The following is a 115,343-nucleotide window of genomic DNA, read 5'->3' on the forward strand; positions in this document are numbered from 1 at the left end:
ACATGGGCTTATGTGCAGCCTCCGTCAATTTATCATGCACTAAAAAAATTACATGCCGAGGGATGTGTCAGTTTGGAGTCTGTTGAGCAAACAGGATACCGAACTAAAGCCCTTTATGCCATTACGCCAGAGGGTGAAAAGGCATATAAGGAAATGCTTGAAAAAGCCTTTGAGAAAAACTCCGTTGTATTCCCTGCAACGCTATATACCGCCCTCACTTTTTGGAACGAGCTATCACCCGAAACAGTTTTGGAAGCAGTCAATAAGCAAATAGCATCTATCCATGACACAATTAAGCTGATGAAATCTGGCAAGGAAAGAAAAGCGGAAATGGTTGGTATTGAAGAAAATGTTGATTTGATTTATCAGAACATTTTTGCTCAATGTGATTTACAGCTTGACTATCTGCTTTCTGTTAAAGCATTTTTTGAAAAAAGGATATAATTCCTTTTTTTACCCGGAAACTAAAATTTTAGTATTAAAATTATAGGAGGCAAATTATATGGAAAACACAAATCTTGGTACTGAAAAAGTAAGCAAACTTCTTACGAGTTTTGCTATCCCCGCAATTTTGGGAATGTTGATTAACGCATTGTATAACGTAGTGGACAAAATCTTTGTTGGGCAGGGTGTTAATGAATACGCTTTAGGGGCAATATCAATAGCGACGCCTATTACAATGACAATGCTGGCAATCGGGCTTTTGGTTGGTGATGGTGCTGCGTCCGTTTTTGCTATGCACTTGGGGAAAAACGAACCTAATAAAGCAAAAGGTGTTATTGGTGCTTCTGTTGTTTTGGTTGCTATATTGGAACTACTCTTGATGATTGCTGTATTGTTATTTGGAGAACATATACTGAACCTCTTGGGGGCTACTCCCGAATTGATAGGTTATGCAAAAGATTATTCGTACATAATCGTTTTTGGCGGTGTATTTCAAGGGGCGGGAATTGTACTCAATAGCATTATCCGTTCAGAGGGTAAGCCCAATCTGGCAATGGCAACAATGTTAGTCGGTGTTATCGGAAATCTTATTCTTGACCCGCTTTTTATCTTTGGCTTCAAATGGGGAATAAAAGGAGCCGCGATTGCAACGGTAATAGCACAGATAATTTCTGTTACTTCTATGCTTTTACATTTCATGGGTAAAAAATCAATCGTAAAAATTACTTTTAATAAAAATAGTTACGACATTAAAGTTCTTGCCAATATCTGCGCACTTGGTTTTTCATCTTTCGTTATGCAAATCGCTACTGGATCTATAACTGTTATTTACAATAATCTGCTTAGGCGTTACGGCGGCAGCTTGGCAATCAGCAGCTATACAATCGTATCCAGCATTACAATGTTAGCAACCATGCCTTTTTATGGGATTACACAAGCAATGCAACCCATTATCAGTTATAACTATGGTGCAAATCTACAAAGCAGGGTAAAGGCGTGTGTTAAACAATCCTCTATTGCTTGCCTTTTCTTTGGGCTGGTAGTAACAGCGATAATGTTTGCTTTTACCGCCCCCATTACACAAATGTTTAGCGCAAACAGTCAGGAGTTAGTTGAAATAGCGGTAAAGGTATTACGGATTTCCTTTGTTGCATTTCCCTTAGTTGGTTTTCAGATGGTGGGGGTAAAATACTTTCAGTCAATCGGTAAAGCTGTTCCTGCAACACTGCTTGGTCTACTGCGACAGATTATTGTCCTGATACCTGCGCTATTTCTGCTTTCATATATATTCGGCCTGAATGGTGTTTTTATGGCATCACCGTTTAGTGATATTATCGCCTTCGTTGCGACATTTGTTTATCTGCTTTATGCAATAAAACAGAACCCATCTGAAAAGGAGGAAAAGTTAAGCATATGAATACAGATGTAATTGTTCAAACGTATAATTTAACTAAAACTTTTGATTTCGGAAACGCTTTAAGTGAAGCCAATATGAGAGTTGACAAAGGCACTATATACGGTTTTTTGGGTGCGAATGGCGCGGGAAAAACTACAATGTTTAAGCTGCTTACCGGCCTATTAAAGCCTACAAATGGCACAGCTACGGTATGCGGCTTTAATGTGTCGGATAATCGCATAGAGATATTGCATAAGATTGGCGTTTTAATTGAAACTCCGGTATTTTATGAACATTTATCAGCAATAGAAAACCTTGAAATCCATCTTGCCTACATGGGTAAAAATGGTGATATATTGCAGACATTGACTAATGTTGGACTTCAAGGTACAGGAAACAAACCTGTTGGTAAGTTTTCGCTTGGTATGCGTCAAAGATTGGCGATAGCTCGCGCCATTATTCATAACCCGGATTTATTGATTTTAGACGAACCCGTAAATGGATTAGACCCTATCGGTATTAAGGAAATGCGCTTTCTTTTCCAAAAGCTTGTAGACAACGGAATGACCATACTTTTATCAAGCCATATTCTATCAGAAATTGAGTTGTTAGCAGACACAATAGGAGTTATCGTTCGCGGCAAAATCATTCAGGAAACGTCATTGGCTGAATTAAAAAAGCGCATTGATTGTAGCCTTGAAGATTACTTAATTAAAATCATGGGGGAATATCAATGGGAAAATTAATGCGTTTGGAGCTTAAAAAGAATAACTTTAAGAGATACTTATTATTTGCGGCTATTATTGCCATAGCATTGTTATTACTACAATATTACTTTGCTATGATTTCAAATGATGAACCTACGCTATCAAATTACACTCAAATAACGGCAATCACAAGTAGCCTTTTCATGTTTGGCTTTTCTATTCTTGCTTCTGTAATGTATGCGAACGTTGTACTGGATGATTTCGTAGGAAAAAAAGCGATACTGACATTCACATATCCAGTAAAGAGAAGCAAACTGTTTTATAGCAAAATACTATTAGTATTGCTCTTTACCGTGGCTGTAATGGTAACACTACAAGCCATAGTGTTTACAATATTTTTCCTTACCGAGACAGCTATGCCAATGGTAAACGACACAATAACAAAAGCAATTATTTCAAATACAATTAAGACATCAATTATTTTTACAATTATGACCATAGCTCTTGGGCTTATTTCTATGCGTATTGGTTTTATAACAAAAACTATCCCCTCAATTATCGTGAGTGCGGTGTTACTCGCAACAGTTATTAGTAATGTAACTGGAAGAATGACAGGAGATTTTACAGTATATATCACAATAACTATAATCGTTGCCGTTTTAGGTACAATCATGACATTGACCTACGGACAAAGATTGAAAAAAGTAGACGTTGATTTGCTATTATAAACATTTTGTCAAAAGCAAAGTTATAATAATGCAGCCATTCTAACGGAAATAGAAATTAAAAGGTGAGAACTACACATGAAAGCTGCCATACGGCTAATAAAAAAAGCCGTTAATTGGCAGTCGAATTTTTGCGGTCAAAGAGCAAAAACGGCCAGGTTTAGCCAGCCGACAACAGAGTAAAAACATATTTACTTTGTTGTTCCCAACATGCGGAAAACAACCGTGTATATCGTCATGCCCTTTTTCAAAATGCCCGATTGGATACTATCCATCCGGGCGTTTCTCTATGGGACAAGTTCTTTTGCAACTTCGGGCCGGGCCTGTTTACTGCCCCGGCTACCGTTCCTCGCCCTCTCCGTTCATCAGCCATAGTCCGCGAAGCAATTCGCAAACATGATGAACGGGAGGAAAAAAATAATGGACAAGCCATTAGTTACAATTTCATATAAACTCGCCAATGGGAGCCAGATTAGCGTTGAGGTTTCAACTCCGGTCAAGGAACTGCTCGAACAGTCCGACCGGCAAATCCGCTCCCAAAGGCGGCAAGACAGGCGACACTTTGATTTTAAGGTTAGTACAGATGGAAATTCAGACAGCCCTCTGTTGCCAACCTGTGAGGATACCGCCAACCTGCTGGAAAGAATGGGACGCGACACCCGGCTACATAAGGCCATTGGCAAGCTGACTGAAGTACAGCAACGGAGATTGCGCCTGTACTACTTTTACGGGCTGAATTACAGCCAGATTGCCCGCTTGGAGGGTATAAGCTGCCGTACAGCTATTGACACAATAGAACAGGCAAAAAAGCGGCTTAATAGGCTCTGCCGGGACTAAAAGCATTTTGGGACACCCCGCCATTTAGTTGACGAACGTCTTCTTCTATCTCAGGCCTGATTTCATAGGTTTGTATTATTTGGCGTGCAGTTTTTGAGGTATCTGTTGTTAGAAATACATAGTATACATCATCCTTTGCGTAAATATAATCTGTTCAAATAATTGCTCAATTAAAAATAACACAATCGAAAATAATAATGAATAATACCAATTTGAAAAAGCAATGACAGATGATGTGATACTAATTATTGTTAGTAATCTCAATATCCATTTTACATTTTTTTGATGTTTCTCACTTACTTTTATATGTGGTATTTTATCCTGTATCACCACATCAAACTTAGAACGAAAATAGTGTATTTTAACCTGTAATCGTCTTATTCTTCTTAGAACTTTGTTTAACATGTATTTAATTTCTACCTCCAAAGCAGTTTATAAAAAACTGCTTCATATTTATTACGTCATCTATATTTTTTGCTGTTTTTTGAGGCTCAAAAACGGCACTTTTTGCCCTCCGAACTACATTTCGTCATCATTATTATCGTTTCAACGTGACTAGTATCATGACACCCTTTTACTTTTCATTACTAATCATTATTTATGATGATTCAGAACCCCAGTTAATTCAAGGGTTTCAAAGGAAACACAAATATTTTTTATTACTTATCGTTACTCATTATTATATTGAAAAACTTCTGCGTGGTGGACATATCGTGGACACTGACCACCAAAGCAGAAGTTTTTATTTATTTTCATCATTATCTTTTCCAATGTATTCATCCAATAGTTTAGGTGAAATATGGTAAGACCACCTTTTTACAAATACAGCAGTTCCAAAAGGAAGTCTTTGATTTTGAAGTCCAACCCTTATATACTGTTGTGATTTTCCAAGTCTTCTTGCTGCTTCTGCTACTGATATATTATGAATTCCTGATCCAATATTTTTTTCAGGAGATCCTGAATCTAAATATTCAATTGTACAATCAAGGACTTCTGCAATCTTCTGCTTCACATTATCCTTTGGGATATTCTTTCCTGAAAGGTACTGACTAATTGATGATTTGCCTTTACCAATTTGTTTTGCCAATTCAGCCTGTGACATATTTCTTTCATCCATTAACTTTTTCAAGTTCTTTGCAAAACTCACCCTTCCACTCCTTTCAGATCTATTCCCATTACTCATATAATCTTCATATAAAGGTTTAAATTATGATTTGGTGTATTTGTTCATTGAAGAACTAAAAGGGCATACAAGCCGAATTTGAAGTGGTGTTTTCATACCTGGTTATTTTCCCATCTTTATCAGGTTTAGGATTAACCATTTTGAAAAATTCATCAAATTCCTTCTTTGCCCAATCAGGGGAATTGCTTTTTATATGCCATTGTTCATCATCCCCAATGAATGAATATCCTTCTTTAATGAATCTTGGTTCTTCCATGCCATCAAATCCCCTTCCTAAACTCATATAACCTTCATATAAGCATCTTTTATTGTTCATTGAAGTATTTACCCTTTACACAAGGAAGTTCTTCAAAAGTCTTATTCTGCTTGATGTAATTGGTTCATTTTGTTCAAACAAGTTCAATTTTATAATAACACCAATAAATACCATTGTAAATCAAATTATCTGAAAACTTTAAAGTCATATATTGCCCATATAACCGTTTCAATAAAGGTCTTGATGTAATATATCCCTTGAAAAAGCACCTTGCAAGATGCAAAGTGCCTGATCAACCTATTTTGCTATGGGTCTTCTAAAAACACAAATGAAGATCCCAAACAGAAGACAGATCTTCACCAGTTCAGTCCAGGTGATGTTGGATGCTGATGATGATGGATCAGCTTCAACATTGGATGATAAAACTTCCACTGCCTGTGGTTCAGCTTCATCTGCTTTCTTTTCATTTGTGTCAACATTCACATTGACATTGATGGTGATATTCTTTCCATCTTCCTGAACGTTAGCATTTGTTAGCATTCTGCCATAGTCAACTGTAATAGTTTGATGCTGACTTGCTGATGCTTGACCACCTTTTTCACTTCCACCATCATTGGAAGGGGGAAGGTATGTATTTTCTGTTGTGGTATGGGTTGAGTGGTCATAAGAATTGTTGTTCACTGTGGAACTGTCATCCCTTGAATCTGAATTATGAGTGGTTGAATTATTGGTTGTGTTGTTGGTGGTATTTGATGTATTATTGCTATTGGTTGTATAATTTGTTGTTGAAGTGGGTGGATCTGATTCATGGTCAGGGTCTGCATCCACTTCTTCATCTTTTGGTTCTTCCTGGTCAACTGGATTTTTGGGTTCTTCTTCATCAGTTGGTTCTTCAACTGGATCTTCTTCATCAGGGGTTTCAGGATCAGGATCTGTTGGGTCAGTGGGTTCTTCTTCAACTGGTGGAATATATTCTTCGACCAAATAGGTCACACCATTGGTCAATCCAATAATTTCTGAACCTGTCAATGCTTCTGCTTCCAATTCTGTTGCTGTAAATGATCCATCTGATTTGGAATAGCTTACAACATCATCTGATGTGATCTTGTAATACTTTCCTGATTCAAGTCCAATGATCTTTCCATCTGATGCAGTTCCCAGGGATGAAGGGGAAAGGGTCACTTCTGTTGGTGGAATTTCATAATCTAATTTGAAAAGGGAATTTTGTGCAGTTGGATCTATATATTCACCACTTAAATCAGTTCTTCCATCATAGTCATTGATCCAAGCTTTGGGAATGATTCCATCATCTTTGAACAGTTCAACCAGGACTTCAATTGAATCTGCAAGGTTCAAATTTCCATAGGCAACATTTGCAAGATCAGCACCATTGGGTGCAGTATTATCAAAGATCTTTGTTCCTGTGATCTTCATTCTACCCATGTTGAAAATACCACCACCATGTTTTCCTGCTGAATTTTCTGTGATCACACTATTTGTGATGTTCGTGGTTGCTTCATAGTATGAATTCATGACAGCACCACCACTGTTTGAAGCATGTCCATTCCTGAATGTGCTGCCATCAATGTTGACAGTGGATGCATTATTCACGAATATATGACCACCTTCAAGAGCAGTGTTATTATCAAAGGTGCAGTTGTTGAAATCAACAGTGTTATTCATAACATGAATTGCACCACCACCTGATGATTCACTTAAACTGTTTTGAAACGTGACATCCTGGAATGTTACTTTCCCACTTGTAGTGGCATATGCATTGTAAGTAGCTATTCCACCACCATCAAAAGTCAAATTCTGAAAGGTAGTTTCTGAACTAACATTGAAACGAGAAGATGAATTCATTCTTTTAATTATAATATGCTTATCAGCATAACCAACATTTGTCTTTTCACCTACAATACTGATAATTCCATTGATACCAATGACATCACCATCCTTTGCCTGGATCATAGCTGAATACAACTGTGAGAAGTTGGAAGCAATTGCAACTGGTTCTGTTGAAGTAGCCATTGCTTGCATCATCTGACTGGTAATCATTACCCCAATCAATAAAACTACCAGTAAGGTCATCTTCAAGCTTCTTTTCTTTATTCTGTTCATATAATGAACCCCCTTAAATATAAAATTTTGCAGATATGCTGCAATACTTATATTATAAGGGGTTATGTCGAATATTGTTATCTTCATTAAATGGGAAAAGACCCCTGAACTGTTTTATAGTCCAGGGGTCTTCAATATGTTTATAGTTTATCTATTACAATGTACTTTTGACCACCTTGCATCTGAATCATGATCACTTCATCACCAACAACCAAGCCATTGTGAATAGTGAATTCTTTTTTTCCTTTGTATTCATGATTATGTGATGAAAAAGAAGCTTCTCCACTTCCACCACTTTTGTTTTCAGTGATATGATCAACAGTCATGAAAACTTTATGATCTGTCACATTCCTGGTCAAAACCAGTTGTGCAGAAGTTAAAGTCATCTTTTGTTCAACATTTATTTTAAGGGGTGAACTGCTGATGACCTTACCATAAACAATTGCAGTTGGTTTGGATGCATTCACTGCATCAACTGCTGACTTCTTAATTAAAACTAATAGATCATTAAAATCATGCAACAAATTCACCCCCTCTTAAAGTTAGATCCATGAAGTGTTCTTCATGGTTGAAGTTATGCTTGCATTTTTCCACAAGCATCAGATTGTTCAACTTAATGTCACCCAAGTTTAATTGAACAACTACCATTGAACCTGCTCTGACCCTGGTATCACCAAGGGCATTCTTGATGGTCAAGTTCCTTGTTTTCTTGTTATAAAGGGATAGAAGGGCATCTGCTTTTGCTTTTCCGTTTTCACCTTTTTCAAGTGTGTCAAAGTATTGTAAGATACCCCAATTGTTCATATTGCTTGAATCTTGTGCAATATAAACATCCCTTTTTCCTGATTCTTCATTGTCATATACTAATTTGATTTTATTGTATGTGTCAGAATCAATGGAAGAAGTGTAACTGTAATTTTCACCAGTTTCTTCATCAATCAATAAATTCACATGCATGGATTGAATGCTTTTCAAAGCAAGCTTTCCAAAGTCATCATATAAGACAAACATTTCTTTCTTGTTCTGCAAGGTCAGATCCAATGCATTTTGGATCATGTCGATTAAAGCAACATTGTCTTCAACCCTGGATGCTATTTTATAACCAGTATCTTGAATTGTTCCTGACTGCATCTGAAAATCTGATGTAATCATCTGAATGAATTCACCTGCTGTCTTATTTGTATAAACATAGGTGTCTTTATTCTTCAAATATCTTAACTGATCATAAGCTGTGACAGTGATGATCCCATCTTTATCACGTTTCTTTATAAATACAAAACCATAAAAAACATTCTTTCCATCAACCTTCAATCTGACAGAATTTCCTTCTGTAAATTTCAGAATATCATCCTTGACAACATTGAAGGTCAATTGACCTGGTGATCCTTTTCTTTCAGTTGACCAGGCAATTCCTTCTTCAACACTTGGAATATATACTTTGTTTCCGTTTTGAATTAAAAGTTCAGCATACATTATTCATGCACCCCTTCTGCTGCTTTTTCCATAGCTTCATTTACACCTTCACCAAGGTAATTAACTACACCATCAAGATCCATTTCATTGTTTACAATGTTTTGCATCCCACTCATATCCACCTTAATTTCAGCAGTGGTGAACCTGTTGACTGTTTCCATTTCTGCCAGGTCACGCATATATTTTAAGTCTTCTTGTGAAATATCCACTGAATCCTTGATTGCACCAGTGTTGTCAGCAGTGGAAGCAATGTTTCCTGGAATAGAAGATGTATCATAACCATTTGCATAATCACTTGGATCAGGAACATTGCTTTCAAATATACTTCCAATGTCAAAGTTTGAAACTGCTTCATCAATACCTTCACCCAATGAATACCCTGCATCCCATGCACCACTGTATTCAATTCTTGAATCAATGGTTGGGGCATTTCTGTCAAGGGTTATTGCATTATCATTCTTACCCCAAGCAAGAACACTATCCTGCAAGGAAGAAAGTCCTGATGTCCAATCTGTACCAAATATAGCATCAATAATCTTGGTAACTATTTTTCCAAGTGATAAAAACCATGAAATAATATTTCCTATTAAGTTTGCAACTGCATCACCGAAACTATTAAATCCACCATTTGCAACATTTAAAATCCATTCTATTATACTAATAAAAGGTTCAACAAAACGTGTCCAAAGGAACTGAATAGTTGCATTTATTAAACCAACAATTGTATTCCAAATGAAAGCACCTAAAACAGCAAATGCACCCATTATAATTCCTGTTGCACTGACTGATGTTCCTGCAAATTTATTGAATGCAGCCACTGCCATGTAAATAATAGCAATGATTGCAATAATACCAATGATGATCCAGGTGATAGGTGAAGCCAACATTGCACTGTTTAATGCCCATTGTGCCACTGTCAAACCGTTTGTTGCTGCTGCATCTGCTATGGTTGCCCCTGTCTTCACTGCAATAGCAATTGCATGTGCAGTCTGAATTCCAGTGCTGATCAGTTGGACTGCATTTGTAACAACCAAATAACCTGTATATAAACCAAGTGCTGCAATCACTCCATAGATCAAAGGTGCAATGATTGACCAATTGTCAGCTAGGAATGTCCCTGCTTGGGTTATCATATCCAATGCCCCAACTGCAACACCTGATGCAAATACAACTGCATCTGTCAAGCCTGTGACCATAGTGTCGAACCTTTCACTGTTTGCAATATCATTAAGCTTTTCCAGGACTGGATTAAATGCCATCAATGCTTTATTCTTCATACTGGTTGCAACTTGTCCAAATGTCATAGGCATACTTTCAAAAGCTTCATTTGTTGCTTCTGTTGCTGCTAACATAGCATTCTTTACTATTTCAGCAGTAATCATTCCATCTGCTGCCATATCTCTGATTTCCCCTATTGGCACATCAAGATAATCAGCAATATTTTGAACAATATTTGGTGCATTACTCATGACAGCATTAAGATCTTGCCCCCTTAAAACACCAGTTGAAAGTGCTTGGGTCAAGTTGTAAATAGTAGATTCAACACCCTGTGCTGATGTACCTGCAATTACCATTGATTTATTTAGCTGTTCAGCAAAACTTATTAACTCATCATTACCTGAAAAAGCATCCTTTGCATTCATTCCAAGTTTTGAAATCATATCAGCAGTACCCATAAATGCTGCCCTTGAATTTTGTGCTGATGCAAAGATCTTATTTTGAAGTTCTTCAACTGATCCACCATCATCAACAATTAGTGAAAGCCTGGATTCTGTCAAAGTTGCAGTGTCAGATAAGTTCAACAACTTTTGAACCCCTTGAAGTGAAGCATATGTTGCAGCTACACCAAGAAGTTTTCTTTCAAGTCCACTTGCTGATCTTGTTCCCTGGTTAAGTGAATCATTCATTTCTTGCTGTTGCTGATCAGCTTCATTGATATTCTGAACCATTTCATTCAATTCAATATTTGCTGCATTTATATGTTCCCTAACCCCATCAAAATTTGATGAATCAAAGGAACTGTTTGCAGCTGCATCCATTGATTCAAATGCACTAACTGTCATATTCAATGCACTGTTAATATGAAGCAATGATGATGATATATTGTCTACTAATTCAATTTGTGTTCTTATACTTGCCATATTATTTTTTCACCCCTTTATTTTTAAATATTTTCTTGATTTTATCTATACCATTAGTTTTTTTATTAACCTTGATATATTCAGCATGGATGACCCTTCTATTTTTTTCTATATTCGATATATCATTGAACTGCTTTTGAACTGCATCCAATTGTGCTGACTGGATAAACTTTTCAAATGCCTGATCAGTCAAATTATCAGCTTTAGGAATGAAAATTCTAAGAAAGAAGTGAAAACCTTGAACTGTTCCAAGCTGTTCTTCTTTGAATCTCATGATTATTTTTAAATATTTGATAATGTCTTTATAGAACGGTTTATTCTTATTTATGACGATCTTTCCATCATGAGTAAAACACATATAATTTGATGGTTTTGGATTGTTGAAGGATAGATCTTTGACCCAACCCTGATTGATATATTCAAAATCAACTGCCCATAAATTTTGATTAATTACACTTATGTTTGGATTCATTTTCTTCACCTTCCTTTCTATCCAAATAATAGTTGTTCAAGGTATTCCTCACTGAATAACCTTATTTGAAGCAAATTAACTAATCTATTTTTATTTCTATCAACCGTTCTTATATCACAATAGAGTTCTTCTGCAATATATTCCCTGGACTTACTCTCAAAATATTTCATTGGGATAATTTCAAAGTATGGATCATCTTTAATGGGATTAAGTGCAGCATCTATTTTGAAAATATAACCTTCAATTTGAACAATGGATGCCTTTATCTTGTCAATAGCATTCAGGGATCTTTCATAATCATTGGAATTATCATAACTATTGTTTGAACGCCATTGAACAAAGCTTTTACTTCTCATGGATATACCTTCTTTTTCAATCATTTCAATTTCTTCTAACTTATTTTTTAACACATTCTGAAACTTTGGGTAATTATAAAGCAGGGTTTCAGTCTTTTGAAATGGTGTCTGTTTACCTGATTTCAACATATTTTTCTTTTTTAATTCTTTCACCAGTGCTTCAAAAGTTTTTTCATGAATCAATGCTTGAAGATTTTCATCTATATTCATTTATTAAATCCACCTTTCTATTGAATAAGGGAACAAGGTGTCAAATCCCTGTTCCCCTTGTTATTGTTATTCTTCAACAATAGGATCTGTCTGATTCGTTACCTGATTAATTCCAGGGATTACATTTGCATATTCTTCAATGATTTCTGCAAAGCTGATGATGCTGTCTTCACCTGCCATCTGTTCATATGAATCAATTGGAACACTGTAAGCTTGACCATTTACAATATAGGTTTCTCCATCTTCCCTTGGATAAACAAACAGCATATTTGCAATTGCATCCATTTCATTGAAACTGTTCAATATCATTTCAACTTTGTTCAACTTTCCAAAAGTCAATGGGAAGGTAGTATTTCCATTAGGATCTATTAAATCAACTTTCTTACCAATCACACTCTTGAACAATTTCATTTGGTCAAGGTCATCAATGAAATTTTTCAGGATCATATATGCTGTTTCATCAGTGATCTGTTCAGCTTCAATCATCAAGAATTGAAGTGCATTGTTCACTTGGGTTGCATAATCAGAAGGTCTTGTTGCTTTGGTAGATAGTTCAGGAAGCACCTTCTTCTTTGCTTCATCCAGGATGACATTCAGCTTTTGATTGTACACCTTATTAAGCAATTCAGAACTGGATCTTGCAGCAGCAACTTCATTCCTGATCTGCTCTTTGATGTAGTCCATCTTGTAGGCATTTACTTCTGCACCCCATTCTTCAACTATTCTTTTGATTTCCTTTGCTAACTGTTCACTGTTGTCATGATAGGCATCAATGATTGCCTGTATTTTCTTTACTAAATCAAACATTTTAATTTACCCCTTTCATATTTTGATATGGATTTTCTAATTCTTCCAAGCCTACTTCTTTAAGTTTCATGTTCATTTTGATATAAACTGCATTGATCTTTGTTTCATACAATTTTCTTGCTTTTTCAATCTGCATGCCCTTTTCTTCCTTGGTGATCATCAGATGGTGACTTCCTTTCCTTTTGGTTCTTATGGTCTTGATCCTTTTGATCACCTGGTTCTTTTCCTGATTCAGTTGAAGAACCTTGTCCAATTGCTGTGTAATATAATCATTCATAGGTTTTCACCTACTTAAAGTATTTTTGAACAAATTCTTTTAAATCACCAAGTGTGCAGTTTTCATTGAACCCTTCAAATTCTTCAATATCTGAAATCTGCATTCTTGCTTCTTCAATCTGTTCAAGTGCATCTGCCAATAGTCTTAAACTATGTTCAAATCGTGGTAATACTTTTCCAATAAATTCAATCAGTTCTTGAACTTTGAAGTACAACTTGTTGGTTACTGGTATTAGTTTGCTAAGATCAAATCCAGTGGTCTTTGATTCTTTTAATTGCTTGAATATCTCTTGTAATAAATCAGTACATTCAACAATCAAGGTATTCTTGTTTTCAATCTTATTTAATTCATTAACAATACCTTTCATGTAAACATCAAGGAATTCTTTTAAATCTTTAGTATTAGCAGGGTCTAATTCTGTATTTGAGTAAAGTTTCATAGTTTCACGAACTTCATCTGTCGATCTCTTTAAATTTTTAAGTTCTAAATCATAATTTTTCATTATTCTTCATCCTTTCTATATGTTTGATTGTATTAGTCCATGATGATCCCATTCACCAGGATCACCAACTGTCATTGCAGCAATAGCAGTCCAAAGTATTCTTCTTTGTGATGGATGCAACTTTGACTTGAAGTCCTGGATCTGATCTTCAATATAGGTCTTGATTTCAGCCTTGTTGTATATTGCCTGTGCTAATAGATCAGCTTTAACAACATTATCATCAGGTATTGAATAACCTGCATATTTGGCAACTTCAACTGCAATTGTTCTTCCATCTCTTTCTTCACCGTTGAAGTATCTGAATACAAATTCATCAGCAAATTTCTTTTCTTGATCTGTCAATTCTGTTCACCTTCCTTTCTTCAAATTATTACTTAATAAATATCAATTACTGTTGTATCAGGCTTTATCAAGGATTTTGTTACTAACCTGTCACTAATCATCTTCATCCTTCCTTTATTTTTAATAGTTTTGATGTCAACATTAGTCAACAATACTTTTTAAAATGTCATGTTTTGACAGGTTTTCATTTCATGTTCTTAATATAAAAGGCTTCAACATTAGTCAACATTAATACCTTGTCACAACTCACATAATGGTCATATACAAGCTTTCTTTGCTTCCTTGTGTATTTCTTCACCTGGTCACCTAAATGGCAATATAAGCAACCAGGGAAGAACATAAAATGAAAATGAAGAATGAAAAGAAAACCTATAATAATTATATCAAGTTATTCCTGATTTGTACTGTCAAAACACAACATATGGTTGTTTACTGAAAAATAACCACTATATGTTGTATTTATTCAGCAAATAAAATCCCCACTACATACAGCAGCAGGGATCTTATTTCACCTTTCATTTACGATCTTTCTTATATGATCAATGGACATTCCAACCTTTTCAGCTATTTCATTGACTGACTTTCCTGAATTGAAGAACAAGTTCTTTATATATTCGTTCTTTTCAGGTTTACCAGGGAATTCAAGTGCCATTGGGTCTGTGCTTAAATAGCATGACATTCCACCATATTCTTCAATTAACTTCTGTGCCATGTCTTTTCCAATAACCTGACTGACTTCATAAACTGTGACTGATTTTGCCATTCCATCATCCTTCCATATAAAATTCAACTTCATTCTTTAACTTGATGGTTTCCCAACCAAGGTATTTTCTTAATATGTTCATTGCATCAATCAATGCTTTAACTTCTGTATAATATGGGTTATCTGAAAGCTTAGTATAATTTCCTGATCTATGTTCTTCAATGAACTGATCCAATGTCACTTCATAAAATGGTTGTAATGAATTTATTGCATGATCCATCTTCATCATCCTTTCTTTTTACCTTGTCACTTTTACCTTATCCCTGTGCTTAAATTATTCAAATTGAAAACAATGACTTCACATGGTATAATTCATTTGATTGTATTTTCAACCAGTGAAGCCATTGTGTAATTTAATTATGCAGTGGCTTTCTGCTTTGCTCTATCACACACATTATTGATCATTGCGACATGTAATTCCTTGAATGTTTCATCAACATTTAAGCTGATGATCCATTCTTGTCTGAACTCTTCAATTGCTTCAACTGTTTGACTTTTCAAAACTTCCAATACCTCTTTAATTCCATTTGTTATATTCATCATTTTGTTTTCCACCTTTCATTTTCTTGTTTTTTTATATGTTTTCTTAAATTCACATTGAACCGTGAACCTCACCACGAACCGATTCAAATCCTTGCTATTACTGGGTTTCAGGTTGTCGGTTCAAGGGGTTCATGGTAAACCCCCTTATATACTTATTATTAGTGTATATATTATTTAATAAGATAATAAAATATTGATTATTATAAATCACTTAATAAATAACATTCACCTTGAACTGCTTGAACCGATAACTGCAACCCCTTACATTTCAAGGGTTTCAAACGGTTCAAAGCTTGTATGTTTGCCCTGAACCATCTTGAACCATCTTGAACCGTCTGAAAACCCTGAATTTTTTTCCACATGATTTCTTGTTGATGATTTCAATGTTGAAGTTGTTAACTACGAATAATGAAAAGCTGATCTGATTCAAAGGTATTACATCATAATGTTCACAAACCTTCATGTATCTTTCATGTGCAGAAAATGTTGACCAGTCCACCAATCCACCATGATCAATCAGTGCTGCAATGAACTGAAAAGATAGATACTTGTTTGCACCTACCACCTCAATAGGATATTTGTTTGCCATTTTGATTTGTTCAATTTTTTCTGAACCAATTTGAATATCATTTAATTTTGCCATTTTGTTTTCATCCTTTCTTCTTTTAAATTTTATTTGCTGCTTTCAAGAATGACATTGATATCACCCTGGATCTTATCAAGTAACCTTTGAATAATTGCTTGTAGGCACTTTTCTTTCATCCTTTTTCACCTGCCTTTCATATTGCAAATTCGCTGAATGTATCTTGATTCAATAATCTTTGCATACTGACAGTTTCACATCCTGATAGATCAGGGAAATCATGTTGTAGTTTTCTTCTGCATCTTCCAACTGTTTCATATTGTGGAAGACCATATTCTTTGATTGATAAGAACAGATCCTTGAATCCAATCTTGTCAATATCAATTCCTTTACTTCCAAGGATCTTCTTTGCTACCAGGTAGAACAAATAATTGTCACTGTTCCTGGATTGCTTATCATTGATTAGGAAGAACTTGACCAATTCAGTTGTAGTTGTGATTTCATCCATTATTTCCACCACCTTTCTATTCAGTTAAGTCTATTTTCTTGATTTGAGTTGGATCAGTTAGATCCATACCTTCATACTTTTCAAGGAATTCAAGAAGGGTGCTTTTTCTGATTTTCTTGCTGCCAAGCTTGATCACTGGGATCAGACCTGCATTGATCAGTTTATATACATAAGCAGGATTAGTTTTGATCAGCTTTGCTGCTTCTGTTACTGTATAAAGAATATCTTCCAACTATTTCACCCCTTCTATTTCATCACCATTTGGTGATAGGGAAGGTAAAAAAATTTGAATGTATTCTTCAATACTCAAAGACAGTACCTTCACAATTGCATTGCAATCTTCAATGTCAGGAATCATTTCACCCTTTAATATCCTGCCAATCTTGTTCTGTGACCAACCAATGGTTTTTGTAAATTCATTTTGTGACTTAAATTTACTGTAAATTGTACCCCTTAATAACTGTGTGTTTATTTTCATTGTTTCACATCCTTTCTATCTCCATTTGGTGATATTCTTATATTATCACCAAATTAAATATAAAGCAACCTTTTTTTGAATATTTATATTGCATTTGGTGATAATATGATTTATAATGACATTATGAAAGGTGGTGACTACATGAAAGAAGACTTATCTTTATTTTCTCAAAGGTTAAAAGATCTTAGATCAGAAGGAAACTATACATTAGAAGAATTTTCAAAGATATTGGATCTACCTGCACAAACCATCAACAGATATGAACTGGATCAAAGGACACCAAAGATCGACACTGTGGATCAGATAGCAAACAAATTAAATGTGTCCAGTGATTATCTATTAGGGAAGACAGATTATAAAAACTGGGAAGAATTAGCTTCAAATATTACACAATTGGAATCTTTGGAAAGCTATATTTCTTCATTGGGATATAAAATAGAACCTGCATATCAAGGTGCTGTTTCAGGATCTTCCCAAGAAGAATCAGAAAGACTTGCAATGGAAGCTGATGCAGATCCAAATTTTCCAACTTGGAAGGTAACAACAAAAGAAGGTAATACCTTTATTGTTTCACTTGTTGAACATGAACAACTGACTAATAGAGTTAAGAACATGATTGAATATGAACTTAAAAATATTGAAACAAATGGTTGTTTTACCAAGGAAGAAAAAAAGACCCCTGGTGCGGCGAACACCAAGGATCTTATTGTAACCACAATGTAAGGTTGAAACGGTTACTTATTCACATTTTGCCAATTAGAAAAAAGAAAAACAGCCCCTTATGCAGCGAACATAAGAAGCTGTTAACATTTACTTTATCAACCCAAAGGATCAATATAGTACCTACAAGCAATGGTATTATATCACAAATCCTTTGAGTTTTATAGCAAAACTTAAAGAAAGGATTGAAAATTCATGGCAGAAGTAAACACAAGAAAACGTGGGGACAAATGGGAATACCGTTTTGAAGCTGCTAAAATAGATGGAAAAAGAAATCAAATATCCAAAGGTGGATTCAAGACCAAGAAAGAAGCATTGGAAGCAGGAACAAAAGCACTTTCTGAATATAACCATGCAGGGATGCACTTTGAACCAACTGAAATTTCTTTTGCTGATTATCTTGATTATTGGTTTGAAAATTATGTGAAGGTCAATTTGAAGTACAACACACAACTTGCTTATTTGAACATCATTGAAAATCACTTGAAACCTGAACTTGGAATGTATAAGCTAAAATCTTTGACACCAACAGTGATCCAGGAATTTGTTAATAAGAAGTTCATCTATGGTGGATATAAAAAATCACACTTGGTGAATATAACTGCAACATTATCAGGATCATTGAAGTATGCTGTTATCCCTGCAAAGCTAATCAAGGATAGTCCTGCAAATTATATTAAATATCCAAAATATGAGCATTCAAAAGCTGAAACAAATAGAACAATCATATCAATCAATGACTTCACAACAATCACTGATAGATTTAAGGGAACACCATATTATTATGCTTTGATGATTGGATTTTACACTGGTTTAAGAATTGGTGAAGTTTATGGTTTAACTTGGGATAATATAGACTTTAAGAACAAGACCCTGACAGTTGAAAAGATTGCATATAAAAGAAATTATGGTGTTGATGTCAGGAAGGTATTAAAAGAAAAAGGAAAGAAAGAAGAAAAGTCAGCTTGGTATTTTGGAACACCTAAAACTGAAACTTCTAACCGTACAATCAAGATAGGTGATACCTTGGTGAGTGAATTGAAGCAATATAGAAAATGGCAGATGGAACAAGAATTGTTATATGGTGAATACTACACCAACCATTATTTAAAAGATGAAAAGGATGAAAAGAACAACATCATCCAAAGGATCATACCAGTTGAAAAAAGCATTCCTTGTGCATTACCAATTGCCAACCTGGTCATGAGAAAAGAAAACGGTCAGTTTTCATCACCTGATTCATTCAAATATGCTGCAAGGGTCATTCATCATGAATTGAATATCAAATTCAACTTCCATTCATTAAGACATACCCATGCAACCATGCTGATTGAAAATGGGGCACATGTGAAGGATGTTCAAACAAGACTTGGACATTCAGACATTGAAACCACTTTGAATGTTTATACTCATGCAACTGAAAAAATGGCAGAACATTCAGTTGATATCTTTGAAAATGTTGTAAATGGTACTTTGTCCACCAAGTGATTTTTGGTGGACACCATGTGGACAAAACCACCATTTGCAACTTTGAAAAACCCTGAAACCCTTGATTTTACTTACTTAATAGGACAACAGTTTCTACATGACTAGTATGCGGAAACATATCCACTGGTTGCACTTTATCTACATTATATCCTCTCTCATTTAAATAGGCTAAATCTCTTGCCAATGTAGCTGGGTTACAAGAAACATAAACTATTCTTTTAGGCTCCATGTTTACTATTGTTTCAAGTACACTTTCCTCGCATCCCTTTCTAGGTGGGTCTACAACTACAACATCTGCTCTAATTCCTTCCTTATATAATCTTGGCACTACTTCTTCAGCCTTTCCCACATAAAAGTTAGCATTATTAATGTTGTTAATTGATGCATTTTCTCTTGCATCTGTTATAGCGGCTTCTACTACTTCTACACCATGTACCTCTTTAGCTTTCTGTGCTAGAAATAATGATATAGTTCCAATACCACAGTAAATATCAAATACCCTTTCATTTCCTGATAAATCGGCATATTCCAATGCCTTTTCATATAGAACTTTAGTTTGTGTGGGGTTTACTTGGAAAAAGGATTGAGCTGAAATGTGAAACTTTAGATTTCCTATATAATCAACTATTTTATCTTCTCCATATAAAGTAATGGTTTCCTGTCCAAAAATAACATTTGTATTCTTTGTATTAATATTTTGAACAACACTCTTTAGTCCATCTATATTTTCTTTAAACATTTCAATAAGCTGATTTTTATGTGGCAAATCTCTACCATTAGTTACTATAACAATCATTACTTCACCAGTAATAAAACCAGCTTTTGTAACTATATGTCTAATTAATCCTGTTCTACTTTTCTCGTCATATACGTTTACACTGAAATCTTCTATATATTTTTTTACTATTTTAACTATTTTTTCATTAATAGGAGACTGAATATGGCAATATTCTGTATCTACAATGTCATGTGTTCCCATCTTATAAAAGCCTAAAATTGCCTTACCATCAATTACCCCAACAGGAAATTGAGCCTTATTACGATATTCGTATGGATTATCCATGCCTAAGGTTGGATTAACAGTAGTATTTATCTTCCCTATACGAGTTAAAGCATCTTCTACAATTTTTCGCTTCATCTGTAGCTGCGCTCCATAGCTCATATGCATAATTTGACATCCACCACATATATTAGCGTTTGGGCACTTAGGCTCTATTCTATCTTCAGATGGCTCTATAATTTCTAATAGTTCGCCTACTCCATAGTTCTTCTTTAAAATATTTATTTTTACTTTTACTATATCTCCTGGTATAGCTCTTGAAACAAAAATTGTAAAACCATTTATTTTGCCAACACCTTCTCCACTACTTCCTAAACCATCTATTTTAAGGTCATATATTTTATCTTTTTCTACCATGCTAATAACTCTCCTTTATATATATCTTGACAGATATGGTCGAATGAAATTACTTAACTATCATTTTACACTACTTTGCTACTATTTTGCCAACATTTGTTGTACGATTCCTATTTACGGAAACATTTCAATATTTTATAATATAAAGTATAACTTAGGATAAGCTAAGATTGGAGTTGATTGAATGTTACGAACGATTCGAAATATCTTTGTACTTCTATTAATAGGCATAACAGCATCTGGTATGCCTATTTACGCAAGTAGCATTAGTTTTAGTTCGATTATACCAACTATTGTTTCCAAAAATGATGCTATTATTGTCACTACGGAGGAAAAGGTAATATCCTCTAATCATGTTCAAATTAAATATGGCTTTTCTGCAGATTCAGATAAGAGTTACACAGGGCTGTTATTTAATGAAAATAATCCCTTTACTGTTGAGCTGACATCTAATGGTGATACAATCCAAGATCTATCTTTAGATGACCTTGTGACTCTTGGTAATTATAAGTCTCTTGAACTTTACAGTAGTACTCCTGTTTACATCATTTTTGATTTCGACCAAGAAAAATTAAATCTACCTGATGGCTCTTATAAGTTAAAAATTAGACCTAATATCGATAATGTAAATGTATCTACAGAAGAGGCTGAATTTGATATACATTTTAATACTGAAGGAAACTATATTCCTGCTTTACCCGCCATTACATCAGTTAAGCATGGGGAAACTGCTCTAACACTTTATTTCCCAGACAATGAAGCAAATTATTTAGTACCTATCACAAGATTTGTACCATATACAAGTTCTCCTTTGACTACAACCCTTAGAAACTTAGAAAAGGGTCCTAATAGCAATCTCGGTTTGCCATTAGGAACTCCCATCCCAGTAGGAGGCAAGGCTGGAAAATCGGGAGATACTGCCTATGTAAATTTACCTGCGGATCTTGGGAGCTTTAATCAAGGTTCTAGCGCCTCTACTAATGCAGTAAATAGTTTAGTAAATTCTTTAACGTCTATCAATGGAATATCTAAGGTCCAGTTTCAATTTAATGCTAAGATTATAAAGGATGCTTTCCACGGTATGACAATGGATATACCTTACCATAAACCAGAGAATACAATGATTTACACTGCTTATTTATCTGACACCAATAGATTTTTATTATCACCAATTCCTTTCTCTATGTTTGGAAATCAATATGATGATAATAATATTAACACTATTTTTGATACTATGAAATTTAAAGGAATACCTGAAATATATAACTCTAAAAGGCATCCTATTGTGCCTAATGAGGTTGAGTTGTTGGATTACAACATTGCTAACCGTGTACTTACTTTAACATTTAATGAAGAATTTTTAAAGGTCTATGAAAATAATGACCACCGTCGTCAAATGATGGTGGATGGTATTATATTTACCTTTAGATCTTTAAATGATGTGGATTTTGTTAACATTAAAGTAAAAGTTGATTCCAAAGATACAAATGAGCAAGGAATAATAATTTATGATTTTGCTCCACCAATTTATATTAATCCAGAAGATTAAAAGTCTATTTATATTTATTTTATAATAAAAACCAAGACAAATAAAAAAACTTGTCTTGGTTTTTTTATATACCTCTAAATAATTTACGTTCTCTGCTTTCCCAAAATTTAATCAAAAAAATAAGCACAGATATTCTGTGCTCAAAAATAGAATCAGTTGTCCTTTTTTACTTACTTAAAAACTAAATAATTAAAACCTATTATGCATTATTTAACAATTTCAAACTTTTTATACCTGATTTAACCTAGTTGTTTAGTTACATTTTTCAACATTTCTCGAATCGGCAAATCATATGGACATCTTGTTTCGCACTTCCCGCACTCAATACAGTCCGATGCTTTTTTGGGTAAGCTGGAATACCTTGTTGCTGCCCATTCTTTTAGGTCATATCTGGTATAATATCCTTCCATTAAAAACTGAGTAGGAATATCAATCTCTTGAGGACAAGGCAGACAATATCCACATCTCCTACAAAACTTAGAACCTAACTCTTTAGCAAGTTTTTCAAGTTCCTGTCTTTCATCCTTATTTAAAGGTATAAAAGACTTTGCAACTGCTGCATTTTCTGCAACTTGTTCGACCCTATCAATTCCTGGAATAACTACAGAAACATTAGGATTTTCTAAAATAAATCTTAGAGCTAAATTCCCCTTTGTAATTGCTCCACCTGCTAATGGTTTCATCACAATAACTCCAATGTTTCTTTCCTTAGCTTTCTTAAATAGATCTTCCGCCTGTCTTTCAACTGCATTGTAAGGAAACTGAATTGTAGAAAAATAATCCGTCTCTATAGCACTCTCTAAAATACCTATATCGTGACTTGTAATACCTATAGCCTTTATTTTTCCTTCTTTCATTGCCTCATCTAGTGCTTTATATGCTCCATTAGCACTCATTATTTGATCATACTGATCTTTAGTTCTAACATTGTGACACTGATATAAATCTATGTATTCACAGCATAAGTTTTTCAAACTAATTTCTATATCCTTTTTCATGCTTTCATAATCTCTAGCCATGGATTTAGTAGCAATAGTCCAATGTTCTCTCGTTCCTCTAATGCCTATTCCAATTAAACTCTCACTTGCTTCATATCCTCTAGCTGTATCAATAAAATTAATCCCTTCCTTTCTAGCAAGATCAATTAACCTAACAGCTTCTTCTTCATCTAGTCTTTGTATAGGAATTCCACCAAAACCTACAACCCCTATATTATAGTCAGTTCTCCCTAATTTTCTAACCTCCATCTTTTGTTCCCCCTCATTAGTTGGCTATCTCCTAAAATAAAACCACAGATTTCCTCCAGTTAGCATTCTCTTAAACCGTCTTTTTATCATATTTATAAATGGAATCCTAGTGATTGGTAAAACTAACATCAATCCAAGTGCATCAGTTATTAAGCCAGGAGCTAATAAAAAAGCTCCGCCTAGAATAACACATAATCCACCAATAAGCTCATCTGCTGGCATTTTCCCTTGGCTTATATCAAATTTTATCTTTGTAATAATATCCCTGCCCTCTCTTTTGGCAAAGTATGCTCCTGTAATACCCGTTACAATTACTATAGCTAAGGTATACTTAAATCCTATATAACTACCTATCTTTAACAATATAGCAAAGTCTAAAAGAGGTAATAAAGTAAATAGCAAAATTAATTTAAATAGCATATTTTCACCCCTGGATAGAATTTTTCAATCTTTATCATATATATAGTATTATGCAAATTTTTATTACATTAAACCTTCAAGTTTTAAATACACTTCTTTATGTATCTTTTTCAAGTTCATAGGCCTACCACTTTCTTTACTTACAAATGCGTGTTCTGTAAAGCCTTCAGCTAATAACACTCCATCTACTTCTCTAACTATTTTATAGTTAAATGTTATTCTTGTTGGACTAAGTTTTTCTATTGTTGTTTTTATAATTAGCTCATCCGCATATTTAGCTGAAACCTTATATTTACAATTTACCTCTATCACAGGTAATATTATGCCTATTTTTTCCATGTCGTTGTATTTCATACCATAGTTTTTTAAAAAATCTGTTCTACCCACTTCAAAATAAACAAAATAATTAGAATGATATATTATACCCATTTGGTCGGTTTCTTCATATCTTGTAACTAGTTTAGTTTCATTAAGCCTCAAAGCGTTCACCTACCCTTTCTACATATGGATATTATAACATAATTATGCCCATTTATCTTCGGTTTATTGCTATAACTTCCAATTTTTAATATGGAGTTATAGCAATAAATCCTCGAAATAAGTGCAACTATGATTCATATAAAATTAAAATTCTATCTGAATTAAGTTTTCTTTATTGTATATCTATATGATTTATTCTCCATTACAATAAATTTTCCTTTAGCTTAAAACAATTTAATCGAAAAAAGCCCACAATTATTAATAATCGTAGGCTTTTTCCTGTGACATCATCAACATCTACAAAGGGGGAGAATATTGATTTTACTTGTATTATATGAAATTCATAAGCTAAATGTGTATGTATATCAAAAGAATTATTAAAGGATACTACATACATTTAAAGTACTTTTGTTTCGCCACTATAAACTAGTCCTCTTATAGTGTCTACCGTAACTATATCTCCCTGTTTCAATTTTTCTGTAGCCATATGAGCTCCTACTAATGTAGGCTTACCTAGATTAAGTCCAACAATTGCACCGTGGCTAGTTAATCCAGCTTCTTCGGTAATTATAGCAGCCGCTTTTTCCATTATAGGAACTAACTCTCTATCAGTAAATTTTGTTACTAAAATATCTCCATCATTGACCTTATCATAGTCTTTATTAACGCTATCTATAACAACAACTTTTCCAGTAGCAGACTTTCTACCTATTCCTGTTCCTGTTAAAATTACTTCTCCTACTATATGAACCTTAATCAAGTTTGTAGTACCTGCAACACCTACTGGAACTCCAGCTGTAATAACTATAAGATCCCCATTATTAATAAGTTTAGCATCTAGAGCCTTTTGTACAGATAATTCAATTATATCATCAGTAGAGTTAAGTTGATCTGTTAATACTGAATAAACTCCCCAGCTCAGGCTTAATCTTCTTCTAACACTTTCCTTTGTTGTAGCCGCAATAATTGGTGCTGATGGTCTAAATTTTGACACCATCCTAGTTGTATATCCTGAAGATGTTGCTGTTAGAATAGCTGATGCATCTAAATCTGCCGCAGTTGTACAAGTAGCATGACTTATAGCATCAGTTACCGATGTTTCTCTTTCTATGGCTTTAGTTTTTAGTAGGTTACGATAATCAACTGCTGCCTCAGCACGTCTAGCAATACTTCCCATAACCTTAACCGCATCTACTGGATATTTCCCCGCAGCGGTTTCGCCAGATAACATAATAGCATCCGTGCCATCAAAGATAGCATTAGCTACATCAGTTACTTCTGCACGAGTCGGTCTAGGGTTTCTTATCATAGAGTCTAGCATCTGAGTTGCTGTAATAACAGGTTTTCCCGCCCTATTGCATTTTTTAATCATTTCTTTCTGAGCTAAAGGAATTTCTTCTGTGGGTATTTCAACTCCTAAGTCTCCTCTTGCAACCATTAAACCATCAGAAACTTCGATAATTTCATCCAAATTATCCATTCCTTCTTGGTTTTCAATTTTAGAAATAATCTGAATGTGATCTGCATTTTCTTCCTCTAAAATTTTTCTTATAGCTAAAACATCCGATGCCTTTCTAACAAAAGATGCAGCAATAAAGTCTATATCCATTTCTATACCAAACTTAATATCAGACCTATCTTTTTCAGTAATAGCAGGTAGATTAATTTTTACTCCAGGTACATTGACACCCTTGTTATTTTTTATAACGCCTGCATTCTCAACTACACACTCAATATCTGTACCATTAACAATATTTTCAACCTTAAGCCCAACTAGACCATCATCTATTAAAATAACATCTCCTCGTTGCACATCTTCAGCAAGCCCGGTGTAGCTCACGTTACATATAGTATTGTCGCCTAGTATATCTCTTGTAGTAATTGTAAACTTTTGTCCTTCTTTAAGCCCTACCTCAGGATCTTTAAATTTACCAGTTCTGATTTCTGGTCCCTTAGTATCTAATAAAATAGCTACAGGCTCCTTTAATTCTTCTCTTACTTCCTTTATTATTTTTATTCTTTCGCCGTGTTCTTCATGGTCTCCATGAGAGAAGTTAAGCCTAGCAACATTTAATCCATTTAATACGAGCTGCTTAAATACATCTTTGTTTTCACTTGCAGGGCCAATTGTACATACTATCTTTGTTTTTTTCACCCGAATTCCTCCTCGTTTAATCTGTATATTCATTAGATTGATAATATCTTCGCTAGTTCATAAGTTTCCATATCAAAATTACTTTTAATACTTAATGCCTCATCTATGTCCATATCAATAAGCTTTTTCCCATTTACTCCTACTACTCTATTACTAATACCTTGTAGCAACAGGTCCACTGCCTTTGCTCCCATTTTACTAGCTAAAATTCTATCGGAAGCTGTTGGACTACCACCTCTTTGAATATGACCTAATATGGTAGCTCTAGTTTCAATACCAGTTTTATCCTCAATTTCCTTGCTCATTTCAACTGCACCACCAACTCCTTCTGCTAATATAATGATGCTATGCAGCTTACCTCTATTTCTTCCTTTTAGTAGCTTATTACATACCTGATCAACATTAAATCCTACCTCAGGAACAATAATACTCTCTGCTCCTCCTGCAAGTCCAGCCATTAAAGCTATATCTCCACAATGACGACCCATAACCTCTATAATATTAGCTCTACCATGAGATGTGGAAGTATCTCTAATTTTGCTAATTGCATCGATTACTGTATTAATTGATGTATCAAATCCAATAGTATAGTCTGTATATCCTAAATCGTTATCTATAGTTCCAGGGACACCAATTGTAGGTATACCCAAATCATTTAACTTCTTTGCACCTTTAAATGATCCGTCCCCTCCAATTACAATAATACCTTCTATACCTAATACATTAATTACATTGAGCGCTTTTCTTTGTCCCTCTTCAGTACGAAATTCTTCACTTCTGGCAGTCCTTAAAATGGTTCCACCTCTATGTATGATGTCCGCTACGGAAGATAAATTCATCTCTTCTATATTTGCATTAATTAGACCATTAAAGCCTTGCTTTATTGCCATAACCTTAGCATCATTATAAATACCACTTCTTACAACTGCACGTATGGCTGCATTCATTCCTGGTGCATCCCCACCACTAGTTAGCACAGCAATCTTTTTCATAAGCATCCTCCATTTCAACCTACATGGTCTTTTAGTGTCCCACTATGTTTATTTTATACATATACATTTAAAATTAAGAAAAATAACAAAGTCGTATCTATTTAGATATATTATCCCAAATCGACTTTGTTAAACAATTACAAGTCTAAAATCATATGCTACTATTCAAATACTTGCAGAACTCTAAAATTAAAGTCCAAGTTGAATTAAAATAGAATGAACCTCTTCTGCCTCTGTTCTTGGTACTAAAACTTCACAGGTTCCTTCTACATTATTTTTACTAATAGGTTTAATCTTAACTAAGAAGCCCTCTTTCACTAGTACTTTTTTTACTTCTTCCGCATCTACACGTGTATTAGCCATATATATAACTGTCCACATTGCTAGGCCTCCTCTATAATTTAAATATAATATTTATTATTTATATAGTTTAATTTGCTCCTAATTCCCCTCATATTATAACATATACTAATTTATTTTGTTATATAATAGCAATTTTTATATTAAACTACTTTTATATTTTCTTTACCAAAAAAGCTAACTAACTCATTCATTATATCCTCATTTAGGTCTACCCATAATCCCCTATCAGATTGAAGTCTTTCATTACTTTCTTCAATATAAATTATTATAGGTACATCTCCCTTATATCTTCTTAAGGTTGGCTTTATTGCTTCGATCAGATGCCAATCTTTTTTATATCTAATTTTAATAAATAGCTTATTTCCATTTTTTTTACCTAAATCTTTTAAATTAGTTTCTGACACCTTCACTAGGGGATTTATTGTATTAACTAAAATCTTTGGTTGTTCCTCTTCCTTAATACTTAATGTTCCCTCTAAAAATACAATACTTTCCTCATGAACAAGATTATTATAATATTTAAAAGTCTTTGGAAAAACAATACACTCTATAGTCCCGAATAAATCCTCTAAAACTATAAATGCCATAAGTTGATTATTCCTTGTTATTTTAGTATTTACTTCTGTAATCATTCCTCCTACAACTATGGACTGTCCATCCTTTAATGTAGAGTCTTCTAGATTATCCATAGCCTGAGAAAGCTCGTAACTATTAACTGTAACAATATTCTCCAGTTCCTTTTCAAATTCTGATAAAGGATGTCCGCTAATATATATACCTACTACTTCCTTTTCCATACTTAGCCTTATTTTTTCATTAAACTCTTTTATGTTTGGAAGATTAATTTGGTTTATTGAAACATCAATCTCCTCGTTTATTTGAAAAAGATCTATTTGTCCATCTATTTTTCTACGTTTTTCCTGTTGTATGCTATCCATAATCGTTTCATAACTTGAAAGTAGCTGTGCACGATTTGCTCCCATAGCATCAAATGATCCACATTTAATTAAACTCTCCACAGCTCTTTTGTTTATATCTTTGGACTCTACTCTCTGGCAGAAGTCTAGAAAATTTGTAAAATCTCCTGATATTTGCCTAGTGTTAACCAGACTATTTATCATACCTATACCTACGTTTTTAACAGCACCTAGAGCAAATCTTATGCCTTCTCCTTCAACGGTAAACTTAGCTTCACTCTTATTAATACTAGGCGGCAATACTTCTATCCCTTGTTTTTTACAATCTTGAATGTATTGAACTACCTTTGATGTATTGCCCATAACGCTAGTCATAAGAGCTGCCATAAACTCTACCTTGTAGTAGCACTTTAAATAAGCAGTTTGATAGGCTAAAACTGCATAGGCAGCCGATGTCGATAGGTAAGGCTTTGATGTTATCTCTACCTTTTCCCCCGACCCAAACCGTGCGTGCGACTTTCACCGCACACGGCTTTCCATCGAAACAAGTTAGAAGTTAAACTTCTGATTCCTTTATCGTATGATTACTCTATACTTAGGGATTTCATCTACTAAACAACATTTTTAAATATTTTCCGAAGCTGAATTATCTTTTTGTTATCTGTCTCTAATTCCGAATGTACTAAATTGTGACAGCTCTTACACAATGATGCTAGATTGGGTAGTTTGTTAATTTGATTCAGTGGGAGATTAGGATTCTTATGGTGACAAGCAATCGAAACTATTCAAGTATATATTAGCTAGTAATGGTGATATTATTCCGCCCTGTGGTGTACCAATTTCTGAACTTCCCAGTGACCCATCTTCCATTACTCCTGCTCTCAGCATCTTCTTAATTATATTTAAGACCCTTTTGTCCTTAATACCCATGCTCCACATGATGTTAATGAGTTTATTATGATTTACATTGTCGAAGAAACTTTTAATGTCACCTTCTATAGCTATGTTACAGTTAGAGTTATTTACAACATTAACTATTCTTGCTATACCGTGTTCTGCATTTCTATAAGGTCTAAAACCGTAACTATGTTTATAGAATTTTGCTTCTGCTATTGGTTCGATTACTATTCTAGTTATTTCTTGTATTATTCTATCAATTATAGTTGGTATTCCTAGAGGTCTAAGTTTTCTGTTTTCCTTCGGTATATAAACTCTTTTAACAGGTTGTGGATTATAGTTTTCTATTGCTTTGATGATTAGTTTTAATAACTTATTGTTATCCATTTGCAGATAATAATCTATTTCCTTTTTATCTATACCAGCTGTTTTACTACCCTTATTTGCTTTAATATTGTGTATTGCTGTAATAATTGTTTGTTCATTCTTCATCAGTTCAATTATGTCATATATTTCAGCATCACTTTTTGAGTTCTTGTATATTAAGTCAAGTGTATTTTGTAGTTGTTGTTCGTTTTCGACTACATGCCTTTTTAACCACATACGCAAGTGACATCACCTCCGTTGGTTAAGACTGTTTAACTTCCACCTTCATACGAAGGGTTCGTATTAGCATGTCGTCAGTAGATTACTTCTTGTTCCGACTGGAGTCCTTCACTCCGAGTAGTTTTCTCCTCCTTCAAACATTGCTGTCTATAGTGACTAACGGCTACTCCTCATCATTACTATGACTCCTCTGACTCCTCAACACCTTCATTGAAGTGGTATTCTCCAATGTTGAGTCCTCTCCAGTTCCAATGAAACTATCCCTTCTTTTGTTCTAGTTTAGGTTCCCTCTCTACACCGAGGACTGTTTAGAAACTAATTATCCTAATCATCTCTAAACCTTTGATATTTCTATCATTGGATACAAGTACCTCACGACTACTTGTATCAGTCCTAAAATCCGACTTTGTGCTGTCGGGCAACAATTACGATGCTTCACACAAGGGTTCGTATTCCTAACCATGCTAGAACTTTTAAGGACACCCGCTCTATATAGCCTCTTTATGTCAAAGGGGAGGCATCAAGCATCACGACTTTACCGTGCTCTACACACTCGCCAGTACCACCTAGCTCATGCATAACGGGGTATCAGTGTCACCACTCTGGATAATTGTGGTGGGAGAGGATTTCACTCTCCAAATCGTTTCATTAGTTCAGATTCTTTTGAATCTGCTCACTTTTGGCTCTTTCGAGTATTATATGTGAGAACTGGACACACCATGGGATTTATTAAAGGCATAGTTGGCAAAGTCAATCATTTCATCATATATTTTGTTCGCTACTTTCTCTGGCACACCATTTCGTATACATCCAGGAACCTCTACTTCGCCCTCTTCATTTGTTATTCCATATATAAAGTTCTTCCTTTCCTCTTCCATTACATCCATTTTCTTTTTACCCATGGCTCTTCTTACAATATCAGATCTACCATAGCTATATCCAGCCAAATCCCTTACTATCTGCATAACCTGCTCTTGGTACACCATACAACCATAGGTAACATCTAATATAGGTTCTAGGCTTTCATGCATGTATTCAATAGCCCCAGGCTTATTTTTATTTTCTATATATTTAGGTATAGAATCCATGGGGCCTGGGCGATACAATGAAATTCCTGCAATAATATCCTCAAAGCAATTTGGTTTTAGCTCCTTTAAAAATTGAATCATTCCAGCACTTTCAAGCTGGAATAGCCCTAATGTTTCCCCTCTACTAATTAAGTCATAAACCTTTTCATCCTCATAGTTACAATTTGCAAAATCTATTTTAATACCATGGTTCTTTTCAATAAGCTCTAGAGCGTCTTTAATTACTGTTAACGTCCTTAAACCGAGGAAATCCATCTTCAGCAGCCCTAACTCCTCCAATGTCCCCATAGTAAATTGGGTAGTACTATTATCATCATGAACGTATAAGGGCACATGTTCCTTTAATGGCTTTTTAGCTATTACTACACCTGCAGCATGGGTAGATGCATGTCTTGGCATTCCTTCTAGCCTTTTAGCCATATCTATTAAATATTTACCTTGTCTATCTTCTTCATATATTTTCTTTAATTCAGGATTCATATTCAGGGCTTTATCTATTGTCATACCTATAGCAAATGGAATTTGCTTAGCTATTTTATCTACTTCATTATATGGCATATTAATAACACGACCGACGTCTCTAATGGCAGCCCTTGCCGCCATAGTTCCAAAGGTGATTATTTGTGCCACCTTATCTTCTCCATACTTTTGCTTTACATAATCTATAACTTCTTCCCGTCTTTCATAGCAAAAATCTATATCTATATCCGGCATAGATATTCTTTCTGGATTTAAAAAACGTTCGAAAATAAGATTATATTTAATTGGATCAACATCGGTTATACCTAGTGTATAGGAAACAATACTTCCTGCTGCACTACCCCTGCCAGGCCCTACTGGTATTTTATTATCCTTTGCATATTTAATAAAATCCCAAACTATAAGGAAGTATTCAACATAGCCCATTCTTTCAATAATAGAAAGCTCTTCATTTAAACGCTTCTCTAACTCCTCTGTTACTGGATTATATCGAGCCTCAAGTCCTTGAAAACAAATTGTTCTCAAATAGTCTGCTTTAGATACATTATTAGGCACTTCATATTCTGGTAAATGGATTGTATCAAAATCAAAATCCACATTGCACTGCTCTGCAATTTTTACTGTATTATATATGGCCTCTGGTGCGAAGGCAAAACGCTCCTTCATCTCTTCTGGAGATTTTAAGTAAAATTCATCATTAGGAAACTTCATACGTTCCTTATCTTCTATTATTTTCCCTGTTTGTATGCAAAGTAAAATATCGTGCGCCTGTGCATCTTCCTTATTGATATAGTGGATATCGTTAGTGGCCACTAATGGAATTCCTGTTTCTTTACTAAGCTTTACTAAACCTAAATTAACCTTTTTCTGCTCGTCCATATTATGGTCCTGTAACTCTAAATAAAAGCTATCTTCTTCAAACATCTCCTTAAGTCGCAGAGCCAAGCTCTTAGCACTCTCGTATTGATCTTGAAGTAAAAACTGCTGGATCTCCCCTGCTAAACAAGCACTTAGGGCGATTATCCCTTTACTATACTTTGAAAGTTCGTCGTAATCTATTCGTGGTTTATAATAAAATCCTTCCAAGAATCCATTAGATACTAGTTTAATTATATTTTGATAACCTTCTTGGTTTTTAGCTAATAATACAAGATGACCTTGGTATTTATCTTTTTGTGGATCTTTATCCACCATTTTTCTAGGTGCAGTATACACCTCACAGCCTATTATAGGCTTTATTCCTTTTTTCTTTGCCGCTTTGTAAAAGTCCACTACACCAAACATAGTACCATGGTCAGTAATTGCTATAGCATTCATTCCCAATTCCTTTACCCTATCCATCACCTTACCTATAACAGTAAAACCATCGAGAAGACTATATTCTGTATGGACATGTAGATGAACAAAGTTACTGTCCATTTTTAGTTCACCTCACTTATTCTAAAAGTAAAAAAATTATAATTTTTTTATATTTAAATTATCTTATGTTACTTCTATTATAATAGATTACATAAAAACTTACAAAAGAAAACAGGAGATACCTCTTCAGATAACTCCTGCTTTTAGTGTGTTTAATATCTTTTATTTTAAATTTAGATAAGTTGTTCATGGATATAATCCTCTTTATTGTTCATCTAATTATTGTTTTCTTTATACCAAATTCTCTTCATAGTGTTCTCCTATAATCTGGATGATTTGTTTTAATTTTTCTTTTTGTATTACTCCTGTTAAATTTACTTCTCTTTGAAACCTTCCTTCATATAGATAAAGAATTCTATCTGCGTAGGATGCTATTTGAGGACTATGTGTTATCATAATAATTGTATACCCTTCTTCATGAAGTGCAGTAAATAATTTCATTATTTCTTCTGAAGTTTTAGCATCAAGGGATGCTGTAGGTTCATCTGCAAGAATAATTCGCTTTTCACCTGCTAAAACCCTTGCAATTGCAACTCTTTGCTTTTGTCCCCCACTACATTGATTTAAAGTCTTATTTTTTATATCTTCAATACCTAATTTCGTCAATATATTTTCAATTTCTTCGTCTTTAATATTATCATTTATAAGTCTAATATTTTCCTCTACATTTAAAAAATCAATTAATTGGAAGTCTTGAAATATCATCCCTAAATTTTCTCTTCGTATATTTAAAAGCTGATTTTTTGTCTTTTTATGTAAAGCCATGTCTTTCAAATACACTTCTCCACTATAATCTTTTAAAATTCCTGAAATAATATTTAAAAATGTAGTTTTACCACAGCCACTTTCCCCCATGATAGCTATAAAATCTCCTTCTTCAATATTGCAATTCATATTTTGCAAAACTACTAGCTCCCCATATTTCTGTTCTTTTATTTGTATATCATACATAAATACCTTCACCTTTCTACTTTATTACCTGCATTAAGTCATATATAATATCCGTAAATCTACTTTTAAAAATAATAGATATAATAAATCCTAATGCTGTCCCAAGTATTAGAGTTGATATATTTAAAATATTCATGCTATCCATGATATCTTTAGAATCTAAACCAATATTATAATAAGCTTTAATGTTTTTACTTTGACTTAATATATCATCCTCTTTTTTACACGTGTATAGAGCTATTAGTAATACTCCATACAATATAAAAGTTATTGTCATAATAAATCTATTTATTCTTGTATTTAATGCTCCTATACTTTTCTTTATACTATCATTATTATTTACCTTAATATCATACACTTTTTCTTCTGCTCCGAACTCTTCTAATTTGCTAATAAATTCTTCTTTAGCTTCTCTGTGCTTTAAGTTAATAATTACATCAAAAAAGCCGTTTGCATATTTTCTATTTTTTATGGCACTAGTAAATACTGCACTTTTTGATGGGCCTGGAAAGATATAAATTGTATCACCGTTATTAGAGAATATATTCGTAATTCCTGCGACCGGGTATATTGCAGTATTCTGAAACCCTCCAACTACAAAGGATTCTATAAAAGAACCTACCTCAGAGTGTAGCTTATCTGCTATAGACTTAGTTATCCAAATTCTAAATTCAAATGGATTATGTTTATTTAGTTCATAATGCTCATTAAATCTTTCGCCTAATGTTAAATAGTAAGGATACTTTTCTATAAAATCCTTTAATGTAGGATTATTTGTAAAGTCTGGATAATCTCCTATTTTAGGAGAATCAAGAAATTTTTTTGCATCTCCGTACAACCACACTACAGTTCCTTTATATATCGCTGCTGTTTCATTATTATCATATTTATGTATAAAAAAGTTATTTGACTCAGCACGAACAATCGCATAATCTTTAATATCTTCGTGTATACTTGTAAATACCTCTCCTGTCATTCTTGCAGATACGTCATACTTTAAAACATTTGCACTTTGATATATATCTACTAAAGCATTTACCATGTGATTTGTTGAGAAAAATCCACTCCAGCAAATACAGGTTATAAGCATTAATATAAGATATTTATTAAAGTATATATTTAAAAATCTTTTAACATAAAATTTTCTTGTTATTACTTTACCTGCTTCATTTGTTCTAATTTTAATAACTTTAGGCTTATTCGCTATGTACTTAAAAACAATGTGAAGTAGCATTGTAAATAGATACAGTATAATTGCTACTATAAAACAATATTTAATTATAGTAAGATTAAATTGATACAAGTCTTGTAAATAAATAACCTTGTATCCAAAAATGATTTTAATTAATATATTTCCTATAAACCATGCGACTATGCCCAAAAGACATATATACCCTTCATGTAATAATTCAGCTAGTTTCTGTTTCGACTTTTTGTAGCCTATCTTATATAAAGTATCAAAAAATGGCTTTGTATATCTATTCTGTAAGTATATTAAATATGTTAATGCAGAAAACATTAACATATTTAAAGATATAAACTGAAAAATATTAATAAATTTCATAGTATTATTAATATTTTGGCTATTTCTAATTAAATCATATGTACACTCTGCCTTAATAAATGATGTATCATAATTTTTTACTCTAAGTCTTAAATATCCATCTAAGTTATACTCATTTTCTTTGTCGTATTCATTAAAGACAACTTGATATCTAGACAATAGATTATAACTATCTTCCCTATCTTCTTCATATGTTGAAACAATATTTTCAAAAGTTTCATCACTTACAAAACTTTGATCGGTATACGTTATATTTCCACTATCAACTAGATCATCAGTATTGCTTAAATAGTTTAGATATCTTTTTTCTAGACCACTGTGGTTATATACAGCTACTATTTTAAATTCCATTTCATCTTTTTTATATACTTGTTTTGCCAATAGAGGATTATCTGCATTTTCTGTTACTCTATAGTCAATAGGTATTTTTATTGTTTTACCAATAGCTTTTTTTATAGAACCAAAATTAGTATATGCATAGTAAGAGGATACTGCTATTTCCCCTTCAGAAAGATCCTCTATCTTCTTACCCCTTACATCTTTATATGTTGAATCAATTGATTTTACTATGTACATACCTTCAGCCATGTTAAGTGTAGCGAAAGCTTCAGACTCTTTAATTTCTTTAATATTAAATCTTTCTATTACAGAGTCTTCCTTTGCATATTCAATAAAATTTGAAGGAAGATTATATCCTTTAAGATTTTTTACATAGAATGTAGTTAGTGGTACTCCTTGACTTTCAATTTTTTGAAATAGCATTTCACTTCCATAAAAAAGTACTACAAATATCTGAGTTAATATGAGGCTTATAATAATAATGCTAACCTTTAATACTTTTATATATAAAGAGTAATGCGAATTAATTTTTGATATATTCTTCATTGTTTTCACCTTCTATCCATGGTTACTATAACAATAATTTTAAATACTATATTATCTTCAAAAGATTATTTTTGTTGAGCCACATTTTTCATACATAGTCATTTGTAAAAATCATAATAATTGTTTAAACAATTCTTTCTGGTTGTGCATCATAGAATATTATATGACTATCATTACACAATTAGGCAATGATTCTTATAGCGAAGTAATTATATAAAAACTACAGTAAGATTCTTCACTACATTCAGAATGACAATAAAAACAGGAGCTACTATTCGAATAACTCCTGTTTTATACTCTGTTTTTTACCTTTTAAAATCTATTCCATCATTCTATACTCAAGTACCTGATCCATTGAAAAATCTTCTACACCTAGATAGTAAACTGCTGTGTCTATCAAAGCTTCCATTGGCAACAATCCTATTATTTCACTTCCAACTACATTTACACCATAGCGTCTAGCCTCTATTTTAATAAGCTCAAATGCACGATATAATGCAGTTTTTGTATAATCAGTCATATTCATGGAAACTTGAACAATTCCGCGTTCCTTTAGATCTATACCTATACCTTTACAATATCTAAGTCCTCCAGTTAAATGTCTTACATTTTTAGCAATTTTGTTCGCAATTTCTATATTTGGAGTATCTATATTAACATTAAATGCTACTAGTGGCATTCTAGCTCCCACAGCAGTTATACCTGCGGTTGGATGTATATTGCTTTCTCCAAAGTCTGGTGCCCAGTCTGGATCTTTAACCTTTTCAGCCATACCTTCAAACTGTCCTTTTCTAACAGTAGCTAAGTTTTCTCTAGCAGGGCTTGAAGCGGCCTTCTCGTAAAGGAAGATTGGTAGTTTGTGCTTTTCCCAAGCTTCTTTGCCTACCTCCTTTGCCAGTTCAACAGCTTCCTCCATGGTCATATTTTTAATAGGAATAAAGGGCACAACATCTATAGCTCCCATTCTAGGGTGCTGACCTTCGTGCTTTGTCATATCTATCTCCTTAATTGCTATTCCCATAGCCTCAATAACAGCCGCCTTTACAGCTTCAGGTTCACCTACTACAGTGACTACTGCCCTATTGTGGTCAAAGTCATTACTATAGTCTAAAAGTTTAACTCCTTCTTTACCTCTAAAAGGATTTATTATTCTTTCTATTTTTTCTAAATCTCTTCCCTCACTAAAATTAGGTACACATTGAACTATCTTTTTTACATTGCTCATTTCGTCCACCCTTTCAGTCATATTATTTAAATTACTTTTTTGCAAAAGCAGATTCAACTAAATTTTTAACTAATTCTTCCTTAGGTATATAAGGTATAGTAATATGGTCAGTTCCATCATTATTTTTGTTATACTCCATACTAGTAGTAATGGAATTTTCATTTCTTGCCCAAGCTCTTCTTGCCACGCCACCCATTACATCCCATGGCATGGCAGACTTTAATATGTTATCCACCCTCTCACTTCCATCTAGTACCATTCCAAAACCACCATTAATAGATTTACCAATACCTACTCCGCCACCGTTATGCAGTGCTATTAAGCTCATACCCCTTGCAGCATTTCCAGCAAAACATTGGGTAGCCATATCTGCCATAACATTGCTTCCATCTTTAATATTAGCTGTTTCTCTAAATGGAGAGTCTGTACCACTAACATCGTGGTGATCCCTACCTAGCATAATAGGGCCTACTTCTCTATTTCGTACTATCTCATTAAACTTCAATGCTATCTTTGTTCTTCCCATAGCATCTTGATAAAGTATTCTTGCCTGGGTTCCTACTACTAATTTATTTTGTTCTGCATCTCTAATCCACACATAGTTATCTCTATCCTGACCTCTTCTATTTGGATCAATACAGTCCATTGCAGCTTTATCTGTCTTAATTAAATCTTCATGCTCTCCACTTAAACAAACCCAACGGAAAGGCCCATATCCATAGTCAAACAGCTCTGGTCCCATAATATCTTCAACATAGGATGGGAAAATAAAGCCGTCTTTTTCATCCACTCCATTTTTAGAAATTTCCTTTACTCCTGCATCATATATAGCCTTCATAAATGAATTACCATAGTCAAAGAAATAAGTTCCTCTTTCTACTAAGGTTTTAATAAGTTTAAAATGGGTTCTTAAGGTTTCATCTACTCGATTTTTAAATTGTTCTCTATCTTTTTTAAGCATTTCTGTTCTCTCATCAAAGTTTAGTCCTTGTGGACAATATCCACCATCATAAACAGCATGGCAAGAGGTTTGATCTGACAATAGCTCTACTTTTATATTATTTTTAACAACATAATCTAATAGATCTACAACATTGCCATGATAAGCGATTGAAATTGGTTCCTTCTTATCTAAATATTCTTTCGCAATATTAAATATTTCTTCTAAATCTGCTGAATATCTATTTACCCATCCTTGGTCATGTCTTGTCCTTATTCTTGAATAATCAACTTCAGCAATAATAGAAACACCATTTGCTATTTCCATGGCCTTAGGTTGAGCACCACTCATTCCTCCAAGTCCTGAGCTTATGAAAAGCTTTCCTCTTAAGTCCTCATCAGGTCCCATACCAAACTTTAATCTTCCTGCATTTAACAATGTATTAAAGGTTCCATGTACAATTCCTTGAGGACCAATGTACATCCATCCTCCGGCTGTCATTTGCCCATAGTTAGCCACACCCATTTGCTCCGCTATTTCCCAATCATTCAGATTATCAAACATTCCTATCATTAAAGCATTTGTAATTATAACTCTAGGACTGTCTGGCTTTGATCTGAATAGTCCTAATGGATGTCCGGACTCAATCACTAAGGTTTGGTGATCTGTCATTACCTCTAAATATTTTTTAATTAATCTATATTGCATCCAATTTTGAAATACACTTCCTGTTTCTCCATAGGTTACTAGCTCGTATGGATAAAGAGCTACATCAAAATCTAAATTATTATCTATCATTACTTGAAAAGCTTTACCTTCTATACAGTTCCCCTTATATTCATGTATAGGTCTTCCCTTTATATGTCCTTCTGGTCTGAATCTATATCCATAAATTCTTCCCATTGTCATAAGTTCCTCTAAAAACTCTGGTGCTAAAGTTTCATGTAACTCTTCTGGTACATATCTTAGAGCATTTTTAAGGGCAGTTTCTGTCTGTTCTTTGCTTAATTTAAATCCCCTATCTGGTGCTCTTCTAATACCTTCAATAAATTTAGGCATTTCTGGAAGTACATTATCTAGCTTAATAGTCATTGCATTTGAGATATCAATATTATTAATCAACAAAATCACTCCTCCCATACTATTAAGAATATTATAACAACTAAGCTTGGTAAGGTCAAAAAATTCTCAAAATTCATCTGCTCTAATAGATATAAAATTATACCTTATACAGCAAAAAAAGAAAGCTACAAACAAGCTTTCTTCTATACTTTAGGACAATCAATACATAACTTTTACCAATTGTTAAATATTTTTAATTTTTTCACTTCTTACCTTCTTGTAGTTTAGTGGCTATTTCATCTATTTTTCTAAGACGATGGTTTACTCCTGATTTTCCGATAGTAGGATTTAACATCTCACCTAATTCCTTTAAGCTAGCCTCTTGATATTCTAACCTAAGATCTGCAATATCTCGTAAGTTTACAGGTAAATATCCCAATCCTACTGTATCCTTAATGTATTGTATATTTTCAATTTGTCTAATAGCCGCATCTACTATTTTACTTAAGTTAGCTGTCTCACAATTAACAATACGATTTACATCATTTCTCATCTGTTTATAAATTCTTACATTTTCTAAATCTAGTAGGGCACTGTGGGCTTCTATAATATTCAATAAGTCCACTACTTGATCTCCTTCTTTTAAATAAACTACATAGTTTCCCTTGCGTTCTACTATCTTCGCATTTAACTGAAAGCTATTTATTAGATCTTTTAAAGACTCGCTATGATCTGAGCTATGGGTTACAAACTCTAAATGATAGGTTTTCTCTGGATCGCTAACAGAGCCCCCACCTAAAAATGCTCCACGTAAATATGCTCTCTTACAGCATCTTTTTTGTAGCAAACCAACGGGAGCTCCATAGGAGATATCAAATGAATTAGTATCCTTTCTTAAAATTTCAATATCTTCTAAAATCATCTTACTACCCATATTATGCGTAACAACCATTAGATAATGATTGTTCTTTCTTAATCTAGGATTTCTTCTTACCATTACTTCAATATGTATTTTATATATATCTTTAAATAATTTAAATAACTTCCGTGCAATTGCTGGATTCTCTGTAGTTAATTTAATATTTAATTTTTGTGCTCCGCCTACTAACTGTAGAGTACCACACATCCTAATTAAAGCTGCTAATTCCGCTAATTGACAGCAAGGTTCATCAGAATAAATTCTAGCAAGCTCGCCCTTAGTATTGGCTGAAAATGACATAACACCACAACCTTTTAATTATCTATTTTAATGTAAGACCTCACTAATTCTGTGAGGTCTTATTATATTCTTCTATAGCCTTTATAATAATTTCTTTTTCATCATCATATTTCGCTAAATCAACAGATCTATTCATATGAATGAATTTTGCATCAATAAACCCTTCTTCTTTTAAAGGTATACAATCCATAGATCTAGATTGCATTAAAAACCAATGAACAGTTTTATTAATAACATTATTATCTTCCCAATTATTTTTATAGGTATAATGTATTTTACCAAGGTACCGAAGTACTTCTACTTTAACAGAAGCTTCTTCATAAACTTCCCTGATAGCAGTTTGTTCAAAGGTTTCGTCTAGTTCTACCTTGCCCTTTGGAAGTACCCAGTCGCCGTTATATTTCTTCAAAAGTAATATGGTATTCCCAAAAACAACAACACCACCAGCACTTATTTCCTCACGCACACCCTCCACTCCTTTATATTCAAACTGCTCTTTTGTATTATTATATACCTTATACTCAATTCTGTTTTTATTATATTAATAAGTTATCATATTAACTTATAGTTTTCAATATTTAGTCGAAATACATTCATAAAAATCAGAAAAACTCCTCATAATAAAAGGAGTTTAGTAAATTTTCTTTATAAGTTCCCGTATATAAAAATAATCTATTATACGATTTCTATCATTTGCCACTTTCCACTGTAGTACTAAATTAATAATAATCTTTGATAATTTTATTGCATCATGTCTTACGTAATCTTTTTTTATGTCTATTAAATCTTCCGTAATTAATTTAATACCCATATCATTTAGTTTATCTCTATCTTCTTGTGTTAGTTTAGTAACTTCTGCACCCTCTGTTTCATATTTTTCACTAATGATGTTATTAATCATACCTGTATTAGCTATTACATAATCAATAGATCCATCTGGCCAATGATCTAGCAATGCATTTACGTATGAAGATACGGTGTAGCCAGTAGTTTCTCCTGGCTGAGTCATTACATTAGTAATATAAACTTTAAGTGCCTTAGTTTTATTTAAGCTTTCTTTAATATTCTTCACAAGTAAATTAGGTATAACGCTGGTGTATAGGCTTCCTGGACCCAGCAGAACTATATCAGCATCCTCAATAGCATCTATCGCTTCTTTAATAGTTTCTGCTTCCTTTGGTTTAATAAAAACTTTTTCTATAGGACTATTTTCCTCTAAACTTTTTACAGGTATATTGGACTCTCCCTTAATAACTGTTCCATTTTTAAGCTTAGCATACAATGTAATATTTCTAAGGGTAACAGGTAAAACCTTTCCTGTCACTGCTAAAACATCGCTTATTTTCTTAATAGCTTCTTCAAAATTACCACTTATACCATTCATAGATGCAATGAGTAGATTTCCAAAACTCTGGCCTTTTAAATCTCCTTCTTCAAATCTATATTGCAAAAGTTGTTCCATAGTAGGTTCCATGTCTGCCAAAGCCAGTATACAGTTTCTAATATCACCTGGAGGAAGCATACCTAAATCCTCCCTTAGCTTTCCAGAACCGCCACCATCATCAGCAACAGTAACAATAGCTGTAATATTAGACGTAAAAAGCTTCAATCCTCTAAGTAAAACTGAAAGTCCTGTCCCTCCACCAATTACAACAATTTTAGGTCCACGAGCCAAAATCTTCTTATCATATATTTTTTTATCTAGCTTACTACCATCATTTTTACCTGTTAGTGTAGGTGGATGGTATACTAGGTCTAAAATTGAAATAACTCCTTGTCTTAAGGAAAAAAACAATATAACTAGTCCTACTATACCTAATAATATTCTAAGCCAATTATTAAATAGCAAATTAAGTTCAAATAAATAATAGGATATAGATATAGAAATTAGAAATACTCCTATCAGTCCACATAATACCCATCTTTTAATTTTTAAGCCTGGTTTTAGCCAATGAATCAGTTTCATTGCTCTATCCTTTCCTTCCTACAGATAAACTTGAATCTCGGTGATTCATAAGCACTCTGTATCCTTTTTCTTTTAGATAATTATGAAGTACATGGGCAATAGTAACTGATCTATGCATTCCTCCTGTACATCCAATAGCAATAACTAATTGATTTTTACCTTCTTTTATATATTGTGGAATTAAAAAGTTAATCATATCATTTAATTTATTGGAAAACTCCACACTAACAGGAGAATTCATAACATATTCTCTAACTTTTGTATCATTACCTGTAAAATTTCTAAGCTCTTCAATATAAAATGGGTTTGGCAAAAACCTAACATCGAAAACCAAATCTGCATCTAATGGTATCCCATGTTTAAACCCAAAGGATACAATGGAGATAATTAAGTTGTTCGACTCATTGCCTTCAACATAAATATTCGTTAACTCATCTTTAAGCTGAGCTGGTCTAAGATTTGTAGTATCTATAATATTACTTGCCCTTGCCTTAAGTTCCTTAAGCTTTTCTCTTTCTAGCGCAATGCCTTTTGAAATAGATCCATCTCCTGATAAGGGGTGATTTCTTCTTGTCTCTTTAAACCTCTTAATTAAAGCATTATCACTAGCATCTAAAAATAAAATCTCGTATTTATAGCCTAATGCTTCCAAACTTTCTAAACTAGTAAAAAGATCATCAAAAAACATACCACCTCGAATATCTATAACTAATGCCACCTTATCAAGAGCACCTTGAGACTGATGGCATAACTCTGCGAATTTAGGAATTAAAGTAGGAGGTAAATTATCTATACAATAAAAGCCGAAGTCTTCCAAATATTTAACTGCCTGACTTTTTCCAGCTCCAGATAAGCCTGTGATTATTACAAATCTCATTTTATCATCTCCTCTTATGTGCAAAACCCTTACTCTTCTCCAATTATTCTAACTTCTGTTTGTAAATCTACTCCAAAATTTTCTCGTACCTTATTCTGTACTAAAGCAATTAATCCAAGTACATCTGCTGACGTAGCATTATCAACATTAACAATAAAACCACTATGCAATTCAGACACTTGTGCGCCCCCTACTCTTTCTCCCTTTAGCCCACTATCTTCTATTAATTTGCCTGCAAAATATCCTGTAGGTCTTTTAAAAACACTTCCAGCACTAGGCAAATGTAGGGGTTGTTTTGTAGTTCTTCTTTCTGTTAAATCCTTTGTTATTGCTACTATTTCTTCGTAGTCACCTTTTTCAAGCTCCATTTCAACTTCTAGAACTATATACCCTTTAGTTTGAATCACACTAGTACGGTATCCTAACTCCAATTCTTCCAAAGAAAAATATTTTATCTCACCATTTGGGTCTAACACCTTAGCACCCTTAATAACATCCTTCATCTCTCCACCATAGGCACCAGCATTCATAGTTATAGCTCCACCTAAGGTTCCTGGAATACCACTTGCAAACTCAAAGCCCTTCAAACTTTCTGCCATTATTTTTTTAGACAGTGTTGACAGTAAAATTCCTGCCTGTGCAACTACTTTTGTTCCTTCGATAATTACATCTTTAAACTTATCTGCAATTTTAATAACTACGCATCGCATACCTTTATCTCTTACAATAAGGTTACTTCCATTTCCCATAATAAAATATGGTATATTATTCTCCTTACAAACTTTAATAGCCCATTGAACTTGTTCTACAGACTCTGGTATAACCATAACATCTGCTGGTCCTCCTATTTTAAAGGAAGTATGTTTATTCATAGGTTCATCAAGTAAAACTGCTTCTTTTGAGATTAATTGTGTTAGCTTTTCATATATTTCTATTTTATTCATTAAGTTCACTCCTATTGTATATATGTCAATTATAGTTATTATTATTTCCAAATACTTCTTTTTAAGTATATACTTTTTACACTTATAGGTCAATTTCCAAGCCTATTCAATAATATAGTAACTTTTTCCTCTGCATCCCTCAAAACCTCTTGCGCACTTTTATTTCCGATTACTCCTTGTTGTATCTCCCTTTGCAATATTTCATCTATTTCCTTCCAATATGGGTGATCAAATATTACATTAGCATTTTCTAAATCTTCATATATCATAGTCATATTAGGATCATCTGCATATATATTTCCAATAGATTTTCTAGCTGGAAATACACCTAACCTAGTAAGGTTTTGCTGATACTCGTCCTTTACTAAAAACTTTAAAAACTTTACTATTATTTCTGCTTTTTGCCTATCTTCTTGTTTGGACATACCATATGACCCTATCATATTACTCAATGTAACAGATTTTCCAAGCTTTCCACTTGGAAATTTAGCTATAGCATAGTTAAACCCTGTTCCTTCTTTTTGCAATCCATCCAGTACATTTAAAGACCAGGTACCTACTGGATAAGCTGCAATGTTTTTATCCTTATAAAAGTTAGTCCATGATTTATTAGAATTATTAACCCCAAAATCAGGATGTACAATAGAATATTGTGTTTTTAAGTCTATTAATTTTTGGACTCCACTTAATGCCTTATCATCATTAAAACTATATTGCATTTTGTGATTAAAAACCTTCGCCCCGTCACTAAGTAGTATTCCCCACACGTTATAATAACCTGGCTGAATAAAGCTATTAAATCCGTAATGATCTATCTTATTATTCCCCTTACTATCAAAGGTTAGTGCCTGCATTTTATCAACAAATTCCTCATAGGTCCAGTCGCCATTTTCAGGAGGCATAACTCCTCTTTCACTAAACAAGTCTAAATTTAATACCATTGTATAAGTAGTCATCATCCAAGGTACACCATATATTTTACTATCATATTTAACAGATTTAAGGGCATTTTCTCTAAAATCCTTAATTTCATCTACGGTTAGATACTGATCTAATGGCTCTAATACATCCCTGCTAATAATGCTATAGTCGCTACCAATAGGAACTATATCAGGTAAGTTACCCATTTTTACAGCAGTATCTACTTGTATAGGCCCCTTTTCCCAATTTAGGGGTCTAAAATTTATATATACTCCAGGATTAGCTCTTTCAAAGGCTCTAATTTTCTCGTATATCCACCCAAAATTAGTTCCAGTTTTTTGATCTAATCTCGGATAATCCCAAAAACTTATTACCCCTGTCCATTGCTGCTCATCATTTTCTTTATTATAATCCACATCGTGTGGACGATAGGTTACTAAATAATATGGTCCTATTACAATAAAAAATATTAAAAGTAAGCATAAAAAAAGTTTAAAAACTTTGTATCCTCTGTTTCTCATAAGAATCCCCCCTATTACAGTTTATTCTAATATAAGAGTCATTATTCTATGGGATTATAGAAGAAAAGAAAGCTAGGAATTTAATATTCCTAGCCTCCTATTTGAAACATACTTCTATTGCTTTCTTCATGATCTTCTGAGTAAAGGTCATGCTTCTCTGGTTTACTTAAAATAGCTGATTTTAAAACATCATATATTTTTTCCGGGTTCTTTCTAGCAACTTCCAAAATATCAATTTCATTATTACTGTGTAGACAGGGCTTTAATTTGCCATCTGATGTCAAACGCAGTCTATTACAATCTCCACAAAAATGATTGCTAATAGGATTAATAAATCCTACCCTTCCTTTCCCTCCAGGAAGTTTATAATATTTTGCAGGGCTGGACGGCTCTGTTTCAGTAGGCACTAAATCTACAAATTTATTTTTAATATCTTCGTTAGATATAAATCTATCTTTTCCCCATTCGCTAGCTTCACCAATCGGCATTAATTCTATAAAACGTACATCTATTGGCTTGTCCTTAGTAAGCTCAATAAAGTCTCCTATTTCATCATCGTTATATCCACCTATAGCTACAACATTAAGTTTAACTGGAGTTAGTCCTAACCTTATTGCCTCATTTATACCATCTAGCACCTTAGATAAGTCTCCGCCCCTTGTTATTTCCTTATATTTATCAGGTTTTAATGAGTCTATACTAATGTTAACCCTTTTTAAACCAGCATTTTTTAGATCTTCACCATATTTAGGTAGTAAAATACCATTAGTTGTTATAGCTATATCTTTAATTCCCTCTATATTTGATATCATCTGTACAAACTCTACTATTCCATTTCTTACCAAAGGTTCTCCTCCAGTAATTCTTACTTTATCAATACCTAATTTAGCCCCAGCCTTTACTATTTTCACAATTTCCTCTAGGCTTAGCATATCATCGTGATCTTTTTTACATATTCCTTCTTCGGGCATACAATACTGACATCTTAAATTACATAGATCTGTTATTGAAATTCTCATATAATTTATTCTTCTACTGAATAAGTCCTTCATATATATCCCCCATTTTCTAGGTCGTTACTTTATTAACAATTATTTTTTGTTACTATTTAATATTTTATCATATTTTATTATGTTAATGGTAGTTTTTTAAGAAAAACTCTTTACCTATAAGAAAATTAGAGAAATTTGGTTTTATATGTGTAATAAAAAATACTCCTTTCACATAAAAGGAGTGCAATTGCTCTAAAGTTATTTAACCAATATAATGATAATGAAATATCTAAGGATTTGTAATCATAGCCCTTGCAATAGAAATTTTTTGACGTTCTCCAGATGATATTTTATCTACTTTATAGTTTACTAAGTAATAAATACTTTATATTACTATGATTCTATATAGAAGCTTATTTTCCTTTTTTTAGATAACTTGATTATATTAGGAATATGTACCTAAAATTAATAGGAGGGACTGATCTCCCTCCTACCATTCTTTTAGTTTATTTATATTTTAAGAAACCTTTTCTACTTTTACAGCTGAAATCTTATACTCTGCAGTCTTAGTAATAGGATCATATGCTGAGTTGGTTAACTCGTTCACTGGCGATTCCTTATAATGGAATGTCATAAACATCATACCTGGTTTAACCTTGTTAGTTATAGTGACTTTAGTTAATATAGACCCCCTTCTCGAAGTAACCCTTACAAAATCTTCTTCCTTTACACCTAGCTTCTCTGCATCTACAGGATTCATCTCTGCAAGCTCATAAGGCCTTATAGTGTCTAGATTCTTAGAGTGTCTACTCATAATATTATAGTGGTATAGCATTCTCCCTGTTGAAAGAAGTATTGGATATTCTTCACATACAAGTTCTGCTGGTTCTTCATATTCAACTGGGATCATTAATCCCTTACCTCTTGAAAATGCTCCTTTATGCAAATATGGCGTACCTGAGTGCTCTTCTGTTGGACATGGCCATTGTATACCTACTTTATCTATCCTCTCATAGGTTATACCTCGATAACTAGGAGTAACTAATCTTATTTCGTCAAATATTTCCTCTGCATTTCTATAGTCGAATCCCTTTGCCCCTAATTTCTTTGCTACGCCACATAAAATCTCCCAATCTAACCTAGTATCTCCTGGAGATTCAACAGCTTTTCTAACCCTTTGAACTCTTCTTTCTGTATTTGTAAATGTACCATCTTTTTCAGCATAACATGTGGCTGGAAGTATTACATCAGCAAATTTAGCAGTTTCTGATATAAATATATCTTGAACCACGAGAAAATCTAAACTTTCTAATGACTTTTTAACATGGTTTGCATCTGGATCTGTAAGCACAGGATCTTCTCCCATAATATACATAGCCTTAACATTTCCCGTAATAGCCTCTTCTAGCATTTCTGGAATTCTAAGACCACTATTAGGATTTAACTTTACGCCCCAAATCTCTTCAAATAATTTTATGTTTTTTTCCTCCGTTACACTTTGATATCCTGGGAATGTATTTGGCAAAGCACCCATATCACAAGCACCTTGAACATTATTTTGACCTCTAAGTGGATTTATTCCTGCATTTTCTAAACCTAGATGGCCTGTTAACATAGCAAGATTTGCAAGATTCATAACATTTGCAGTACCAGTTGTATGTTCAGTTATTCCTAATGTATAGTATATACCTGCTTTCTTTGTACTTGTATACAACTTAGCAGCTTCATATAACATATCTTCAGGTATTCCAGTAATTCTAGTTACTACTTCAGGAGTATATTCTTTGATTATATTTAAAACATTTTCAAATCCTGTACAGCGTGTTTCGATGAATTCCTTATCTTCCCATCCTTCTTTTACAATAATATGCATTAACCCATTTATTAAGGCAGCATCTGTACCCGAGTTTAGAGGTAACCATATTGTAGCAATTTCTGCTAGCTCAGTACGCCGCGGATCTATTACTATGAGCTTATTCCCCTTTTTAGCAGCTCTTTTCATTTTATTACCTATTATAGGATGGGCTTCTGTGGCATTTGATCCTATAATAAATAGAACCTCGTTATCTTCTATTTCTGAAATAGCATTTGTCATAGCTCCACTTCCTAATGTAGTTGCAAGACCTGCAACTGTAGGAGCATGTCATGTTCTAGCACAATGATCTACATTATTCGTGCCTAAAGCTACTCTCATCATCTTCTGAAATACAAAGTTGTCTTCATTAGTACATCGGGCTGAACTAAAACCTGCTATAGAATCTCCACCATGTTTCTCCTTTATATCTTTAAGATTCCTAATTACCAACTCCATTGCATCGTCCCAACTTGACTCAACAAATTCTCCATCTTTTTTAATTAATGGTTTAGTAACCCTATCTGGACTATTTATAAGGTCTGTATGATATCTTCCCTTTACACAAATAGATTTTCCATTTACAGGGGCATCTGGGTTAGGTGTCACTCCTACTACCTTTCCATCTTTAACATTCAGATCGAAATTACATCCTACTCCACAGAATGGACAAGTAGTACGAACCTTCTCTACTTCCCATGGTCTTATTCCCTTCAACTGCTTATTTATAAGAGCACCTGTAGGACAGGCAGTTATACACTGACCACACAATCTGCAGTTTTTATAATCAATCGGATCGTCAAAGGCCGTTGTAATCGTAGAGTTAAAACCTCTATTTATAAAACCAACTGTTGAAGTAACCTGTATCTCACTACATACTCTTACACATTTTCCACATAAAATACACTTACTTTGGTCCCTTTCCATGACAGGATTTAGACTATCTATTAAGAATTTTTTTGTTTCTCCAATATACGAGCCTTCTTTTACCCCATACTTATAACAATACTCTTGAAGTTTGCATTCTCCAGTTTTTTCACAAGTCAAGCAATCCTTTGGATGGTTTGATAGTAATAGATCTAAAATATCTCTACGTACCTTAACTACCTTTTCAGATTCTGTATATACTACCATTCCTTCTCCTACTTCTGCTGAACAAGATGCCACTAAATTTTTGGCACCTTCTACTTCCACCACACATAATCTACATCCTCCAAAGGATGTAAGTTCTTTATCGTAGCATAAAGTAGGAATATCAATTCTATTTTCTCTTGCAGCCTCTAATATAGATGTACCTTCTTTTACTTCAATTTCTTTTCCATTCATGATAAATTTAATCATAATTTCGCCCCCTTGTACTGCTTATTTTTTGAGATTTCAAATTATTATATATCTATTTTTTTATTACTGCACCTACAGGACATACATCTATACAAGTACCACACTTGATACAATCCCTAGTATCTATTATGTGCTTTTCTTTAACCTTTCCTTTTATACATGATACCGGACAATTTCTAGCACATTTAGTACATCCAATACACTTTTCCGTAATATGAAACTCTAGTAATTCCTGACATAATCCTGCTGGACATCTTTTTTCGTTAATATGTGCTTCATATTCTTCTCTGAAATATTTCAATGTAGAAAGCACAGGATTTGGAGCTGTTTGGCCTAATCCACAAAGAGAAGAAATTTTTATTGATTCGGCTAAACTTTCTAGTTTTTCTATATCTCCTTCTTCTCCCTTACCTTTAGTTATTCTCTCAAGAATTTCTAACATTCTTTTTGTACCTTCACGGCAAGGTGTGCATTTTCCACATGACTCGTCAACAGTAAAATCTAAGAAAAACCTAGCAATATCAACCATGCAGTTATCTTCATCCATAACAATCATTCCACCAGATCCCATCATGGAGCCTAGTGCAATTAGATTATCATAGTCAATAGGAGTGTCTAAATATGTTGCAGGAATACATCCACCAGAAGGCCCTCCAGTTTGTACGGCTTTAAATTCTTTACCATTTGGGATTCCCCCACCAACTTCGTATATAATTTCTCTTAAAGTAGTTCCCATAGGTATTTCTAATAATCCAGTATTATTTATTTTACCTCCTAAAGCGAAAACCTTAGTTCCTTTAGATTTTTCTGTTCCAATAGATCTAAACCATTCTGCGCCCTTTAAAATAATTTGTGGAATATTAGCAAATGTCTCTACATTGTTTATAAGTGTAGGCTTACCCCATAATCCTTTTTGGGCTGGGAATGGAGGTCTTGGTCTTGGCATTCCCCTTTTACCTTCTATTGAATTTAATAGAGCTGTTTCTTCTCCACATACGAAAGCCCCTGCCCCTAGTCTTATTTCCATATTAAAATTAAAACCAGTTCCCAAAATATCTTCACCTAATAATCCATGTTCTTTTGCATCTTCTATTGCAATTTCTAATCTCTTAACTGCTATAGGATATTCTGCACGAACATATACATATCCTGACTCTGCTCCTACTGCATAGCCTGCTATTGCCATAGCCTCTATTAATGCGTGTGGGTCTCCTTCTAATACAGAACGATCCATAAATGCTCCTGGATCTCCTTCATCTGCATTACAAACAACATATTTTTCATTTCCTTCAGCTTTAGCAGTAAACTCCCATTTCAATCCAGTAGAGAAACCTCCTCCTCCTCTACCTCTTAGCCCAGATTCTTTAACTTCATTAATAACATCTTCAGGCTTCATTTCTGTTAACATGTTTGCTAAAGCTTTGTATCCATCAAAAGCAATATATTCATTTATATCTTCAGGATTTATTAGTCCGCAATTTCTAAGTGCCATACGTTTTTGCTTTTTATAAAAATCTACTTCACTAATAGGTATAATTTCGTCTTCCTTAATAGAATCTTTAAACAATAAGTCCTTGACAATCCTTCCATTTAAAAGATGCTCTTCTGTAATTTTTTCTACTTCGTCTATCTTTATATGGCTATAGAAAGTTCCTTCAGGATAAACTACTACTATTGGTCCCGCTTCACAAAATCCAAAGCATCCTGTCTTAACTATTTTTACTTCATCTTTAAGATTGTGTTTATTTATTTCTTCTTGAAATTTTTCTAAAATTTTTACAGACTTTGACGATGTACATCCTGTTCCTGCGCATATTAATACATGTTTTTTTGCTCCATCTCCTGTATTAAAAGGGGCTACTTCCCCAACACTACCTTTTCCTTCTTTAATCATACGAATATTAACTTTGGTTAAATACTCCTGTCTAATCTTTTCTAATTCTTGAATAGATATCAACATAATTCCCCCTTATTAATACTTTGCTAAAATTCCTGGTATATCTTCAACTGTCAGTCTTCCATATACTTCTTCGTTTACAGTTAATACTGGCGCTAACCCGCAAGCTCCAATACATCTTGTAGCTTCTAAAGAAAACTTACCATCTGGTGATGTTTTACCTACTTCTACCCCAGTTAATTCTGTTACCTTGTCTACAATAGCTTGAGATCCCCTAACATAACAGGCTGTTCCTAAACATACACCGATAGTATATTTTCCCTTTGGTTCTAAAGTAAATTGAGAGTAAAATGTAACTACCCCATAAATTTCACTTAAAGGAACAGACATTTTTTCGGATATTTTTTGCTGTACTTCTAAAGATAAACATCCAAATATTTTTTGTGCTTCGTGAAGTACAGGCATTAAGGCACCTCTTTTTTCTTTATGCTCTTCTATTACATCATCAAGCCTTACGAAGTTTTCATTACTTAAATAACCTTTATCCATATTGGCCTCCTTTAAATATTATATTAATCTGCTTAATTTGCTAATTATTAAATTACATGTTATATCAGCAATATTCTCCCACTACAGAATTTTCTGCATATTCCAAAAATGCATATTTAAATTATATCTTAAAGGAGTTTATAAAACAACATGATTATATGGCATCGTTAAAACATTGCCATTTATTATATGTATCAAAACACCCCATTGTCATATAGTATGCTAAACAATGGGGTAGACCTGTTGCTTTATTATGTTTTATAGCTTTTATTAATTATTATACCGAACGCTTAGAAATAATTAACAAATATATTGACATCCTTTTATCAATGATATCAAATCATCTATGTTATTTTTTAAAAAACTGTACTATGTTTTCTGCTACTTGTCTATTCATACCCTTTGCTTCTAACAATTCCTCAATTGTTGCATCTCTTATTTTATCTATAGATTCAAAATGCGCCATCAATGATTTTCTTCTAGTTTCACCTATCCCCGGTATTTCTTCCAGTATAGAGCTCAATGTATTTTTCTTTCTTAGACTTCTATGATAAGTAATAGCAAATCGATGAACTTCATCTTGGATTTTAGTTATTAATCTAAAAAGATTAGAAGTTTTTTCAATATACACTTCCTTGCCTTCATAAACTAATCCCTTAGTACGATGCCTTTCATCTTTTATCATACCACATACAGGAATGCTCAGTTTTAAAGAATCTAAAGCCTTTTTTACACTAGTAACTTGACCAAAGCCACCGTCCACCATTATTAAATCTGGAAATATGGCAAACTTTCCTTCGGTCATTTCTATAGATTGACTAATAATATCCTGTGTTTCCTCTAATCCTCTTTTAAAACGTCTAGTAATTATTTCTTCTAAGCTAGCATAATCATTAGGTCCTTTAACTGTTTTAATTTTAAACCTCCTATAATCCTTATTTTTAGATTTTCCGCCCTCAAATACAACCATAGAACCAACAGATTCTACACCCTGTATATTTGAAATATCATAGGATTCTATACGATATGGTGCTTCATCAAGACACAATAGGTCCCCAAGCTCCTGTAATGTATCTTCAGTTCTCTCCTTCTCCAACTGATTTATTGTTGTTGCCTGTTCCATGGTCATAAATGCATTTTTCTTAACCATGTCTAAGAGCTCTTTTTTTTCACCCTTTTGTGGAACTTTAAGATTAACCTTATTTCCTCTTTTATTAGTTAACCACTCTTCTAATACTCCCAAGTCTTTCACATGCTCTTCTATTAATATTTCCTTAGGTATAAATGTTGTTCCACTGTAAAACTGTTTTAAAAACGAGGAAATAATCTCTTGTTTGCTATCCTGCTCTGTATTTTTCAATATAAAATGTTCCCTCTTAACAAGCTTACCTTTACGTATAAAGAACACTTGAATCCAACTGTCCTTATCTCCTTGAGCCATTGCAATAACATCTTGATCTTGTTCATTAGTAGAAACTATTTTTTGTTTTTCTACAATACTATTAAGTGCTATTACTTGATCTCTATATTTAGCTGCCTTTTCAAAGTCCATTGCGCTGGCAGCTTCCTTCATTTTCTCCTCTGTTTTACGAATAAGTTCATCCTCTTTACCATCTAAAAACATAATAATTTCTTGCACTATATGCATGTACTCTTCCTTATTAACCAACCCCGTACATGGTCCTATACATTTTTTTATATGATAGTTCAAACAAGGCCTCTCTTTATTTTCAATCATTTTTTCAATATTTTTGCTACAAGTTCTAATAGGGTACAGGTTGTGTATAACCTCTAATGTTTCGTTTAAAGCGCCAATATTTGTATAGGGACCAAAGTACTTAGCTTTGTCCTTGATAACTTTTCTAGTTTTAATTACCCTAGGATATTCTTCATTTATAGTTACTTTTATATAAGGGTAGGTCTTATCGTCTCTCAATAGGATATTATATTTGGGCCTATTTTCCTTTATCAAGTTACACTCTAATATTAGCGCCTCCAGCTCCGTATCCGTAACAATATATTCAAATGTATTAATATGGGATACCATAGCCCTAACCTTTGGAGGATGATTCTTAGAAGATTGAAAGTACTGTCTTACTCTATTTTTAAGAGATATAGCCTTTCCTACATATATGATTTCCTGTTTCTCATTCCTCATCATATATACACCTGGCTTATCTGGTAGCGTTTTAAGCTTTTCTTTTATGTCAAACATTTTAATCCTCCTGTTATCGCAATCAATATCTATATCTTATATTTTACCACTTTCCAAATAATTTATGGATAGTTGTTTACATTTTAAACTGAATAGAATTTATAAAAAGCCTATACCAAATCATTTGGTATAGGCTTTAAGTCTATGCAATTACTTCACTTCTTCTTTTTAAAATCAACTGTTGCTTATTGCAGTAAGCTATAATCTTTTGACGGTGTCCATTATCAATTCCAATAAATTGACATCCTAGATTTCTAGTTCCATCCTCATCACTTTCTAGATTTCTTAAGACCTTACTAGTTAGTAAGAATTTAACATCCTCTAACTCCATTTCAAACACCAATATTGTCCCAAGGGGCAAGGATAATGTGCTATTTAAAAGTACACCTCCACCACTAATATCCTTTACTATAGCAGGAAGTATCTTATCACTTTCTATTCTTCTATCATTAATTTCTATTAAATAACAATTAACCTCTTTATCCATCGGAACTCTTATATACTCTCTTCTTTGAGTAACTTTAATACTCTCTTTATTAGGAGTATCTAAAAGTAACATATTACTATTTCCATTCCTTATTATAGTTTCGAATAGGCAGACTCGTGTTTTAGTACTATTTGAGATAGTACATTTCACAATTTGAGGTTCCTTTTGTGCATACTGTCCGTTGATTTTAACTACGAAGGTGTCCCTCTCTAATTTTTCGATTGTCCCTTTGAAAGACAAAACAGGAATTAAATCGATCTCCATTTTAATTGTCTTGCCTACCTGTATAAAGTTATCTGACATTCCCTCTCATCTCCTAACGAATATAATTATAAGATATCATATTCGTTATTTTTAATGGGAATACCTCCTCCAAATCACTAAATAGGTCTAACGCATTACGTTTGTCCTAAGAAATGGTTTTAAAAACCTACCTGTATAGGAGGACTTAACATCTATAATCTCTTCTGGAGTTCCTTTAGCAATAATTTGTCCTCCACCACTTCCACCTTCTGGACCAAGATCTATGACATAATCTGCTGTCTTAATAACATCTAAATTATGCTCTATAACTAAAACGGCATTTCCTCCATCTACGAGCTTCTGCAATACTTCTATTAATCTATCAATATCAGCAATATGAAGACCTGTAGTAGGTTCATCTAAAATATATAGTGTTTTTCCTGTACTTCTTTTACTTAATTCAGATGCTAATTTAATTCTCTGCGCCTCTCCACCTGATAATTGGGTAGAAGGTTGTCCTAATTTAATATATCCTAATCCTACATCATATAGAGTCTGCATTTTTCTTTGTATCTTAGGTATGTTTTCAAAGAATAAAAGTGCTTCTTCCACATTCATTTCTAAAACATCTGCAATTGTTTTACCTTTATATTTTGCTTCTAATGTTTCTCTATTATATCGCTTTCCTTTACATACCTCACAAGGTACATACACATCTGGAAGGAAGTGCATCTCAATTTTTATAATACCGTCACCACTACAAGCTTCACATCTGCCACCTTTTACATTAAAGCTAAATCTTCCCTTTTGATAGCCTCTCATCTTCGCCTGGGTAGTTTGTGCAAATATATCACGAATATCATCAAAGACTCCAGTGTAAGTAGCTGGATTAGATCGAGGTGTTCTTCCTATAGGACTTTGATCTATTTCTATCACCTTATCAATGTGCTCTATCCCCTTTATATCCTTATGTGCACCTGGCTTTGCTTTTGCACGATTTAAATCCTGTGCAACACGTTTATATAGTATTTCGTTAATTAAAGTACTTTTGCCAGAACCTGAAACTCCAGTAACACAAGTTAATACAGCTAAAGGTATATCTACATTAATGTTTTTTAAATTATTTTCCTTTGCGCCTAATATCTTTATCCATTTCCCATTAGGTTTTCGTCTTTCCTTAGGAACTGGTATTAACTTTCTTCCACTTAAATATTGTCCTGTAATGGAATCCTCCGACGCCATAATTTCTTCTACAGTTCCCTGTGCTATTACATTGCCGCCATGAATACCTGCTCCAGGACCTATATCAATAATATGGTCTGCTATAAACATAGTATCCTCATCATGCTCTACTACAATTACTGTATTTCCTACATCAGTTAAATGTCTTAATGCCCCTAATAACTTTTCATTATCCCTTTGATGTAGTCCTATACTTGGCTCGTCTAAAATATATAATACTCCAACTAAACTTGAGCCAATTTGAGTAGCTAGACGGATTCTCTGGGATTCTCCACCTGATAAGGTTCCTGCATTTCTAGATAATGTCAAATAATCTAAACCTACATCTACTAGAAAGTCCAATCTAGATTTAATTTCCTTTAATATTTGTCTGGAAATAAAGTTTTTTCTTTCATCCAATTCTAGTTCATCAAAAAATATTTTTGCATCCTTTACAGAAAGGTCTGTTACTTCAGAAATATTTTTTTTTCCCACTGTAACTCCTAAAATTACATCCTTAAGTCTGGCTCCTTTACAGGTACCACACTTAATTTGAGCCATAGATTCATCAATTTTATCCCTTATATAATCAGAATTAGTTTCATTATATCGTCTTGTTAAATTAGGAATAACCCCTTCAAATACAGAAGAATAATCTCTAATTCCACCAAATTTAGATTCGTATCTAAACTCTACTTTTTTCTTACCTGTACCATAAAGTATTTCTTCTATAAGATCATTAGGAAAATCGCTTATTGGCGTATCTACGTCATAACCATACTGAGTAACTATACTTTCTAGCATTTTAAAATAATAGGTATTATCGCCAGAGCTACTTGATCCACTCCAAGGTACTATAGCACCTTGTCTAATACTTAAGCTTTTATTTGGAATAATTAGCTCCGGATCTACCTTTTTCATATATCCAATTCCATTACATTCTGGACATGCTCCAAAAGGACTATTAAATGAAAACATTCTTGGAGACAGCTCTTCTACTCCTATTCCATGGTCTGGACATGCAAATTTTGTAGAAAATAACATTTCCTCTCCACCTATTATATCTACAACTACTAATCCTTCACTAAGCTTTAATACAGTTTCTATAGAATCTCCAAGCCTAGATTCTATCCCTTCTTTAACAACAATTCTATCTACTACTACTTCAATATTGTGCTTCTTTGTTTTAGTAAGCTTAATATCTTCGTATATGTCCTTTACTTCCCCATCAACACGAACCCTAACAAAACCTTCCTTTTTAATTTCCTCTAATACTTTTTGATGCTCTCCTTTTTTTCCCCTAATAATAGGAGCTAAGAACTGAAGTTTTGTACCAGGCTCTAATTCCATAATCTTATCCACTATTTGTTCTACTGTCATCTGGCTAATTTCAACATTACATACAGGACAGTGAGGTGTACCTATTCTAGCAAACAATAGTCTTAAATAATCATATATTTCTGTAACTGTTCCAACAGTAGAACGGGGATTTTTATTAGTAGTTTTTTGATCTATTGAAATAGCCGGAGAAAGTCCCTCTATATATTCCACATCTGGCTTTTCCATTTGACCTAAAAATTGTCTTGCATAGGATGATAAACTTTCCATATATCTTCTTTGTCCTTCAGCATAGATTGTATCAAAGGCCAAAGATGATTTTCCAGAACCAGAAAGACCTGTTATAACTACAAATTTATCTCTAGGTATTTCAACATTAATATTTTTTAAATTATGTTCCTTTGCTCCTCTTATAATAATTTTATCTCTTGCCATTTGTATACCTTCTTCCTATACTTGCTGTTCTTTTAAAATTTGAATTTTATCTCTTAGTTCAGTAGCTCTTTCAAACTGTAGATCTGTAGCTGCCTGCATCATCTCAACTTCAAGATCTTTAATTAGTTTTTCTAACTCTTTCGGTGATAGAGCCTTATTTGTTGATGCTTTACCATATTTAACCTCTTCCTCAGCAACTTTAGTTGCTTCAATAACATCTCTAACTCTTTTTTGTATAGACTTAGGCTCAATATTATGTTCTTCATTATACTCTTGTTGTATTTTTCTTCTTCTTTCCGTCTCATCAATGGCTGTTTTCATAGATCTAGTTATTCTATCTGCATACATAATAACTCTACCTTCTACATTTCTAGCAGCTCTACCTATAGTTTGGATTAAGGATGTTTCAGAGCGTAAAAACCCTTCCTTATCCGCATCCAGTATAGCTACTAAAGATACCTCAGGTATATCTAGACCTTCCCTTAACAAGTTAATTCCTACTAATACATCAAATTCTCCTAAGCGAAGATCTCTAATTATCTCCATTCTCTCTATAGTCTTCACATCTGAATGTAAATATTTTACTTTAATGTCGATTTCCTTTAAATAATCAGTTAAATCCTCGGACATTTTCTTCGTCAATGTAGTAATTAACACTCTTTGTTTCTTTTTAATTCTCTTCTTTATCTCTCCAACCAGATCATCAATTTGTCCTTTAATAGGACGCACTTCTATTATTGGGTCCAACAATCCTGTAGGTCTTATTACCTGCTCTATAACATTTTCATTTTTCTCCATTTCATAAGGTCCTGGAGTAGCACTTACATATAAAATTTGGTTTACTAGACCTTCAAATTCTTCAAAATTAAGAGGTCTATTATCATAGGCTGATGGTAGTCTAAATCCATAGTTAACTAAAGAATCCTTTCTTGAACGGTCTCCTCCATACATTGCCCTAACTTGGGGAGTCGTAACATGGGATTCATCTATAATAATTAAGTAGTCATCTGGAAAATAATCCATGAGAGTATACGGCCTACTTCCTGGAGGCCTACCCGTTAAGTGTCGTGAATAGTTTTCTATTCCTTGACAAAAACCTACTTCCCTAAGCATTTCAATATCATACATAGTACGTTGTTGTATTCTTTGAGCCTCTATAAGCTTCTCATCGGCTTTGAACTCCTTAACTCTTTCTTCTAGCTCTTTTTCAATTGCTTTTATAGCTATCTCTACCTTATCTGCCCCAGTAGCATAGTGGGAAGCAGGAAAAATAGAGGCATGCTGCCTTACTCCAATTATTTCTCCAGTCAAAGCATTTACTTCAATAATTCGATCTATTTCATCTCCAAAAAATTCAACACGAAGGGCATTCTCTGAAGATGAAGCAGGAAAAATTTCTACAACATCTCCCCTTACTCTAAAAGTTCCACGAACGAAGTTAATATCGTTTCTTTCATATTGTATATCTACTAGTTGTCTTAGAACTTCTTCTCTACTTTTTTCCATACCTGTCCTAAGAGAAACTACTAATTTCTTATATTCTTCTGGATCTCCTAAACCATAAATACATGATACACTGGCGACTATAATAACATCTCGTCTTTCTAATAGGGCAGAAGTAGCTGAATGTCTCAATTTGTCAATTTCGTCATTAATAGAGGCATCCTTTTCTATATAGGTATCACTGTTAACTACATAGGCCTCTGGTTGATAATAATCATAGTAGCTCACAAAATATTCTACTGCATTGTTTGGAAAAAATTCCTTAAACTCACTACAAAGCTGAGCAGCCAAAGTCTTATTGTGTGCAATTACTAGGGTTGGTTTTTGAACCTTCTCTATTACATTTGCCATAGTGAAGGTTTTCCCTGATCCTGTAACCCCTAATAATACTTGATGTTTAGATCCTGCTATAATCCCATTAGATAAGGATTCTATAGCCTTAGGCTGATCTCCAGTAGGACGATAATCAGATACAATTTGAAACCCTTCCATACATATATCTCCTCACTATTTTTCATTATCACTATTATATCATAAGAAGTTAACATAATATCTTCACTGTATTAGCAATATTGGCAATATTTTACTTATACCTAACAAACATTTGTTCGATATATCAATTATATTATTCCCCCACAACTATGTCAACATTATTTCTCTGTTATACAATTAAACTTAAAATATACGGTCATTTTAAATAACTCCCTCATATAATATACCAAAGTATATACTTTTTAAACTCTCCAATTAAATAGGGAGGTACACTATGACTAAAATTTTAATTTTTATGGTAGTTACACTATTTTTATATATATTTTTCTTAAAATATCATCATATACCTCTATGTCCTAGATGTGGTTCCAATAAAGTCACTATAGAAAATCTGGACAATTATACATTATTTACTTGCCATACATGTAGATTCTCTTATAGAGATTACTACTTATTTTTTAATCTTACGCCTATAAACGAACAGCTTGACATTGAATTTATACAGCAGGATGACGACAATATGGAAGAATAAAAAAATCCCCAAAGTTTTGAGGATTTTTTATTCTTTATTTATTTTTTAATTTCAGATCTAAGCACTTCTATAGCTTTCTTTAATTGAGTGTCCTCTTGGAACTCTACTGTAGTTTCAGTTTCATCTTCATCTGGTAATTCAACTACAATATCTGGCTCTACTCCGATACCATGAATATTAGTTCCATTTGGAGTAAAATATTCAGAAATAGTAAATTTAAATCCACTTCCATCAGAAAGAGGTTTAACCTGCTGTACCAATCCTTTACCAAAGGTAGTAGTACCTATAATCTTACCCTTATTACCATCCTTAATTGCTCCTGATAGAATCTCAGAAGCACTAGCACTTCCTTTGTTTACTAAAACTGTAAGCGGTAATTCTAATTGTTTTTTATCAGATTTTTTTACCTCTCTATTACCATTACGATCTTCTGTATATACAATTACTTGTTCTCCTAATATAATATCAGCAATTTCTACACATTGATCCAATGATCCTCCTGGATTATTTCTTAAATCAAGTACGATCCCTTTAACATTTTGCTTTTTTAGTCCATCTAAATGAGTTTTAAAATCTTGTGCAGTTTGTTCATCAAACATAGTTATTCTAATATATCCAATATCATTCTCAATCACTTCAGAACGCACTGTTTTTAAACGAATCTCTTCTCTTTTAATATTTACATCAAAAGTTTTATCTTTACCATCCCTTAAAATCGTAAGTGTTACTTCAGTTCCAGCCTTACCTTTCATAAGTTCTACTGCATAGTCAAGCTTATCTCCAGATATAGCTTCTCCATTAACAGCTACTATCTTATCTCCTGTAATAAGACCTGCTTTTTCTCCTGGTGTATCTTCTATTGGAGATACTACAGTTACATAACCATCATCCCCTGGAGTCACAATTACTCCTATACCACCATAGGTTCCCTTAATTCTAGCCATTGAATCGCTAAATTCTTTATGGTCCATATATTGTGTATATGGATCACCTATACTATCGAACATTCCTTTTATAGCACCTTCAATTAGTTTTTCCTCGTCTAGCTCTTTATAATAGTTTTTTTGTAAATAATCCTTAAGCGCTAAAAACTTCTCATATTGTTTATACTCACCCTTTGGAACTGCATATCCAAATCCTAATGGTGATGTTATAAAACTTCCCACTGTAAAGTTTAAAATAGTGGTTAAAATAAAAATTAATAGGGCTCCAATTATAGCTTTTCGTTTACTGATCATATTTTCTTCTCCCCTTTGAATTAATCCACTGTTGTCTTTTTATTTTATGGTATATTATACAACATTATACCTTAACTTATAACAAATTTCAAAGGTATAGTTACCTATAAAGGAAAAAATATCAAAGAAATAAATCTTTCTTTGATATTCTTATTATTATTTATTTTCCTCTTACATATGGAATAGGATCTGTATACTGTCCATCTTTACGCACTTCAAAATGCAAATGTGGTCCTGTAGATAACCCTGTACTTCCTATAAGAGCAATCTTTTGACCTTTTTTTACAGCTTGTCCATTTTGAACCAGTAGTTTTGAATTGTGGGCATATAAAGTCATAATTCCACCACCATGGTCAATAATTACAGCCTTTCCATAGGAACCTAAGTTACCAGAGCTTACTACCTTACCATCCCCAGCTGCAACTACATCCCTACCTGATGGCGCTGGTATATCAATACCAGAGTGAAATTTTTTAGTTTTTAAAATAGGATGAATTCTATTTCCAAAAGGAGAAGATACTGTTGAATATCCTGGAACAGGCCACTGTAATTGTCCTCCAACATAAGCTCCATTCGATTGAAGACTTCTAATTTTATTAGTAATTTCATCTGCGTCTTTTTTTGTTTGATCTAACACTTTTTCTAAAGCAACCTTATCCTTAGCCAAATCAGCTCTAAGACGCTCCTGCTCTCCTCTAGAAACTACAAGTGTTTTCTTTTTTTGCTCTACACTAGATTTTAAATTAACTAATTGACGCTTTTGATTTTCTAAACTAATCTTTTGTTCTTCTATAATATCTCTTTGCTCTTTCATATCCTTTAGCAGTTCAACATCATGATTAACTATCTTCTTTACCATATCAAGATTTGTCAGAAGCTCAGTTATACTTTTAGAGCTTAACAGTACCTCAGCATAACCTATGGTTCCATTTTTATACATAACATTCAATCTTGAACCCATTACATCTTGTTTATCATCTATCTTTTCTTCCGCTGCTGTAAGCTTATTTACTGTTGTATTAATTTCGCCTTCAGTTGTTGATATTTTACCATATAACGATTCTATTTCTGCTTCAGATTTATTGATTTCTTCTTCTAGTGACTGTATTTTGGTTACAACTTCGCCTTCTTTTTTCACCGTTTTGTTTAGTTCATTAGTAATACTTTTCTGTTTTGATTCATTTTGCTTTAATTCATTCTTATATTGTGTTGCATTATTTGCAAATGAGAATAGCGATGTAGTTGTCATTGAAAACAGAATCACCAAAGCAAGTCCATGTTTTTTCTTCATATTTGTATAGTCCCCCCATTATACTTTACTTAAACTTTTAAATGTCTTCTTAGTGAAAATATACTTCCTAAAGCACCTACCCCAGTACCCAATACTCCAAACATAAGCATTATTTTGTCCATCATATCGCGAACTGATATCATATAAGTACTAAACATTACATAAAAATACCTAGTAATAACATCAAAGGCATATTGGTATCCAAAATAAACAACTACTATGGATAAAGCTGCTCCAATAAAACCTAATAGCATTCCTTCAATAAGGAATGGCCATCTGATAAACCAGTTAGTTGCTCCAACATACTTCATTATTCCAATTTCCTGTCTTCTAGCATTTAATGTAAGTTTTATTGTATTTGAAATAATAAATACGGCAACTAAAATTAAAATTAAAATAATAGCTAATCCAACTGTTCTAATAAACTTTGCTACATTTAGTAGTTGGTCTACTATTTCCTTATAATATTTAATTTCATCTATTCCTTCTAATGGTTTTAACTCTTTTACAATATTATCTGCTGTTTCAAGGTTTTCAACTTGGATTATATAAGAATTGGGTAGAGGATTTGATTCTAAGCTTTCTAATAAATACCCCTGTTCTCCCCAACTTTCTTTAAACTTTTCTAGAGCCATTTCTTTGGACTCATAAGTACTTTCTGCTATTCCTTGTATTTTTTCTATTTGTTTGCCTACACTATCTATCTCTTCAACAGATAAATCTTCTTGTAAGTACACTTGTATTTCATCGAATTGCATCTGAGCTAAATATGCAGCATTACTAATATTTAATACTAAAGTAATGACTAGTCCTAATATTATTAATGATGCAGCCACAGATCCGATAGATGCTACAGTCATTCCTCTATTACGCCAAAGACCTGTAAAACTTTGACGAAACATATATTTAACAGTTCTACCCTTCATAGTCGTATGCCCCCCTTTGCTGGTCACGAACAACTCTGCCCTTTTCTAAGGCAATTACACGTTGTTGCATTACATCTACAATATCTCTTGCATGGGTTGCCATAACTACAGTTGTACCACGTCTATTTATTTGTTTTAGTACCTTCATAATCTCCCAAGCTGTTTCTGGGTCTAAGTTTCCTGTGGGCTCATCTGCAATTAATATGGAAGGATTATTTACAATAGCTCTAGCAATTGAAACCCTCTGTCTTTCTCCACCAGATAACTGATGTGGATAAGATGAAGCCTTGTCACTTAATCCAACCATTCCTAATACCATCGGTACCTGTCTTCTAATTTCCTTAGATGAAGCCTCTATAATTTGCATAGCAAAAGCGACATTTTCATAAACAGTTTTATTTGGAAGTAATCTAAAATCTTGGAATACAACTCCGATACTACGTCTATGATATGGAATTTTACGTCTTGTTATTTTAGTTACATCTTGACCATTAATAATGATGTTTCCTTCTGTAGGATCCTCTTCCTTTAAAAGCAGTTTAATAAAAGTCGATTTTCCCGCACCACTTGGACCAACAAGGAATATAAAATCTTCCTTTTCTATTTTTAAGTTTATATTTGTTAAAGCTTGTACCCCTTTTAAATACGTCTTAGTTACATTTCGTAATTCGATCAATTATATCAACTCCCGCCTAACTAATTAGTCTTTCGACACTTAACTCTAATTTCCTTCTTAAAAAAACAAAATTTAATTTATAAAATCAAACAATGGCTTTAGTCCTATAACAAACTTCATACAATAATCAACATTTTCTTCTCTTTTACCATTATAACAATAGTTCATCACTAAATTCAATTGTATTCATTTCCAATAATTTGGTACAATAGTGGTATAATATAGATAAATACTATAACAAAAGGAGGTACACAGTTGAAAAAAGAAATTAGAAAAAATATTTTACAAGGAAAAGATACATTTTCTAATAAAATGGTAAGAGAAAAAAGCCTTGCTATGATGGACACACTGAGTAAGATAGATTTTTATAAAAATGCTAATAATGTAATGCTTTATATTTCATTCGGAAAAGAAGTTACTATGAAGCCTATCATTGATGACCTTCAAAATCGTGAAAAAAGAGTCTTTATTCCTGTAACAGTACCTGCAACTAAGGCTTTAATTGTGTCGGAATTAAAAAGCTATGAAGATGATCTAGTAGTGGGACATTTTGGAATTATGGAATCTAAGGAAGAAGCTCTAAGACCAGTAGAGCCTAGTATATTAGATTTAGTTATTGTCCCTGGTGTTGCATTCGACAAAAATGGGTATCGTATAGGATATGGTGGAGGCTATTATGATAGGTTTCTTCCTAGATTACCAGAAAAAACAACAACAATATCGCTAGCCTTCGAAATGCAACTAATAGATAAAGTACCTACCTCACAATATGACTTACCCGTACAGTACATAATTACGGAAGAACAGTTTATTAAATGTAAAAAGGATAACGACTAGGGTTATCCTTTTTACCAGTTAAAATTTCAATACCTTGTTCATATATCATTAAAGCTAATAAGTTGAATATTAGCCTGATTAATAAAATTTTTTATTGTATCTGATACTAAAATTTCATATTCTTTTTTTCTATAGTCTACATATGTGCTTACCTTAAAAAGATCCTCATCTATATAGGCCGGATGACACATTAACTCTAAAGTTTCACAATGCTTATACTGAGAAATTATATTCATAAGCTTATTAAGTGTAGCATTATTCTTATAAAATTCTGCTGTAAAACATTCTGTAGTCTTAACTCCCTTAATATTGTAGCTTCTTATCATTTTATCCTCTGGACATCTGGCCGGAATATTAAATTCTTTACTTAAATCCAGTACTATTTCAAGTAAGCTTTCATCAAATGCATAGAAATGATGATGTCCGTCTATATGGGTAGGCTCTTTGAAAAACTCTTTAAATTTTATAATTTGAGCCCTTAATTCATCTCTAACTTCTTCATAGTTATATTCTATTTTTTCACTTATACTTTTATGGAAATTTCCCATATTATCAACTAAAGTGGGTACTTCTCTAGCAGGTAAAATAGGTTTACCCCAGGTTAGAGTAAGGTGTATACCAATTTTATCTATACCACGATTTTCTGCTTCCCTAATACCTTCTTCAAAGTATAAGCCATTTACCATAGCTGTAGTTTCTGTTACAATCCCATTCTCCATACAATCTAGTATGCCTAAGGTTACTCCTTTAGTTACACCAAAGTCGTCCCCATTTACTATTAGTTTCACTCTTAACACATCCTTGTCTACTTCGTGGGTAGATATATTAATAAAATTACTTTTTAATATTACCAAGTTCGTCAAAAAATTTAGGTAAAAATCTTTTATTAACTTTTAGCATCTCATCTAACAGCTTATGTCCCTTATTATCATCAGAAATAAGAGGATTTGTAATCATTGCAAGCAATGCCTTATTATAATTGCCTTCTACTGCTGCTTCTGCACCTAAAACTTCAAATTGTTTAATCTGCTTTACTAGTCCAGATACATAAACAGGCAATTTATCTATAAATTTATGAGGAATAGGTCCATCCTTTGTAATTTTACAACTAATTTCTACTATTTCATCCCAGGAAAAGTCTTCAAGGGTTCCTTGATTAAAAGTATTTACAACTTGTAGATCTCCTTTATCATTATAAATAGATGAAATTAAGTTGCAAGCTGCATCAGAATAGTAAGCTCCTCCTCTTCTTTCCAATTGTTTTGGCTTTTCTTTTAAACTTTCATCTTTATATAGGTTAAACAATTCCTTTTCAGTTTCCATAACTTCTTCTGCCCTAGTTTTGCCAAGTTTATAGTTTTCAAGCTCATCATTTAACATATCTTTTGTTTTGTAATAATATTTGTGATAGGGGCAAGGTATAAGTTGAAGTGCTTTAATAAAATCTGCATCCCACTTCATTGCTATAATATTTTTCATATTAATACTATCAGATTTTTTTATATACTGATCGATAACCTCTTTAGTTTTATCAATTCCATCAACGAACATATTAAATCCATAAACCATATGATTTAAGCCGGCAAAGTCAATTCGTATTCTACTAGAATCAATTTGTAAAATATCCGCTAATCCTCTTTCCATTCCAATTGGCACATTACATAAACCAATAAATTTCCTATGCTTCGAGTATCTAGCCAAAGCTTCTGTAAGCATTCCAGTTGGATTTGTAAAGTTTATAAGCCATGCATTAGGACACAATTCGCTCATTTCATTAGCAATATTTAATATTACTGGAACTGTTCTTAAGCCTTTCAATAATCCTCCTGCACCATTAGTCTCTTGTCCAATAAATTCATAAGAAAGTGGCATTGCTTCATCCTTAGCTCTAGCTTGTAAAAGTCCTACCCTAATTTGAGTTGCAACAAAGTCTGCGTCTTTGAGGGCTTTCTGTCTATCCAATGTAATATTAATGCTTATAGGAACCCCTGCTTCCTTAACCATCCTTTGAGAGAGATTTCCTACTATATTTAATTTTTCTTGTCCATCTACAATATCTACTAACCATAATTCTTCAACAGGCAACTCTTTATGACGTTTAATTAATCCTTCTATAAATTCAGGAGTATAGGAAGATCCTCCGCCGATTATTACAAGCTTTAATCCTGTTTTTTTTATTTGTTCCAAATTATCACCTCCTAAAGTTATATCTGATGCTAATAGCTATTTATTGCATTACAGTTTATTTCATCTAATACTATATAAATCTACAATTTCACTTGCCAAGTCCTTAGTTGTAATAGCATTCATTAAATGATCTTGGGCATGTATTAATAATAAAGTCACCTCTATTTTATTACCTTGTGCCTCCATATGAATTAGTTCAGTTTGTTGTCTATGTGCTAATTCTAATTGTTTTGAAGCCTTATTTAAGCAATCTCTAGCCTTGTCAAAATCCTTATTTTTAGCTAATTGAATAGCCTCCATGGCAAAACTTTTAGCATCACCACTTTGAGTGATTAATTTAAAGATTAGTTCTTCATATTTCATGCTTTATCGCTCCTTAAGTCAAAGTTTCATTTATAATTTATTATCTATATTGTATAGGTTAGAAAGTGATAGAGAGTTACCCCTTTCTAACCTATTATATTATCCCTGACTCTCTACAAGATCTTTATCATTATCTGTATACCTATCAGCTAATAAGACAAATGGAAGGTATATTATAACAGCTACAGCAAAGTTAATAAGAGATAATAATCCACCCATAAGACTTCCTCCCGTAGCTAAAACCCCGCCTAAAATAGGAGGTGTAGTCCACGGAATTGCAACGTAGGTAATAGGTACTAAGCCTGATACAGTAGCTAAATAAGCTATTAATGTTAACACTCCTGGTATAATAATATATGGAATAAATAGTAGCGGATTTAATACAATAGGTATTCCAAACATAATAGGCTCATTAATCTGAAATAATCCTGGTCCAGTACAAAGCTTTGCTACTTCTCTATACTCTTTACGTTTTTTAGAACCAATATATATTGCTACAATTAAAGCTAGAGTAGCACCTGCCCCACCTAAGTGAACATAAGCATCAAAAAATGATTTTGTAACAATATTAGTAGCTTCAAGTCCCTGTTGTACTGCACTAGCATTAGCTTCAAGTGCTGGCAAATAAAGTGCATTTATAACTGGATCCATAATATTGCCGCCGTGTAGGCCAAAGAACCAGAATATACTGATTAGCATAGAAAAAAGTATTGCAGATAATATACCTTGGCTAAAGCCTTCCAACGGTCTTTGAATTGTAGTTAAAATAATATCGTATAAACTTGTTCCTCCTAGTTTTGTAATTATAAGTGGAATCACTCCAAATATATATACTGTAATTATTCCAGGAATTACAGAAACAAATGCTCTTCCAACTGCTGGCGGAACAGTATCAGGCATCCTAATAACTATATCTTTCTTTATTACTTTAACAAAAATTTCTGTAGCTAGTAATGCAACAATAATTCCAGTAAATAATCCTGTAGCATTTAAATATCCTTGAAATATATATCCCCAACCTGCATTGCCATGAGCCTGAGGTGTAATTACTATAAAAGAAGCTATAGAGATAAGTCCTGCAGCAAGAGGATCAACATCATAACTTTTTGCCAAGTTATATCCGATAGAAAATACTACTAGCAAGGTCATAATAGCTAACGTACCCCACCATACATTACCATTGATTGTTCCTAAAAAAGCTAATCCAGGTACCCATTTTACTAAAGTACTGTTTAATAATACTGCGAATGAACCTGCCAAAATTAATGGCATAATACCAATAAATCCATCACGAATTGCTACTAAATGTCTTTGAGCTCCTATTTTCGATGCAACTGGTATAAAATACTTTTCCATTGCTTTCATAAATGCTTTCATGTAAATCCCCCTTTATCAATACTAATTTTGATAAACGTTTTACTCTAATACAATTCTATTATCCCTTATTCCATTAAACTCATTGCTTGCTTTAATACTGCTTGGCCGTTCATTGTTCCATAACTTATACTTTCAATTACATCTACAGCAATTCCCTTTCCCTCTACATCATTTTTTATTTTGCTTAGAAGATATCTCACTTGAGGTCCTAGAAGAATTACGTCAATATTATCCAGACGTCTCTTCATTTCTGCCTCTGCAACTGCAAATACTTCAACCTCTATATTTTTTTCCTTAGCGCTTTTTTGTATTTTTGTACAAAGTAAGCTTGTTGACATCCCTCCAGAACAAATTAGCATTATGCGTTTCACTACAATCACCCCCTTTTCTTAATTAAAATAATTAGATCAATTTATATATTGTTTAAATATTTCTACATTTATATATGAGCAAATATCGTGCCATCTTATATAAACTTAATATTTTAAAATTTATTTTACTGGTAATGTTTGTTGCGTGTTCTGTAGATTACTAGTATTTATACCATTTTAAAAATCAAACTCTTAATTATATTTTCCTTTAAAATCACGTAGTGAGCATAATAAAAGTGTGTAAAGATAGCTACACACTTACCCGCTATGTCTTTACACACTTTTACACACTATTTAAATGCCTTCTTCCTTATGATTTTTCAATGTATTATTTTCTAAAAGCATCCTACAAATATAGGCAATTTCATCTTCATTAAATTGAATATTATATTTTTCTTCAAAGTTTTTAAGACTTATTTTAGTATTTTCGAATTCTCTGCTATATTTATTAATATAACTATCTAATTGTTCAAACTTAGTGCCATCTCTGCCTTGCAACAGATTATCCACCAAAAAGCTTATATGTAATACTAATCCTATCTTTACATCATCTATAAGTTCAACATAAACGGCTTCTTCTAACATGTTAATTAGCCAAATTACATCTTTAACAATCTCTTCCCCGTCAATTTTTACTAAATGTTCTTTTAATGATTTTCCTATTTGTTTATATTTTTTATGCTGATCTATAATATTTTCCAGCCTATGTATACCATTATCACTAAAGATGTCTTGAACTGATATAAATGGAATATACTTTGCCTTAATATCGACAGCCCCTATTATAGCTATAATATGATTTTTTTCTTGATAATATTTAATTCGACTCCAAAATTCATTTTTATTTAATATATTTAAAGGAACAATATCAATATCTGAGTCTAATTCTATTTGTTGTTTTATTATGCTCTTTAGTTTTATAGCTGCCCCTTCCCCTGTAAAGCACACTGTTATAATAATACTTTTCTTCTCTTCATTAAATATTTGTTTATCTTCTTTAGAATAAATTTTCATTTTAATACAAGATTGATAAATTTCTTCTAAATCTCTGTCTAATATTGATTTTCTACAGGCTTCGATAACTATAGGAGTACTTACCATATCTATAGTTTTAACATTAATTCTTAATTCTTCACAAAGCATATCTCCAAAGTTTGTAAGTGAACCCATATCAACTAATAATAATGTTCCTCTTCCACAATCTAATTCAAGAATCTCTTTTTTAACTATATCATACATGGCTGTAGGCTTAATATGTAGAGGCATATCTATACCCTTAACATGATTTGTGCCAACTAAACTATTAGCAACATTAGCCATACTACTAGCAGTAGTATCTCCATGCATAATTACTATAATAGCTACTTTTGTTTCTTCTTTTTCATCAAATTTATTAGAGTTAGACGCTAAAAACATGGCTAAGTATCCAATTTCGTCAAGAGGTGTTTCAATTTTAAAACTAATATCTATTAGTTTTGCAATTTCCATAGCCACTAAAAATTCCTTATCATAGTTAACCCTAATGAAATTCAGTTTGGGATTGTATATTTTACTTCCTCTTTTTATACGTTCAATACTTCCCTGCAGATGTAGCGCAAGTCCAAAATAAATTTTTTCATCATATTTTCTATTTAAACGTTTTTCGGCTATATCAAATATTTCTTCTACCGCTTCAATAATATCAATATTTACAAGTTTGGATAGCTCCTCCTTTTTAAACTTTCTAGGTAAATTTCCAATATATTTTTTGAAACGTGTCTCTATATCTATATTTAATATTTGATTAATCTCATTTTCTTCTATGCCTATTTCCTTTAGATTATTTAATTTTTTTTCTATTAGATCATAGAACCCGTCATTTTCATTTACTAATATTAAGTCATCATATTTCCCGTTTTCTTTATAATAAAACTTTAATATATCTTCTTTATCATTTAAAATATCATTAATTTCTTTCCGAAAATCATGTAAACTCAATAGTCCTTGCTTAACATATTGAGGTAAATCTGATTGTGTAATCATTATATAGTCTCTATCATAAGTTTTATAAGTTAAAAATGCCTTTGCACAAGTCAATTGAATATCACTTTTTAACTGACCTATATTATTAGGACAATCGTATAGCAAAAATGACATTAGCGCACTCTTATTAACATATATATTTTTGTCTAACCGATGAGATTCTTCCTTGATAAAAGTTTCTATTAGTTGGTATCTCTCTTTTCGATTTCTATTATTTAAACTAGGTAAGGTTATAGTCATAGGTATTCTTCTCATAAAAGTCTTTAACAGATAGGACTGCGGTATTTCTGTAGTAGCTGCTATAATCCGCACTTTTACCTTGACTAATTTATCCGCTTCTCCTAATGGTCTAAACCAGCCCTTATCTATATAGGTAAATAACATCTCCTGCCCCTGTGGAGAAAGCCGATGTACCTCATCTAAAAATAGGATCCCACAGTCTGCTTTTTTAAGTAATCCTTCGCGATTTTGTTCTGCACCTGTATAAGCACCTTTTTTTACACCAAAAATCTGTGCACTCAATAACTGGGGATTCTCTGCATAATCGGCACAGTTAAACTGTATAAAAGGAGCGTCTTTTGAAATTACTTTAGATTCTAAAGCAAATCTATACATTGATTCCGCAAACATAGATTTACCGACACCAGTTTCGCCTAATAACAGCGTATGCAAACCATAAGGAGGGTATAAAATTGCTGCCTTAGCCTGTTGAATAGGAATTTGCAAGCTCATATTAGAGCCAATCATTTTATCAAATTTCATTCTTCCCTTAACTAATTTATTCTCATTATCTATCTGTACTTTTTTAAAATATAATACAGGTCTTCCGTCTATTTTTTCAATCAGATTTTCCCGATACAAAGTATTTAAATAACGGCTAATATTAGCTCTATTCATATTTAAGCTATTACTAATCTCTTCAGCCGCTATTCCTCTATTAAATTTTTCTTCCATAGTTATTAGAGTTTGGTAGACTTTTTCTATCTGCTTCATAAAATCACCTCGCCATCCGGTATTTTATTCTTTTATTGTAATATTCTGTATCTATATCATTACTTCCTGCCTTACCCTATAAATAAAAAATTCCTCAATAGCCAAGAAATTTATAATTTCTTAGACAAATAAAATAGAGCTGAATATTCAGCTCTATTTATATTGTTTATTCAAATAAGGATTTAATTTGATACGTTACTTCCTTATCATTAATATTAAATTCTATATATTTAAAGGTTTCCTGTTGGTTTTTTGAAGCATTACTATTGTAAACACCAGTTGAAATATATCTTACACCATTAATTACATCCACAGAAAGGCTTTGTCCTTCATAAAGAACAAATACTTGTTTTCCCTTTTTAGATAGGTCTGTTAACGTATCCATTAATAAATCTGCTTCTAATTTGTCAGTAAAACCGCCGTTACCAAATATAGGTTTAGACATCACTATAAAAACATTCTTCTTAGTAGTGTTATTTACTAGATTTTGTAACCAAGGCCACTGATCAAAATTAGTTTGTCTTAGACCATCTTTTAGATTATCCAATTGAATAATTAAACTATCTCCTTGCTCTGTAGATCCATACCCTGATTTTGCAGAAACTATTTGTTTTTTAATATTGCTACTTAATCTTGAATCTACATTTCCAGTAAATAGTGATAGCTCATGTTTATTATTTATTAGGCTACTAATTTGATTTCCAACAATCCTATCTAATAATGTATAGTCTTTAAACTGGATTCCACTATATGCAAATAGCTTACTACCTTCTATCTCATAAGGTTTGTTAAGTTTATCTGTAATAACAGTAGCTTCTGAGGATTCCTTTGAAGGTGATGCGATACTATATGAAGCCTCTAAACCATCAAATAAAATTTGACCTGCTATCTTTTGCGTTGCATCAGTTTCAACAACATAAAGTCTTTCAAACTTAATTGGGTAAACCATATTTGTCGGTAGAGGGGCTGTAAGGTACTTCCATCCTGTCCAATCTATATTCTTTTTAAAGTCGATTACATATTCTGCACCACTTGCATCTTTAACCTTTCCCCTTATCCAATGAGTAGCAGGATTAGTTGCATGTGCCCATACACCTATACTATTGGCCGGAGTAGAAATTACCGTTTTATTACTATCAAAGGTAATATAGGCTGCTCTTGTTTCATCAGTTTGAGTAAAATCATATTGTAGTTTTAATGATGATTTTCCTTCTTTAGCATTAGAATCTAAGGCTACAGATCCTACTACAGATTGTGGATAACCAACAAAATCTGTATTTAAAGTTTCAAAGTTATTTATCATTGAAGTATTTGAACCTACTACCACATTTACAGTAGCTACCTTATTACCAAAACTAGCTTCTAATTTTGTGGTACCACTCTTACTGCCTGCCACATAAATTCCATTAGTAAATGCTCCAAGACCTTGAACATCTTTCCAATTAATGTCCTTAGAATTTATTTTGGTTCTATATCCTTCTGTATCTACGCCAATCACTTCAAAGCCTGTACTATGTCCATAGTTTAAACGTACTGTTTCAGGAGCAATTTCCATATGTGATAACTCACCTAAAACATCTAAAGTCACTTCAGAAGTGCCACCTAAATATTCAACTCCTATTACTGTTTTTCCTTGCTTACTTGGAGTAAAATACATACCATCAAATGTTCCTTCTCCAGACTTTACAGAAAGATTAACATTAGAATAATCTACATTTAATGGATTATAGTTTTTATCAAAAGCCTTTACATCTATTTTACGAGAAGCACCTACAAAGCTTTTATTGTTATCAAGTTCTGCCTTTATTCCTCGTAAACTTTCAACCGGCGCAGTAGAGATTACCGCAATTCCGTTAGCAATTCTTCTTTCAGAACCCTCAGAAAGATGGTTAACAACCTTTGAATCGAATTCACCTTGACCTCTTGTTACCATGGTAGTCGATCCACCACCATCCATTAAAATTGCTTCATAGCTTCCTAGTTCTATTAAATAATTAGCCAACTCTTTACCATCTACGCCTTTATATGATGAATGACGACCATCTATTGTTACAAAAATAATTTGACTACGATCCTTTGTAATACCTATAGCTGTCCTTTGCGCATCTCCAGAAACAGTTTGAGTAAAAGTTGCGACTTGTCCATTTTTAACTAAAACTGTACCCCCACCCATAGCAAGCTTAATATTTTCTATGTCAGGATTTATATCTTTATGTATGGTTAGTTTATCTCCAACTTTTACACTTCCAAGTAATTTATCTGATTGAGCCCAAGGAGATTTTCCTTTAGCAGCTAATAATATATATCCATTTTCAGGTATTTGTACTGCTGGCTGCTTCTGTCGTATCTCTGTAACAACATCATCTATTACAACCACTTCTACCATATCTTGTAAATTAGTATTATACCCTGGCGAGTGAGTTCCCCAGTTTTTATCAATTAGCATAATATACTGGTACTCATCTGTATATTTGTTAATCGTTGAAATTGGTATATTCACACCACTGCTTGTAGTTGCATATATTTGATGTTTCCAATAATCTGCGAAGGCTTGTCCGTTATTATTAATAAAAAAAGTAGCATAGTCGTGTACTGTAATGGGACTACTTATCATTTCACCATCTTTAACTATTGCACCTAATGGAGAATCTGGATTTAACATGTAGAAAAAGTCCCCATTAATTGCTGCCACAACATCTTCCTTGTTTTTTACCATAGTAGATAGTGTCTCTTTAGTGGATAGTCCCTTAGAACTTGTTAATACATCTAATTCTGTATTATTGTTGTTTAAATCAATATATACTGCATTTAAATTTAACCACCCATTTTTAGTGAAACGAAGAATATTTTTATATGTAACTCCACTAGAAATAATCTCGTCTTCTACTTTTTCATATACAATTTGATTCGCAAAACTTGTAGTAGCAAAGCCTGTTACCATCATTGCTGACAAACCTATTGCTATAGCAGCTTTTCTAAATTTAATCATCTCTAATCCTCCTAGTACAATTTATTGCTCTATTTCTATTATATATTAACTTACCTGCAAATAGATTACAGTTACATTACAAAATTAGGATGTTGTTTCTTAGAAAAAACTCTACAACAAAAGAGTAGAAGATTTACCTTCTACTCTTTTTGCTTTATTTCTAAATCAATTTTTGTTGGCAATTCCTCGAGCTCTGTCTTTGCTACTACATAAGGATGTGTCATAGACTGTGTAACAAGGTCATCAGGGTTAGGATCTTTAAATACAGCATGAACAACTAATCTTGTATCATTCTCTTCTTTAACTAATTCTATCCTCTCGATGTCTACATCATACCCAGCTGTTAACTTCTCTCCCCTAGTTACTATTACATAGATTTGATCATCCACTTTAGCTGCCAAAGCCCTTTCTAACATCTTGTATCTTGGTAATATCTCGTGAATCTTCTCAGGAATTTGCTCTTTATCTAATACCATATAACCCACCCCATTATCTCCCTTAGACATTAATTTAGGAATAAACTTAACTAGAACTGTGGCCACTACAATAATTAAGATCATAGTAATTAATAATTTCCAGTTTACATTCGGTAGCTTTGGCATCTTTCCTTTATAACCCACATTTCTCCCCCCTTTTTACCATTACATAATTCCTATGGAATAAAAACCCCATTAAATTAAGTATCGCTTTATAACTATTTGTATTCAAGGTAGGACAGAAATATTCAATTGTACAAGTTTATAATTAAAATTAATTTAATTCCTTAAAGCAGAAAAGAGACTAGATATATCTAATCTCTTTTCTGCTTTAATTTTTTATTATTTTTTCTTTACTATATCAACTACAGCATCTATTATATTATCTTTTGTTAGTCCATATTTTTTCATAAGATCAGCTGGCTTTCCAGACTCACCAAATGTATCCTTTGTACCAACACGTTTTAATAGTACTGGACAACTTTCACTAATTACTTCAGCCACAGCAGACCCTAATCCACCAATGATGTTATGCTCTTCAGCTGTTACTATAGCTCCAGTTTCCTTAGCGGCTTTAATAACAATTTCATTATCTAAAGGCTTAATTGTATGAATATTAATTACTCTCGCATTAATTCCTTTTGTTTCTAATTCTTTAGCAGCCTCTATAGCCTCACTAACCATTAACCCCGTTGCTATTATAGTTACATCAGTACCTTCTTTTAGTGTTACACCCTCACCTATTTTAAACTCATAAGATGATTCATCATTAATAGTAGGTACAGCTAATCTTCCTAATCTAACATATACTGGTCCTTCCATCTTAGAAATTGCATGAATAGCAGCCTTTGTTTCTACTCCATCTGCTGGTACAATTACGGTCATATTAGGAATGGTTCTCATACAAGAAATATCCTCTAGTGCTTGATGAGAAGCTCCATCCTCTCCCACTGTTATACCTGAATGAGTTGCACAAATTTTTACATTTAACTTTGGATAACCTACAGAGTTTCTAATAACTTCAAATGCGCGGCCAGTAGCAAACATTGCAAAGGTACTAGCAAAAGGAATTTTACCTGCTGCAGCCAATCCAGCAGCAGTTCCTATAAGATTTTGTTCTGCAATTCCAACATTAATAAATCTATTAGGAAACTCTTGCCCAAAACCATGGGTTTTAGTTGATTTAGAAAGGTCTGCGTCCAATACAACAACATTTTCATTGTCTTTTCCGATCTCTATTAAAGCTTCACCGTAAGCATCACGAGTAGCAATCATTTTAGTCATTATATTTCACCTCCAAGTTCCTTTAAAGCCTGTGCTTTCTGATCTTCTTTAGGAGCATTTCCATGCCATTCTGCCTTATCTTCCATAAATGAAACTCCCTTACCTTTTATTGTTTTAGCTACAATAACCGTTGGAGCATCTTTTATTTCCTTAGCCTTTGCAATAGATTCAATTATCTCTTCAATGCAATGTCCATCCATCTCCATAACATTCCATCCAAAAGCCTTAAACTTATCAGTAACAGGATTAACTGAAAGAACTTCATCAGTTTTTCCATCTATTTGAAGACCATTGTAGTCTATAATTGCAGTTAAATTATCTAGCTTATAGTGAGCCGCTAGCATAGCTGCTTCCCAAACAAGTCCTTCTTGAAGCTCTCCATCTCCTAGAAGCGTATATACTCTATAATCTTTTTTATCTATTTTCGCAGCTATTGCCATACCACATGATGCTGAGAAGCCTTGGCCTAATGAGCCTGTAGACATATCAACTCCCGGTGTTCCCTTCATATCAGGGTGACCTTGAAGCATAGCATCTATTTTTCTAAGCTTCATTAGTTCTTCCTTAGGAAAAAATCCTTTCTTTGCTAATGTAGCATAAAGCACTGGTGCAGCATGCCCCTTAGATAGTACAAAACGGTCCCTATCTTCCCATTTTGAATTATTAGGATCAACCTTCATCTCATTAAAATATAATACGGTTAAAATATCTGTTGCTGAAAGAGATCCTCCTGGATGCCCTGAGCCTGACTCTGTAAGCATTTCAATGATATCTTTTCTAATATCATTAGCTATTTGCTTCAGTTCTTGTATACTTTTGCCCAAATTACTCTCCTCCTACTTTTTTATTCTTTATTTTGAGCACTTGAAATTCTAAGCAAAGCTTAGAATTGAGTGCGATATAAAGTTTGTGAAGTGCTAACAAACAAATTTTATTTTTTTACTTCTTTAAAGCCTTTGCCTAGCACTTCATGAATTGTAGTTACCATTATAAAGGCTTTTTCATCTATTTCATAAACAAGCTTTTTTAACTTTGCTACTTGAGCACGGTTAACTACACATAAAAGAACATCTTTTTCTGCTCCAGTGTAAAACCCTCTTCCCTGTAGTGAAGTAACTCCTCTATCTAACTCAGAATTTATTTTTTTACCGATTTTATCAGAATGGTTCGAAATAATGTAAAATGCCTTTGAGTAACTTAGTCCTTCTACTATAAAATCTGCCATTTGCACTAGTATATATAAAGCTATAATAGAGTATAAAGATATCTCTACATTTTTTACAACAAGTCCTGCTGTTACAACAACCATTAGGTCCAAAATCATCATTAACTTTGCTATGCTAAGGCTAGGAAAATATTTATTTAATATTGCACCTGCTAAGTCGGTACCTCCTGTTGTTCCACCAGACCTAAATACCAAGCCAATTCCTGCTCCCATAATTACTCCACCATATATAGCAGATAGTAATAGATCATTAGTTACTACATGACTATCCCCCGACATAATAATAAAAAACCTTATAAATCCAGACAGCATAACTGTTGCGTATGCAGTTTTCATACCAAATGCACCACCGAGTAAAATTACTCCTGAAATAAATAGCGGAATGTTAATAACCAGATTAGTTACATCAATTGGGACTCCTATTAGTTTTTGTACGACAACTCCAATTCCCGTTACTCCTCCAGGTGCTATTGTATTTGGTTGAAGAAAAAAAACAATTCCTACTGCCATTAAAGCACAGCCAACGGTTATACCTACATATTCAATAAAGGTACTATATTTTTTATTTTTCATAAACCATGTCTCCTCTAACATATAACCTAGTCTAATAATTTATAAAAGCCGCATTACTTGCTAGTACTTTAATATATACTTATCACAATTATTTTGTAACAATAAACTTAATTAAAAATTTAGGTAAAACTAGCATTCTCTTAAATCTCCAAGGCTCTTTTAATAATCTATAGAACCATTCTAGACCAAGCTTTTGAAAGGCTATAGGAGCTCTCTTAGCAACACCAGCATATACATCCACACTTCCACCTACACCCATAGCTAAAGAACAATTTAATCTATCCTTATTTTTATCTATCCACTTTTCCTGTTTAGGTGCACCAAGGCAGACAAATAAAACATCAGGATTTACTCCATTAATTTTATTTATTATTTCATCTTCATCATTTTCGCTAAAGTATCCATGATGATAACCAGCAATTTTTATACCTTCATATTTCTTCTCTATATTTTTACATGCTAATTCTGCTATACCCGGTTTACTTCCAAAGATAAAGATTGATTTTCCTTTTTGTCCACAGTATTTTAACAGCTTATCCATAGTGTCAACACCTGTAACCCTGTCTTTAAGCTCTAAACCCTTTATTTTAGAAGCTAAGATTACCCCAATTCCATCTGCTAAAACCAAATCTGCTTCACTTAATATTCTAAACAATTCCTTATCGTCTTGGGCTAACATTACGATTTCAGGGTTAGGTGTATATACCTTTTTTAAAGAGGAGTCTTCTTCCAAAAAATTCATAAGTTTTTCTAAAGCCTCATCCTCATTCACTATATCAAACTTAACACCTAATATACTTTCTTGCTTTCTCATCTTTTCTCACCCTTTTCCATAAAGCTTTTCAAAAGTAATATATTTTGCTCTGACTTTTTTCGAAGGATATCTCTTATAGAATCTATTCTTTGCTTATATTCCTGATGACATTCTAAAACATTATCTATACTTTTCATAAGATTGTCTATATCTAAATCTTCAACTTTACCCGCATTATCTTGTTCAACTATTTGTAGAAAGTTAGAAATTTTAGTATCATATTCTATACCTAAAATTGGAGTTCCAGCAATAGTTGCAAATATAAGCGAGTGCAGCCTCATTCCTATCATAATATATAATTTACTCATTAAGCTTATTAGTTCTTTAGTAGAATATATTTGCTCTAGTATTTTAGGTGCTCTTTCCATCATAGATGCAATTTCTTCGGAAATTATATAATCCCTTGGATGCTGCATAGGTATAAAAATAACCTCATATCCTTTATCTATTAAATAGTCTCCAGCTTTTGCAATTACACCTTTATATTTTTCTTCATTCTTCCATTCTCTAACAGATATACCAATCATTTTTTTATCTGTATCTATTTCATCATCAATTAACATTTGCTCTATTTGTGTTTCAGGTAATGCTTTATAGGCAAAGGTTACATCGGCAGTTACAATAATTTCCTTCTTTATTCCAAGAGATATCATTTCTTCCTTAGACTGATGATCTCTTACTGTAATAATGTCCACCTTATTAATAATATACTTAACTAGCTTTTTATTAATAGCTTTGGTTATAGGTCCAAAACCATTGCCATAAAACATTACCTTCTTACCCATTTTCTTAGCAATATATATAATACTTAAATAGTAAATCAGAGACCTTGCACTTGTAGTATCCTGTAGGATTGAGCCTCCTCCACTAATAACTATATCCGATTCTTTAATAGCTTTTATTAAATCAATATATTTATTTCTACTTACAACATTTATATTATATTTGTCCATTGTTTCTTGTGCCTTATAAGTTAAAACTGTTAATTTAGCATATGGTATATTTTCTTTTATTTGATCGATCATGACCTGTAGTATTGCTTCGTCCCCTGTGTTTTGAAATCCATAATATCCAAATATGAATATGTTCTTCATTAATTTCTTCCTTTCTCAGCTCCGGTCATTAATAAATTCAGTCCTTTTAAACATATTTCTATAATTATAATATATACAGCTCCCAAAACTATACCGAATCCTAGTGAATAGGCTGTACGTGTAAGTGATAGATATATTGGAGTTCTTAAATGGCTAAATGTATTAGGAACTGAAGTTTGTCCTATAACAGCCACTAAGCCTGCAGAAAATGCAAAGAAATTATATTTATTGCGAGCAAAATATATAGCTACCATTAAAGCTGGGAAACCCATTAAAAATTCCTTTATTCTAGGTCTTGCTAATAAGTTTTCCTCAAATATATTTCTTGCTATTAACTCGAATGTAGACGGCTGGATATTTGTTTCATGTCCAGTTCTGGCAATATATATATATCCCACTACTAATAGTATTGCCGATAATAAAACATAAATTATTTTTACATCTTCAAATAAAAGAGTTTTTATATCTTCTAGTTTTAATGAAGGTCTATTTTTAACCTGATTTTTATTTTTATATCCAAAATAGGCTATATAAGTGGCTCCATATATAACTATTGGAAGCATTTGACCAATCTTTACACCTCTAAATATATCCATTTCCAATAGAAAATCAGTATTAGATAAAATTCCTGCAACAAAAAATCCTCCAAGTAATGAAATAGCTGTTGCTATTATTAAATCCTTTGACGCAATTATAATAGTATTTAATAATGAATACTTTTTGTCATTACTATTAAAGTGCTTTTTGCATTCCCTACATACCCACGCCATTGCTAATGAAGGGAATATAATGGCAGCTGAAAGGGCCATCATCTTCTCTATTAATAATGGTTTTACTACGTATGCAGCAGGCACTAATAACATACCCATTGCTAATAAAGTATATTTTATTTTTTTAGACATATTAAACAAAGTAGATAGCAGTAATATTCCAGCAGCAACAACTCCCCAGCCTATTAAAGCCTGCTTAGCTATGCGAACACGATTTGGAGCTATTACACTACTTCTGCCAATAGTCATATCATGAGCTGCTATTCTATCCTCAAATCTATTAAACATTTTTTCATATTCTTCAAAGTCAGTTACATATAATCTTGTACTTTCTTTAAATGGTTTAAAATAAATTAATCTTATATTTCTCTCTGTTACTGCTCTATATAAAGTGTTTTCTATTTCCTCGGCACCTTCATAATTGTAGAACTTAAATCTTTCTTGGATATAATCAGGCATGGAAAAAATTCTTACTGCATTATATTCCAAACCTTTGGCTAAATCTTCTACTACTTTTTGGTCCATATGACCTCTTTGTACTGATGATTCTATTAAGCCTACTTTTATATTATTATTCTGCATATACTCTGATACTATATGATTGTAATCGGGATATCCCAGCATTGCATCTCCAGTAAATATAAATACAGGTGGAATCATATTAAAATCTTCATAATCCTTAAATAATGTATCGATATATTTGTCTGTTGTCCATTGACTGTAGTTTGAAGGTCTTGGTAGTACTTCTAATCCGCTTGCTTTAATAAGTTCTATTTTTTCAGGATCAAATCCTAAGCCTAAATTTACTAGCTTTGAAGTATATGGATTTCGCTTTATAGCAACTCCTTTACCATTGACATCTGATAGAGATTGATTTTGAAGATAGACCATGTCATAAATAGTACCTTTAAGCAATATAGTGTATTTATCTTCATTAGATAAAACTTCAAATAATTCTTTATCGTATCGACTAGCTAATCCATCATTTATAAAATTAAAAGTTTCTTCCGACTCAGTAGTTATTAAAACATCATATTTACTAATTTCATACTCTTTAGAATTTTTCTCCAAATTACTTAAATATGTTTCCTTTGTTGTATTATTCTGTAATAATTCCCAGCCCATAATAATATTTACATCCTTATTATCATGAACCAATGAAGTGAGAGTTTCCTCGTGTAGTCCTACATATTTGATTCCGAAATCTTTAAAGTTGCTAAACCACCACTTTAATTCATTATCTGACTGCGATGCCAATTCATTCATCTCTGCATAATCGAGCACTACATCTATTACTTTGTTGTTGGATTCTATAGTCATTCTCTGAAATATTGTTGTAGCTAATACTGCTATACTTAGTACAATAATTAAAAAGATTTTATTCTTTTTTATCATTATCTACACCTTCCTTCCAATGTTTTAATAAAATGATACATTATGCAATTTCATCAAATAAAATGGACTTCCATTTTCAACTGTAGGAAGTCTATTCTAGAAACTTTAGTTGATTGTATACCCACCTTTTACTAACAAGAATGAATCTGTTAATGCATGAACTCCTCTACCATCATCTCTAGGTACAATAAGTAAATGATTAGCAGGAATCTTTTCATCCTTTTTTAAATCTTTAGCACCAGTTACATCAGATAATCCACCTAGTTGACTAATAACTGCAACTGCCTCACCTGATCTTAAAATGATCTCTGTTCCAGCTCCTGCTATTAAACTTTGTCCTCTTTTAATTTCTACAACCTGAAATGTTGAATTTTCTGTAGGTTTGTTTGGTTGTGGTTGGTTAGATGAAAAACTTTTTTGATCTATATAATCTTTTAGTTGCTCTAATTTTAATTCTATATAAGATAGTGTAACAATAGGATCATCTTTAGATCCTGGATCCTTTGTAGATGCATATACTATTTGACCAACGGTGATTAAAGAAAGTGCTATAATGCCAACTGAAAATATTGATGATTTTAATTTTTTATTCAAGTTCTTCATCCCTCTTTTCTTACAGGTTACTTTTAATCTGACAATTCCTTAAATAATTCTGTTCATATTATACTACATTAAAACTTGAAATGGAAGAATACAATAAAAAAAGACCTAAGTCCCCCTAAGTCTTTAAAAATTACACAACTAATGTTGCTCCATGGCGGACTCACTTTTTAGCTATGCTAAAAACTTCAAGTCCTTAAAATTACGCAACTAATGTTGCTCCATGGCGGACTCACTTTTTAGCTATGCTAAAAACTTCAAGTCCTTAAAATTCAATTAAACCGAGACTAACCAACAAAGCCTCGTTTACTTTTTCCATTATATCTTCTGTTACATGGCCGATTTTTTCCTCCAAACGTCTTTTATCAATAGTTCGAATTTGCTCCAGTAACAAAACTGAATCTTTTGGTAATCCATAATCAGAGGATTTAATTTCAACATGGGTTGGAAGCTTAGCTTTATTAATCTGTGAAGTAATAGCTACAATTATAACTGTAGGACTATAGCGATTTCCTATATCATTTTGTACTACTAATACAGGCCTTACTCCCCCTTGCTCAGATCCTATTACAGGACTTAGATCAGCATAAAAGATATCTCCTCTTTTAATAATCACGCTACTCACACTCCGCCATCTGCGCTTCGTAGGTTTCCAACAATGACATATCTAAGCTTAATCCCAATTCAGCCAATGCTAGATTGATTAGTCCCATTTCTTGATAGCCTTTTTTCATCTGCTCCCGTAATTCCATTTTATTTCTCTCCCGTATATATAATTTCATCGCCTCACGAATAAATTCACTTCGATTTGTCTTTTCTATGGAAACAATATTGTCTACCTCTTGTAAAAGACTGTCAGGAAGGCTTATCATAATTCGTTTTGAGTCAGCCATTGCGCACCTCCTAAATGTATTGAAGGAAAATCCTATGGTAGTATAAGTGTTTCATTATTGTAACAAAATTATACCAGTCCACAAAAATCTATACTACTATATTATCAAACTATCCTTAATGTGTAAAAGGTTATTATTTTCCAAATAGACTCTTGGAACACGCTTTCCCAACATACATACAACCTCATAATTAATAGTTCCAAGTTTGTTTGCAATATCATTAATAGTAATCCCACTTTCTCTGTCACTACTATATAATATAACCTCATCTCCAGCTTTAACATCCATCCCTGTAGCATTTGCCATACATTGATCCATACAAATTCGACCAACTAGTGGTATTACTTTGCCCTTTACCATTACTTGCGCCTTTCCAGACATCATTCTGGTATATCCATCTGCGTATCCAATGGGAATTGTAATTATTTTTTCATTATCTTGTGTAGTATATTTTAGACCATAGCTAATTCCATTGTTTTTTGGAAGGACTTTAACATGAGAGATCTTAGCCTTTAGTTCCATTACCTGTTTTAATCTAATTTTCTCTTTATTTACATCATCTGATGGATATAATCCATAAAGCATTATTCCTGGTCTTACCATATCTAAATTCATTTCAGGAAGATCAATAATTGCTGCACTATTAGATACATGCTTAATAGGAATGATACAGCCTTCTTCTTCAAGTTTATTAACAAAATCCATAAATATATTAAATTGTTTGTATGTGTATTCCTTGTTTTTATCATCGGCTGTAGCAAAATGGGTAAAAATACCCTCTACTATTAAATTTGGTAGCTTAAATATTTCTTTTATATCATTTATAGATTCATTATTTGGTCGAAATCCTAATCTAGACATTCCAGTATCTAGTTTTAAGTGTATTATTAATTGCTGATTAGTTTCTTTAGCAGTGTTTGAAAAATATATTGCCTGTTCGTAAGTATATACAGTTTGAATAATATTATTATCTATTACTATTTGCCCCTGCTCCTCTGGTGTATATCCTAAAACCATAATAGGTACTGTATATCCTGCTTTTCTTAGCTGTACTGCTTCACCTAGTGTAGCTACAGCAAGACGGTCCGCTCCATTGTTAAGTAAAACCTTAGCAAGTTCTACTGCTCCATGACCATAACCGTCAGCCTTTACAACGGCACATACTATAGTACCTTTCTTAACTATACTTTTTATTTCCTTAATATTGTGCTTTACATTATCCAAATTAATTTCTGCCCATACTGGTCTTAAGTTTTCCCCTAAAGCCATTTTTCATCCCCCTAGTTTGTTTTAAGTTTAAATCTATTAATCTAAATAAAACAAATCTTCACTTAATTCAGCATTCATTTTAAAATCTTCGTAGTAAACTTCAAATCTAACTTTATCCTGATTATCTACAATGTTAAGCCGCAAAGGAGTAAAATTCTTACCATCAATCCAAAGCCTCTGACTATAAAAATGTGGATTTCCTCCAGGTAATTCTGTAGTAATTACAATGCTATCTCGTCCCTTAAAACTTTCACTATGATAGGTACTGTTTTCTGAGTTTATAAAGTTTTTTAAAAAGTAACCTATAAACATCAATTGTTCCTTTGACTGCTCAAAATTATCCATCTTCCAAGTCTGATTAATAGTGGCATGCTGAATCCAAGCCGCCTTACCATTAAATATAGTTAAATTACCCTTAATACTATTTGGCGATATTACTTCTAATCGATATTTATCTGGATACTGAAACATCTGATTGAATTCATACTCTCTCTTACTATCCCCTGTATAGCTTGATATTTTAGCAATAGTTTGGTAACTCTTTATTTCCATCATCTTCTTATGTGCATCGTAATATTTCTCTTCATCCGAAGGTTTTCTACAGGCAGTTATAGAAATAACAACCACAAGGAGTACAAGTATACCCTTCAAGAGTCTCATTCAGTTCAACCCTTCCCTTTAAAAGAATTAGATGGCCATAGCTTGGGCAACAGCATTTTCCTTGCTATGAGATATTGATATCAATACTTTATCTATATTCATACTATATGCTAAATCTCTAGCATTATTATGCAATTTTACATAGGGTTTCCCTAAAGGATCCTTTAATATTTCGATATCCTTCCACTGTATGTTTCTTATTCCTGTACCCAATGCCTTAGCCACCGCCTCTTTAGCAGCAAAGAAGCCAGCTATAGTGTGGGGAAGATAGTTTTTCTCTTCAAATATTTTCTTTTCATTTACTGTAAATATTCGGTCTATAAATCTATTGTTTTTCGTCACTGCCTGTCTTATTCTGTCAATTTCTATAATGTCAATTCCTATACCTTTAATCATTTTTGTCACCTCTTATAATAATATAATATCACTTTTTGTAGTTTTTTGAAATATCTAAATAATTTTAATATATATAAATATCTTAAAATTAAAATATAAAAAGAGCTATTAGTAATAGCTCACTTAGTTATACAATTATAGCTTTTTATATTTGAATATAATTTAACTATTTTTGAAAAAACTTTACATCTAGCTTTTCTATTTCCTGCGGTCCTATAATAGAGTGTAGTAATGAATATAAAACTTGTACTTTTTCCTCTAATGCTTCTTTCTCATCCCTATATTGGCCTAACTTTTCACGCAATATGTTAATCTCTTCATCTACATCCCAAAGTCTAGTTTGTGTATTATTAATTTCAGAATATGCAACCTTAGCAGTCTCTTTTAATAATTCCATGTTTGTACCTTCTATTTTTTTTGGATATAATTCTAAGTTTTCGCGCATTTCATCAATTTCTTCGTTTATTTTAGCAATTTCGTCCTTAGCATCTTCTATATCTGAGATTTCGACCTCTTCACCTTTACTATTTAAACGATCTGATAGATGTATTATCTTATTCATTAATATACGTTTTCTTCCTTGGCTTGATTTTAGCCTATGCTCTAATTCCTTTTCTTCTGTTAATAGCTGTTGAAGGTCCTTACTTAAAGTTTCCATAGATTTATTCATACTATTAGTAAATAACTTCTTCCACTGTTCATCGTAAATTAAAATCGGGATTCTACTTTTTTTCATAATTGTATTGGCAAATTCTATAGATTCATTTTTTTTCAAAAACATACTGCACCTCATCTCTGCATTGAACTTCTGTTTTTTTAATATTTTACCCTCTAATACTAATTTCGGCAATATAGGCTGTAAATCCTTCTAGTATAATTTTACTATTTTTTATGCGACTGAAGGGAGCAAATAAATTTGAGCTACGAAACTGCGTAAAATATTGTTTTCTGTAATGTTTTTTAAAATATTGGTAAACCTATAGTAGAGGTGATAGCATGAGAAGAAAATATATATGGAAAAATTATAAATTCGTGTCTCTTTTACTTATTATATTTGTTTTAATAGGTTGTGGTAGGAATTCACAAAAACCTAATCCTGAAAAACAAAAACATAACTCACCGAAATTACCAAAAATTTTAAGAGAGCTAGAGGATGAAGTGCTAAAAATAATGTATGACCTAGATTCAGTAACCGGTATAGAAAAGGCTATAGAAAAAGAGAAGCTCACTAGCACAGAAGAAATGAGCAGTAGTGTAGAAGCTGCTGCACAATCAAGCCAAAGTAATGATAAAAAAAATTCTAAATCTTCTAAGGAAGAGGAAGATAAAAAAGAGGAGGGTAAAAAAAAGTCAGAAGAAAAGGTAGATATGCAGAAATTAATAAAAGAAAATAAGATAATCATTCCTCTTTTAGATGCAAATGATGTAAAGGGTAGCTTTGCAAAAAGTCCTACTCCACCAACGGATATTACTAAGGTATGGACCAAAATAAATGATAGTGTTACAGAGGTACACAAAAAATGGAATGTTTTAGAAGCCCAATTAATACCAGTAAATGTTCCCCTTGCAAAGGCTGAAGAATTTGAAAAAATATTAAATGATTTAACACTATCTGTTATGAATAATGAAAAACTTAATAGTTTAAAACTAGCTAATGAGCTTACAAGAATTACAACAGATTTTAGAAGCTACTTCGATGGTGCGGCCAACCATGGAGTATATGGTATGTATTATCACATTAGAGGTTCAATTTTATTTGCTGCATCTGATAACTATGTAGGCGCCCTACAGCATTTAGACGAAGCTAGCAAGATAGCTAGTTCTTTAAGACAAGATTTAATTAAACAAGACTCTCAAGACATACTTCAAAAATTTGAATTATCAATAGAAGACTTAAGAAAACAATTAGAAGATGAAAATTTTTATTTAAGCCAAATAAAAGCCCCTATAGTTATTAAAAACATTAAACTTATGCAAGATGTGTTTGAAGCACAAAAGAACAAATAAAAGTCCTTTGCTACTGTAGTTTAAAAGAAAAATAGAAGAAGTTGTATAATATAAGTAGTACTAAGACTTCCTCTATTTTTTCAATATCTATATAAAATAGCGCTAATCCTATTTTAATATGTGGTAAATCTTTAATAAATTTTTAGATTTAAAAAAGTAGAGGAGTATATTACTTCTCTACTTTTTACATCATAGGTACGATTATCCTAATTCATTTTATCTAAAAAGCTTTTCTATATTCTTCAATTTCTGATTCAGAAGCATAAACAAAATGTCCTGGTTTTATTTCAACCAATTTAGGACTTTCTTTACTATAATCATGCATATCGGGATTATAGTAAATTCGCTTTCTAGTCCTTTCAAGATTAGGGTCCGGTGATGGAACTGCAGAAAGTAATGACTTAGTATAAGGATGAATTGGATTCTTATATAATTCTTCAGAATTTGTTAGTTCAACTAATTTTCCATAATACATTACTCCAATCCGGTCTGAAAAATATTTAACAACAGATAAGTCATGAGCAATAAATAATACTGTTAATCCTAACTTCTTTCTTAAATTATTCAATAGATTTAATACCTGTGCTTGAATAGATACATCTAATGCAGAAATAGGCTCATCTGCAATAACTAGGTCAGGATTAGTAATTAATGCCCTTGCGATACCAATACGTTGCCTTTGTCCTCCTGAAAACTCGTGTGGATAACGTGTAGCATGTTCTCTAGTCAATCCTACAGTTTCAAGTATATTATATATCATGTCCATCATTTCTTTTTCATCTTTACATAACTTATTAATTTGCAAGCCTTCCCCTATAATCTCCTTAACCGTCATTCTAGGATTTAATGATGCAATAGGGTCTTGAAATATCATTTGAATACCCCGAGTTACCTCCTTCATTTCCTCCTTAGAAAGCTTACCTGTAATTGATTTCCCCTTAAATAATACTTCACCACCGGTTGGCTCATACAGTTTAATAATAGATCGACCTGTTGTAGTTTTCCCACAACCAGATTCTCCAACTAAACCAAAGGTTTCCCCTCTATAAATATTAAAACTTACATCGTCTACCGCCTTTACCACTACCTTATTTTTTCCAAAACCACTTGTAAAATACTGCTTTAAATTTTTAACTTCCAAAACAGGCTGTTTATTAGCGTGCTTCATTACTTACCACCAACCTTTCCTTCTGCTTCTCAATTCGCTTCTGCAGTACCTTTGGAATCTCTACTTTTGGAGCATCAGGATGCAGAAGCCATGTAGCTGCATAATGTGTATCACTAACTTGAAACATTGGTGGCTCCTTTTCAAAATCAATCTTCATAGCATATTTGTTTCTAGCAGCAAAAGCATCTCCTTTTGGTGGATATAGCATATTAGGTGCTGTTCCTGGTATCATTAATAACTCATCTGATGAATCTGTATCTAAATCTGGCATTGATGCTAGTAAGCTCCATGTATATGGATGCTGTGGATTATAGAATATTTCATCTACAGTTCCATACTCAACTATTTTACCTGCGTACATAACTGCCACACGATCAGCCACATTAGCAACAACTCCTAGATCATGAGTAATAAATATTACAGACAAATCTCTCTCTTGCTGTATATCCTTGATTAATTCTAAAATCTGTGCTTGGATCGTTACATCTAATGCAGTTGTAGGTTCATCACAAATTAACACTTCAGGATCACACGCAAGGGCTGTTGCAATTACTATTCGCTGTCTCATTCCCCCAGAAAATTGGAAAGGATACTGATTATATCGTTTTTCAGGTTCTGGAATCCCTACGGCCGCCATTAGATCGATAGCTTTTTTCTTAGCCTGATCTTTACTAATTCTTTGCTTAACAATTAAGGCTTCTGTAATTTGATTACCTATCTTCATAACAGGATCTAATGATGACATTGGGTCCTGAAATATCATAGAGATTTTTGAACCCCTAATTTTATTGAACTCATTATCGGAGTGTTTAGTTAAATCTTTTCCTTCATAAATAATTTCTCCAGTATTTATAGTTGCATTTTTAGATAAAATACCTACTATAGCCTTGTTTGTAACGGATTTTCCTGAACCTGATTCTCCAACAATAGCCAATGTTTCTCCTTTATGTAAATCAAGGCTAACTCCTCGTACTGCATGAACTTTTCCTGAATAAGTATTAAAGCTTATACTTAAATTTTTTACCTGTAATACTTTGTCTTGGTTTTCCATAATTATACCCCCCACTTCTATTCATGTCCTCTTAGAGTTGGATCAAAAGCATCTCTTAGCCCATTACCAAATAAGTTGAAAGAGAGCATTAAAATTGAAATTACGACGGCAGGAAATATAGTTAAATGAGGATGGTTTAATAACACTTTTTGACCTTCAGCTAATAAATTACCAATAGACGGTTCTGGTGCCCCAATACCTAAGCCTAGGTAAGATAAAGTAGATTCAAGAAAAATAGCCGATGGAATTGCCAATGTAGCTTGAGTAATAAGTGGACCTATTGCGTTTGGTAGGATATGTCTAAATATTAACTTACTATCCTTAGCTCCCATTGTTCTAGATGCCAATACGTACTCCTGCCCCTTATATTTATAAAATTGAGCTCTAATCATGCGGCTCATTCCTATCCAACCTGTAAAAACAAAGGCTAGAACAAAGGAAAATATCCCCGACCCTAAAAACATCATAAGCAACATTACCAATACAATAGTTGGAATAGCACTAATAATTTCTATGAATCTCTGCATGAGCATATCGGTCATTCCTCCATAATAACCTGAGATAGATCCGTAAACAACGCCGATACATACATTGATTATAACTGCCAGAAATGCAATCATTAGAGAAACTCTAGACCCTCGCCACAAACGTGTCCATTGGTCACGACCTAGGGAATCGGTTCCAAACCAAAAATATTGATCCTTTGCATTTTTAAGCTCATATACATCTATTCTAGCTTTCACCATCGGAATTTCTTGACCTCGATAGTGGAATATATATTCTTCCTCAATTTTCACCAAAGAATCCTTATAACGTTCCTCTAGACTTGTTTTTTTTATCTCCATTACCTTAATTCCGTTAAATATTCCCATTTTTTCAACTACAGGTATTCTAGGCGGCAATAAATCCCAATCTAAATTTTGTTGTCTATATGTATATGGGTTCATCATAGGTCCAAAAATAGCCATAAAAATAATAATTGTAATGAATATACCTGCTATTATGGCCCCTTTATTTCTTTTGAAACGAAGCATTGCATCCTTAAAAAAACCGATAGGCTTTCCTTCAAACTTTGTATCTAATATTTGGTCATTTAATTGTACAAATTCAAAATCAGATTTTTGTACTTTAACTTCTTCAGTTGTTCCCATTACTTTCCACCCCCTATACGAATACGAGGATCTATAATTCCATATGAAAGATCTACTACTAGAATAGATACTAAACCAATCACACCATAGAAAAACATAACCGCAATTGTAAGTGGATGGTCTAAGGCATTAATAGATCTTACTGACAGCTGTCCTATTCCTGGTATGCCAAATATATTCTCTATAACCATAGACCCAGCTAATACACCAAAGAACATAGGTATAATAATATTGGCTAAAGGTATAAATGAATTTCGAATAGCATGCCTTACAGTTGCCTGTACTTGAGTTAGCCCTTTTGTTTTAGCTAACAGCATATAATCTGAGTTTAAAACCTCACATAGCTCAGCACGCATATATCTTGTTATTACAGCAATTCCAGAAAAGGATATTGCTAGTATTGGCAAAATCATGGATACAAACTTAGACCAATTAAATCCTGGCTCCGTTGTTAGAAGTATTGGTACTAACCCCCATTTAAAAGCGACAAAATACTGTAGTAAAGCCGCAAAAACAAAGGATGGAATCGATATAAATGCAACTACCATAATTGATAGTGAATGATCTATTGTTGTGTTTTTCTTCAATGCTGCCGCTATTCCAAAAATAATTCCAAGCGGTACAGTGATAAGAAGTGAAAAAATATTAAGTTGGATAGTTATAGGAAGCTTATCCTTTATAATATCAAATACAGGAACCTTTGGCTGAACCTTAAGGGATCTTCCAAAGTCTAGCTTCATTGCATCTTTTACAAAGTATCCATATTGAACCACTAAGGGCTTATCTAAATGATATTTTGCCTCTATTGCAGCTTTTGTCTCTGGTGGTAACATAGGATCACTAACAATACTTCCAGGCATTAACCTAATTGTAAAAAACAATAAACTAACGAGCAAAAATAAAGTAATTGCCATGGCAACTAACCTTTGCCCTATATATCTTAACATGATGCAGTCCCCCTTCCAGTAATTAGCATTACAATTGTGATTTTAGATAGATTGCCGGTCACTGTTATTTATAACGGAATGCTTACCTATAACAGTAAGCATTCCATCCTTATTAATTTGTTAAAATTAATATACTAAGTATTAATCTACAATCTCAGCCTGTAGAACTGCAAAACGAACTCCTGGAAGGAATTTACCATTAGTTTTTAAATGAATTCTCTCTTGATATAGCATAGCATTATTATTTTGAAAGATTGGGATCATTGGAATTTCATCTATTAGCATCTGTTCCATCTCTACTAAGGCTTTAAATCTGCCTTCAGGATCTAATAGTAGATCTCCTACTGTTGTTCTTTCGTATAGTTTATCAAAGTCTTTGTTATAGAAACTTTCAGCTTTTTGTGGGAAATTTGATGTCCATACTTTCATACTTGACCAAGGATTAAATGGATTTTGACTTCTCGCACCTATTCCTAAATCAAATTTGCCTTCAAAGTAAGTCTCGTAAGCAGCATTTGGCGGCATTGCTCTTAATACAATATCTAACTTATCTGTACCAAATACTTTTTCATATTCTTCTTCTGCTACTTCTGCTAATCTCTTCATTGTATCTTGACCATCAAAATATGTGATCTCAACTGTAATCTTTTTATTGCCGTTTGCTTCATATGCCTTATCAAAGTATTCTTTAGCTAATTCAATATCATATCCATCGTTTTGTGGCATAATCCCCTTGGCCTCTGATGTATCACGGTATTTTTCTCCACTATCAGGATTTCCAACTAGGCAAATAGTAGAAATAAAATAAGGTGCAGATGCGAATGTTCTAAATATACCCTTTGACATTGCATCTCTATTAGTAGCATAATATAAAGCTTTTCTAAAGTCATTATTGCCTAAAATCGGATTGGTTTTAGAACCAGCGTTTACATAAAATCCCCAAACAGTATTTTCTTCGGTATATACTAATCTAGGATCTTCAGCATATCTATCATAGTTTTCTCCATTTACTGATACCGCATCTATTTCTCCATTTTCAAATAGTTGTAATCTAGTTGAACTTTCTGTAACAACTCTACTCTCTATTCTATCTGGTACAAAAATATCTGCCATAATACTGTCTTCATTTTTATCGAAGGCTCTAAATTGATCCCTTACCCACTCAGTTAATCTATATGTTCCATTTGAAGGTGTACTAGCTAGAGTAGTACCATATGTAGTCTCAGTTCTATCTGCATTCATACCAGCCTCATACATTTCCTTATGTACTGGTGATGTAGAACGGCTTGTAAATGTAGAATAAACATCAACTTCAGGCATTGCAGTTGTTAATGTGATTTCTAACGTATAGTCATCAATCGCTTTAATCCCAACATCTTCCCAGTTGGCCTCACCTGTAAAATACTCTTTAGCATTTACAATAGGAACATTATCATATAATACAAAGGCTGCATAGTTAGCAAGTTTTTGATCTAATAGCATCTTCCATGAGTATTCATAATCATGTGCATTAATTGGAGTACCGTCTGTCCATTTAATATTTTCTTTTAATTTAAATGTCCATACTATATTATCCTCTGTTGTTGGCAGCTCCTTAGCATGATCTGGAACAAACTCTACGCTCTGTCCAGTTTCATCTGCAATCAAATCCAATAATGTACTAGATATATACTCTATTAAGTATCTTGTTTCAGCATTGTCATTTGCATGTGGGTTAAAAGTTTCAGCAGACATTCCTGCAAGTCTTAAGATCTTTGGTCCTGTAGGTTGGGTAGCTTCCTCATTTGCTGGATCAGTTGTTCCAACGTCAGCTGGTTTACCACAGCCAATAAATAATGACATTACCATTGTCATTATAAGTGTAATTACCAATACATTTTTAAATTTTTTCATAGTAACACTCTCCCCCTTTTATTTATAAGAAATACATGGCATTATTATAATATATTTACAATAATACCATTATTAAATCAATTGTACATTTTTTTGTTGCAAAAGTCAATTTATTGCAAACTCAAAAAGTCAATCTATTGCGAACTTTATAATGATTCCTAAATTTCGTCTGATTTTGATGTTCTTGTCAAATTATGCTGTTTAGAATATTCTATAGAGCATTGTAGTATTTTTATTTTATGAATTAAATTTATTTAATAAATATATTGATTTAAATAGATATTTACAATATTTATCTTTGTTGTTTACTGCTCTGCTAGTTTGTTATATACTTATTAAAGTACTTAATATTTAATTACTTAATAATTATAATTTTAAGGAGAAATTTCTATGATACTACTAACTATGATAACAACTATATTTACAATTTTTATAATTTGTTTTAGTAGTAATCAATCCTTTGTTTTTAAACTTTCTGATGCCTTTTTCATTGTAGGATTTATCTATCTTTTTATTGCTCTTTCTATTCATGTTCGTAATATAGGATTTTTTAAAACCTTAAGTTATAATAAATATCGTAGAAATTACAAAAAACTTAATGAGTTAAATCTTACTGATGAGGAGTTAAATAATAATAAAAATGGACCAAAGAAATTCTATGATTTTTTTATAGAAAAATATAAAAAACAAGTTTCTAATGCTTTATTCTACAAATTTGCTATACCATTAATATTGATTTCATTTATTTTAAGCTTTATATAAACTAAGACTCAGTTCAGAATGAGTTTTATTACTTCTGAACTGAGTCTTAGTTTATTTTAGATATATTAATTAACAATATGATGGTCTTAAAAGCAATTATGATGCTTTATTCTATCTCCAATCCTACTACTTTAAGTTTTAAATTTTGATTTTCTAAATTATATATTTTATTGCAAAATGAAAATGCTAATTCATCGTGTGATATTACTATTATTGTTTTATCTTCTAATGTAGTATTTATAAAGTCTACTAACATCTGTTTATACTTCTTATCTACATAGTTTAGTGGTTCATCAAGTATGTATACATCTCCATCTCTTAATACTCCTCTTAATATTTGAACTATTTTCTTTTCTCCTCCTGATAACTCTTGTCCATTATTTGTTATTATAGTATCTAAATCTCTTTCATTGTCTTTAAACAATTTTAAAAGGTTATAGCCTTCAAAATACTTATTTATATCTACTTCTTCTTTGTCTAACATAATGTTTTCTCTTATTGATCCATTAAATATAAATATATCAGATGGAATTAATATTACTCTTTTTCTTATTTCATTTGGTTCTATTTTCTTATAATTTTTATCGTTAAAATATATTTCTCCTGAATAATCTTCTATTAGTTTTACAAATAAATTAGCTATTGTAGATTTGCCACTACCGTTAGACCCTCTTATTGCTATTTTGTCACCTTTACTAACTTTAAAATCTACATTTTTAAGTATATCTCTTTCTTCATAACCTATACTTAAGTTTTTAAATTCAATAGACTCATATTCTTCTATATTTTTTAATAAGTTTTGACTATCATTTTGTTTTTCTAATACCTCATTTAATCTATTTAAGGATATTTTCTTAACTTTTATATTTTTAGGTAATTCCATGAAATTTTCTACCGGGCTCCATATTCTAGCAAAATATATTGTAAGCCCTGTTAATGTACCAAGGGTTATATCTCCTTTTATTGCTAAATATCCACCTATTATGTATATAAGTACATTTGTTATATTCATTATGCCTGTTATAAATATAAAATCATATCTCATTTCATATACTAAATTTTTTAGTCCATATTTTATATAGTTGTTTAAGGTATAAGTTAGTTTATGCCAAATATACCCATAACCATTGTTTACTCGTATATCTTTTGAACCATTTACAAGTTCTTCTGTTAAGGTTTTTATTTTCTCATTTTCTTTTATAATATTTTTATTTATTTTTTCAATATGTGGTATATAATACTTACTAATTATTAAAAATATCGGCACAAGTGTAAGGACTGATATACTTACTATAAAATTCAATCTAAACATGATAACTAGTACTCCTATAACAAATGCTATATCTAATAAAATATCCATATATACTCTAACTATTAGACTACGTACTGCTTCACAATCATCAAAAATCCTTTGTATATAATATCCTATATTTTTTCCCCTCATCGTCCTATAGTCCATATGCATTATTCTTTTAAATATATCTTCTCTCATTTTTTTTACAACATCTATTTCTATATAATTTTGTAAATAATATTTTCTTGATAATACTATTTGAAAAATAAATAATAATATTACATTAATTATGCACCATTTAATAAATTCATTTAAGTTTTTAAATTGTACACTATCTATTATCATTTTTGTTATATAGGGTATTAAAAGGAGTAACACCTTATGCAGGATACTATTTACTACATATCCTATAACTTTCAATTTTAATCCAGTGTAATATTCCTCAAAAAACTGATATATCTGTTTCATATGTAATTCTCCTTAGTAAATATTTTGTTTTTGAAATCTTTTAATATATAAACAACCTGAAATCAGTAGTAAAACAGACCATATTAAAACTGTAATAGCCTCATAATATTTAAATATAGTAAATGGTATCTTCCCATAAACCAGATAGATGAATTACATTATTTAACAAAAAAGATACCCACTATTTTAAATAGTAAGTATCTGAGATTAGCTGCATAGCTTCTAAGATAGCCAAACTTCGGATTCTGATAGAACTTAAACTCCATCTGAGCGTAGTCTTTGTTTATGAATTATATTGTAGAAATCTCACTTTACGTATTAAATTACTATATGTTCTACTCTAAGTAAACTCCTGATAATTGATGATATCCTGAAGGATGTTGACTAAATCCTTTCACATTGTTTCTAACTCCATTTATGTTGTCAATTGTCCAGGAAAAAATCCAAGGTGCTTCTTCTCTAATAATCTCTTGTACTTCTAGATAATATTTTTTTCTTATTTCTGGATCAGCTTCTGATTTTCCTTTATCTAATAATTCATCTACTTTTTTATTAGAATATAATGTTCTATTACCTAGATATCCAAATTGACTAGAGTGGAATTGTGAATATAGTCCGTAATGTGGATCTCCATTTACAGTAACCCAACCTAGAAGAAATATATCATGCTTTCCATCTGCTGTTCCATCTAAATATACTCCCCATTCAACAACCTCAATTTCAGCCTCAATACCTATCTCCTTTAATTGTTCGACAACAATTGTTGCAATATTTATCCTTTGTTGGTTATCATTTACCCAAATACTTGTTTTCAATCCATTTGGATAACCTGCTTCTTTCATTAATTGTTTAGCTTTTTTTACATTGTATTCATATGGCTCAAGACTATCATTATAAGCCCATACACTTGGTCCTAGTGGCCCACTAGCTACTTGAGCTGCTCCTTTCATAACAGTTTCAACAATCATATCCATATCAACAGCATAATTAATCGCTTGACGTACTCTTATATCATTATATGGTTCTTTCTGAGTATTAAACCCAATATAAGTAGCTGACAAACTTTGACTCCTTTGTACTGTTACTTCATCCTTATCCTCCAATTTTTGTATATCATCAGGTGATATATCATAGGCAATATGTAGTTTTCCATTTTTAAATTCATCAAATCTATCTGTATCTTCAGGAATATTTTTAAATACAACTCGTTCTACTTTTGCTGGTTCATCATGATAGTCGTTAAACTTTACAAGTTCAATACTATCCTCAATATTCCATATATCAAATTTAAATGCACCTGTTCCTACTGGATTTTGGCCATAATCATCTCCAGCTTCTGTAACAGCTTTTTCATTTAGCATAGAGCCAGCTGCATGAGCTAAATTTGCTAATATTGAAGAATCCGGTTCCTTTGTAGCTATTTGAATTGTATAATCGTCTACAATTTTAATTTTATTTGGATCAATTTCCCATAAAACATGTCCAACACTTGGAGATTCTATCCCTCTTAAAAGAGTAAACTTAACATCATTAGAAGTAAATTCTTCACCATTATGAAATTTGACACCTTTTTTTAATTTAAATTCTATTGTTACATCATCAATACGTGTCCAACTTTCAGCAAGCCCTGGTTCTATTTCAATATTATCGTTTTGATTAACAAGAGTTTCATATATTTGTTTTATAACTCTTGAAGATACCGTATCATTAGCTGCATGTGGGTCTAAGCTGCGTGCATCATAGCCTTGGCCTACGTGAAGTGCATCTTGCTGTCTTAAAATTGCCTCATTAGTCAATTGACATGTACTAGAATTATCTGCATGAGTAAACGGTGATGCAAATCCTATAAATGCCATAGTGAAAATTAACATTATAGCAATTCTCTTTACAACTATTTTCATTTGTTTTTCCTCCCTTATATAATTTAACTGCTTATATAAGCAAGTACGACATATTAGTTTCAAATCCTTCTTTTTGAATATATTTTCCTATATAGGAATAAATAACCACAGGGTTACTAGCACTGCACCTGTGGTTTTAGGAGAAAAAATTAATTCACTTTTATAAATATTTTAACTATTTCATGCTGATTTTCTTATTCTAAAGCTAAAAGGAGATGTTATTATGCGTGTAACAACAAGCGTAAATCCCTATAATTATAGTATTACAAATAGCCAAATAAATAGCTATACTAAAATAAAATCAATGGATGTTATAAATACAAACAGTGTGCAAGTAAATAGAAGTTAAGATCTGATAAGTTGATTATAAGCCATCAAGGTCTTAATATAAGTAGGCAAACTTCAATGAATTGTTTATCTTAATTTTCGAATTTCTTCTTTATATAGATTAGTTTTTTTATCTAGCCAAGGAGTCTCTAAAATACAAGGCTTTCCTTTTACGGTTTCATGATGAACAATATAGTGAATAGCATCGAACCCAATATGATCCCTTCCTTTTGGATTATCATCGCCAGCTCCAATATTAGCATGCCTATCTTTCCTTGCACCTCTAGGATTTAAAGATCCATTAATATGGAATACCTTTAACCAGTTTAAGCCAACAATTCTGTCGAACTCATTTATTACTTCATCAAAATTATTAACTATATCATATCCTGCATCATGAACATGACAAGTATCAAAGCATACTGCCAGCTTATCATTATGCTTTACCTTATCTAATAAATAAGCCGTATGTTCAAATTTATAATTAAGCTCGCTTCCCTTACCAGCCATAAGCTCCAAGGTAATAAATACATTTTGATCCTTTGTTATAACTTCATTTAAACCTTCTACAATTCTTTTAAGACCTACATCTTCTCCAGAACCAACATGAGAACCTGGATGAAGTATAATGTATTTCGATCCTATAGCTTCTGTTCTATCAATTTCTTTACGTAAAAACTCTACTGCTAGACCAAAAGTATCTGTTTTAGCCGATGCCATATTAATAATGTAAGGAGCATGGACAATAATATTTGATAGTCCATTATCCTTCATAAATTGTTGACCTTCTTCTATATAAAGATCTTCAATTTTTTTTCTCACTGTATTTTGTGGTGCTCCAGTGTAAATCATAAAAGTATCTGAATTATAGCTAGCTGCTTCCTTAGCAGCTGTTAATAAACCCTTTCCTGCCATAGAAACATGGGATCCTAATTTAATAGTCATATACGAATATTCCTTTCTTAATATGTTTGTCTATTAGTATATACCACAATATTAAGTAAGTTAACATTAACTTAATATCCTATTTTTAGGATCTATTTAAAATAGTGATAATCCTATTTTATATACTTTCTTTAATCCTAGCCACGCAAAACATGAAATAGCTCCAATTGTTCCTAATTTTCCACCTAATCCTACATAAGCAGAAGAGGATAAAATAAATATTATTCCTACAAAACAACCAACAAAAACCATTTCCCAAAGTTTAGGCACATTTTTCTTCGATATCATTCCTGCATAAGAAGCTGAGGTAGCCACACTAGCTAATGTTGCTCCTAACTCTGGAACAAATCGTGGAAATACTATTCCAGATAATAATGTTATTATAGCAGAGCCTAATACTGCACCTTTATTTAAAGAGATACTAATCCAATAAGCTCCAACAGCTCCAAATATGGCTGATAATAATATCCATATATTTTCCATATATAATCATCTCTCCTATCGACCAAATAAACTCATTATTGTTCTGGTAATTAAGGTAGATAAAGCAGCAGTAGTTCCACCCTTTCCACCAAGCCCAGCATATATTTCTTGAGTATTTGCTAAAACTATTCCTATTACTATGCCTCCCAAAGATGCCCCAAATATAGAAGAAATCACATTAATTCCAGACATTCCTATAAATGAAGCCGCATAGGTAGTTCCAGCCAATGTCTTTGGAAGAAATATCCCTGCTAAAACACCTACAAGTCCATTTGATACTATAGCTCCATAACCCATTTTATGATTTAAAGTCCATGTAATAACAGCACTAATAAAGGCTAAAAATATTATATTAATCTTATTTTCTTTAATTTTCACACTTACTTCCTCCTCCCTTGAAGCTCTCTAAAATGTCCAGTTAATCCAATAAAAAAGAGGAATCCTATTAATAGTAAGACTATTTGACAAATTGCATTGCTAATATTAAAAAGCGAAAGTACCAACAGACCAGTTCCTGTTGAAACAAAGGCTAAAAACCATAACATTTTTGTTAGCATATTTTTCCTCCTAAACCATAGTATTTATTTAAAGTCCACCCGAAATTATTTTATTAATTTGTTAATAATTTGTCAACTTCTTTATATCAATATAGTTATATTATTTTTATAAAATTAAAAATTTTTAAATAAAAATAGTCTTATTTTATAGGTACCCATATTTTTGATTTTTATAGAATTGTATCCCAATATAATAATTACTAAATAAGCCATTATATACTCTATAATTATACACTAATCGAAGGATAAAAAGGATATATATTTAGCATAATAATTATGAACTCCAAAATAAAAGGAGGGTATTTCTATGAAGATACAAGAAGGTTTAATTCCAACAGTATTAGGTACAGCTGTTACTGCAACTGGTACAGTTTTAAAGAAAAAAGATATTAAGCCTATGGTGGCAGCAGGTATGATTGGTTTTGGATTAGCCCATGTCGTTCTAGGTGCCATTGATATGATGGATAACAGAAATGATATGTGGTAATCTTTATTAGGAATTTTAATTGATTAAACAGTAAAAAAAGGGGCTGTATTAAAAATCATTTTAATACAGCCTCTTTTTTATTATTATCCTCATCCTAGAACAGTTCCGGCAACTCGTGAATTGTCCATGTTTTCTATAATTTCACACCTGATAGTAATAGGTTTTTTATGCCCAAAAATTTATTTAGTTTTATTGTTAACACATCATTTTTAGCTTCAATAAATTTATTTACATATATTATTACATCATCTATATTGTATTCATCAAACTGTTGTATCAATTTAGGCTTCCCAAAATTCACTTTTGGTTCTGGTATCTTTACTCAGCAAGATTTACTAATACTTAAATCTATGTTTATTATTTTTCCTTTTTCTTTTATATACTCTATAGTAGCTTTATCTATATCTAATTTCATATCTTTCTCATAGCCTTTCTAAATAGAATTTAATATGCATAGCTCATTTTTACTTCGATTTTTTAGGTAGTTGTCTACACATCGTAAAACTCTCCTAATTTTAAGATATCACCTTTTAAAATTAGAGTCAACAATACCATCTCTATGATCCAAACCTTTACCAACTACATCTAATAACATAAAAAACTCTATGAAATATCCTTAGAGTTTTTTATGTTATTAAATATTAGATGATATATAAAACTTGAACTATTTTTATTTTATCCATTGATTATTCTAATATAATCATGGTATTAATGATTTTTTATTCTAATTGCTCTATTGTAGCTATTATGTTATCTAAGCCTACTTCATCTAAATTTATCATACTTGTAAATTGGTTATAAGAAACTAAGTCAATTACACCCGTAGTATTATGGGCTAAATAATCATTATTTTCATTGGAGTATATTATTACATCAATTGGCTCATTGGCTATATCTATGGTTGTTATATTGTACCCTTTTTCTCTTAGAAGCTTAGCTACATCATGTAGCCCCTCTTGAACTGCTACTACTTTGCTTTTCACTATTTTCCTCCTATCATACCAACTAGTTTGAGATTCCCATAATTCTGAACATAGTTTATTTTTTCTAATAGTTGATTATGTGTTTCCTCTTCAACTATTGTTCCATTATCTAAAACTATTATTCTATCTATCGTTTTTTATAGCCCCTAGACTTATCTTGCCTTATTAAAAATTAAGGTAGAATTAAGGCTATCTCAATCTAAATTTAAGTTAGCACCTATATACTTGTAGGCAATCAGAAGTAATTGACTTTTAGGAGGGTATAATATGAGTGAATTAATTATTGAAACAAAGGGACTAACTAAGAGGTTTGATAGATTTACAGCCGTAAAGGATATAAGTCTTAAAGTACCTAAAGGTGCTTTATATGGTTTTTTAGGCCCTAATGGTGCTGGAAAATCCACCACTATCCGTATGCTTTTAGATTTAATGAAACCTACAAAGGGTGAAGTCTATTTATTTAATAAGGATATAAGGAATCATCGAATGGAAATATTGAGGAAAGTAGGAGCAATGGTAGAATCTCCTTCTTATTATGAAAATTTAACAGCCTATGAAAATTTAGAAATAACAAGGAAGATACTACAAATAGATAAAAATGAAATAAATAAAGCTTTAGACATCGTCAATTTATCTAAATGGAAAAATAAAAAAGTGAAAAGTTTTTCTCTAGGTATGAAGCAAAGGCTGGGGATTGCTCAGGCTTTAATGGGAAATAGAGAGCTTTTAATATTGGATGAACCAACCAATGGCCTTGATCCAGCAGGGGTAAGAGAAATTAGAAATTTAATAATCAGTCTTCCACAGATAATGGGTGTTACTGTATTAATAAGCAGTCATATTTTAAGCGAAATTGAATTAATGGCTAATCATGTAGGTATTATTCAAAGAGGAAGTCTATTATTCCAAGGAACTTTAGAGGAATTAAAGGCAAAGGGTAACCGAGAAATCACTATTAAAACAAAACCATTGATAGAAGCAGGAGATTTCTTAAAAAGCAAGGGCTATGTTGTAGAGAATAGAGAAGGCAAGATTTATATACCTAGAGGGGACATAAATATAGAAGAGTTAAATAAAATATTGGTATTAGAAGGCTATGGTGTTTCCCATTTAAGCGAAAGTGAGAAAAATTTAGAAGAAATCTTCTTGGAGTTAACTGGGGGTGTAGAGTAATGATGGAATTTTACCAATTACTAAAGGGAGAATTTCTTAAACAAAAACATAGCTTTACATGGCCTATAGCTTTGTTAACGCCTATATTGGCAGGTGGTCTTAGTTTTTTAAATCTTTTTATTCGCTATGATTATCTTATTGGATTAGGAGCCAAGGAAGGATTAAGTTCTTGGAATGTATTATTATTACAACATCATTTTATGTGGTTCTTATTTTTACCTTTAGTTGTTACAATCTTTGCATCCATAGTACACTATATAGAATATAAGTCTAATAGCTGGAAAAACACTTTGGCACTTCCAGTTTCAAGAAGCAAAGTATATCTAGCTAAGTGGTCTATCGTATTTATATTAAGTATTATAATGATACTTGTTAATGCTTCGGTTTTAGTAATGGTAGGTAAAATATTAGGATTTCCTGAAGCTGTGGACTTTATATTAATTTCAAAATATACATTTTATCAGATAGCTGCCATTACAAGTGTAATCAGTATTCAATGTTTTATAAGCTCCGAGATGCGTAATACTAATATTGCCTTGACCATCGGATTTGTAGGAGTAGCATCTTCCTTATTCTTTGCCCAGTCAGAAAAGCTATCTAAATTAATTCCCTATGCCCATACAATTTATTCTCTACCAGACCCTACTATGAATAATAACATTGCACTACAATATGGTCTTATCTTCGGTATAGCTTTTTTAGTAATAGGAATTTATTTCTTTAATAGAAAACAAATATGTTAGGAGGGAATTAAATGAAGGATATATTTGATGTAGAACTTTTAAAATTAAGAGGTTCTAAAATATTGTGGATTGTTATTTTAGCACCTATATTTATGGTAGCCCAAGGGGCTTTCAATTTAATTCGTTATTATGATATATTTACAGGAAAGGGACAAAATGTTTGGGAGCAACTTTATACTCAAAGTATGATTTTTTATGTAATGATTCTTTTTCCTGCTTTAATAAGCATCATTATGACTTTAATAGCAAGAATTGAAAATGCAAATAATAGTTGGAAACATTATCTTAGCTTACCGGTAGATAAGGAAAAGATATATGGAATAAAATTTATTATTGGATGTGGGCTTATTTTTATCAATATACTAGTATTGATTGTAAGTGTGTTAGTAGCAGGAAAAATTATTAATGCTCCAGGTAATATTCCCTATAAAATGATTTTTATAAAACCTATGGTTACCTATATAGCCGCACTACCTATTATGGTTATACTTTATGTTTTAAGTATTCGATTCTCTCATATGGCTATTCCTTTAGGCATAGGTATTGGATTAATTTTACCAGCTATGCTGGTGGCCAATTCAAAGTATTGGATATTCTACCCTTGGACCTATCCTGTTATGGCAGCATTAGGGGGCGATTTTGATACTTTTAGTAAGGGCAGTAGTGTGTATATCATTAGTTTCATATTATTAATTACTGTATTTGGCTTTGGGTATAGCAGGTTTAAAAATAGGGATATTGCTTAAATAAAGTATTTTAAAAAGTAGAGTATAATGAATTATTATATAATGAACTGTAATAGGAGGTGTAAATCTTGCTAGATGTAGATATGACTAGTATAAGCGATAAAAAAATATTGTTAGTAGATGATGAAATTGATATTTTAGATTTATTGGAGGCCGTTCTCTTAAAGGAAGGCTTTCAAAAAATATATAAGGTTACTAATGGGTATGAAGCCATTGGCATATCTAAAGAGATGAAGCCGGATATTATAGTTTTAGATATTATGATGCCCTATATGGACGGTTTTGAGGTTTGCAGAAGACTGAGGGAAGTTACTTTTGTACCAATTATCTTTTTATCAGCTAGGGATGAAGATGTAGATAAACTTTTAGGATTAGGGATTGGAGGAGATGACTATATTACTAAGCCCTTTAGCCCGAAGGAAGTAGCCTTTAGAATTAAAGCACATTTTAGAAGAAGTGAATATATGGCTCTAAAGGATCATGTTAAGGAAAAAAATATAATAACCTTTGGAGATATTGAAATTAATAGGGATAAGGGTGAAGTAAAAAGAAGAGGTGTCCCTGTAGATTTAACGGCTAAGGAGCACAATCTTCTTTTATATTTAGCCCAAAATCCTAATCAAATTTTAAGCAAAAATAAAATATTTGAAAAAGTATGGGGCTGCGATTTCGAAGGTTATGATAATACATTGATGGTTCATATTAGACATCTTCGCCAAAAGATAGAAGACGCCCCAGCTAATCCTAAGCATATCGTTACTATAAAGGGATTAGGCTATAAGCTAGTTATAGAGGATAGATAAAATGAAATGGAAAATTTTATTGCGTTTTTTATTAATTCTTGTATTATCTGTTATTATTGTTTTTCATATCAATATTTTTGTAGTCTATGAACTTTTTATTTCAGATAATCATTGGGATGAAAAGTGGACTCAGTTGCCCAACTTTTCCTTAGACTTCTATCAATACATTATTGAAGAGGATGGCACACCCACGGTAACAAAGGATGGACTTGAAGAACTTAATCATCGGAATGCTTGGATTCAGATTTTAGATGAGGAAGGATATGAAGTTTATCATTGGAATAAACCAGAAGGAACATTAGATCATTATACTCCTAGCCAAATAGTTTATCATAATATTTATACTGGTGTTATAGATAATTATACTACCTTTGCTGGTACTGCTGATATAAACGACTATAAATGGAGTTATATTATAGGTTTTCCTATGGATAAGATAGCTAAATATATGTATCTTTATTCAATTGAGGAATTAAAATCAAATATATTTGCAGCAGCTATAGGTCTATTTATTATTCCTGTAGTGGTTTTTATAGTAATGGGATATATTTTTGGTAGAAATCTTACTAATCCTGTTATCCATATAATCCAAGGTATAAGTCAATTATCAAAGGGTGAATACGATAAAAAGTATGTTGAAAAAGGCTTATATAAAGAAGTCTATACTACTCTTAATAACTTATCTGATACATTAAAGATTAATGAGGTTGAGCGACAGGTTACAGAGAAAATGAGAGAGGAATGGATTCATAATCTGTCCCACGACTTAAAAACTCCCCTGGCTTCTATTAAAGGTTATGGTGAGCTTATAGCTGATGAAGAATATGTTTTAACTGATGAGGAGATAAAAAAATATTCTAATATAATTAAAGAAAAGGCTTATTATATGGAGGGACTACTGGAGGATTTAAAGCTGACACAGATTTTAAAAAATGGCCTAATTCCTATAGTTCGTAATAAGGAAGATATTATAGAAGTCCTTAGGGATATTACTATTGATATATTAAACAATCCTAATTATGAAAATAGAAAAATACAGTTTAATGCCAGTGAGGAGAGAATTGTCTTTACCTTTGATAAATCCTTGATACAAAGAGCATTTACTAATCTTATATATAACGCTATTGTTCATAACAATGAAAGCACAGAAATTATCATTAGTGTATATAAAAATGACAAAGTGTATGTAGAAATAGAGGATAATGGAAAGGGTATTTCTAAAGAGGACTTAGACAATCTATTTGAAAGATATTATAGAGGTACTAATACGGGAGAAAGCCACAAGGGATCAGGACTTGGCATGGCTATTGCTAAACAAATTATTGAGATTCATGGTGGCACTATCGATGTAAAAAGTACAATAGGAGTAGGAACAAAGATAATAGTTATATTGTAACCTAATGAAGAATGTAGTCTTTTGGTATTATAGAACATTTCTATATACTCAAATACTGCATTCTTTGCTTTTTGTATAGTATAAAATTTACCATCAATTAACAACTCCGTTTTCAATGATTTATAAATACTGATCTAATAAAATATAATCTTCCCTTATTTTTTGTTGTTCTTCTGAACTTAGAGCTTCTTCTAAATTATCAATATATTTTTCTAAAATATTATTACCTAATTGTTCTATTGTTAGGTGATCTTTCGCTGCTAACTCGCTTAACTTATTATACCAGCATCCGTGTCACTAGACGCAAAGTAACTTAAAAAAATGTAAAATCACTACACAATGATAGTAATTCTAAAGTCGAAAACTGTAACTTTGATTTTAAATTTTCTAATCACACTATCTGTATATGAAAAATATTATATAACGAGTATATAACTATTTACCAAAATATTAATTAGTCTAGTCTTCAGTTTTATTGGAAACTGAGAACAAAAAAGAGGGGAGGTGAAAAAATGAACCCATATAATATGTATAATTATCAATATGATAATTATCCGATTAGTACCCATATGTACAATTATCAATATGATAATTATCCAATGAATACCCTTATGTACAATTATCAATATGATAACGATCCGATTAATACTCAACAGTTTGGTTTTGGATTCGGATTCCCAGGTTTTTTTGGCTTTCCCTTCTTTGGATTTGGAAGATTTCCTTTCTTTGGTTTCGGATTCAGAAGATTCCCTTTCTTCTAGATATGTTGAGTATACAAAATAATTTCCATTAGAAAATTTGAAAAAATAACTAGCTCGGGATATAGATTGGAGCTAGTTATTTTTTCAAAGAAGTTAAGTATTTTATTGATTTCTTCGTATGGCACCTTTCTCAACTTTCCTAATAATTGTTTTTTTCAATTTCAGTATTTGAATTTGCAAATTGCTTTGATATCCATTCCTTTCTACTATTAAGAAGCTCTTCTAAAGTTGATTGCTTCTTAATGCTGAAGATATGATGCTAATATTTCATTAATTTCTTTATAAATGCTAAGCATCATCTCGTTAAACCTTTCACCTGCTTTTATCATTCTATTAACCTCAGGATACTGAGCAAGGTTTGTAAATTCGTCGTTGAGCCGCATTAACATTTGCTCTGCCTCTTGTGGAGAACTAGCTCTTGACATGATTTCCATTTGCTTTTTTTGAAAGGCTTCAACCTCTTGCTTTAATTGGGGATATCTGTCTATATTACCCCTGGCCTCTTTAAGTTCCATAAATTCCCTTGTATTGACAACCTGCTGTACTAATTGTCTTCCAATACCCACTTTGCACCCCTCCTATAGTTTCTTTACCTTTATAGATTCAATACATAATATTCATATAAATACTAAAAATTCTTATTCATATTTTATAAACAAAATAATATTACATCACCTTTCATGCGTGCTACATATTATGTATTAGGTAAAGGCCAATACATCATAATAGGAGGGGTTTATCTGTATGGAACACTATAATAAGTGCGATTGTAATGGTTCCTCATTTTAGCAGCTATATGGCGTAGACCTTTCTTTAGATTTCCTGGATTTGTAGGGGGCTTTTTTGGAAGGAGACCGTTCTTCTAGGATAATTTAAATTGTCTGATGCTTTGAAATCGAGTAGGAGGAAAATAATTATTTTATTTTCCGCCCTCTCACACCACCGTACGTACGGTTCCGTATACGGCGGTTCATTAAGTTAATTGCATTTTCTGATACCTAGCCGATAGGCTCTGGTAAGAAATTGATTCGAGATATTTGTTGGTAAGACTTCTAGATAGGATTGGGCTATTGGCTATACGCCAGTAGCCTTTTCTTGTATTTCCCCATTCATAGGCCTTGTATTTAAGTACGCCTAATGATATTAGATTCTTAATCTTAGTTCTTGGCTTTTTCCATTGTTTCCATATGCACATTCTCAATCTTCTTCTTATCCATTCATCAAGTTCTTGCATAATTCCCTTTGCTTTCGCAATAGAAAAGTAGTTAACCCATCCTGTAGTAATCTGGTTGAGTCTTCTAATCCTATCTTCTATGCTTATACTATGACTTCTTGACGTGATCTTCCTAACTTTATCTTTAAATCTTTTAATAGATTTATCATGGATTCGGATATTGTATTTTCCCCATAAATTGTAGAATGAAAAACCTAAAAATTTTCTTCTAGTAGGTTTATCTACTGCACTTTTCTCTTTATTTACTTTTAACTTTAGTTTATTTTCAAGGAAATTTGTTACGCTGTCCATAACTCTTTGTCCTGCTCTTTTTGACTTTACGAATATATTACAATCATCAGCGTATCTACAGAATTTGTGTCCTCTCTTCTCCAGTTCTTTATCTAAGTCATCTAAAAGGATATTTGCTAGAAGTGGACTTAATGGTCCTCCCTGCGGGGTGCCTTCTTCGCTTCTTACAACTATTCCATTTAGCATAATACCTGACTGCAAGTAAAGTCTAATCAGTTTTAGAACTCTCTTGTCTTTGATTTTCTTGGACACTCTGTGCATTAATATGTCATTGTTAACCTTGTCAAAGAATTTGTCAGGGTCCATATCTATCGCATATTTATATCCTTGATTCATATATTCTTTCGCCTGTTTCACAGCATCATGCCCACTTCTTCCTGGTCTAAAACCAAAGCTGTTATTAGAAAAGTAAGGGTCAAATATATTCGTTAAGGTTTGTGCTATGGCTTGCTGGATTAGCCTATCTAATACAGTAGGTATTCCTAAAAGTCTCATACCTCCATCTGGTTTAGGTATCTCGACTCTTCTTACAGCACTGGGTTTATATCTACCCTTTGAGATACTATCTTTAATAGATAGCCAGTTTTGTTTTAGGAAAGGTCGAAGTTCATCAGCCTTCATTCTATCCACTCCGTAGCTACCTTTATTCTTTTCTACTCTTTTAAGAGCAGATAGCATATTATCTCTAGATAGTATCCTTTCCATGAGATTATCTGAAGCTGCACTGGATGTTTCATTTGTAGATGCCACTGATATACTAGGCACTCCGTGCATACCTTTAGTTTCCAACTTATTCTTTGCACTAGAGTCTTCATACGAAGTTTTCTGCTGTCGTTGTATATCTATTGAATCCTTCAAAATCTTCATCCTCCTTAATGTTCAGTCCTTCCTTATCTATTCATGACTAGATAAGTACTATGACCTCTGCTGACTTCTCAAGATTCAGCTATACATCACTATATAGGTTGTTATTTCAAAATGCATTTCCATAACATATCCTTGAGACCTCCCCAGGTAGGAGCGATAACCTTCATCTCATATATCTGCCACATTTACTCCTTGAGATTCGGGTAGTGTTGGACTTCGTTTTGAATAGCAAACTCGTCCGTCCCAAGTAAGCCTTATATGTGGTTCGTGTTCCTCAGACCAAGACTTTGCCTAGGGCTTCCTTCAGATTCCACCTCGCGATGGACACCCTTGCCTTCGGCTAGTGGTTCCCACTACCAAGCCCACAGCGGACTTTCACCGCCAAGTTATCGCCCATGCTGGGCACACTATTAGGGAGTGTTGCAATCAGCAACGCTCCCTTTAGATTAAGCCTATATAATTGTGTAAAAAGAAAATAAGCAAGAACTCATTCCTCGGTAATACTAATTTGAACTTGGCTCCGATCTGATGACGGTTGATAAGGAATTAGCTAATAGATTATTTTTGCTATTTTATAATCACCTTATTAAATTACTATATATTTTACTCTAAATAAACCTCTGATAATTGATGGTGTCCTGTAGGATGTTGACTGAATCCTTTCACCTTGCTTCTTGTACCAGTTAAATTTTGACCAATGTTTAAGAATATCCATGGAGAATCATCTCTAATAATTTTTTGTACTTCTAAGTAATATGCTTTTCTTGTCTCTGGATCAGTTTCTACTCTTCCTTTATCTAACAATTCATCAACTTTAGCATTGCTATAGAATGTTCTGTTACCAACATCTCCAAATTGTGAAGAGTGGAATAATGCATATAGACCGTAGTCTGGATCTTCTATTACTGTTGTCCATCCAAGGATAAACATGTCATGCTCTCCATTTCCTGTTCCATCCAAGTATTGTCCCCACTCAACAACTTTGATTTCAACATCAATGTTAACAGCTTTTAATTGACTTTGAACAATTTCAGCTATATCCATTCTTATTTTGTTGTCGTTTGTCCAAATAGATGTTTTAAATCCATTTTCAAGACCTGCTTCTTTCATTAGCTCTTTAGCCTTTTCTACATTGTATTCATATGGCTGTAATTCTTGGTTTGATCCCCAGACATTTGGTCCTAATGGCCCGTTAGATTGTTGTCCTACACCTTCCATTACAGCTTCTATAATTAAATCTACATCAACAGCATAATTGATTGCTTGGCGTACTCTTACATCATCAAAAGGCTTATTTTGTACATTAAATCCTATATATGATGTTGATAAGTTAGCATCTCTATAAAGTGTAAGTTCTTTATTTTCTTCAACACTCTTAATATCTGATGCCAAAATATCATATGCAATGTCAATCTCACCGGTTTCAAGGTTAATTCTTCTATTTGTTGCTTCTACTATATTTTTAAATTTAACCTCTTCAACTTTAGCTTTCTCGCCATAATATTCTTCAAATTTTGTTAAAGTAATTTCGTCACCACTTACCCAGCTTTTAAACCTAAATGGGCCTGTTCCAACTGGGTTTAAACCATAATCATCACCAGCTTCTGTTACAGCTTTTTCATTTAAAATACTTGAACCTGTATGCGCTAAATGAGCAAGTAGTGGTGCAAATGGTTCTATAGTAGAAATTCTAATTGTATAATCATCTAATATTTCAATTCCATCTTTATTAATTACACCTACAATATGTCCAACATTTGGAGACTCTATAGCTCTTAATAATGTAAATTTAACATCACTTGCTTTAAGCTCTTCGCCGTTATGGAATTTAACACCTTGCTTTAATTTAAATTCAAATGTTAAATCATCAATCTTTTCCCAAGATTCTGCAAGACCCGGTTGTAACTCCATGTTTTCATCTTGCACTACTAATGTTTCGTTAATTTGCTTAATAACTCTTGAAGATATGTTATCATTAGAACCATGTGGGTCTAATATTCTAGCATCTCCACCTTGAGCTACTCGAAGTGTATCCGCATAAGTAAGTGGTACTGCAGATCCTATGAATACCATGGTGAAAATTAACATTTTAGCAATTCTTTTTACAATCGCTTTCATTTATTTTTCCTCCTTATATAATTTAACTACCATATAATTAATTACGACACATTGATTACAATATCCTTCTTTTTAGAGAATATTTTCCAAAATATGAGTAAAACCTCACAAAATAGTAAAACTATCCTAGTAATTTCTACAATATCTACTTTATTACTGCCCTTCCACCAACCTTAACAGTATAATCATTTTTGGGGCCTTCTATTTTTACTAATATTTTACTTGGTCTTCCCATATAATATCCTTGCTCTGATACTATTGTTATACTGTTTTCATATTTAACAACATTATTATTAACAAGATATGCTCCCAATGCTCCATTTGAAGTTCCAGTAGCCGCTTCTTCATCAATTCCAACTAGAGGAGCAAAATTTCTGCAAGATACTGTTGAATATTTTTCCTCAGTTTCTAGTGTAAAAGCATGTATACCTACTACACATAGTTCTTTACAATATTTTTTTATCATCTCATAATTTGGAGATATTGATTTTAACACCTTTAAACTTTTAACAGGTACTATAATATCTTTTAACC

The 115,343-nt window shown here is 32.5% G+C and carries 110 protein-coding genes (2 of these 110 cut by a window edge); 20 read left to right on the forward strand and 90 right to left on the reverse strand.

Features of this window, described 5'->3' with window-relative positions; genetic code table 11:
* The 5 genes from HYG84_RS01325 to HYG84_RS01345 all read left to right on the forward strand — a co-directional run.
* Nucleotides 1–444, forward strand: the 3' portion of a protein-coding gene (locus HYG84_RS01325; protein WP_212380031.1) for a PadR family transcriptional regulator. It extends 93 nt beyond the left edge of the window; 444 of the gene's 537 nt are visible here — the last part of the coding sequence; its start codon lies off the left edge, out of view; it ends in the stop codon at nucleotides 442–444.
* A gap of 58 nt (nucleotides 445–502) precedes the next feature.
* Complete coding sequence (locus tag HYG84_RS01330) at nucleotides 503–1,861, forward strand: MATE family efflux transporter (protein ID WP_212380033.1); 1,359 nt, start codon at nucleotides 503–505, stop codon at nucleotides 1,859–1,861.
* Entirely contained in the window at nucleotides 1,858–2,586 is a 729-nt protein-coding gene (locus tag HYG84_RS01335; RefSeq protein ID WP_212380035.1) for an ABC transporter ATP-binding protein, read from the forward strand. Before HYG84_RS01330 ends, HYG84_RS01335 begins: the two co-directional genes overlap by 4 nt.
* Entirely contained in the window at nucleotides 2,574–3,275 is a 702-nt protein-coding gene (locus tag HYG84_RS01340) for a hypothetical protein (protein ID WP_212380037.1), read from the forward strand. The genes HYG84_RS01335 and HYG84_RS01340 overlap by 13 nt, the downstream gene beginning before the upstream one ends.
* Nucleotides 3,276–3,692: 417 nt before the next feature.
* Entirely contained in the window at nucleotides 3,693–4,109 is a 417-nt protein-coding gene (locus HYG84_RS01345) for a sigma-70 family RNA polymerase sigma factor (protein WP_212380039.1), read from the forward strand.
* A gap of 742 nt (nucleotides 4,110–4,851) precedes the next feature.
* Here HYG84_RS01345 and HYG84_RS01350 read toward each other — a convergent pair.
* The 19 genes from HYG84_RS01350 to HYG84_RS01435 form a co-directional block, all read right to left on the reverse strand.
* On the reverse strand, nucleotides 4,852–5,256 hold the full coding sequence (locus HYG84_RS01350) for a helix-turn-helix domain-containing protein (protein ID WP_212380041.1): 405 nt from the start codon (nucleotides 5,254–5,256) through the stop codon (nucleotides 4,852–4,854).
* A gap of 91 nt (nucleotides 5,257–5,347) precedes the next feature.
* A complete protein-coding gene (locus tag HYG84_RS01355; RefSeq protein ID WP_212380043.1) occupies nucleotides 5,348–5,548 on the reverse strand; it encodes a hypothetical protein in 201 nt (66 codons plus the stop codon).
* Nucleotides 5,549–5,845: 297 nt separating this feature from the next.
* Nucleotides 5,846–7,756, reverse strand: a complete 1,911-nt coding sequence (locus tag HYG84_RS01360) for a hypothetical protein (RefSeq protein ID WP_212380045.1) — start codon at nucleotides 7,754–7,756, stop codon at nucleotides 5,846–5,848.
* Between the two features lie 53 nt (nucleotides 7,757–7,809).
* The gene (locus tag HYG84_RS01365) at nucleotides 7,810–8,190 is read right to left on the reverse strand and encodes a DUF2577 domain-containing protein (protein ID WP_212380047.1); all 381 of its coding nucleotides are present in this window, start codon (nucleotides 8,188–8,190) and stop codon (nucleotides 7,810–7,812) included.
* Nucleotides 8,183–9,142 carry an XkdQ/YqbQ family protein gene (locus tag HYG84_RS01370; protein WP_212380049.1) on the reverse strand — a complete coding sequence of 320 codons (960 nt, stop codon included), beginning with the start codon at nucleotides 9,140–9,142 and terminating at the stop codon, nucleotides 8,183–8,185. Before HYG84_RS01370 ends, HYG84_RS01365 begins: the two co-directional genes overlap by 8 nt.
* On the reverse strand, nucleotides 9,142–11,283 hold the full coding sequence (locus HYG84_RS01375; protein ID WP_212380050.1) for a tape measure protein: 2,142 nt from the start codon (nucleotides 11,281–11,283) through the stop codon (nucleotides 9,142–9,144). The genes HYG84_RS01370 and HYG84_RS01375 overlap by 1 nt, the downstream gene beginning before the upstream one ends.
* Before the next feature lies 1 nt (nucleotide 11,284).
* Nucleotides 11,285–11,755, reverse strand: a complete 471-nt coding sequence (locus HYG84_RS01380; RefSeq protein ID WP_212380052.1) for a hypothetical protein — start codon at nucleotides 11,753–11,755, stop codon at nucleotides 11,285–11,287.
* Between the two features lie 17 nt (nucleotides 11,756–11,772).
* Nucleotides 11,773–12,321: a sigma-70 family RNA polymerase sigma factor gene (locus HYG84_RS01385; RefSeq protein WP_212380054.1), complete on the reverse strand. Its 549-nt coding sequence runs from the start codon at nucleotides 12,319–12,321 to the stop codon at nucleotides 11,773–11,775.
* A 66-nt stretch (nucleotides 12,322–12,387) separates the two neighbouring features.
* On the reverse strand, nucleotides 12,388–13,128 hold the full coding sequence (locus tag HYG84_RS01390; RefSeq protein ID WP_212380056.1) for a hypothetical protein: 741 nt from the start codon (nucleotides 13,126–13,128) through the stop codon (nucleotides 12,388–12,390).
* 1 nt (nucleotide 13,129) lies between these two features.
* Nucleotides 13,130–13,264: a hypothetical protein gene (locus HYG84_RS20490; protein ID WP_256442563.1), complete on the reverse strand. Its 135-nt coding sequence runs from the start codon at nucleotides 13,262–13,264 to the stop codon at nucleotides 13,130–13,132.
* Nucleotides 13,265–13,415: 151 nt separating this feature from the next.
* Nucleotides 13,416–13,907 carry a hypothetical protein gene (locus tag HYG84_RS01395; RefSeq protein ID WP_212380058.1) on the reverse strand — a complete coding sequence of 164 codons (492 nt, stop codon included), beginning with the start codon at nucleotides 13,905–13,907 and terminating at the stop codon, nucleotides 13,416–13,418.
* Between the two features lie 15 nt (nucleotides 13,908–13,922).
* Nucleotides 13,923–14,249 carry a hypothetical protein gene (locus tag HYG84_RS01400; protein WP_212380060.1) on the reverse strand — a complete coding sequence of 109 codons (327 nt, stop codon included), beginning with the start codon at nucleotides 14,247–14,249 and terminating at the stop codon, nucleotides 13,923–13,925.
* A gap of 508 nt (nucleotides 14,250–14,757) precedes the next feature.
* Complete coding sequence (locus tag HYG84_RS01405; protein ID WP_212380062.1) at nucleotides 14,758–15,012, reverse strand: Mor transcription activator family protein; 255 nt, start codon at nucleotides 15,010–15,012, stop codon at nucleotides 14,758–14,760.
* Nucleotides 15,013–15,016: 4 nt separating this feature from the next.
* Entirely contained in the window at nucleotides 15,017–15,232 is a 216-nt protein-coding gene (locus HYG84_RS01410) for a hypothetical protein (RefSeq protein WP_212380064.1), read from the reverse strand.
* A gap of 137 nt (nucleotides 15,233–15,369) precedes the next feature.
* Complete coding sequence (locus HYG84_RS01415) at nucleotides 15,370–15,555, reverse strand: hypothetical protein (RefSeq protein WP_212380066.1); 186 nt, start codon at nucleotides 15,553–15,555, stop codon at nucleotides 15,370–15,372.
* Between the two features lie 286 nt (nucleotides 15,556–15,841).
* Nucleotides 15,842–16,198 (reverse strand): hypothetical protein, encoded by a 357-nt coding sequence (locus tag HYG84_RS01420; RefSeq protein ID WP_212380068.1) that lies wholly within the window; start codon nucleotides 16,196–16,198, stop codon nucleotides 15,842–15,844.
* Between the two features lie 136 nt (nucleotides 16,199–16,334).
* Complete coding sequence (locus HYG84_RS01425; RefSeq protein ID WP_212380070.1) at nucleotides 16,335–16,646, reverse strand: hypothetical protein; 312 nt, start codon at nucleotides 16,644–16,646, stop codon at nucleotides 16,335–16,337.
* 16 nt (nucleotides 16,647–16,662) lie between these two features.
* Complete coding sequence (locus tag HYG84_RS01430) at nucleotides 16,663–16,878, reverse strand: helix-turn-helix domain-containing protein (protein WP_212380071.1); 216 nt, start codon at nucleotides 16,876–16,878, stop codon at nucleotides 16,663–16,665.
* Complete coding sequence (locus HYG84_RS01435) at nucleotides 16,879–17,124, reverse strand: helix-turn-helix domain-containing protein (protein WP_212380073.1); 246 nt, start codon at nucleotides 17,122–17,124, stop codon at nucleotides 16,879–16,881.
* Nucleotides 17,125–17,265: 141 nt separating this feature from the next.
* Between HYG84_RS01435 and HYG84_RS01440 the strand changes: the two genes are divergently transcribed.
* On the forward strand, nucleotides 17,266–17,847 hold the full coding sequence (locus tag HYG84_RS01440) for a helix-turn-helix domain-containing protein (protein WP_212380075.1): 582 nt from the start codon (nucleotides 17,266–17,268) through the stop codon (nucleotides 17,845–17,847).
* 192 nt (nucleotides 17,848–18,039) lie between these two features.
* Nucleotides 18,040–19,332, forward strand: a complete 1,293-nt coding sequence (locus HYG84_RS01445; protein WP_212380077.1) for a site-specific integrase — start codon at nucleotides 18,040–18,042, stop codon at nucleotides 19,330–19,332.
* Nucleotides 19,333–19,399: 67 nt separating this feature from the next.
* Here the strand turns inward: HYG84_RS01445 and rlmD are convergent, their stop codons facing one another.
* On the reverse strand, nucleotides 19,400–20,749 hold the full coding sequence (rlmD, locus tag HYG84_RS01450) for a 23S rRNA (uracil(1939)-C(5))-methyltransferase RlmD (RefSeq protein ID WP_212380079.1): 1,350 nt from the start codon (nucleotides 20,747–20,749) through the stop codon (nucleotides 19,400–19,402).
* Nucleotides 20,750–20,933: 184 nt separating this feature from the next.
* On the opposite strand from rlmD, the gene HYG84_RS01455 reads away from it, so the two are divergent.
* Nucleotides 20,934–22,298, forward strand: a complete 1,365-nt coding sequence (locus tag HYG84_RS01455) for a GerMN domain-containing protein (RefSeq protein WP_212380080.1) — start codon at nucleotides 20,934–20,936, stop codon at nucleotides 22,296–22,298.
* A gap of 239 nt (nucleotides 22,299–22,537) precedes the next feature.
* Here HYG84_RS01455 and HYG84_RS01460 read toward each other — a convergent pair whose 3' ends face one another.
* From HYG84_RS01460 to uvrB, 27 genes are all read right to left on the reverse strand, one after another.
* The gene (locus HYG84_RS01460) at nucleotides 22,538–23,545 is read right to left on the reverse strand and encodes an aldo/keto reductase (RefSeq protein WP_212380082.1); all 1,008 of its coding nucleotides are present in this window, start codon (nucleotides 23,543–23,545) and stop codon (nucleotides 22,538–22,540) included.
* Nucleotides 23,546–23,569: 24 nt separating this feature from the next.
* Nucleotides 23,570–23,965: an FxsA family protein gene (locus tag HYG84_RS01465; protein WP_212380084.1), complete on the reverse strand. Its 396-nt coding sequence runs from the start codon at nucleotides 23,963–23,965 to the stop codon at nucleotides 23,570–23,572.
* 63 nt (nucleotides 23,966–24,028) lie between these two features.
* The gene (locus HYG84_RS01470; protein ID WP_212380086.1) at nucleotides 24,029–24,445 is read right to left on the reverse strand and encodes an acyl-CoA thioesterase; all 417 of its coding nucleotides are present in this window, start codon (nucleotides 24,443–24,445) and stop codon (nucleotides 24,029–24,031) included.
* A gap of 397 nt (nucleotides 24,446–24,842) precedes the next feature.
* The gene (pyk, locus tag HYG84_RS01475) at nucleotides 24,843–26,633 is read right to left on the reverse strand and encodes a pyruvate kinase (RefSeq protein WP_212380088.1); all 1,791 of its coding nucleotides are present in this window, start codon (nucleotides 26,631–26,633) and stop codon (nucleotides 24,843–24,845) included.
* A complete protein-coding gene (gene pfkA / locus HYG84_RS01480; RefSeq protein WP_212380090.1) occupies nucleotides 26,633–27,592 on the reverse strand; it encodes a 6-phosphofructokinase in 960 nt (319 codons plus the stop codon). The genes pyk and pfkA overlap by 1 nt, the downstream gene beginning before the upstream one ends.
* A gap of 189 nt (nucleotides 27,593–27,781) precedes the next feature.
* A complete protein-coding gene (locus HYG84_RS01485; protein ID WP_212380092.1) occupies nucleotides 27,782–27,973 on the reverse strand; it encodes a hypothetical protein in 192 nt (63 codons plus the stop codon).
* 122 nt (nucleotides 27,974–28,095) lie between these two features.
* Nucleotides 28,096–29,259, reverse strand: a complete 1,164-nt coding sequence (locus tag HYG84_RS01490) for a helix-hairpin-helix domain-containing protein (protein WP_212380093.1) — start codon at nucleotides 29,257–29,259, stop codon at nucleotides 28,096–28,098.
* A gap of 372 nt (nucleotides 29,260–29,631) precedes the next feature.
* Nucleotides 29,632–30,372 (reverse strand): reverse transcriptase domain-containing protein, encoded by a 741-nt coding sequence (locus HYG84_RS01495; RefSeq protein ID WP_249168736.1) that lies wholly within the window; start codon nucleotides 30,370–30,372, stop codon nucleotides 29,632–29,634.
* 698 nt (nucleotides 30,373–31,070) lie between these two features.
* On the reverse strand, nucleotides 31,071–33,362 hold the full coding sequence (locus tag HYG84_RS01500; RefSeq protein ID WP_330655537.1) for a DNA polymerase III subunit alpha: 2,292 nt from the start codon (nucleotides 33,360–33,362) through the stop codon (nucleotides 31,071–31,073).
* Nucleotides 33,363–33,593: 231 nt separating this feature from the next.
* On the reverse strand, nucleotides 33,594–34,313 hold the full coding sequence (locus HYG84_RS01505) for an ABC transporter ATP-binding protein (protein WP_212380097.1): 720 nt from the start codon (nucleotides 34,311–34,313) through the stop codon (nucleotides 33,594–33,596).
* Between the two features lie 16 nt (nucleotides 34,314–34,329).
* On the reverse strand, nucleotides 34,330–36,762 hold the full coding sequence (locus HYG84_RS01510) for a hypothetical protein (RefSeq protein ID WP_212380099.1): 2,433 nt from the start codon (nucleotides 36,760–36,762) through the stop codon (nucleotides 34,330–34,332).
* Between the two features lie 319 nt (nucleotides 36,763–37,081).
* Nucleotides 37,082–37,987: a glutamate formimidoyltransferase gene (ftcD, locus tag HYG84_RS01515; RefSeq protein ID WP_212380101.1), complete on the reverse strand. Its 906-nt coding sequence runs from the start codon at nucleotides 37,985–37,987 to the stop codon at nucleotides 37,082–37,084.
* A gap of 31 nt (nucleotides 37,988–38,018) precedes the next feature.
* The gene (locus HYG84_RS01520; protein ID WP_212382021.1) at nucleotides 38,019–40,049 is read right to left on the reverse strand and encodes a urocanate hydratase; all 2,031 of its coding nucleotides are present in this window, start codon (nucleotides 40,047–40,049) and stop codon (nucleotides 38,019–38,021) included.
* 202 nt (nucleotides 40,050–40,251) lie between these two features.
* Complete coding sequence (gene whiA, locus HYG84_RS01525; protein ID WP_212380104.1) at nucleotides 40,252–41,208, reverse strand: DNA-binding protein WhiA; 957 nt, start codon at nucleotides 41,206–41,208, stop codon at nucleotides 40,252–40,254.
* Between the two features lie 43 nt (nucleotides 41,209–41,251).
* Nucleotides 41,252–41,674 carry an NUDIX hydrolase gene (locus tag HYG84_RS01530; RefSeq protein WP_212380106.1) on the reverse strand — a complete coding sequence of 141 codons (423 nt, stop codon included), beginning with the start codon at nucleotides 41,672–41,674 and terminating at the stop codon, nucleotides 41,252–41,254.
* A 165-nt stretch (nucleotides 41,675–41,839) separates the two neighbouring features.
* Entirely contained in the window at nucleotides 41,840–43,174 is a 1,335-nt protein-coding gene (locus tag HYG84_RS01535; protein WP_212380108.1) for a gluconeogenesis factor YvcK family protein, read from the reverse strand.
* 4 nt (nucleotides 43,175–43,178) lie between these two features.
* Nucleotides 43,179–44,051 (reverse strand): RNase adapter RapZ, encoded by an 873-nt coding sequence (gene rapZ / locus HYG84_RS01540; RefSeq protein ID WP_212380110.1) that lies wholly within the window; start codon nucleotides 44,049–44,051, stop codon nucleotides 43,179–43,181.
* 29 nt (nucleotides 44,052–44,080) lie between these two features.
* Nucleotides 44,081–44,995 carry a UDP-N-acetylmuramate dehydrogenase gene (gene murB, locus HYG84_RS01545; protein WP_212380112.1) on the reverse strand — a complete coding sequence of 305 codons (915 nt, stop codon included), beginning with the start codon at nucleotides 44,993–44,995 and terminating at the stop codon, nucleotides 44,081–44,083.
* 89 nt (nucleotides 44,996–45,084) lie between these two features.
* Nucleotides 45,085–46,437 (reverse strand): extracellular solute-binding protein, encoded by a 1,353-nt coding sequence (locus tag HYG84_RS01550; RefSeq protein ID WP_212380114.1) that lies wholly within the window; start codon nucleotides 46,435–46,437, stop codon nucleotides 45,085–45,087.
* Between the two features lie 89 nt (nucleotides 46,438–46,526).
* Complete coding sequence (gene moaA / locus HYG84_RS01555) at nucleotides 46,527–47,489, reverse strand: GTP 3',8-cyclase MoaA (RefSeq protein WP_212380116.1); 963 nt, start codon at nucleotides 47,487–47,489, stop codon at nucleotides 46,527–46,529.
* 457 nt (nucleotides 47,490–47,946) lie between these two features.
* A complete protein-coding gene (gene fdhF, locus HYG84_RS01560; RefSeq protein ID WP_212380118.1) occupies nucleotides 47,947–50,622 on the reverse strand; it encodes a formate dehydrogenase subunit alpha in 2,676 nt (891 codons plus the stop codon).
* A 52-nt stretch (nucleotides 50,623–50,674) separates the two neighbouring features.
* A complete protein-coding gene (nuoF, locus tag HYG84_RS01565) occupies nucleotides 50,675–52,582 on the reverse strand; it encodes an NADH-quinone oxidoreductase subunit NuoF (protein WP_334301087.1) in 1,908 nt (635 codons plus the stop codon).
* A gap of 12 nt (nucleotides 52,583–52,594) precedes the next feature.
* Nucleotides 52,595–53,068, reverse strand: coding sequence for an NADH-quinone oxidoreductase subunit NuoE family protein (locus tag HYG84_RS01570; RefSeq protein ID WP_212380122.1), 474 nt, complete (start codon nucleotides 53,066–53,068; stop codon nucleotides 52,595–52,597).
* Nucleotides 53,069–53,417: 349 nt separating this feature from the next.
* The gene (gene uvrC, locus HYG84_RS01575) at nucleotides 53,418–55,283 is read right to left on the reverse strand and encodes an excinuclease ABC subunit UvrC (protein WP_212380124.1); all 1,866 of its coding nucleotides are present in this window, start codon (nucleotides 55,281–55,283) and stop codon (nucleotides 53,418–53,420) included.
* A 142-nt stretch (nucleotides 55,284–55,425) separates the two neighbouring features.
* Nucleotides 55,426–56,073 (reverse strand): flagellar brake protein, encoded by a 648-nt coding sequence (locus tag HYG84_RS01580; protein ID WP_212380135.1) that lies wholly within the window; start codon nucleotides 56,071–56,073, stop codon nucleotides 55,426–55,428.
* A gap of 87 nt (nucleotides 56,074–56,160) precedes the next feature.
* A complete protein-coding gene (gene uvrA, locus HYG84_RS01585) occupies nucleotides 56,161–59,007 on the reverse strand; it encodes an excinuclease ABC subunit UvrA (protein ID WP_212380144.1) in 2,847 nt (948 codons plus the stop codon).
* Nucleotides 59,008–59,022: 15 nt separating this feature from the next.
* On the reverse strand, nucleotides 59,023–61,002 hold the full coding sequence (gene uvrB, locus HYG84_RS01590; protein ID WP_212380146.1) for an excinuclease ABC subunit UvrB: 1,980 nt from the start codon (nucleotides 61,000–61,002) through the stop codon (nucleotides 59,023–59,025).
* Nucleotides 61,003–61,276: 274 nt separating this feature from the next.
* Here uvrB and HYG84_RS01595 point away from each other — a divergent pair, with 274 nt between their 5' ends.
* A complete protein-coding gene (locus HYG84_RS01595; protein WP_212380148.1) occupies nucleotides 61,277–61,534 on the forward strand; it encodes a hypothetical protein in 258 nt (85 codons plus the stop codon).
* Nucleotides 61,535–61,572: 38 nt separating this feature from the next.
* Here HYG84_RS01595 and HYG84_RS01600 read toward each other — a convergent pair whose 3' ends face one another.
* The 4 genes from HYG84_RS01600 to ftsE form a co-directional block, all read right to left on the reverse strand.
* The gene (locus HYG84_RS01600) at nucleotides 61,573–62,772 is read right to left on the reverse strand and encodes a S41 family peptidase (protein WP_212380166.1); all 1,200 of its coding nucleotides are present in this window, start codon (nucleotides 62,770–62,772) and stop codon (nucleotides 61,573–61,575) included.
* A gap of 160 nt (nucleotides 62,773–62,932) precedes the next feature.
* Nucleotides 62,933–64,063 carry a murein hydrolase activator EnvC family protein gene (locus tag HYG84_RS01605; RefSeq protein ID WP_212380168.1) on the reverse strand — a complete coding sequence of 377 codons (1,131 nt, stop codon included), beginning with the start codon at nucleotides 64,061–64,063 and terminating at the stop codon, nucleotides 62,933–62,935.
* 29 nt (nucleotides 64,064–64,092) lie between these two features.
* Entirely contained in the window at nucleotides 64,093–64,989 is an 897-nt protein-coding gene (gene ftsX, locus HYG84_RS01610; RefSeq protein ID WP_212380170.1) for a permease-like cell division protein FtsX, read from the reverse strand.
* Nucleotides 64,979–65,665 (reverse strand): cell division ATP-binding protein FtsE, encoded by a 687-nt coding sequence (gene ftsE / locus HYG84_RS01615; RefSeq protein WP_212380172.1) that lies wholly within the window; start codon nucleotides 65,663–65,665, stop codon nucleotides 64,979–64,981. Before ftsE ends, ftsX begins: the two co-directional genes overlap by 11 nt.
* A gap of 255 nt (nucleotides 65,666–65,920) precedes the next feature.
* Between ftsE and HYG84_RS01620 the strand changes: the two genes are divergently transcribed.
* Complete coding sequence (locus HYG84_RS01620) at nucleotides 65,921–66,502, forward strand: 5-formyltetrahydrofolate cyclo-ligase (protein WP_212380174.1); 582 nt, start codon at nucleotides 65,921–65,923, stop codon at nucleotides 66,500–66,502.
* A gap of 38 nt (nucleotides 66,503–66,540) precedes the next feature.
* Here HYG84_RS01620 and HYG84_RS01625 read toward each other — a convergent pair whose 3' ends face one another.
* From HYG84_RS01625 to HYG84_RS01725, 21 genes are all read right to left on the reverse strand, one after another.
* Nucleotides 66,541–67,290: a carbohydrate deacetylase gene (locus tag HYG84_RS01625; RefSeq protein ID WP_212380176.1), complete on the reverse strand. Its 750-nt coding sequence runs from the start codon at nucleotides 67,288–67,290 to the stop codon at nucleotides 66,541–66,543.
* A 46-nt stretch (nucleotides 67,291–67,336) separates the two neighbouring features.
* The gene (locus HYG84_RS01630; RefSeq protein WP_330655542.1) at nucleotides 67,337–68,689 is read right to left on the reverse strand and encodes a 6-phospho-beta-glucosidase; all 1,353 of its coding nucleotides are present in this window, start codon (nucleotides 68,687–68,689) and stop codon (nucleotides 67,337–67,339) included.
* A gap of 60 nt (nucleotides 68,690–68,749) precedes the next feature.
* Nucleotides 68,750–69,052, reverse strand: coding sequence for a PTS lactose/cellobiose transporter subunit IIA (locus HYG84_RS01635; RefSeq protein ID WP_212380178.1), 303 nt, complete (start codon nucleotides 69,050–69,052; stop codon nucleotides 68,750–68,752).
* 99 nt (nucleotides 69,053–69,151) lie between these two features.
* The gene (locus HYG84_RS01640) at nucleotides 69,152–70,429 is read right to left on the reverse strand and encodes a PTS sugar transporter subunit IIC (protein ID WP_212380180.1); all 1,278 of its coding nucleotides are present in this window, start codon (nucleotides 70,427–70,429) and stop codon (nucleotides 69,152–69,154) included.
* A 65-nt stretch (nucleotides 70,430–70,494) separates the two neighbouring features.
* Nucleotides 70,495–70,800: a PTS sugar transporter subunit IIB gene (locus HYG84_RS01645; protein WP_212380182.1), complete on the reverse strand. Its 306-nt coding sequence runs from the start codon at nucleotides 70,798–70,800 to the stop codon at nucleotides 70,495–70,497.
* Between the two features lie 294 nt (nucleotides 70,801–71,094).
* Nucleotides 71,095–73,815 carry a sigma 54-interacting transcriptional regulator gene (locus HYG84_RS01650; RefSeq protein ID WP_212380185.1) on the reverse strand — a complete coding sequence of 907 codons (2,721 nt, stop codon included), beginning with the start codon at nucleotides 73,813–73,815 and terminating at the stop codon, nucleotides 71,095–71,097.
* Between the two features lie 166 nt (nucleotides 73,816–73,981).
* Nucleotides 73,982–76,804, reverse strand: a complete 2,823-nt coding sequence (locus HYG84_RS01655; RefSeq protein WP_212380187.1) for a phosphodiester glycosidase family protein — start codon at nucleotides 76,802–76,804, stop codon at nucleotides 73,982–73,984.
* A 140-nt stretch (nucleotides 76,805–76,944) separates the two neighbouring features.
* The gene (locus HYG84_RS01660; RefSeq protein ID WP_249168691.1) at nucleotides 76,945–77,424 is read right to left on the reverse strand and encodes a protease complex subunit PrcB family protein; all 480 of its coding nucleotides are present in this window, start codon (nucleotides 77,422–77,424) and stop codon (nucleotides 76,945–76,947) included.
* A 198-nt stretch (nucleotides 77,425–77,622) separates the two neighbouring features.
* Nucleotides 77,623–78,564, reverse strand: coding sequence for a transketolase family protein (locus tag HYG84_RS01665; RefSeq protein ID WP_212380188.1), 942 nt, complete (start codon nucleotides 78,562–78,564; stop codon nucleotides 77,623–77,625).
* On the reverse strand, nucleotides 78,564–79,325 hold the full coding sequence (locus HYG84_RS01670; protein WP_334301091.1) for a transketolase: 762 nt from the start codon (nucleotides 79,323–79,325) through the stop codon (nucleotides 78,564–78,566). The genes HYG84_RS01665 and HYG84_RS01670 overlap by 1 nt, the downstream gene beginning before the upstream one ends.
* A 170-nt stretch (nucleotides 79,326–79,495) precedes the next feature.
* The gene (locus HYG84_RS01675; protein ID WP_212380192.1) at nucleotides 79,496–80,362 is read right to left on the reverse strand and encodes a YitT family protein; all 867 of its coding nucleotides are present in this window, start codon (nucleotides 80,360–80,362) and stop codon (nucleotides 79,496–79,498) included.
* An 88-nt stretch (nucleotides 80,363–80,450) separates the two neighbouring features.
* Nucleotides 80,451–81,176: a WecB/TagA/CpsF family glycosyltransferase gene (locus tag HYG84_RS01680; RefSeq protein WP_212380195.1), complete on the reverse strand. Its 726-nt coding sequence runs from the start codon at nucleotides 81,174–81,176 to the stop codon at nucleotides 80,451–80,453.
* Complete coding sequence (gene csaB / locus HYG84_RS01685; RefSeq protein ID WP_212380198.1) at nucleotides 81,173–82,270, reverse strand: polysaccharide pyruvyl transferase CsaB; 1,098 nt, start codon at nucleotides 82,268–82,270, stop codon at nucleotides 81,173–81,175. The genes HYG84_RS01680 and csaB overlap by 4 nt, the downstream gene beginning before the upstream one ends.
* On the reverse strand, nucleotides 82,270–84,435 hold the full coding sequence (locus HYG84_RS01690) for a DUF5693 family protein (protein ID WP_212380200.1): 2,166 nt from the start codon (nucleotides 84,433–84,435) through the stop codon (nucleotides 82,270–82,272). Before HYG84_RS01690 ends, csaB begins: the two co-directional genes overlap by 1 nt.
* 105 nt (nucleotides 84,436–84,540) lie before the next feature.
* A complete protein-coding gene (locus tag HYG84_RS01695; protein ID WP_212380202.1) occupies nucleotides 84,541–85,038 on the reverse strand; it encodes a hypothetical protein in 498 nt (165 codons plus the stop codon).
* A 262-nt stretch (nucleotides 85,039–85,300) separates the two neighbouring features.
* A complete protein-coding gene (locus HYG84_RS01700; protein ID WP_212380204.1) occupies nucleotides 85,301–85,651 on the reverse strand; it encodes a type II toxin-antitoxin system PemK/MazF family toxin in 351 nt (116 codons plus the stop codon).
* Nucleotide 85,652: 1 nt separating this feature from the next.
* Entirely contained in the window at nucleotides 85,653–85,928 is a 276-nt protein-coding gene (locus HYG84_RS01705) for a CopG family ribbon-helix-helix protein (protein WP_212380206.1), read from the reverse strand.
* A gap of 96 nt (nucleotides 85,929–86,024) precedes the next feature.
* Nucleotides 86,025–87,197, reverse strand: a complete 1,173-nt coding sequence (alr, locus tag HYG84_RS01710; protein ID WP_212380208.1) for an alanine racemase — start codon at nucleotides 87,195–87,197, stop codon at nucleotides 86,025–86,027.
* Between the two features lie 36 nt (nucleotides 87,198–87,233).
* Nucleotides 87,234–87,857 carry a LolA family protein gene (locus tag HYG84_RS01715; RefSeq protein WP_212380210.1) on the reverse strand — a complete coding sequence of 208 codons (624 nt, stop codon included), beginning with the start codon at nucleotides 87,855–87,857 and terminating at the stop codon, nucleotides 87,234–87,236.
* Nucleotides 87,858–87,884: 27 nt separating this feature from the next.
* The gene (acpS, locus tag HYG84_RS01720) at nucleotides 87,885–88,253 is read right to left on the reverse strand and encodes a holo-ACP synthase (RefSeq protein ID WP_212380212.1); all 369 of its coding nucleotides are present in this window, start codon (nucleotides 88,251–88,253) and stop codon (nucleotides 87,885–87,887) included.
* Between the two features lie 166 nt (nucleotides 88,254–88,419).
* Nucleotides 88,420–89,103 (reverse strand): hypothetical protein, encoded by a 684-nt coding sequence (locus tag HYG84_RS01725; RefSeq protein ID WP_212380214.1) that lies wholly within the window; start codon nucleotides 89,101–89,103, stop codon nucleotides 88,420–88,422.
* Between the two features lie 146 nt (nucleotides 89,104–89,249).
* Here HYG84_RS01725 and HYG84_RS01730 point away from each other — a divergent pair, with 146 nt between their 5' ends.
* Nucleotides 89,250–90,260 (forward strand): hypothetical protein, encoded by a 1,011-nt coding sequence (locus tag HYG84_RS01730; RefSeq protein ID WP_212380216.1) that lies wholly within the window; start codon nucleotides 89,250–89,252, stop codon nucleotides 90,258–90,260.
* Nucleotides 90,261–90,480: 220 nt separating this feature from the next.
* Here the strand turns inward: HYG84_RS01730 and HYG84_RS01735 are convergent, their stop codons facing one another.
* The 5 genes from HYG84_RS01735 to HYG84_RS01755 all read right to left on the reverse strand — a co-directional run bounded on the left by HYG84_RS01735 (nucleotide 90,481) and on the right by HYG84_RS01755 (nucleotide 96,470).
* Complete coding sequence (locus HYG84_RS01735) at nucleotides 90,481–91,428, reverse strand: ABC transporter ATP-binding protein (RefSeq protein WP_212380218.1); 948 nt, start codon at nucleotides 91,426–91,428, stop codon at nucleotides 90,481–90,483.
* Complete coding sequence (locus tag HYG84_RS01740; RefSeq protein ID WP_212380220.1) at nucleotides 91,415–92,479, reverse strand: ABC transporter ATP-binding protein; 1,065 nt, start codon at nucleotides 92,477–92,479, stop codon at nucleotides 91,415–91,417. Before HYG84_RS01740 ends, HYG84_RS01735 begins: the two co-directional genes overlap by 14 nt.
* Before the next feature lie 17 nt (nucleotides 92,480–92,496).
* Nucleotides 92,497–93,630: an ABC transporter permease gene (locus HYG84_RS01745; protein ID WP_212380223.1), complete on the reverse strand. Its 1,134-nt coding sequence runs from the start codon at nucleotides 93,628–93,630 to the stop codon at nucleotides 92,497–92,499.
* The gene (locus tag HYG84_RS01750; RefSeq protein ID WP_212380225.1) at nucleotides 93,630–94,577 is read right to left on the reverse strand and encodes an ABC transporter permease; all 948 of its coding nucleotides are present in this window, start codon (nucleotides 94,575–94,577) and stop codon (nucleotides 93,630–93,632) included. Before HYG84_RS01750 ends, HYG84_RS01745 begins: the two co-directional genes overlap by 1 nt.
* 141 nt (nucleotides 94,578–94,718) lie before the next feature.
* The gene (locus tag HYG84_RS01755; protein WP_212380227.1) at nucleotides 94,719–96,470 is read right to left on the reverse strand and encodes a peptide ABC transporter substrate-binding protein; all 1,752 of its coding nucleotides are present in this window, start codon (nucleotides 96,468–96,470) and stop codon (nucleotides 94,719–94,721) included.
* A gap of 390 nt (nucleotides 96,471–96,860) precedes the next feature.
* On the opposite strand from HYG84_RS01755, the gene HYG84_RS01760 reads away from it, so the two are divergent.
* A complete protein-coding gene (locus HYG84_RS01760) occupies nucleotides 96,861–97,232 on the forward strand; it encodes a DUF3899 domain-containing protein (protein WP_212380230.1) in 372 nt (123 codons plus the stop codon).
* 106 nt (nucleotides 97,233–97,338) lie between these two features.
* Here the strand turns inward: HYG84_RS01760 and HYG84_RS01765 are convergent, their stop codons facing one another.
* Both HYG84_RS01765 and HYG84_RS01770 read right to left on the reverse strand, forming a co-directional pair.
* Nucleotides 97,339–98,994, reverse strand: coding sequence for an ABC transporter transmembrane domain-containing protein (locus HYG84_RS01765; RefSeq protein WP_212380232.1), 1,656 nt, complete (start codon nucleotides 98,992–98,994; stop codon nucleotides 97,339–97,341).
* A gap of 335 nt (nucleotides 98,995–99,329) precedes the next feature.
* Nucleotides 99,330–100,895: a glutathione ABC transporter substrate-binding protein gene (locus tag HYG84_RS01770; RefSeq protein WP_249168692.1), complete on the reverse strand. Its 1,566-nt coding sequence runs from the start codon at nucleotides 100,893–100,895 to the stop codon at nucleotides 99,330–99,332.
* 223 nt (nucleotides 100,896–101,118) lie between these two features.
* Between HYG84_RS01770 and HYG84_RS20495 the strand changes: the two genes are divergently transcribed.
* Entirely contained in the window at nucleotides 101,119–101,244 is a 126-nt protein-coding gene (locus tag HYG84_RS20495; RefSeq protein WP_256442566.1) for a hypothetical protein, read from the forward strand.
* Nucleotides 101,245–101,309: 65 nt separating this feature from the next.
* Here the strand turns inward: HYG84_RS20495 and HYG84_RS01775 are convergent, their stop codons facing one another.
* From HYG84_RS01775 to HYG84_RS01790, 4 genes are all read right to left on the reverse strand, one after another.
* Nucleotides 101,310–102,167: a deoxyribonuclease IV gene (locus HYG84_RS01775; RefSeq protein WP_212380234.1), complete on the reverse strand. Its 858-nt coding sequence runs from the start codon at nucleotides 102,165–102,167 to the stop codon at nucleotides 101,310–101,312.
* A 96-nt stretch (nucleotides 102,168–102,263) separates the two neighbouring features.
* Nucleotides 102,264–102,650, reverse strand: coding sequence for a hypothetical protein (locus HYG84_RS01780; RefSeq protein ID WP_212380236.1), 387 nt, complete (start codon nucleotides 102,648–102,650; stop codon nucleotides 102,264–102,266).
* 15 nt (nucleotides 102,651–102,665) lie between these two features.
* The gene (locus tag HYG84_RS01785) at nucleotides 102,666–103,028 is read right to left on the reverse strand and encodes a hypothetical protein (RefSeq protein WP_212380238.1); all 363 of its coding nucleotides are present in this window, start codon (nucleotides 103,026–103,028) and stop codon (nucleotides 102,666–102,668) included.
* A 2-nt stretch (nucleotides 103,029–103,030) separates the two neighbouring features.
* Nucleotides 103,031–103,207 (reverse strand): hypothetical protein, encoded by a 177-nt coding sequence (locus tag HYG84_RS01790; protein WP_212380240.1) that lies wholly within the window; start codon nucleotides 103,205–103,207, stop codon nucleotides 103,031–103,033.
* Between the two features lie 307 nt (nucleotides 103,208–103,514).
* On the opposite strand from HYG84_RS01790, the gene HYG84_RS01795 reads away from it, so the two are divergent.
* The gene (locus HYG84_RS01795; RefSeq protein ID WP_212380242.1) at nucleotides 103,515–103,694 is read left to right on the forward strand and encodes an asparagine synthase; all 180 of its coding nucleotides are present in this window, start codon (nucleotides 103,515–103,517) and stop codon (nucleotides 103,692–103,694) included.
* A 133-nt stretch (nucleotides 103,695–103,827) separates the two neighbouring features.
* Here HYG84_RS01795 and HYG84_RS01800 read toward each other — a convergent pair whose 3' ends face one another.
* Together HYG84_RS01800 and HYG84_RS01805 are read right to left on the reverse strand one after the other, a co-directional pair.
* Nucleotides 103,828–103,974 (reverse strand): hypothetical protein, encoded by a 147-nt coding sequence (locus HYG84_RS01800; protein ID WP_212380244.1) that lies wholly within the window; start codon nucleotides 103,972–103,974, stop codon nucleotides 103,828–103,830.
* Between the two features lie 439 nt (nucleotides 103,975–104,413).
* Nucleotides 104,414–104,677, reverse strand: coding sequence for a YkuS family protein (locus tag HYG84_RS01805; RefSeq protein ID WP_212380246.1), 264 nt, complete (start codon nucleotides 104,675–104,677; stop codon nucleotides 104,414–104,416).
* Between the two features lie 267 nt (nucleotides 104,678–104,944).
* On the opposite strand from HYG84_RS01805, the gene HYG84_RS01810 reads away from it, so the two are divergent.
* The 5 genes from HYG84_RS01810 to HYG84_RS01830 all read left to right on the forward strand — a co-directional run bounded on the left by HYG84_RS01810 (nucleotide 104,945) and on the right by HYG84_RS01830 (nucleotide 109,538).
* On the forward strand, nucleotides 104,945–105,850 hold the full coding sequence (locus HYG84_RS01810) for an ABC transporter ATP-binding protein (RefSeq protein ID WP_212380248.1): 906 nt from the start codon (nucleotides 104,945–104,947) through the stop codon (nucleotides 105,848–105,850).
* Nucleotides 105,850–106,593 (forward strand): ABC transporter permease, encoded by a 744-nt coding sequence (locus HYG84_RS01815; RefSeq protein ID WP_212380250.1) that lies wholly within the window; start codon nucleotides 105,850–105,852, stop codon nucleotides 106,591–106,593. The genes HYG84_RS01810 and HYG84_RS01815 overlap by 1 nt, the downstream gene beginning before the upstream one ends.
* An 11-nt stretch (nucleotides 106,594–106,604) precedes the next feature.
* Nucleotides 106,605–107,339 (forward strand): ABC transporter permease, encoded by a 735-nt coding sequence (locus HYG84_RS01820; RefSeq protein ID WP_212380253.1) that lies wholly within the window; start codon nucleotides 106,605–106,607, stop codon nucleotides 107,337–107,339.
* A 68-nt stretch (nucleotides 107,340–107,407) separates the two neighbouring features.
* A complete protein-coding gene (locus HYG84_RS01825) occupies nucleotides 107,408–108,142 on the forward strand; it encodes a response regulator transcription factor (protein ID WP_330655546.1) in 735 nt (244 codons plus the stop codon).
* A gap of 1 nt (nucleotide 108,143) precedes the next feature.
* Nucleotides 108,144–109,538, forward strand: coding sequence for a sensor histidine kinase (locus tag HYG84_RS01830; RefSeq protein WP_212380255.1), 1,395 nt, complete (start codon nucleotides 108,144–108,146; stop codon nucleotides 109,536–109,538).
* Here the strand turns inward: HYG84_RS01830 and HYG84_RS20795 are convergent.
* Nucleotides 109,472–109,654 carry an IS3 family transposase gene (locus tag HYG84_RS20795; protein WP_212380257.1) on the reverse strand — a complete coding sequence of 61 codons (183 nt, stop codon included), beginning with the start codon at nucleotides 109,652–109,654 and terminating at the stop codon, nucleotides 109,472–109,474. The two genes, HYG84_RS01830 and HYG84_RS20795, sit on opposite strands and share 67 nt — an antisense overlap.
* 396 nt (nucleotides 109,655–110,050) lie before the next feature.
* On the opposite strand from HYG84_RS20795, the gene HYG84_RS01840 reads away from it, so the two are divergent.
* Nucleotides 110,051–110,299, forward strand: coding sequence for a hypothetical protein (locus tag HYG84_RS01840; RefSeq protein WP_212380259.1), 249 nt, complete (start codon nucleotides 110,051–110,053; stop codon nucleotides 110,297–110,299).
* 239 nt (nucleotides 110,300–110,538) lie between these two features.
* Here HYG84_RS01840 and HYG84_RS01845 read toward each other — a convergent pair whose 3' ends face one another.
* The 4 genes from HYG84_RS01845 to HYG84_RS01860 form a co-directional block, all read right to left on the reverse strand.
* The gene (locus HYG84_RS01845) at nucleotides 110,539–110,865 is read right to left on the reverse strand and encodes a YlbF family regulator (protein ID WP_212380261.1); all 327 of its coding nucleotides are present in this window, start codon (nucleotides 110,863–110,865) and stop codon (nucleotides 110,539–110,541) included.
* 407 nt (nucleotides 110,866–111,272) lie between these two features.
* On the reverse strand, nucleotides 111,273–112,682 hold the full coding sequence (gene ltrA, locus HYG84_RS01850) for a group II intron reverse transcriptase/maturase (protein WP_249168693.1): 1,410 nt from the start codon (nucleotides 112,680–112,682) through the stop codon (nucleotides 111,273–111,275).
* Between the two features lie 612 nt (nucleotides 112,683–113,294).
* A complete protein-coding gene (locus tag HYG84_RS01855; RefSeq protein ID WP_212380265.1) occupies nucleotides 113,295–114,809 on the reverse strand; it encodes a glutathione ABC transporter substrate-binding protein in 1,515 nt (504 codons plus the stop codon).
* Between the two features lie 145 nt (nucleotides 114,810–114,954).
* A protein-coding gene (locus tag HYG84_RS01860; protein WP_212380268.1) for a PhzF family phenazine biosynthesis protein crosses the window boundary here: on the reverse strand, nucleotides 114,955–115,343 show its final stretch. The gene runs 502 nt beyond the window's last position; only the last 389 of its 891 coding nucleotides appear in the window; its start codon lies beyond the right edge, outside the window — the gene reads right to left on this strand; the stop codon is at nucleotides 114,955–114,957.

The organism is Alkaliphilus sp. B6464 (genome assembly GCF_018141165.1).
GTDB lineage: Bacteria > Bacillota > Clostridia > Peptostreptococcales > Natronincolaceae > Alkaliphilus_B.

Coding starts and splice junctions, on each gene's coding strand:
- HYG84_RS01330 (WP_212380033.1), top strand. CDS start 503: ATGGAAAACACAAATCTTGGTACTGAAAAAGTAAGCAAACTTCTTACG.
- HYG84_RS01335 (WP_212380035.1), top strand. CDS start 1,858: ATGAATACAGATGTAATTGTTCAAACGTATAATTTAACTAAAACTTTT.
- HYG84_RS01340 (WP_212380037.1), top strand. CDS start 2,574: ATGGGAAAATTAATGCGTTTGGAGCTTAAAAAGAATAACTTTAAGAGA.
- HYG84_RS01345 (WP_212380039.1), top strand. CDS start 3,693: ATGGACAAGCCATTAGTTACAATTTCATATAAACTCGCCAATGGGAGC.
- HYG84_RS01355 (WP_212380043.1), bottom strand. CDS start 5,548: ATGGAAGAACCAAGATTCATTAAAGAAGGATATTCATTCATTGGGGAT.
- HYG84_RS01360 (WP_212380045.1), bottom strand. CDS start 7,756: ATGAAGATAACAATATTCGACATAACCCCTTATAATATAAGTATTGCA.
- HYG84_RS01370 (WP_212380049.1), bottom strand. CDS start 9,142: ATGTATGCTGAACTTTTAATTCAAAACGGAAACAAAGTATATATTCCA.
- HYG84_RS01375 (WP_212380050.1), bottom strand. CDS start 11,283: ATGGCAAGTATAAGAACACAAATTGAATTAGTAGACAATATATCATCA.
- HYG84_RS01380 (WP_212380052.1), bottom strand. CDS start 11,755: ATGAATCCAAACATAAGTGTAATTAATCAAAATTTATGGGCAGTTGAT.
- HYG84_RS01385 (WP_212380054.1), bottom strand. CDS start 12,321: ATGAATATAGATGAAAATCTTCAAGCATTGATTCATGAAAAAACTTTT.
- HYG84_RS01390 (WP_212380056.1), bottom strand. CDS start 13,128: ATGTTTGATTTAGTAAAGAAAATACAGGCAATCATTGATGCCTATCAT.
- HYG84_RS20490 (WP_256442563.1), bottom strand. CDS start 13,264: ATGCAGATTGAAAAAGCAAGAAAATTGTATGAAACAAAGATCAATGCA.
- HYG84_RS01395 (WP_212380058.1), bottom strand. CDS start 13,907: ATGAAAAATTATGATTTAGAACTTAAAAATTTAAAGAGATCGACAGAT.
- HYG84_RS01405 (WP_212380062.1), bottom strand. CDS start 15,012: ATGGCAAAATCAGTCACAGTTTATGAAGTCAGTCAGGTTATTGGAAAA.
- HYG84_RS01410 (WP_212380064.1), bottom strand. CDS start 15,232: ATGGATCATGCAATAAATTCATTACAACCATTTTATGAAGTGACATTG.
- HYG84_RS01415 (WP_212380066.1), bottom strand. CDS start 15,555: ATGATGAATATAACAAATGGAATTAAAGAGGTATTGGAAGTTTTGAAA.
- HYG84_RS01420 (WP_212380068.1), bottom strand. CDS start 16,198: ATGGCAAAATTAAATGATATTCAAATTGGTTCAGAAAAAATTGAACAA.
- HYG84_RS01425 (WP_212380070.1), bottom strand. CDS start 16,646: ATGGATGAAATCACAACTACAACTGAATTGGTCAAGTTCTTCCTAATC.
- HYG84_RS01435 (WP_212380073.1), bottom strand. CDS start 17,124: ATGAAAATAAACACACAGTTATTAAGGGGTACAATTTACAGTAAATTT.
- HYG84_RS01440 (WP_212380075.1), top strand. CDS start 17,266: ATGAAAGAAGACTTATCTTTATTTTCTCAAAGGTTAAAAGATCTTAGA.
- HYG84_RS01445 (WP_212380077.1), top strand. CDS start 18,040: ATGGCAGAAGTAAACACAAGAAAACGTGGGGACAAATGGGAATACCGT.
- rlmD (WP_212380079.1), bottom strand. CDS start 20,749: ATGGTAGAAAAAGATAAAATATATGACCTTAAAATAGATGGTTTAGGA.
- HYG84_RS01455 (WP_212380080.1), top strand. CDS start 20,934: ATGTTACGAACGATTCGAAATATCTTTGTACTTCTATTAATAGGCATA.
- HYG84_RS01460 (WP_212380082.1), bottom strand. CDS start 23,545: ATGGAGGTTAGAAAATTAGGGAGAACTGACTATAATATAGGGGTTGTA.
- HYG84_RS01465 (WP_212380084.1), bottom strand. CDS start 23,965: ATGCTATTTAAATTAATTTTGCTATTTACTTTATTACCTCTTTTAGAC.
- pyk (WP_212380088.1), bottom strand. CDS start 26,633: ATGAATATACAGATTAAACGAGGAGGAATTCGGGTGAAAAAAACAAAG.
- pfkA (WP_212380090.1), bottom strand. CDS start 27,592: ATGAAAAAGATTGCTGTGCTAACTAGTGGTGGGGATGCACCAGGAATG.
- HYG84_RS01485 (WP_212380092.1), bottom strand. CDS start 27,973: ATGTGGACAGTTATATATATGGCTAATACACGTGTAGATGCGGAAGAA.
- HYG84_RS01490 (WP_212380093.1), bottom strand. CDS start 29,259: ATGGCAGCTCTTATGACTAGCGTTATGGGCAATACATCAAAGGTAGTT.
- HYG84_RS01495 (WP_249168736.1), bottom strand. CDS start 30,372: ATGTGGTTAAAAAGGCATGTAGTCGAAAACGAACAACAACTACAAAAT.
- HYG84_RS01500 (WP_330655537.1), bottom strand. CDS start 33,362: ATGGACAGTAACTTTGTTCATCTACATGTCCATACAGAATATAGTCTT.
- HYG84_RS01505 (WP_212380097.1), bottom strand. CDS start 34,313: ATGTATGATATACAAATAAAAGAACAGAAATATGGGGAGCTAGTAGTT.
- HYG84_RS01510 (WP_212380099.1), bottom strand. CDS start 36,762: ATGAAGAATATATCAAAAATTAATTCGCATTACTCTTTATATATAAAA.
- ftcD (WP_212380101.1), bottom strand. CDS start 37,987: ATGAGCAATGTAAAAAAGATAGTTCAATGTGTACCTAATTTTAGTGAG.
- whiA (WP_212380104.1), bottom strand. CDS start 41,208: ATGTCATTTTCAGCCAATACTAAGGGCGAGCTTGCTAGAATTTATTCT.
- HYG84_RS01535 (WP_212380108.1), bottom strand. CDS start 43,174: ATGAAACTGATTCATTGGCTAAAACCAGGCTTAAAAATTAAAAGATGG.
- rapZ (WP_212380110.1), bottom strand. CDS start 44,051: ATGAGATTTGTAATAATCACAGGCTTATCTGGAGCTGGAAAAAGTCAG.
- murB (WP_212380112.1), bottom strand. CDS start 44,995: ATGAATAAAATAGAAATATATGAAAAGCTAACACAATTAATCTCAAAA.
- HYG84_RS01550 (WP_212380114.1), bottom strand. CDS start 46,437: ATGAGAAACAGAGGATACAAAGTTTTTAAACTTTTTTTATGCTTACTT.
- moaA (WP_212380116.1), bottom strand. CDS start 47,489: ATGAAGGACTTATTCAGTAGAAGAATAAATTATATGAGAATTTCAATA.
- nuoF (WP_334301087.1), bottom strand. CDS start 52,582: ATGTTGATATCTATTCAAGAATTAGAAAAGATTAGACAGGAGTATTTA.
- HYG84_RS01570 (WP_212380122.1), bottom strand. CDS start 53,068: ATGGATAAAGGTTATTTAAGTAATGAAAACTTCGTAAGGCTTGATGAT.
- uvrC (WP_212380124.1), bottom strand. CDS start 55,283: ATGTTTGACATAAAAGAAAAGCTTAAAACGCTACCAGATAAGCCAGGT.
- HYG84_RS01580 (WP_212380135.1), bottom strand. CDS start 56,073: ATGTCAGATAACTTTATACAGGTAGGCAAGACAATTAAAATGGAGATC.
- uvrA (WP_212380144.1), bottom strand. CDS start 59,007: ATGGCAAGAGATAAAATTATTATAAGAGGAGCAAAGGAACATAATTTA.
- uvrB (WP_212380146.1), bottom strand. CDS start 61,002: ATGGAAGGGTTTCAAATTGTATCTGATTATCGTCCTACTGGAGATCAG.
- HYG84_RS01595 (WP_212380148.1), top strand. CDS start 61,277: ATGACTAAAATTTTAATTTTTATGGTAGTTACACTATTTTTATATATA.
- HYG84_RS01600 (WP_212380166.1), bottom strand. CDS start 62,772: ATGATCAGTAAACGAAAAGCTATAATTGGAGCCCTATTAATTTTTATT.
- HYG84_RS01605 (WP_212380168.1), bottom strand. CDS start 64,063: ATGAAGAAAAAACATGGACTTGCTTTGGTGATTCTGTTTTCAATGACA.
- ftsX (WP_212380170.1), bottom strand. CDS start 64,989: ATGAAGGGTAGAACTGTTAAATATATGTTTCGTCAAAGTTTTACAGGT.
- HYG84_RS01635 (WP_212380178.1), bottom strand. CDS start 69,052: ATGAAATATGAAGAACTAATCTTTAAATTAATCACTCAAAGTGGTGAT.
- HYG84_RS01640 (WP_212380180.1), bottom strand. CDS start 70,429: ATGAAAGCATTTATGAAAGCAATGGAAAAGTATTTTATACCAGTTGCA.
- HYG84_RS01650 (WP_212380185.1), bottom strand. CDS start 73,815: ATGAAGCAGATAGAAAAAGTCTACCAAACTCTAATAACTATGGAAGAA.
- HYG84_RS01655 (WP_212380187.1), bottom strand. CDS start 76,804: ATGATTAAATTTAGAAAAGCTGCTATAGCAATAGGTTTGTCAGCAATG.
- HYG84_RS01665 (WP_212380188.1), bottom strand. CDS start 78,564: ATGACTAAAATGATTGCTACTCGTGATGCTTACGGTGAAGCTTTAATA.
- HYG84_RS01670 (WP_334301091.1), bottom strand. CDS start 79,325: ATGCTTACAGAGTCAGGCTCAGGGCATCCAGGAGGATCTCTTTCAGCA.
- HYG84_RS01675 (WP_212380192.1), bottom strand. CDS start 80,362: ATGAAAAATAAAAAATATAGTACCTTTATTGAATATGTAGGTATAACC.
- HYG84_RS01680 (WP_212380195.1), bottom strand. CDS start 81,176: ATGAGAAAGCAAGAAAGTATATTAGGTGTTAAGTTTGATATAGTGAAT.
- csaB (WP_212380198.1), bottom strand. CDS start 82,270: ATGAAGAACATATTCATATTTGGATATTATGGATTTCAAAACACAGGG.
- HYG84_RS01690 (WP_212380200.1), bottom strand. CDS start 84,435: ATGATAAAAAAGAATAAAATCTTTTTAATTATTGTACTAAGTATAGCA.
- HYG84_RS01695 (WP_212380202.1), bottom strand. CDS start 85,038: ATGAAGAACTTGAATAAAAAATTAAAATCATCAATATTTTCAGTTGGC.
- HYG84_RS01705 (WP_212380206.1), bottom strand. CDS start 85,928: ATGGCTGACTCAAAACGAATTATGATAAGCCTTCCTGACAGTCTTTTA.
- alr (WP_212380208.1), bottom strand. CDS start 87,197: ATGGCTTTAGGGGAAAACTTAAGACCAGTATGGGCAGAAATTAATTTG.
- HYG84_RS01715 (WP_212380210.1), bottom strand. CDS start 87,857: ATGAGACTCTTGAAGGGTATACTTGTACTCCTTGTGGTTGTTATTTCT.
- acpS (WP_212380212.1), bottom strand. CDS start 88,253: ATGATTAAAGGTATAGGAATTGACATTATAGAAATTGACAGAATAAGA.
- HYG84_RS01730 (WP_212380216.1), top strand. CDS start 89,250: ATGAGAAGAAAATATATATGGAAAAATTATAAATTCGTGTCTCTTTTA.
- HYG84_RS01735 (WP_212380218.1), bottom strand. CDS start 91,428: ATGAAGCACGCTAATAAACAGCCTGTTTTGGAAGTTAAAAATTTAAAG.
- HYG84_RS01740 (WP_212380220.1), bottom strand. CDS start 92,479: ATGGAAAACCAAGACAAAGTATTACAGGTAAAAAATTTAAGTATAAGC.
- HYG84_RS01745 (WP_212380223.1), bottom strand. CDS start 93,630: ATGGGAACAACTGAAGAAGTTAAAGTACAAAAATCTGATTTTGAATTT.
- HYG84_RS01750 (WP_212380225.1), bottom strand. CDS start 94,577: ATGTTAAGATATATAGGGCAAAGGTTAGTTGCCATGGCAATTACTTTA.
- HYG84_RS01755 (WP_212380227.1), bottom strand. CDS start 96,470: ATGAAAAAATTTAAAAATGTATTGGTAATTACACTTATAATGACAATG.
- HYG84_RS01760 (WP_212380230.1), top strand. CDS start 96,861: ATGATACTACTAACTATGATAACAACTATATTTACAATTTTTATAATT.
- HYG84_RS01765 (WP_212380232.1), bottom strand. CDS start 98,994: ATGAAACAGATATATCAGTTTTTTGAGGAATATTACACTGGATTAAAA.
- HYG84_RS01770 (WP_249168692.1), bottom strand. CDS start 100,895: ATGAAAATAGTTGTAAAGAGAATTGCTATAATGTTAATTTTCACTATG.
- HYG84_RS20495 (WP_256442566.1), top strand. CDS start 101,119: ATGCGTGTAACAACAAGCGTAAATCCCTATAATTATAGTATTACAAAT.
- HYG84_RS01775 (WP_212380234.1), bottom strand. CDS start 102,167: ATGACTATTAAATTAGGATCCCATGTTTCTATGGCAGGAAAGGGTTTA.
- HYG84_RS01780 (WP_212380236.1), bottom strand. CDS start 102,650: ATGGAAAATATATGGATATTATTATCAGCCATATTTGGAGCTGTTGGA.
- HYG84_RS01790 (WP_212380240.1), bottom strand. CDS start 103,207: ATGCTAACAAAAATGTTATGGTTTTTAGCCTTTGTTTCAACAGGAACT.
- HYG84_RS01795 (WP_212380242.1), top strand. CDS start 103,515: ATGAAGATACAAGAAGGTTTAATTCCAACAGTATTAGGTACAGCTGTT.
- HYG84_RS01810 (WP_212380248.1), top strand. CDS start 104,945: ATGAGTGAATTAATTATTGAAACAAAGGGACTAACTAAGAGGTTTGAT.
- HYG84_RS01815 (WP_212380250.1), top strand. CDS start 105,850: ATGATGGAATTTTACCAATTACTAAAGGGAGAATTTCTTAAACAAAAA.
- HYG84_RS01820 (WP_212380253.1), top strand. CDS start 106,605: ATGAAGGATATATTTGATGTAGAACTTTTAAAATTAAGAGGTTCTAAA.
- HYG84_RS01830 (WP_212380255.1), top strand. CDS start 108,144: ATGAAATGGAAAATTTTATTGCGTTTTTTATTAATTCTTGTATTATCT.
- HYG84_RS01840 (WP_212380259.1), top strand. CDS start 110,051: ATGAACCCATATAATATGTATAATTATCAATATGATAATTATCCGATT.
- HYG84_RS01855 (WP_212380265.1), bottom strand. CDS start 114,809: ATGAAAGCGATTGTAAAAAGAATTGCTAAAATGTTAATTTTCACCATG.